The organism is Methanobacterium veterum (assembly GCF_000745485.1).
GTDB classification, from domain to species: domain Archaea; phylum Methanobacteriota; class Methanobacteria; order Methanobacteriales; family Methanobacteriaceae; genus Methanobacterium_D; species Methanobacterium_D veterum.
In genome coordinates this window covers 113,626-220,930 of sequence record NZ_JQJK01000015.1, presented here as the reverse complement: position 1 = coordinate 220,930, position 107,305 = coordinate 113,626, and the positions used below count along the sequence as shown (strand labels likewise).

The following is a 107,305-nucleotide window of genomic DNA, read 5'->3' as shown; positions in this document are numbered from 1 at the left end:
TTATAAGCGTCACGGCCGAAAATTTCTTTTCAAACCAACGCATACTATACGCGCAAACTGTAGATTAACAAACTTTCTAGAATTTATTGCACAAAGTTCGAATTTCAAACTATCAATATCAAATACATAATATTTTAACAAATTTTTTGGAATTTGATAGAAAAATTTGACGAAATATATTCTACTTCGCTATACTATTGTATGGCGAACTAAATTTAACGAAACAATCAAAAACATTGTGTTTGCATGCTTGGATTTTCGAGCGATTAAATGCCCCATTAACTATTCCGTCAATAATTCCACCATACACGATATAACCTACCAAAATTCCCACAATTAGAAAACATACAACAGAAATGAGTAATTCAAAAACTGATTTAACCCCAATAACAGCTAAAATATGGTTATTATAACTGCAATAATAAATCCTTCAATTACAGCCCCCAAACCCATTTAATATCCTCTCCAATGAATTGGATAGTAAAAAAATCACTCATCAGCATCTACTGTTTCTCTAAAGACATTTCCACAGTTACCACAGATAAATTGAACTTCAACACAAAACTCAGTTAAGTAACTTGCCATATAACGAATTTTTTCTGTATCTTCACATACCGGACATTGGACCATTTTAATTCACTTCAAATTTAGAAAATTTGTTTTCAAACCTTCAGCATACCCCTTGTAGTACTAATTATTATATTTATATTATTTATTATAACTACCCCTTTCAAATATTAAAATTTAAAAATTTTCTACTGCAATTTAATGAAAACTTAATATTTTAAGATAAAAAACAAAATTCATTCCAATTAAATTCCATTAAACTTAAAAATTTAGAATTAACCCGAATAAACCCACTATATGCCTAATTAATAAAAATTAAAATTCAAAATGTTCAAGATGTACCTATTTCAACCATTTGAGCCATATGTAACTATACAAAATCAGGATTTTTTCAAAAAAAAGTAAATTTAACTAAATCTGGAATGTATTACATATAGCTTAATTAACACTAAAATGTTTTTTTAAATAGAAATATACCAACCCAATATTGAGCTCATTTTCAAAACGTGTTTGAAAAAAATAAATACTACTCCATGAATAAGTATTACTATTTTATATAAAATTATTAAAACTTAAAAATGTGGAGGAGATATACTATGGTTGAGATCGGTTATAAACTGGGTAGTGAAAAATACCCCCCATTAGAATTAGTGCATAATGCTAAAAGAGCAGAAGATGCGGGATTTGATTTTGCGATGATTTCAGATCATTATCACCCCTGGATAAATAAAGAAGGGAACAGCCCTTTTGTCTGGGGTACACTTGGAGGTATATCCCAGGCAACAGAAAGCATACCTGTTGCAACAGGGGTTACCTGCCCCACATTTAGAATACATCCTGCAATTATTGCTCAAGCTGCAGCTACGGCCGCATCAATGCTTCCAGGAAGATTTATGCTGGGAGTAGGTTCTGGAGAAAATTTAAATGAACATATTTTAGGCGATGAATGGCCCCCAACCCCTACAAGAATAGACATGCTTGCAGAAGCTGTAGATATAATTAGAACCCTGTGGAATGGAGGCAATGGACTGCAGGATTATGATGGATGTTATTACACGGTTGAAAATGCAAAGGTCTATACCAAACCTGAAGAATTACCTCCAATTTATATAGCTGCAGAAGGAGAAATGGCATCTGAATTAGCTGGGACAAGTGGCGACGGATTAATAGCACAGTCTCCTGAAGAAAACATAACAAAAAAATTTAATGAATCTGGAGGAGAAGGCAAACCATGTTATGGTGAGGCTGCAGTCTGTTGGGCAGAAGATGACAATGAAGCAAAACGTACAGCTTACAAATACTGGCCAATAAAAGCAAATACAGTCCAGTTAAATGGAGATTTGTCAACACCATCCCATTTTGAACAGCTTGGAGGAATAATTAACGAAGATATTCTCGCTGAACAAATGGTCTGCAGCAGCGATCCTCAAGACCACATAGATGAGATTAAAAGCTATGTTGATGCAGGTTTTGATCATGTCTGTATTCAGCATGTAGGTAAAGACCAGCCAGGTTTCATAGAATTCTGCGAGAGGGAAATTTTACCAGAATTTAGAGACTAATCTATATTCATCATATATTCTGCAGTAACCTAATCCAATATACAACACGCTGATTCAACATTAAACAACTTTAATTATTAGCTATTAATTACATAGTATATTCAAAGTTACAGAGGAGATTTTCATGGGCGCGATAACGGTTTGTATTCCAGATGAGTTAGAAATAGCATTTAGGAGAATTACAAGAATTAAATACGGTGATAAGCAGGGGCGTCTTTCAAGGGGAGCTACAGAAGCTCTCTACGAATGGTGCAGAAAGGAAGGTTTTGAGTACATTGAATCTGAAGATAAGGCATGTGAGTAATTGAATCTAAAATAATTGTTTTTTGATCAACAACCCAAAAATTCACAAATTTCCGAGCGGTTGATTTGAAGATAAAACATATGAGTAATTGAATCTAAAATATGATCTAACTAATCTATTCCCTTACAAACACAATATTTACATAACGACAGCTTATCATTAATAAAAATACGCTTTCCAGTACAGTAATAAACACCTTCTTTTTCATATACCCCTTCCGTCATAACCTTTGGTTGTGTTTGAAGGCTCTCAAAATCTGAGATTTTGAAAGCACCATTTGAAAATACAATTCCTGGAGGATGTAACGGCTTTTTTGCAATAAAAATCAAATATATAGATATTGCCTTGATAAATTCTTTAAAATCTTTATCATCTGGTGTATATAAACTAAAATAATGATCAATCCTGTTTTGAAGGTCTTTTAATTCTTCTGCATCAACTTCTTCGTCCAATCCGTTGCATGATGAGTTTAATATCTCATTGAAATTTTCCAAATTGTATCTGGACATAATTTGATTTAGAGAATCTTCTTCTCCACTATCCTCCATTTTCGGTTTGTATTTTTCCATACATTCTTTAAGCTTCAAAAGTAACTGTGAAGTTTTCATCGATATCAACGTTATATTTTATTTTCATATCATTTCCAGTTATCTAATTTAAATATAGACACCTTTTTATTAATTAGATTATAATATTAATACGATCTACTCAAAAGGGTGTCATTATGCCTTATTTAATCTGCGATAAATGTAATCTCTACTATGAAATTAACGATAGAAGTGAAATGAATGATTTTCATACATGTGAGTGCGGTAATGAACTCCAGTATTTCAATACAATTGAAGAATACATGTACGGAGAGCCGCAAAATTCATATATTGCAGACGATAAGGTAGAAGAATCTGATGGAAAGGGAATATTCTACTCAGTTAATAAAAAAAATCTTGTAACTCTCCAGATGGAAATGTTAAAAGAAAATAAAGAGCGTAAAGAAAAGGAACATTTAAAAAGAGATCTTAATTACAAAATAAACCATGCTATGGAAGCTGCCAGAGAGAAAGGCTCAAATAATTCAAAAAATGAGTATGAACCCATGATTGTTAAGGAATACGGAGATAATCCCTTTAAAAAACAAAAAGAAAAACTAATGCGCACCATGGAATTATTAAAAAAATGGAAAGGGGAATAATCCCATTAATTATACGCTATTTTTAATTGATAATTACATCAGTCCCTGTTCTCTTTTGGTAAACATGTAAGCAGACACGAAAATCATCAACAGTGCAAATGCAGATATGACCAGTGTGCTGAGCTCCAGAGGAAGTGCAGACTGATTTAAAATAACACTTCTAAGTGCATCAACTCCATATGTAAGAGGATCTAAGTATACTGCAAATTGGAGCCATGTAGGAAGCCCTGTAACAGGGAAAAGAGCCCCGCTTAATAGAAATATTGGCAGCACAATGAAACTCATTATCAGGTTAAATCCTTCCATGCTGTCAGTTAAGGACGCAATTAACAATCCTAAACCTGCAAATCCCAGCGATATAATAATTATCAGCACAATACTGATTATGAATGCAACGACTGTCATTTGAACTCCGACTACAAATGAAAGCAGTAATAAAATAACTCCCTGAATCAATGCCGCTGTGCCGATACCCAGTGATTTACCCAGTACGATTGATGGACGAGATATTGGAGCTACCATTATCTCTTTTAAGAACCCATACTGCCGATCCATGATTACAGATAATCCCGAAAATATAGTGGTAAACAAAATTGTCTGCCCAATGATGCCTGGATAAATGAAAGCCTGATATCCACCAGGAATTCCTCCAAAGCGTATCGCAGAGCCTAAACCAGTTCCAAATATCAAAAGCCATAAGAGAGGAGTTACTACTGAAGTCAAAATTCTTGAGCGGTACCTGACGTATCTTTTAGTTTCCCTAAGCCAGATGGTATATATTCCTTCCAGTTCAGGCATTATCTTCCCTCCCCAACTATTTTAGAACCAGTATATTTAATAAAAACATCTTCCAGGTTAGGGTGTTCCACCTCTATCGAATTTATATGAATATCGTGGGAACTTGCAAATTCTACCACCTCAGGTACTAAATTTTCGCCTCGCTCTACCATCATTTTCACTTCGCCGTCTGTAAAGAAAACATCTCTGGTAAATTTCAGTTCGTTAGCCTTTTCCACAAATTTTTCAGGATCATTTACTTTAAGAGTTATAGTATCTGCTTTTAATTCTCTTTTAAGGTTACTTGGAGAATCTGCAGTGATTATCTCCCCTTTATTTATGATGGCCACTTCATCACACAGCTGATCTGCCTCTTCCATATAGTGAGTGGTTAAAAGCACAGTAATATCCTGAGTTTGAGTCATATTGTAAATATACTCCCAAATATTTTCCCGTGTTTGAGGGTCCAATCCAAGGGTAGGTTCATCTAAAAAAAGCACTTTAGGATGATGTATAAGTCCCCTACCAATTTCAAGTCTCCTTTTCATTCCTCCAGAGTATGTTTTTATGTATTCGTCCACTTTTTTTCCCAGAGCTATGAGTTCTAAAATTTCATCAATACGTTCTTCTCTAACATCTCTAGGCACTCCATAAAGAGAAGCGTGCATTTCAAGATGTTCTCTACCAGTCAAGATATCGTCGAGAGCTCGGGATTGAAATACTATCCCTATAGATTCCCTAACTTCTTTAGCCTGTTTTACTATGTCATAACCATTTACAGTTGCAGTTCCTGATGTGGGGCGCAGTATTGTACATAACATAGATATAAGTGTAGTTTTTCCAGCACCATTAGGTCCTAACACGCCATATACCGTATTTCTAGGAACTTCCAGATTAATGGAATTCACAGCAATGAAATCATCATATCGTTTAGTGATATCTGTAGTTTCTATAACATTTCCCATAATATCCCCCAGCAGTTTGTCCTGTTTGACTGTAAAAATGCGTCAAAAGTATGATTACATTAAACAGATTATAAACATTATTATAATTTGTTTTTGAAAAGATATATATTTTTAAGTCTTATTTCAGTGGACTACTTAAATAAAAGGAAATAACTGCATTATTGAAGTATAAAAATCAAAATATGTAAGTAGTATCATCAAATTAACTTATTCTTTTTTGAAAAACTGCCAACAGAAATTTAGAGACCGTATCTTAACTTAGTAAATATATTTAAAATAATAAAACTATGTAATAATATTTAATAATTTCATAATACATATATACTACAGATGAATAATGACTCTAAAATAATATTAACTATTTTCCTGGCTGCAGGACTGCTAATTTTTATTAAAGGTTTAAATGAAAATTTAGGAATTATAGACATAATTACAATCTTTGTGACGTTTATATTCTTTTTAACAGGTTTTGCATTTTTAACCGCTTCAGTACTAACTCTAATAAGCCGGATCTCAACTATTTTATTTAAAAAATAGGAAATGTTAAATCAATAAAATGTAAAAATGTGTTAATTTTCACATTAAACACCCGAATTATCATATAATTTAATTTTAGCCACACAAATGACTAATTAATTCACTCTTCTCATTTTCCGAGTTAATATCTTTAAAACAACTGCATAAATTATATATATTTTTTATTATAAAAATATAATACAATCATACATAAAATACGTGAATTCAATGAAAATGATGCAAATTAAACTGCATTATAGCTGAACTAGTTAAATTCGCTAAATTATTGGAAGCCATATATTGAAAAATATGTCAGGATGAGAATATGATATTTGAAATAATCAAAAGCGAAGGAATAGCACATAAATCCTATTTTATAGGATCAAAAGGAGAAGCTGCAGTTATAGATCCCAGGAGAGACTGTGACTCATATGTAGGCTATTCAAAAAAACATGATATGGAAATAACTCACATATTTGAAACTCACTGTAATGAAGATTATGTAATTGGTTCACTTGAACTTTCAAAAAGAGTAAATGCCAAAATATATCACGGTAAGAATTTAGATTTTGCCTATGGAAATCCTGTAAGTGAAGGGGAAAAGTTTAACATAGGCTCTGTTGAATTAGAAATTCTTGAAACACCAGGACATACCGATGAGAGCATATCAATCGTGCTCACAGATAAAGAAGTGTCTGATGATGCATATATGATCTTTACAGGTGATGCCCTTTTTGCAGGTGAAGTTGGAAGAACTGACCTTTACGGTGAGGAAAAAGTGTATGAAATGGCAGGGAAACTTTATGACAGCCTCCATCAAAAGATCCTTCTTTTAGGTGACCATATTCTTGTTTATCCAGCACATGGATCTGGTTCTGTATGCGGGGCAGATATCCGTGAAAGTGAATTTACAACAATAGGGTATGAAAAGAAAACCAATCATGCCCTCCAAATGAATAAAGAGGAGTTTATTAAGTTTAAATTAAATGAAAAAATGGTTAAGGCACCTTATTTTGATAAAATGGTCGAATATAATAAAAATGGAGCCCCTATCCTCTGCAGACTTCCATATCCTCATCCATTAAACCTAAGTGAATTTAAAAAACACATGAAAGACACCCAGGCTGTAGACGTTAGAATGGCTGCAAGTTATGCAGGCGGGCATATCCCCAACACATTAAACATCTGGAAATACGGCCTGACCTATTTTGCGGGATGGACGCTTAATTATGAAGACCCAATTACCATAATTGACGAGAATAATGAGTACATGGATCAAATTTTGAGATACCTCATAAGGCTTGGATACGATAACATATTTGGATACTTGGCGGGTGGATTTACCAGCTGGTACACAAAAGGAGAAGAAATAGAAACAGTTGATATCTGGTCTGTACATGAATTAAAAGAGCGCCAAGATGATGATTCAATATTCATTCTTGATGTGAGAGAGTCCAGAGAATGGGAAGACGGATATATTGATGGTGCCTACCATATCTACGTCGGAGACCTGCAGTACTGCCTTGATGAAGTTCCCAAAGATAAATATATTGTTGTATACTGCGATACTGGAAATAGAGCCAGCATAGCAGCCAGTATATTGAAAAATAACAGATATAAAAAAGTTGCTAATGTTTTAGGCAGTATAAGTGCATGGAAAGCAGCGGGATATCCCCTGGTTAAATGAGGTTACAATATGAATTCTATTTTAGATCTTGAAGAAAGAGTAAATAGATTAAAAAAAGAAGATGAAGACTCATTTAGACTGTTTAATAATATTTTTCACGTATCAAGCGCCACAGGAAACTTGAAGATACCACCATCATTTAAGGAAAAAGTTCATACATATTTTGGAAATAAAGACGACTCTGGAAAGATTATAGAGTCCAAAAATGAAGTCATTGAGGGAATACAAACACAGGAAGTGATTAAGACCTACAACAAATGGACAGGTGAAGGATCTCTGTTCAATTCTTTAAGGGCAAGTAGGCCAGGAATGAAGCCTCAAGAGAAAAGCCAAGAACAGAAAAAAGTTCAAGAATACATTGAAAAATCTAAAGAAAACTGCGACTTTTGCCAGGCTGAAAAATACACTCCAGAGGATATATTTGGAAGAATTCAAGGTGAACACTGTATTACTGGAGCAAATATTGCCAAATATGACGCATGGAGCAGTATGGTATTTTTTAAAAAGCATAACCCCCTTGATTTCACACAGGAAGAACTATCTGATTATATAGAAACTGGGTTTAAATGGTTTAAAAAAGTCAATAATCACGACAAACAGTTCACATCTCCACTTTTTATCTGGAACTGTCTTCCAAAAGCAGGTGCTTCACAGATCCATGGTCATGCGCAGGTTTTAATCACCAAAAGCGTTCATTATGCTAAAACACAATTTTTAAGGAAAAATTTTAGAAGCTACATGCAGTTAACCGGCCGGAACCTTTTTAGAGACACATATAACATTCATAAGGCACTTGGGCTTGCCTTAGATGGTGATGTAAACGGTTTTGCAAGTTTAACTCCCCTCAAAGAGAAAGAATTCATAATTATTTCAAGAGATAATCCCTCAACAAATGAAGACGTAAAAGAGGCCGTTTATAGAGTACTTCGATGTTATATTGATGAACTAGGTGTAAACAGTTTTAATTTAGCTATTTCTTGCCCTTCATTCGGTGAGACATTTCTTCCATATGTTATAAGAATTGTAGATAGAGGCAGTATTTTTAAACAGGTTGCAGACATTGGAGCTATGGAATTATATGGAAGCAGTGTAATTTCAGATGATCCATACAACGTTATTAAAGCTGTAAATGAGTTTAAACATGATTGAAGTCTGCCAAATTTGACATATTTGTGCTATTAATCAGAGTTATGTGTATTAAAAACATTTAAAATTCTTATTTTTATTAAAGTTTAATTTGTTAGCTTTAACTATCATACTTACATAAAATTTTTTAATAATAGAATTTATAATTATAATACGGTGTTTTCCATGAACATGATAAAAATTCCAGCTATGGACAAGGAAGAATATGATGAGTTAATTAAACAAAATTTTATTGGTCGAATTGCATTTAAAGGAGAAAATTATCCCTATATCACCCCATTCATGTACATCTTTGACGGAGGATTCCTTTATTTTCTGTCAACAAAGTACGGTAAAAAAATTAAAGAAATTAAGCTGAATTCAAATGTAGCTGTTGAAATAGAAAAATATTCCGAAGATATGTCCAATTATAAATTTGCAAATCTTCAAGGACGTATAGTTGAAGTAGAGGATGAAGAGGATAAAAAAAAGATTAAAGAAATGTTTATACAAATGATCAAAGATAAAAACCTCTCAAATAAAGCTTTAGCTGCTATAGGTCACTCTCCCGATGAATCTATCCAATTGATCCTGGAAGAAGACAGAACTATGGTGTGGAAACTAGTAGACTTAAAACAAATTGTTGCCCTTAAAAATCCATGATTAGTTCTATACTACCATTATTCTTTTTATCCAGACCCCTCTTTTTAACATACATATAATCATACTAAAATAATGTAATGTATTAACCATGTTGGACATATATAATTTTTAAATTTACAGAGTTGAATTTTTTAAGTAATCTCGGAGTGAGGATATGAAAGATTTGAATATAAATTCTATAAATGAATCTCTCATTGAAAATAAGTACATTCCAGATGACAAAATAGGCACCATAGTTTTCATCGCACTATCTTTAAAAAAACCTATTTTAATTGAAGGCCCTCCAGGCACCGGCAAAACAGAACTTGCAAAAGCACTGTCCAGATCGCTAAAGCGGGATTTTTTCAGAATACAGTGCTATGAAGGAATAACCTTTGAACAGGTTGTGGGAGAATGGAACTATCAAAAACAGCTTCTATTTTTAGAGATGGCCAGAATAGAAAAACAAAGCACAGAAATATTCCATGAAGAATTTTTTATAAAAAGATCACTACTTTCAGCTTTTAAAAATAAAAACCCCTCCATTATTTTAATAGATGAACTCGATAAGGCAGATGAAGAAGTTGAAAGTTTCTTACTTCAAGCCCTGGCAGAAAAAGAGATCACAGTAAATGATCTTGGGACTTTTAATCTTGAAAACGACCTTTTAATGGTTATAACTTCAAACTCTCAAAGAAAACTTCTAAATGAAACAAAGGATCGTTGTCTACACCTTTACATTGATTATCCTAGCTCTCAAAGAGAAAAGGAAATCGTAAACATGCATCTACCAGAGGCTCCTCAAGAAACTGTAAGTGAGATTGTTAACATTATGCAGAGAATAAGGAAGCTTAAACTCAGCAAAAAGCCTTCTATTCGTGCTACAGTTGATCTTGTTAAAACGTTAATCGCTATGGATAAAGAAGAGCTGGACAATGATTCATTTGAAAAAACTCTAGGAGTTATTTTAAAAGATGAAGAAGATAAAGAGAAAGTTCAAAGTTTCAGGTATTTTTCCAAATAAAATTATAAAAACCCATTAAAACATGATAGATATGCTGGATAAAATAATTGAATTTTCAAGTTCTTTACGTGCGTTAGGAATTCCTGTAAGCGTGCGCAGTACTGAAACAGCCTATAAATCTGCTCTTTTAATTAAAAATGACTTAAAAACTTTAAGAGAAGCTTTAGCTTGTGTTTATGTTAAAGAGCAGGACCAGCGGGAAAAATTTGATATGATTTTCAATATAATTTTTGAAAAAAAATTACAGGTAGAAGTTCAAGAATCAGTGGACTTAAATAATGAGGTATCAGATTTAAAGGATGTAACAGGGCAGCAATCAGAAGAAATTAAAGAATCACGAAAGGTGAATAAAGCAGTAGCCCGTCTCTCAAATGAAATACAGAATATGTATATAAATAAAAAATCTGGAAATTCTGAGGAAGAAAATGGAAAAAATTTACCAAATAGCCAGAGACTTAGCGGAAAGTTAAATCTTGAAATTACTAGATTAAATAATAAAACACGGCAAAAAGCAGTAGAAAAACTTTTAGACAGCGGCTATAAAACAGAAGATGTACTCAAAGCTTTAAATCAGCATGATATAAACTCAAACATTGAAAAAATGAGCTTTACAGACCTTCTTCTTCTAAACAACATGGTTCTAAACCGATTATATCCTAAGATAATGGATCTCTGCCAAAAACTTGGCAAAAAGATTGTTACTAAACGCTCAAGACGTTTTAAATTGTCATCTAAAGGAAAAACCAATATTAGAAAAACCATAAGAAAAAATATGAAATACGGCGGAGTTTTTCTAGAAAGGGTAAATGAAAAGCCAAAGCTGAGTAAAATGAATCATTTTTTCTTAAGTGATATAAGCGCTTCCTGTGATTGGGTAAGCAACTGGTTTTTCGGCATTATTTACGCGTCTCAAAAAGCTTTTAATAAGGCAAGGGTATTTGAATATGATAATGAAATAATTGAAGTTACATCGGCACTTGCTGAACCAAATATCGAAAGGGCATCTGATAAAGTATTTGAAGTTAGGGAAAAAAATGAAAAAGTAAATCGATGCTCAAATATGTTCTCATCATTTAAAAGCTTCTTAGAAGAATCTAATATAACCAATAAATCCTATGTAATTATTTTAACCGACTGCAGAGATTGGATGGGTCCCAAAATATCTGAAAAACCCAGAAGTGCAGAGTTAATTCAAGAAATGGTCAATAAGTCAAAGAGGGTGCTGATACTAAATCCAGAACCAAAAATTCAGTGGAATAAATTTGGCAGCTGCGTTTCCCATTATGAAGATGCAGGAGCAGAACTTTTTAGTGTCCGGAATCTGGAGCAGCTGGCAAATTTGATAGGTGAAATTTAAACTCATCACTTCTTTTTAAGCCTTTCCTGAACTTTTTCGCCTGTAAGTTCCCTGATGGCGTCAGCTGCTATCCATTTAGCACTTTTTGAATCAATAGTGCTGATTTCTTCTGCAATTTCAACAGCCCTCCTATTTAAATTAATATTACGTTTTCCAATCTGCCTTAATGCCCAGTTGACAGCTTTTTTAACGAAATTCCGGTTGTCTAACGATTCTCTTATAATTAAAGGGAAGAATTCCTCAAATTTTTCATCATCTGCCTTTTTATCATGCACCGCTAGAACAGCAATCATTGCAAATGCGGCCCTTTTTACAAATTCTCCCTCTCTGGTGCTCCATTCAAACACTTTTTGGCGTGCAAAAGGAGTTTTACGGAATAAATTTATACAGCACTGGTCGCAGACATCCCACGAATCAAATCCAGACACCCAGTTTTCCATCTGATCTTCTGTAACCATTTTTGGATCCTCAATTAAACCTGCAAGTATTTTTGTCTCGCCGTATCCTGCGTTCCATAACTTCTCTGCAAGCTCATGGTCTTTACCTGCGGTTTTAGCTATGCGCCTTAATTCAGGCATTCTCACACCATAGGTTTTGGTGTGGTTTATTCCAAATCTAGCCCTTCCTTCCACATCTTCAAGGTTAGATAATGATTCTAGTTCTGTAATAATTTCTTCAAACTGCATAAATTCCACCTGCTATCCATAATAACTCTTTAATACCCTCAGAGCATTTAAAGTGATCCATTTACTTTCTTTTCCTTTCATTTCTATGCTCGTATGGAAGCGCCCGTTGAAAGTATTTTCCAATGCCCATCTGCCTTCGCTATTCTGTTTGGAAACCATTATATCTAGGGCTTCCTGCATCCTTTCATCTTTATAGCCCCGTTTAGTAAGCAGTCCTAAAACTTCCAGGGCATCTATGTTCCACATCAATGGAAAACCAAATTCCAACCATTTAAACCTACCTTCAGCTGGGGGTCGGCTCCTTTTATGAATGCTGTGATTAAGCATATGCTCAGCACATTTAGATATGCAATTTTCCATTTCTGGTGTTCTCTTATTTTCAGGAATTTCACTGAATACTTTAAGAGACTTTACAATGATACTGTGGCAAGTACGCCTTCCCCAGCACTTTTTCCACACCGCATATGGCCCTCCTTCAGGAAGCTCTACAGGTCCATCATCAAACCTCTGATGAGCTATAAGCCATTTAACTGCTTTTTGAACTCTTTCATCATCCAGATACCCCAATCGAATAAGACTCCACACCATGTTAGCAGTAAGACATGGTAAAATTCTTTCAGCATCACCAACACCGTTATCATCACTTATATATGCAAAAGCGCCGCTTTCAGGATCCTGGGAATTTTTAAGCATGAATTCACAGGTATTTTTAATTCTTTCGTCTGCACTATCTGCACCAAGTTCAGCGAGGATTATCAACTGCCATGAAGTTCCCTTATATTTACCCCTTACATAGAAATTACCTGGAATGCCCCAGTAGCCTCCATCTTCCTGTTTAGCTAAAATTTTAGGCACAGTTCCAGTTTTCATGATGTCGGCTTTGGCTTTCTTAACTTCAGGATCATTTTCTGGCATTTCAAATATGTCCCTAAGAGTGAAATATCTAACTGAAGGATTATTTTCCTCTAAAAGCCATTCTGTTGGGTCTGCGTTTAAAAAAGGTTTCCAGTCGGTCATGTTTACACCACATTATTTCAAATTGAATAATCTTGCCGCGTTTTCACCCAGTATAAGTTTTTTATCATTGTCCGATATATTTAGGCCATTAATTCTTTCAATATCTTTTCTTGGATTTATCCAGGGATAATCTGAGCCGAATAATATTCTATCAGATCCAATAGTTCTTATTAAGTCCACAGCCGCTCATCGTCCAGCGTAGTTGGACTGTTTATATATGAAATCGCAATTGCAGTGTCAAACATAACCTGTGGAAATTTATCAGCAATTTCAATGCTCATATCCCATGATCCACCTCCCATATGTGCTAGAATCAATTTAAGATCACTAAATTCTTCTAAAACAGGGCTCCATCTTTCTGGTTCTCCAAACATAGATTTACCATCAACATTGAAGCCCGAATGAGCCATAATATGCAAATCATGTTTCATCATCCACTCGTAAACCGGCCACATTCTCTCATCGTCAGGGGCAAATTCCTGCGCCACTGGATGAAATTTTAGACCTTTCATTCCCCAGTTGTATTTATGCTCAAGTTCCTCAATCATTGTACGGCCTTTCATAGTGGGGCTTACTGATATAAAAGGAATTAGCATAGGATATTTAGCAGGTTTATTTCTTCCAGGACGGGTGATTGCAACTGTCCAGAAATTATTGTTTTTAATCTGGTTATCTAGTGCAAAGCTCACTACCACTCCCCGATCTATGCCTGCGCTTTTCATATCATTTACATAATCATCAGGAGTACCATAACTGTAATAAGGTAATCCTATCTTTTCTAATACCATTTTTCCAACTTCTTCTGTTGGGTGCAGATGTACATGTGAATCTATTATCATTCTCAATCCCCTGCATCATTCATTCTTTGGTTCATGTATAATCCCAATCCAATGGTTATGGCAGGAATAATAATGTACAGAGGTGCAACATACATCGTATAGTTAATCAAGGTTAATTGTGAAATCCCTAACAATATTAAGATTATATCCAGAGCAATACTAATTATCAACCAGCTTATTCCAATTAAAACACTTTCTTTAAGGAAATTTTCGGTTATAACTTTTAAATATAAATAAGAAAAAACCATTACAGTTACAGCTATGGCCACGGCAGATATAATCTCAAAAATATTTATGGCAGCTAAAAAAGAACCTAAAATAACTGTAATTAAAGAGGGTATTAACCACACTAAAAGCCCATAATTGATTATTTTTGCATTTTTATTCACAGTATCGCCCCATTATATTGCCCTGAGCTATGTATCCAGTTCCAATCGTTACAACAGGTATGATTAAGTATTTAACACCTATAGTCATCATGTAATCATTGAAATTCATATGCATGGGACTTGCAGGCAGGAACATCACTAAATCTATTACTATTGCAATTATGAACCACACAATACCTGTTATTATACCTTCCACCGCAAAATTTGTCTTGATATCTCTAAAGTAGAAATAAGAAAATATCATTGCAGCAACAGCTATTAATACACTCATAATAGATTCAAAGAGAGAATACATAGGTGTTTTGAGAGGATAAATAAAAAACGATACTGCAAATGGAATTAACCATACTAAAAACCCAAACAAAACTATTTTTAAATTTTTATTCATTTAATCCCCTTCTTTTATTTAACAGGTTGTCTTATGATAGTTTTAAGCCTTTCTGGTTTTGTTCTACGCATGTCACTTATGTATATCTCATGATGTTTCTCACCAGTGCTGGTACCATCAAATTCGTAGCCTTTCTCTTCAATGAATGCATGAAGCTTCTCCACTGTTGGACCTTCTTCAGAAAATGGGCCAATATGCATTATCTGAGCTGACAATCCCTCATGCAGACTTTCAAATCTTATTTTGGATAATGCAGTAGGATTCTTCTTTTTTTCAACTTCTTCAATAGCCTCATTTATCATTCTTTTACTTATAAAGTCAGGCTGCCTTATCATTGCTGTCCATTTCCAGCTACTTTTATCCTCAATACTGAAATTTTCCATGTTTTGGACCCACCATAGTCCTTCAAGGGGCATTACAACATAATCTTTTGATTTTTCTTTTTTAGAAATGAATTTTACCTTATAAGATACTGGAAACAGTGCTTCCATTGCATCTTTATATTCCTCCGAGGTATTTGGGTCTCCTTCACCATCTATCATCAAAAATTTCATTTCAGGGACATCTACAAGGGAAGGTTCCTTCACTGAGGGATTATACAGTTCTTTATTTTCCTTTTTTAAGTCTATCTTTGTCATTTTCTTTGTCCTCCAATATATTTTTCCGCAGCTGTAACAGTAACCCTTATGAACACAAATGATACCTCCACACTCAGAGCAGGTCCATCTAATATCTTCATTTTCTAAGAATTTTTCAATACCCCACTTTTTAATATACTCTAAATTTTCAACCATGCTCATATTGTATTTAGTTCTGTACCTTTTGTCCAGATGATTTAAATTTCTACAGGGGAAATCACCACAAGCGAAACAAAACTCCGCTCCATCTTTTTGAATAACTTCACAGTTTTTAATTTTACATCTAGCAATAGTAACTGGTTCACTTGCGTTAAATAGCCTGCAGCCAGGACATTTATTCTTTTCTCTTAAATAGGCTATGCAAACGCTGCAATTCATTCCACACGGGGCTACAAGAGAAGTTCTATTCATTTCTAATCTCCCTATTAAAAAAAATAAGTGAACAATTTACTTTTTCATTACCGGAAAGCACATCTCGGTTAAAAGTTCGCTTTCAGGAGTTTCATTAGGGTCAGAAATGTAGGTTTCCATAGGCGGGCCAATAATTTCATATCCATTTTTGTATGCATATTCAGCCAGCGCACCAATTGCCATTCCACACCCACTGTAAGGACCTTTATAAACAGTTGAAAGGACAAGCTGTTCAGGTATAATTTTGATTTTCACCCGGCCATCTTCATCTGTTTCCCCTTCAAACGGCATTCCAACCTCATACATTATTTCTTCAACTGGCACTTCCTGGGGGCTGTTGAAGTATACACCAAATGGCGGACCCATTATAGAAAGCCCTTTGGCCATTATGAACCCCACAATCTCCCCCATAAGAACAGGGACTTCTTCATAGGATCCTTTATATGTTACATATGCAACCTGTCTTTTTCCAAGTTTCTTTTCCACTATTTCCATTTTATGCCTCCAAATCATTCATTTTTAAATATTCTCTTCCTTTTTAATGGTTTCAATAAGCTGTTTTACCCATTCAATCTCAGTTTTAAGGATCTCTAAAGGTCTGCTGAAAAGGGCAGTTACATAGTAAGGTGCTTTTAATTCTTTCTGCATTTTAACTGAGCTTTCTAAGAATTTGATCCTGCCTTCTGCAGATTTTATGTAGTTTTCAAGGCATTCGATGACTTCCTGTGGTTCAAGATAGTTAAGGTATGCTATACCTAAATCAAACGGTGAAGTTAACTTTTTATTCCATGAAAGAAGTTCCTTAAGTTTTTCTTCCATGGTTTCCCGTCCCAGATCAGTTATAGTGAAAATCTTACGGGAAGGTTTACCTTCTACCTTTTCCAGTCTTGATGTTACTAGTTCCTTCTTTTCCAGCTTCTTTAAAACATAATAAATTGATGAAAAGCCTATTTGAGTCCAGTTACGCATTCCCCACGACTCTATAGATTTCTCCAGTTGGTAGCCGTACTGTGGTTTTTCATAAAGTAGTCCAAGTATTGCTGTTTCAATATCTGATATTCTAGACATATAATATTCTAAATATAGAATATAATATAAAAATGTTTGGTAAGGGTTTGATAAATAATCAAAAAACATTATTTAAGATCATAAATTGGGGATCCTTAACTCTAATAAATACAACTCCATTTGAAATCACGACAGAGCTATAAAAACAACACCTAAAACCATTATTACAGACCCCAACAGGCGCCCTTTTATCCCTTTTTCCTTAAATATTAAATATCCGAATAAAACACTCATTATGACACTTGTTCTTTTAATTGCAATAACATATGGAACAAGAAGGGTCGTAATAGCTATATACTGAGCTACTAAAGATAAAGCGCTGAAAGCTCCAACTGCAAATAAAAGCTTAATATCCATCCCCGTCAATTTCGTATGATTACGGAATTCATGTATTAATACAGGAGAAATGGTAACTGACGTAAATAAATGCACTGATGCCGCCCAAAATAAAGGTGAAGAATTTGAAACGCCTATTTTATCTATACTTGAAGTTATGCTTAATAAAAACGCAGCTATCAACATCAGCTTTGGACCTTTCTCTTTTACCATTGCTTTGAAAGGATCCAGATAATCTGAATTTCTTCTTTGTGTAGCTATCAGTTTCCTTTTAGTATTTAGTATATAAGAGCCTATAACAATAAAAATGACGCCTATTACGCCAAGAAAAGTTGGATATTGACCAAGAATTAGAGGAGCCATTATTAATAAAAATAAAGGAGTAAAAGACGTTAATGGAATTACTAAAGATAAATCAGAGTGTTTCATGGATTTTAATTGTAGGATAGTTGCTGTGACATTCAAAATACCATCTGAAATCAATGCAAGCCAGTACTGATTTCCAAGTGATGGAATACTTATAAAAAAATAAGGGAAAAGTAAAAAGGGCAGTGCAAAAAATCCAAATGCCCATGTAACAAGATATTCATCCATATCTTTTAGTCCCATTTTACCGGATACGTTCCTAAGGGCTTCAAAAAATGCAGATAATATCGTATATATGTAAGAAACTATCATAAAAAAATAAAAAATTAGTTGAATAATTTGCTTATCTTGCTTCTCCTTTTGCGCAGTAGTATCCTCCAGGCTCTCCCTCACCTAACTTGTATTCTTTCCATACTTCACATTTACCGCACTGACACATCTGACTTGGATCAAGTCCCTCACAGGTAGCTTTTCCTGTTGAACAGTAAACACCAGGTACATCATCTTTGCCCGGAGTTCCTCCACTTTGAGACTTTAATTTGCTTAGTTTATCCTGTACACATTCACTTTTGGCTTGAACTGGACATCCAGGGCATAGACACTTTTGAATGTTATCCATGTTAAAATCAATAGTTACCATATTTTCACCTCAGCGAACATTTTTTTTCATTTGTATTACTATTTTTAATATGGTTAATATATTTTAGAGACATTTTGAATTTAGAAAATGATGCCCTTGATGCATCAACAAAGCAGAATCCAATCAAAAAATCAAATAACTCCCATAAATACAAAATAATGAGGTATAAAGTTCACTATTCATTTTTTAAAACAAAATTAAATCATTTAAAAATTACAGTATGTACTATTAGCTACCTAAAGCGCCATCAGAAATTTTTATTTAATACAAATTATATAAAATATAGTATGACTAACCAAAAATATTTAAATTTTGGATTAAAGTCGTTAATTATACTAATTGTTTTTATTTTGTCTATTTGTGCAGTAAGTGCACATCAACCCCGTTTAGAAGCGGGAACAAACAGCTCTATGGATAACCCTATTGTAATTCAGAATCCAGAGATATCTCAGGCTTTTTATGGAAATTTGAATGGGCAGCCAGATTACTACAAAATAACTTCAGATAAGCCATTTAAACTGTATGTGAACATTCTTGTACCTCAAAGCCCAGGTATAAATGGTGATTTCGTCTCAGCACAGATAACTGATTCCTCTGGAAGAACCATAGCATTACTTGATGGGAAAAAATCAGGCTGGATGCCCATGTTTGAAGAATTTGGAGGAGACTACTATTTACAGGGACCTGAATTTTCCCAAAATGTCAGTGCAGGAACATATTACATCAAAGTATTCAATGCGGGCAATACAGGCAAATATTCAATGGCAGTAGGAGATATAGAATCTTTTCCAGCAGATGAATCTCTAAAGGCAATTATAACAATACCACTTCTTAAAGAGCAGATATTTGGTAAACCCGTTACTACCTTGTTCTTCGAGTTTTTAGGCATCATATTGGCTCTCGGATCTATAATGGTCCTGTTTGCAATGCTGATACTGTCCAAGAAATCAGAAGAAATTACACAGCTAACAATAAAAGTAAACAGTGCAGTTAAACCAGTTTTATGGTTGGGAATACTTATAACTGCTGTCGTATGGATTTATGTAATGTTCAAAGACCCATTAAATATAGTGGGCATCATTAACACCATTCTTCTGGTGATATTAATTGTTTTAAGCTGGTACATCGGTTCTAAAATAGCTAAAATGAAATTTGGTAAATTACCTTTAATCCGCACTGCAGTACTGGCCATACTATGGTTGATATTTGTTTACTGGGCTATAGCCGTGATTTAATCAAAGAGGTTGAATGAAATGGACGAGTTCGAAGAAAAGATGAACGAATTAGATCAAATGTCAGATGAAAATAAAACTACCACAATGAACCAGATGAAATCAGATTGCATATGCCCAATCTGTCCAACATACAATGAATGTGCCAAAAAGGATGATGAATTATTATTCTGTGTAACTGGAAAAAGCAAAAACTGTATAACTAAAGAAAGGGGATGTATGTGCCCAACATGCCCCTTTGCACAGGAATATGGAATTGGAGTCAAGTACAATTTCTACTGCATGAGAGATACAGAACTTGAACAGAGATAAATAATGGTTTATTACAAATTAATTATTTTTCAGAACTTTTCCAACAGCACCTCCAATTATTCCTCCTATTGGTCCTGGAATAGCAAATATAAGCATTAAAGGACTCAAAAGAGCCATGAATAATCCCAATATAATAGTGAAAATTACACCATTAACTAGACCGCTCTCTTTAGAATACGACATATAACCTGTTAATGCCCCTCCCAGGAAAACAGATCCCATTACTAAAAGAGTAAGTAGCATAGATGCCTCTTCAGATAGTTCAGTGGCACCGTCCGATGGTGGTGTAGTTAAAAGGGCCGCAACTAAAATTCCAGAAACAATTAGTCCAGCAAGTATAGCTTTCCAGTTAATCATCTTTGCACTATATCCACCGTGTTCAGATTTTGTTTTATTTTTAACAGTTGCCTGCAAGTGGGGATTTTCCTTCGTATCTTTATGTTTACTAATGACTACCTCTGTTATGATTGCAAACAAAACGCCTGAAACTAATGATTTTAAGATATCTACACTTACCAAAAAGGTTATTATAAATGCAATTAGAAATATTCCTGCTGCTATAATGTTTTTGTGATTATTCTCCAATTCAGCACTTCCTCTTTAGTATTCATTAAAATGAGTTTAATCCGGCATACTTATTAATCTACTGATCAATCACTCATACTAACCCCCCATGTAAAGGTTTTAATGTATTTGGAATTATAAAATTATATACAAAATTAATTAGAGTAATATCTTCAAATTATAAACTAAAAGGTTACAAAAATGGATGTAATAACAGGAACTTTACTTGTTTTCGGAGCAGGTATTTTGGAATTATGGGCAGCTATACCTCTTGGATTAGCTATCAACCTTAATCCAGTTATAATTGGAATTGCATCAGCTGTGGGCGCAATTGTAGCTGCATCTATGGTTACAGCTGTTGGAGACAGCATCAGGGAAAAGGTTATAAAATGGCGTTATGGAGAAAATAAAGATTTAAAAGACAGCAGATATTATAAAATATGGAATGAATATGGAGTAGTTGGACTGGGACTTATATCTCCATTACTTTTCGGTGCTCCAGTTGGAGCAGCACTTGGAATCGCTTTAGGATCTCGTAAGAGGCCATTATTAATCTGGATGAGCATAGGTATTGTTATATGGAGTGCATGTCTTACAGCAGCAGGTTATCTAGGACTTATGAGTTTTGGTGTCATTAAATAAGGTTCAGTTAAGCTGTACATCCTGTTTCATCACAAATCAAAATTTTCAAAATTAATTTAATTTAAGTACAAAAGTAATATTAAATGCTGAAAAATATTAAATTAATATTTTTTTAAATATTTAGACTTTTTAGTTGAATTTAAATAGTTATTAATTCTAATAACCAGTAACCCGCCGATCGAAACATTTAATAGTATAATAAAGCTAATCTTTTTTTAAAGAGTATCTATTTATTAGAATTAAAATGAGATTAGAATAATAAAATAGAGTTTAATATTAATTTTAAATGATATTAATAAGCATACTATCAGTTTAATATGTTTAGAGGGTGTTATAGTTGGAAAAGATAAAAATAGCAATAATGGGACTTGGTAATTGTGCAAGTTCTTTAATACAGGGAATTCATTATTATAAAAACAAGGATCCAGAAGAGGCCATTGGTTTAATGCATCCAGTAATTGGGGATTACACTGCATCAGATATAGAAGTGGTAGCTGCTTTTGATATAGACGAAAGAAAAGTAGGTAAAGATGTAAGTGAAGCTATTTTTGCAAAACCAAACTGTACCCATGTTTTCTGCCCAGAAATTCCTGAAATGGGAGTTAAAGTATCGATGGGTAAAGTTTTAGACGGTGTTGCTCCACACATGAGCAATTATGATGATGATTATACATTTGTGGTATCAGATGAAAAACAATCAGATATTGTAAAAGTTTTAAAAGAAAGCGGAGCTGAAATGCTCGTAAATTACCTCCCAGTAGGCTCTGAAGAAGCAGTAAGGTTTTATGCACAGTGCGCCCTTGATGCAGGAGTTGCATTTATAAACTGTATGCCTGTTTTCATCGTAAGTGACACAGAATGGGCTAAAAAATTCGAAGAAAAGGGAATCCCTGCAATAGGGGATGATATTAAGGCCCAAATAGGCGCTACAATTACACACAGAACCTTAGCTAACTTATTCCGCGAAAGGGGAGTAAAAGTAGAACGCACCTACCAGTTAAACACTGGAGGAAACACAGATTTCTTGAACATGTTAAACAGAGATCGTCTTGATTCAAAAAAGGAATCAAAGACAGAAGCTGTGCAGTCTGTACTTGCAGAAAGACTTCCAGATCCTGATATTCATATTGGTCCAAGTGATTATGTACCATTCCAAAAGGATAATAAGCTTTGTTTCCTCAGAATGGAAGGTAAAACATTCGGGGATGTACCTATGAACATAGAATTAAGGCTCAGCGTTGAAGACTCACCAAATTCTGCAGGATGTGTCATAGATGCAATCCGCTGCTGTAAATTAGCCCTTCAAAGAGGTATTGGTGGTCAGTTAACATCAATCTCAGCTTACACCATGAAACATCCGCCAGAACAGTTCATAGATGAACAAGCATATAACATGGTGAATGAGTTTATTGAAGGTAAAAGAGAAAGATAAACTATTCTCTAACTATTTCTTATTTTAAAAAATTAAATAAAAAATGTATAAATTACTATTTTAAAGTCCAAATTCTCCAGTATCAACCCATTCATTTTTAAGAAGAGTCCACCAGTCAGTGGCGATTCCCTTTAGCACATAATCATATGGCAGCCAACCGTAACCTTTTTCTCCCCAGCTGGTGCCCCATGAATTCCGGATAAGAAGAGCTCCAGTAGTAGAATTAGTGCAGTTGGTGTTTTTAATTTTCATGTTATCATCGTATCCCACTGCCACGATAGCATGTCCACCTTCAATTTGTTCTCCACCGCAGGGGAATGGTATTTTTCCATCGTTATCCATAGTCTGTTCTATTGAGCTGTATACTGTAAATCCAAACATAGAAGGTAATCCTGCTGCCAGATTTGTTTTGATTCTATCTAAAAGGTCATTTGTAAGGGTAGATGGAGGATCCAGTTTTACATATTGAATTGACTGGTAATTTTCAGCACATGCATAACAAAATGTATCTGGTTCCTTATCAAAATTAGGGCTTTTGTCTGTGTAAGGCCAGTATCTTTCGGGTGGAACTCCAAAAAGCACCAGTGCACCCATAGTTGATCTGAGGTCTGCCCCACTGTCCCCTTTCAGGCCCATCAGTCTTCGGGTTGTTTTGTAAAGAAAAAGTCTAGATGCATCCATATGTTTACCAAATGCTTTACGTTCAAAATATTCAACAAGTCCAATGCCTGCATTGGCAGTACACGACCCTAAATTTTTCTGGTCTTCTACCTGAGAACACCATGCCCTTAAATCTGCAGTAGCTGGAATCTTTTTTACAGATTCAACAATACCTATCTTTTCCAGCATAGGTTTTATATTGTCATGTTCAAAGGTATAATCCCTTAAATCAGGGAGATCAGGGCGCCAGCCCATTCGTTTTTCAAAAATTTTATCCATGTTTAGTCCTCTTTAATTAAGTCCATTTAATTAAAGTTTTGTAAGTACTTACAGATATATAAAGTTACATTTAATCAAAAATTAAGAATATCCAAATAATAATGATACCGAATATCTAAAAGTTATAAAAATAAAATAAAAAAAGAAGTTGTAAACTATTTTAAGGTTTAAAAATATTATAAGCAGATAATCCCAGTTACTAACTATTACCTATCCCTTTAATCCTTACCCGTGTATCATAATAAGGAGTTCCATCCCCAATTTCACTTATTAGGGGTTGGGTTAAAACATTCACGCATTTATTATATTTTAACCATCCTCCTTTATATGTAAGGATATAATCTTTTCTAACCTCATTATCTTCTTTCACTTTAACAACAAGGCTTCCAACAGGAGACTCAATCAATGCTTTATCCCCATCGGCAATATTTTTTTCACCCAAAATGTCTGGATGGACATGAACTTCCAGGAATCCATCTACCAGTTCACTTTCCGGGACTACAGATCCTATGAAGTCTTCTGCCATTGTTGAAAGAAGTTTTAATGGGAATTCTTCTATATTTGTATCTCGGATAGAAAGTTCTTCAATAAATTCAAATCTTCCCGATTCTGTTTTAAATTTTCTGTCGCCAAATGGTATTTCAGTTTTTTTGATCATCCTTTGAGGAGTATTTTGCAAATCTTCAAAATTTATACCCCTATTCAATACAGGTACTGCCAGTTTTTTGAGCCAGTCCCTAGCACTTCCTGACATTTCATCAAAAATCCCTAATCTCTGCGCGAGAAGTTGGAATATTTCAAATTCAGATTTTGCTTCTCCTTGTGGAGATACTACCCGATTTATTGGAGATATCCAGTTGTGACCATAGCTTCCGATTAGGTCCTCTTCTTCTAGATAAGTGGTAGCGGGTAAAAAGAGGTCAGCGCTCTCGGATGTATCATTTAAAAAGTGATCCATCATGATAACGAAGTTCGCACTGTCAAAACCTTCTTTAACCTTTAATGAATCTGGATTTAAATTAACCGGGTTTCCAGAGGCTAAAACTATAAGTTTTATAGGAGGATTGTCTGTATCAAGTATAGCTTCACCGATTTTAGGCATTGGAAGCTTTCTCTGATTTTTTCCGCGTTCATTTAGTTCTACAGAGGAAAAATCAAAGTACTCAAATTCCTCAAATCCCTGGCTTACACCCCCTCCAGAGACTCCTATGTTTCCAGTTACAGCAGCAAGAGCATCGATCATGCGGAAAGCAAGGTGCCCCTGCACATATCTGTGAAGCCCCCATCCTGTAATGATACTTGAAGGTTTACCCTGTGCATATTCAAGTGCTAATTCCCTTATTTTGTCTAGATCAACACCACATTCATTTGATAAATATTCAAGAGAAAATTTATCCAGTATTTGTTTGTATGAATCAAAATTTTTAGTGTAATTTGCTATAAACTCATTATCTACATGATCAGTTTCTAAAATAATTTTGGCAAGTGCCATTGCAAGATATAGGTCTGAACCTGGTGCTGGCTGTACAAATTCGTCTGCCTGTTTTGCAGTTTTTGTTTTTACAGGATCTATAACTACTATTTTTACCCCATTTCTTTTTGCTTTTCTTAAAATTCTCCACAGATGCACGTCTGTTGCCGCAGGGTTCCTTCCCCAGACGATTATTAAATCACTGTTGAGGTGATCAAGTGGATCATGGGATATCTTGGTACCAAAGTCAAGTTCCATTGCAGAATGTCCAATTCCACCACATACTGTGCCGTAGGTAGTTGTTACTCCACCAAGTAGATTAAAAAATCGCCAGTTCATAGCTTGTAGAGCTGTACGGGCACCGAACCCTTGATAGTACAGGATTGCCGAACTTCCATATTCTCCAATAACTTCAGATATCTTTGAAGCTGCAATATCAAGCGCTTCATTCCAGCTTATTTTTTTCCACTTTCCATTTTCTTTTAAAAGAGGATGGAGGACCCTGTTAGGGCTGTAAAAATAAGTTTTTAAATAGCGAGAAGTGTTTTTACATAAAAACCCTGCAGTTACATCATGTTCCTTATTTCCACACAATTTAGTAACTTTACCGTCTTCTGCACTTGCTATGATGCTGCATGCGCCAGTACAATCCCGAGTACACGCCGTAACAACTGTTTTCAAGAGGTATCACCTTATGAGTATTAAATTTTAATAAAATTAACTGGCATCATCGTTATATTATCCAAATATAATAAAAAAATTTCTATTAAAAAAAGTAATGAATTTATTTATCCTTTTTGTAGCCATATATTTTGATCAGTCTTCCAGTTCAATAGCTCCATTAGGACAAACGTCGGTACATGTTTCGCATAAACTGCATTCTCCAGGGTTCACAATTACTATTTTGTTCCCTTCAAGTTTGAGAATTTCCATTGAACAGACATCTGCACATTCTCCACAGTCTATACCATCACATTTTCCAAAGTCAATTTTTACATTAGCCATTTGTATCTCCTCATTTTAAAAAGTTCCATCTATTTCTTCTATTTCTATAGCCCCATAAGGACAAATTTCTAAACAATTACCACATAATTTACAATATTCTGGTGATTTTATTGACACACAACCCTCTTTAAGGGTAAAAACATTAGTAGGACATATACACACACATGCCCCACATCCTGATCCTTCACATCTCCCATAATCCAGTGATATGTTAACCGTTATCAACATTAATCCCACCTACTAGATTTAGATCAGGTAAATTACCATATCTCTGGCATAAAGAACCAATTAACTCAATAGATGTTTTGAACACTCACTAACAGCATCTTTAACTTCACAATCAAGCTGTATTGGTTTTATTCCTAATTTTCTAAGTTCAATCGTAGGTTCATTTCCAATTTTATTGCAGAGAACTGCTTTGCAATCATTTATAAGATCTATTGATGCTACCCAACGTTCTTGATGATTATTTAAAGGCATAGCTGTTTTTTCTCTTATTTCATGGAATTTACCTTCTCCATCCTCAATTTCATATATTAAAAATCTATCTGCATCCCCAAAATGCAGATCTACTAGCTTACCATCTGTTGATGCTACTGCTATCTTCACTTAAATCTCCTCCCTGGCAAATTCTTCCACTACTTCTTCTGGTTCTTCTATTTCGTATCCAGCTTCATCATAGTAGAAATCAAGTATTGTATTTGTTAATTTGTCAACGAAGTCAATACCTCCAGTATATCCCAGTACAGATATTCTCTGTGCTCCCAATCTATCAAATACTGGGAAACCTACTCTAAATAGAGGGATATTTTCTTCCTGAGCTATACTAGCCCCATAAGCATTTCCAATTAAAATATCTGCTCCTGCTTCTTTAATTTCTCTGTGCATGTCATAAAGGTCACCGCCTGCTAAAATAGTAGGTGAAACTCCTTTTTCTTCGGAGATATTATTGATGTCTTCAATAAACCGTTTACTTTCAGTACCAGTACATACAACAGTCGGGATCATACCCATTTCACATGTGAAACGTGTTAATCCAGATACAAAGTCAGGATCTCCAAATATAGCCACTTTTCGGTGATAATTGTATGAATGGGCATCTACCATTGTGTCTATAAGCCTACCTCTATCTTTTTCTATTGATTCTGGAATTTCTAAATCTCCAAGTTCAGATACAGATTTTACAAAACTGTCTGTATTTTCAAGGCCTATAGGAATAGGTCCAGATATAGATTTAACCCCAAATTTCTTCTCAAGGAATACTCCTGCAGAATCCACATGTTTGGATAAAGAGATTGTACCTAATGAATTGGCCGTATCTTCAATTTCCTCAATGGTTGTTCCTCCATTATATAAGGATAGAGCATCTTCAGTAAGTGGTGCGTCAAGGTTTTCTGAGGTGTCTGTTAAAATGATACTCTCACAATCCATCTCTTTTAAGATATTTTTAACCTCTTTTACATCTGCAGGTGATATATTACCGGTAATTATATTAATTTTTCCATTTTCGACTGTTGGAGTAGCTAAATGCTCAACAAGCGCTTTTATAGTCCTGTTGTACCCCTCAACATGGGATTCAACATAACTCGGAGTTGAAATAGGGATGATTACAGGCAGTTCTTTGTCCAGGTTTGCATCTTCAAATTTCTCTATAATTCCCACCATATCGTCCCCAATGGTTTCTGTTAAGCAGCTTGATGTAACTGCTATCATGCTTGGAGACTGTTTTTCGGTGATATTTTTTAAAGCTTTCATTAGATTGAATTCGCCACCATAGATTACAGTTTTTTCACTCATAGAAGTTGATGCAACTTCTATAGGTTCTCTAAAGTGCCTGGTGAGTTGAAACCTTATATATGTGCTGCAGCCCTGAGAGCCGTGAATAAGAGGCATGGAGTCTTTAACTCCCAAAAGGGCCTGTATGGCTCCCATTGGCTGGCACATTTTGGAGGGATTTACTACAGCAAATTTTTTATCGTGATGCATTTTAGTCACCTCTCAAACTTTTTGAGGTTAATTCAAACACTGGACTTGAAACTGAGGCATCCACTTCTTTTGCAAAGCTTACAAAACCTCTAAATCCTGCAAACGCAGTTATTCTGTCGTGGTTAAAGTCGCAAAATGGAATTCCGAGCTTTAATGAGATGTATTTCTCTTTAGCACCAGATATGAGCAGATTTGGTCGGTGTTCTTTAAGAAGTCTGGTGAGTTCGGCTGAATTTGCATCATCTACAATTATGGTACCATCTCTAACAGCTTCCTTGATCATTTCATAATCTTCCCTAATTCCATTCTTTGTTCCAGACATCATTACATCCATACCTAATTCTTCAAATGGCCTCACAAGAGACCATGCTTTGTTACCTCCAACATAGAGAGCAACAGTTTTTCCAGTTAATCTTTTCTTATATTCTTCAATTTTGTGTGCTACCTCTTTGAGTCCTGATTCTATTATTCTTTCGGTCCGCTCGATCATTTCTTCGTCTCCAAAGAAATCAGCTATATCCCTTAAAGATGCTACAGTTTGTTCAAGACCAAAGAAGTTGACTTTTATAAATGGTATTCCATATTTTTTTTCCATTTTTTGGGCAACGTAATTTGAAGATTTCTGGCACTGAACTATATTGAGCTTAGCCCGGTGTGCCTGAGCTATTTCATCCACATGGGAATCTCCGGTTAACGTACTTATTATATTGACACCCATTTCTTCAAGTAGGGGCTTAATTCCCCAGAGATCCCCTGCAACATTAAATTCACCCACTATATTGATATCAAAGGGAGTGGTTTCTTCAGGTTCTTTTGTTCCAATTACATAGTCCAGTAATGCATCACCGCCGATCCAGTGCCCTTTAGTTTTATTATGGTTCTGGAAACCTTCAGATTGAACTGGTATAACTCTGCATCCAGTTATTTCTTCTGATTTTTTGCATACTGCCCTAATATCATCCCCAATTATACCTGCAACACATGTAGCATACACAAATATTGCTCCAGGCTTGTATAATTTATTAAGTTCTATTATGGTCTCAAATAGTTTTTTTTCTCCACCAAAGATGATATCTTTTTCTTGTAAGTTTGTAGAACATCCTTTTTTGTATATATCTTCCCTTGAAGTTTTACTTCCTCTTATATCCCATGTACATGCCGCACATCCTATCGGACCGTGTACCAGGTGAATTGAATCTGTAATTGGCATTAAAACAATTCTTGCTCCACCGTAAACACATGTTCTCTGGGTAACTGTACCTGGAAGACTGGCCTTATCACATACAGGAATAGATAATCCTTCTCCTTTTACACACACGTGTTTTTTACGAGATTCAAATGTTTCAGTAACAGGTTCCATTATAAATACCCCTAAATTCTAAGTAATTCTCCTAATTAGTTAAATAATTTAAAAAAAAATTTAATAGGCTCAATCGAGCCCATCCACATATTAATCTACTGCTGGAGTTTCCAGTGCTCTGGTTCATAGTATTTTTCAAGTACGGTATTAGTTATCAGATCCATAAGATGAATACCACCATTGTATCCCACTATAGGACGTCTGTGGTAACCCACACGGTCATAAACAGGATAACCAACTCTTACCAATGGAATATCATATTCCTTAGCCATGAGCCTTGCATCTGATCCGCCTATCATCAGATCCACCGGATTATCCTTGAGATACACTTCCATGGACCTTAAATCCTGATCAATCATGGTATCTATTTCAGCTCCAGTTTCTTTGGCTACTTTTTCTATGTCTTTAACAAATTCCTGACTTTTAGATCCAGTAAGAACCAGTTTAGGTTCCATACCAAGTTCCCCAACGAACCTTGCTATTCCAGAGGTAATTTCAGGATCTCCATAGATGGCTACTGTTTTATCAAAGAGATATCTTGAAGCTACATCCGCCATGGAATCTATCAGTAAACCTCTTTCATCCAAGATCGAGTCAGGAATATCTTGACCAGTGAGTTTTTTCAAGTTCCTAAGGAATTGATCAGTATTTCGAACACCTATAGGGATTGGACCAAGTTCTGCAGGTACGTTGTATTTTTTCTCCAGAGATAAAGCACCGGAACCAGCATATTTAGTAAGAGATATGGTACCTACACTGTTTGCTGAATCAACGATTTCATCTACAGTTGTCCCCCCTTTTGGATAATATGGCTTGTATTCAGTTGTAGATGGCCTGAGTGGCGCATCAAATGGATCAGAAATATCCGCAAGGACTATGCTTTCAAGATCCATGAGTCTGAGCATATGTTTTATTTCACGTATATCTCCAGGGTTCACCATTCCCGGGATTATATTTATCTTTTCATTGGGTTCTGAAGGTTCAGCTACGTAATCTGCCAAAGCTTTAATTGCATTATCGTAACCTTTAAGGTGTGTTTCAACGAAACTCGGAGTACTTATTGGTACAATTTTTATTTTTTCAACTGCTTCTTCACCAATTTTTTCTTTAAGTTCTCCTTTTGCTGTTTTTATGAACCCAATTACATCATCACCGATGATCTCACTGGAACATGTGGTAATTACACCAATGAAATCAGGTTTAAGCCTTATTGCAACGTTCTGGATACCTTCAACAAGATTTTTTCTTCCGCCAAAAACTGCCGCATCCTCGTGGAGAGAAGTTACAGCAATTTCCGAAGGTTCCCTGAAATGACGAGAGAGGCAGTATCTAACGAATGCTGAGCATCCTTGAGAACCGTGAACTAATGGAACGGCCCTGCTAATCCCAGTAACCGCCCACATTGCTCCCAGCGGCTGACATGTTTTTAGAGGATTAATTGTAGCCATTCTTTCCTTTTCTATAAGATTTACGCTCATTATTTTGCCTCCTCTTCAACGTTTGGTATATCTGGTTCTTCAGTTTCTTCAAATTCAAGCATGTTCCATACAGGATTATAGATGGCTGTGTACATATCCCTTGCAAGGTTTACGAACCCTTCAAATCCAATGTATGGTCCATTTTCATATGAGTGAATCAAGAGACATGGTATTCCTAATTTATGGACAAAATACTTCTCTTTTACACCACCCATAATCAGATCTATATCATAGTCTTCAATTAGCTCTTCCAGTTCCAGTGCATTAGGATCGTCTATTACAAGTTTTCCTTCATCTAACCTGCTTTTCATCTTTTCAAACCCATCTTCGTGTTCAAACATAGATGAAACACCAGTGACATCCATATCTAACTCTTCCTGTAATGGGACAGAAAGGTGATAACTTTTAGGCCCCCCAGAAAAGATAAATGCTTTTTTTCCGGCTAATTTCTTTCTATAAAATTCTAATTCTGGACCTACTTCAGCCATTTTTTTAGCAATCAATTCATCTGCTTTATCTTCCAGACCAAAGAATTTTGCTACAGTTTTTAAGTTTTCTGCACAGTATTTGGTACTGAAAAAGTCAGTTTTCATGTAAGGGACGCCGTATTTGTCCTCTATCATTTTTGCTATGTAGGTAGATGATCTCTGACACCTTACTACGCTTAATTTTGCCCTGTGCATCCATCCTATTTCATTATGACAGCAGTCACCTGTGAAAGTACTCAAGACATTTATTCCTATTTCTTTAAAGTAGTCTTTAAGCAACCAGAGGTCCCCGTCGATGTTGTACTCACCAATAAGATTTATATCATAGGGAGTAGTTGCGGGAGGTTCTGTTGTACCTACCAATTTACTAAATAAAACATTGTTTCCAATAGTATGACCTTTAGATTGGGTTGGTCCAGCAAAACCTGGTGCATTAAATGCTATGATCGGTTTACCTAATTCTTCTTCCATTTCTTTGGCTACGGCGTCCAGATCATCTCCTATAAGTCCAGTAGTACATGTTGCATAAAGATAAATTGCACTTACAAATGGGAATTCTTTATTGGTGTCAAGAATTGCTTGACGCAACTTTTTCATCCCCCCAAATACTACATCTGACTCCTGTAAATCTGTTCCAATAATATATTTAATGTTAAAATCCTTTATAGGGAATTGACTGCCGTCGGGCATATCTGTGGTTGTTGGATACCTTTTTGTTCCATAACCGTAAGCTGTACATCCTACAGGAGAGTGTACAATATGAGCTACGTCTTTTATAGCTCCAGTTATAACACCTTTGGCTCCAGCAAATGCACATCCCCTCTCTGTCATAGAACCTGGTATTGTTTTAGAATTACATTTAGGAAGACAGTCCTCAGGATCCCCTCAGTGTTTTACATATGTGTGTTCTTTCCTCTCAGGGATAGGTTTAGACACATCAAAAAGTTTGAAAGGCATGTTTACTCTCCTTAAATTTAATTATAACTACAGGAGTGCAATTTTGTTAATTTACAAAATTGCGTCTTCTCCTGATTCTTTTGTTCTAACTCTAACTGCGTCTTCTATGGGACAAACAAATATTTTACCGTCTCCAATTTGACCCGTTTTATTTACTTTCATTATAGATTCAACCACCAAAGAGGCATCTTCATCAGGGACAACCAGCGATATCATCCTTTTAGGAATATAACGCATGCTTCCTTCTTCTTCACGAAGATCTTTATTCTGGATAGCAAAGGTCACTTCCCCCACGATTGCTTTCTGTCTTCCCCTTCCAAAAACTGCATTTGCAGTCATAGATGAAAATCCTAAAGCATCGAGAACCTCCTTTGTCCTGTTGATTTTATTAGGCCGAATAATTGCTATTATTTCTTTCATAAAGACCCTCATAGCCCTTTACTTCGAGTTCTTACAGTATAAGCTTCTTCCACAGGACTTATGAAGATTTTTCCATCCCCGAAGTTTCCAGTGAATGCAGTTTCATTGATAATCTCAATTATATCATCAATTTCTTCAGATGGTGTTACCAGTAAAAGCATCACCTTTGGAAGTTCGTCATAGTATATATTGTCCAGGCGAATTCCTTTCTGCTTACCTCTTCCAATAACATCCATTTTAGTTAAAGCCACGTGTCCTGCATTAGATAATGCATCTACGACTTCTTCTACCTTATCTGGTCTCAGTATAGCCCTTATCATTTTCATGTTATTCTCTCCATTAATTACACTGATTAATCCATTAAACCATAGCTTACAACCATTTCTTCTAATTCATCCATGGTCATCGGATCTGGAATTACGAAATTATCGTTTTCTATAATTTTACGGGCTAATTCCGAATATTCATGAGCTTGACTGCATTCTGCATCAAAATCCACTACTGTCCTTTTGTTAAATTCTGCTTTTTGTACGATGTTATCCCTTGGGACAAAATGGATCATCTGAGTACCGATACGTTTACAAAACTCTTCCAGGAGTTCTTTTTCTCCATCCACATTCCTACTGTTACAGATTATTCCACCAAGTCTCACACCGCTCTGTTCAGCGTATTTTACCATACCTTTACACAGGTTATTTGCTGCGTAAAGCGCCATCATTTCTCCAGATGCTACAATATAAATTTCTTCGGCTTTACCATCTCTGATAGGCATTGCAAACCCACCACAAACAACGTCACCAAGAACATCGAAGAAAACGAAGTCATTGTCATCATAGACTTTCATATGTTCCATGATGGTAATTGCAGTGATTACACCACGACCGGCACAACCAACACCCGGTTCAGGACCTCCAGATTCGACACATTTTATGTCTTTAAAACCGGTTGACATAACATTGTCGAGATCCATACACGCTTCTTCTCCTTCTTCCCTAAGGGTGTCCATCATGGTGGTCTGCATTTTTCCCCCAAGAATCATTCTTGTACTATCTGCTTTAGGGTCGCAACCATGAATCATAACCCTCTGGTTGTGGAAATGAGCCATAGCTGATGCTGTATTTTGAGTAGTTGTGGACTTTCCAATTCCACCTTTTCCATAAATTGCGATTTTTCTTACCATAATAGACCTCATTCTTTTGTTTTTAAATGAATTTGAATTTTTTTTGATTTTTTCCTCATGCCGGAATAAGGAAACATACTTCCGACAACAACACTTATGTTTTTATCCCATATAAATGTTTCGAAGGATCCATTTTTGTACCAATTAAAGGCCTATCGAAGCGTATTTTATTGCAATTCAATTAAAATCTTAAAAAATAAAATTCATCAAATTCATGTTACTTTTATGTCCTAAACTTATCTGCAACTGAATAATTTTTAAAACCTTGACTATTTAGCACATTTACTATAGATATAATATACAGTTTTTGCAAAACATAAATTAGTTAATTAACATTATCATAGTGCTTTTGCTTCAGGTCTATAATTCCTTTATTAAGTTATTTATTCAACGTGGTACAATGAACTTAAAGAAAATATACAGTATATCATTTATTATCCCTGCAATAGCAATATTTTTTATAGCTTTAATTCCAACGTTGAAATACGGGTGGCCTTTAAGCTGGGATATAATTTACCACGTGCAGTATGCAAAAATATACACCCAATACGGTTTTGTATTAACAGATCCACTCTTAAATGCACCATATGGACAAAACATAAACTATCCTCCTATTTTTCATTTTCTAATTGCAGGTCTAGGAACCCTTCTAAAAATAGATTATTTCCAGATTGCAAGGTTTATGCAGCCATTTTTAGCTATGTTTATCGTTTTATCTACGTCCTATGTTGCAAACAAATTTTATGGTAAAATTGCAGGCATTTCTACAGGGTTTTTAATAATATCAAGCTATTTAATTAGCAGAATTATTTTACCCCTGCCAGAAAATCTTGCTTTAATATTTTTACCACTTGCAGTTTACTTTTATTACAAGTCCCTTGAAGAAGGAGTTTTAAAATATGCACTCATAGCAGGGTTTATATTTATTTTAACCCTTTTGACACACTTAGTAGCTCCAGAAGTGTTATTATTAGTAGTTACCCTATTTACAATACTTACTTTAATTTTAAACAGGGATATTTCTGTTTTAAAAAATTATGGTGTATTTCTGTCATTTTCATTGATTTTACTAATTACAGGGTTAATTGCACTTCTTTTATTGAAACCAGATCTTTTTAGCAGCATAACACACCAAGGATTAGCCCTAGTTAGCTCCGGAATTAGATTAAATTATAACCAACCCATGGGTGCATTAGCCTACATCAAAAATATTGGAGTATTAGTTTTAATATTTGCAGTCATTGGAGGTATTTTTGCACTTAAAAAAATTGAAAGAAAACATATCTTTATATTTATATGGATTTTAGCTATGTTTTTATTAAGCAATGCTTACTGGTTCGGCATTAATACTGTAACTTACAGGGTTTTGATATATTTACTTATACCACTTTCAATACTTGGAGGATTTGGATTAAGCCAGGTTTATTACAAGTTAAAATATTACAATATATTTTCATCCAGGCCATTTAGATCATTGTTTTTAATAAGTATTTTTGCGTTATCTACTTTTTTAGGTGTTTTAACTGTTGAAGATCCTGAAATAGCAATCTTTGGATCCACAACCAAATTTGGATATATTCAGATTTCTCCTCCGGGTGATTCAGAGATAGATATGGCAAAATGGTTTGATGAAAACGGGAATAAAAGCAGATCCGTTCTTGTATCTAATATTTATGCAGGATATTTCTTAGCTACTGAATCTGAAATGCCAATTCATTTTAAGTTTGAAAACTTCAATAACAGCACACCAAAATCTGTTTTTGAAAAAGAAAAGATAGGTTATATTGTTTATGATAAAAGGTTAACTTTTACATCTGAAAATAAAACTATAGATATGAAACTGGCCTATTCCTTATTTGGGCCTCTTTACTATTTCAACAAAGATATTCATACACATATTAACGAAATAATTCCAGATTACGCCAAAGTAGTATATGAGAATGATGATTTCATAATTTGCCAGGTTGAATATTGAATTTGTTATAAACTTGAATAATAAAGAGAATAATTACAGATTATAATTATATGATTTCATAATTTGTTGTGTAATATTTTAAATTTCAGGAAATAAGTTTAAATATAAGATAACCGAACTATGTTAAGGTGAAATACACTATGTTATAATTAGAGGCAGTATTATCTACTACCTTAATTAGCTTAATTAATGATCTACTTTTAAAAAAATTTTACATACCCATCATAACTTAAAGAAATAGGGTATATATGACAGTTTAGACTAACTATATAAAGACTGATTATAATGATATATTCAAACTTACCGTGAGGGTCACTATGAAAAAGATAGAAATCATAGAAACAGCATTCAGAGATGCACATCAATCTCTCTTGGCGACAAGGATGCGAACTAGAGATATGTTGCCAATTGCTGAAGAAATGGACAAAGTAGGATTTTTTTCAATGGAAGCATGGGGTGGGGCAACATTTGATACATGCATACGCTATTTAAATGAAGACCCATGGGAAAGGCTTATAGAACTTAAAGAACACCTTAAAAAAACTCCTATTCAAATGTTACTTCGTGGTCAAAATTTGGTAGGGTATAAACATTACCCTGACGATGTAGTACGAAAATTTGTTGAGAAATCCTATGAAAATGGAGTAGATATTTTCAGAATATTCGATGCATTAAACGATATAAGAAACATGGAATACTCCATTAAAGTTGCAAAAGAACAGGATGCACACGTACAGGGAGTAATCTCATATACAGTAAGTCCTTTTCATACCGTGGAAAAATATGTAGAATTTGCAAAAGAATTAGAAGCATTAGAATGTGATTCAGTAGCCATAAAAGATATGGCGGGTTTAATAACACCACATGATACTTATGAATTAATAACTGCCCTTAAAGAAGAAACAAATCTAAAAATAAACTTACACTGTCACTGCACAAGCGGTATGACACCTATGAGTTACTATGCTGCCTGTCAAGCAGGAGTAGATATTTTGGATACTGCTATTTCACCTCTTTCATGGGGTACATCCCAGCCGCCAACTGAAAGTATGGTAGCAGCCCTTCAGGGTACTCCTTACGATACAGGACTTGACCTAAAACTTCTTACAAATATCAAAAAGTATTTTGAAGAAATACGCAAAAAGTACAGCAGTATTTTAGATCCTATTGCTGAAAAAGTAGATACAGAAGTTTTAATTTATCAGATACCCGGCGGAATGCTGTCAAATTTTGTATCACAGTTAAAGGTTCAAAATGCACTTGATAGATACGAGGACGTGCTTGAAGAGGTACCGCGAGTTAGAAAAGACCTTGGATATCCTCCTCTTGTAACCCCAACAAGCCAGATAGTTGGAATTCAAGCAGTTATGAATGTATTAGGTGGGGAAAGATATAAATCCGTCACTAAAGAGGTTAAAGATTACCTGAAAGGATTATACGGAAAACCTCCTGCACCTGTTGACGAAGATATCCGGAAGAAAATCATTGGGGATAAAAAACCAATAACTGTAAGACCTGCTGACTTACTTAAACCTCAACTTGAAAAATGCAAAGAAAAAGGAGAAGAGTTAGGAATTATCAAAAAAGAAGAAGATATTTTAACCTATGCTCTCTATCCTGCAGTTGCTCCAAAATTCTTACGTGGTGATTGCGAAGAAGAACCACTTGCACCACCTGTAGAAGCTGAGGCAAGTGAAGCACCTAAAGGAATTCCTACAGAATACGCTGTAGATGTAGATGGTGAAATCTTCAATGTAAAAGTGAAACCAGTAGGTTACATGGAAATAGAAGCAGAAGGTACTCAAGGACCTACAGGCCCTGTTGAAGGAGGAGTAACTTCTACAATGCAGGGAATGATCCTTAAACTCAAAGTTGATAAAGGAGATAAGGTGAATGAAGGGGATGTAGTTGCTGTCTTAGAAGCTATGAAAATGGAAAATGATATCCATGCTACAAGCTCTGGAACTGTAGAGGAAATCTTCATTAAAGAAGGGGACACCGTAAATGCCGGAGATACTTTAATGGTAATTAAATAAAACCACATTCCCTTTTTTATAATTCTTTTTTAAATTCAATAGCTCATTTTAAATCCACTAAAATTCTAATATTATACTAAAAAAAGTATAATACTTAACAATTAACTGTATCATTTAATCTTAAAGGTGAATTATTTTGAAAAAAAGCGATAAAGTAAAAGCTCATTTTGAAGAAGAATCCTCCGAATTTGATGAAGTTATCCTTAAATTAATTCCACATTATAAAGACATGATAAATACATTAATCAGTTCTATTCCCTATGAACAGGATGCTCCTGTAAAAGTTCTTGACCTTGGCTGCGGTACTGGAACTGTAACCCAAACATTGAAGAAACAATTTAAAAATGCCAAAGTAACATGTCTTGATTTAGCTGAAAATATGATAGAAATGGCTAAATTAAAATTACATGATTACACTGATATAGAATATACGGTAGGTGATTTTTATGAGTATAATTTCACCGAAAAATATGATGTAATTGTTTCTTCACTGGCACTGCACCACCTTGCAACAGATGAAGACAAGAAAGGATTTTACAAAAAAATATATGAAGCTCTGACCCACGGAGGAATATTTTTAAACGCAGACGCTGTTTTAGCATCAAATAAACAGTTGCAGAAAATATATACTGCCAAATGGAAAGAATTCATGAACTTAAGCATCAGCATGGAAGAAATAGAAGAAAAATGGGTACCTGCTGCCGAAACAGAAGATCATCCCGCAAAAATAACTGATCATATTGACTGGCTTCGTGAAATTGGTTTTAAAGATGTGGATATACTCTGGAAATATTACCATCTTGCAGTTTATTGCGGATTCAAACAGTAATCACTAAATTCGTCAAATATGTTTGAGTTTAAAGAAATATCAATCTTAATCTATTAAAATTATTGAATATAATTAAGATACAATTGCAGTCTTTAAAAAATAGCAGCTTCAAAGGAAATTGATATAATGGTAGTTATTTTAGATCCTCAAAATTCAGGAATATCTGGAAACATGGTGCTAGGCGCACTTATAGATCTAGGGGTAGATGCAGAAGAAGTAGCAGAAGTTATGGAAAACTATGCTTCTCATTTTGGGGATATCCGAATTAAAATAGATAAGACCAAAAAATCCGGCATTTCTGCCACATATGCAGATATTGAATGTGAAGACAAAAATTCTATTGGTTATGCAGAGCTCATTGAGACTCTAAATAAAGTGAAATATAAAATTAGTCCTGAAGTTTTGGAATTTGCAAAAAAAGTATTCAAAACAGTTGCAGAAGCGGAATCTACAGTTCATGGTACAAGTTTAGATAAAATACACTTCCATGAAGTTGGAGCTGCAGATGCTGTGGCGGACATCATCGGTTCTGCTTATTGTTTCTATAAACTAGGGCTTGATTCAAAAAAAGTTTATGGAATGCCTGTTGCACTTGGTGGGGGCAGAATTAACAGCATGCATGGAAAATTAAGTGTTCCTGCACCTGCAACTCTTGAAATACTCAAAAATATTCCATCATTTGGAGGGCCTGTTAATTACGAGCTAACAACTCCCACAGGAGCAGCTCTTTATGTAAACATGGTGGATGAGATCTGTGATTTTTACCCTCTGGTTACAAACAGCAGGATCGGGTACGGGGCAGGAAAAAGAGACCTTGAAATACCAAATGTTTTAAGGGTTGTAAAGGGAGAATCTATTGTTCCGACAGATAAAGTGTCTATTCTTGAGACTAACCTCGATACCGTAACAGGAGAAGTTATTGGCCACACATTTGATAAGCTTATGGATGCTGGGGCTTTAGATATCAGCGTGATTCCAGTATTAATGAAAAAAAATAGACCAGGACATCTTTTAAGAGTAATAACAAAGCCAAAAGACAGCAGCACAGTATCTGAAGCGATTATAAGGGAAACTGGAACACTTGGAGTTAGAGTATTACCCTATGTCCATAGAAATATTGTGAAAAGAGAAATTGTACCTCTAAAATTAGATATTGGTGGGCTAGAACACGATATACAGATTAAAATTGGAATGATTGGGGAAGAGGTAATAAATTACAGCCCAGAATATGAAGATGCCAAAAAAATAGCCGGTGAAACTGGCGTGCCTCTAAAAGATGTTATGAAAAGGGCCAATAATGCTTTTAAGAAATTATTGGACAATTATTAATTATAAAATTCGGTGTGATATAATGGAAAACAAATCAAAAGCTATATCTGTCCTTTCGGGAGGGCTCGATTCAACCGTTGCAACAGCATATTACAATGACAAATATGAAATCCATGCGATAACGTTTAACTACGGTCAAAGAAGTGCAGAAATGGAAATTAAGTCTGCAAGAGCAGTGTGTGAAAAATTAGGGATTGAACACAGCGTTCTAGATCTTCCCTGGCTTAAAAAACTTGGAAAGTCAGCTTTAACTTCTGACGCAGAGGTCCCAGAACTTAAAATGGATGAACTCGACAGCAAGGAAATTTGTGATGAAACAGCTCGAAAAGTATGGGTTCCTGGGCGAAATGTAGTTTTTACAGCCATAGCAACATCTTTTGCAGAAGCTCTAAATGCAGAAAAGATCATCGTAGGATGGGACTTAGAAGAAGCGGCTACATTCCCAGATAACTCAAAAGAGTTCTTAGATGCATTTAATAATGTCCTTGAAATTGGTACACTTGAAGGTGTAAAAATTGAAGCTCCAGTTATAAACATGAGCAAAACTGAAATAGTTAAGCTCGGTATGGAAATAGATGCACCTATGGATTTAAGTTATTCATGTTATATGGGTGAAGAGAAACCTTGCGGTACTTGTGAATCATGTATGAGACGGATAAGAGCTTTTAAAGATGTTAAAATGATTTAGGCTCATATATCTATAAAGTTATGTTTAAACCATCTAATTAATAATCAGGGCATGACATTACTGAAAAGGGCATTTACAATGCCATTCGACATATAAACTACTGAAAATATTACAATCATGCCTGCTTTTATGTTACAAAACCTGTGAATTTTAACAGGTTTTTAAAATATAGTCAAAATAATCAAAGATTTTTGGATTAAAATTGTTATATTATCCCCATTTTAACCATAGTTTTCAATAAATGAAATAAATCTAAATTTTGATATATTCTACCTTTTTAGATATTATAAAGATTTAATTTTAATTTTTAAATTAAGTTTCATGTTTATTATATCCCTATTTATTTTTCATTTCCACAATATGCATCTTATATTCCATTAAACCTTTTTTATCCCCCCAATTATGAAAGTTTTAGAAAAGTATTAATATTTCAATCATACATATTAATCTATAGTGGTACATTATTAATACATCCCATTATAGAGAGAAACTAAATAAAATGTTTAAAAAAAGATGCATTAAATCTTAAAAAAATAAATATAGTCCCCTATTCAAACATACCTGTTAAATATTCATTAAAGAAAAGTATTCTTTCTAATAGACAAATATAAACATAAAAACGTTAATAAATCATTAATTAAAGAATTGCAAACTACATGGAGTTTAATTAAAAAAAATAAATAAATGCTTTTCACCCTATTTAAACAGAGTATAAAGCTGATATCTGGAAACCAGCAGCTAATATATAGAATAGTACACTATTTAACACGTGAATTTAATTTATGGTGGTAAATTGATAGGTAAAACAGTTGAAATTTTACTTGTAGAAGATAATCCTGCAGATGCCCGTCTTGTAATGGAAGTTTTTAAGGATTTTAAAATAAATAACAAATTATATCATGTAAAAGACGGTGTAGAAGCTATGGACTATCTGCAGCATAGTGGTGAATATGCAGATACTTCAAAACCAGACTTAATATTGCTTGATTTGAATTTACCTCGAAAAGATGGGCGTGAAGTTTTAAAAGAAATAAAAGAAGATGAAGAACTTAAATGTATTCCAGTAGTCATTTTAACCACTTCAAGTGCTGAAGACGATATTTTAAAAACTTATTGCAACCATGCCAACTGTTACATCATAAAACCAGTGGACTTTGACCAGTTTATAAAAGTTATACAATCAATAGAAAGTTTCTGGCTTACCATGGTAAAGTTACCAAGCTAAGTCCAAAGTTATAAATTAGCTAATTTTAAAAACGTTCATGTTTGCAGGTTCACAAAACTGTTGATTTTGTACGGAAAAATAGAAAATTGGAGCTGGAATTAAGATTTACATCCCAGCTATCCATAGGCCCTCAATTTTAAATGAATCAAATTTATCTTTATCGATTCTATATAACTTATTTCCAATGAGCAGTTCAACCGTCTCATCTTCATAATCCTGCGCTTTTACTTTAGGAACATTTGAATCCGTTTTTTGAGTTACTTTTGTTGTATTCTGTGGAACAATAGTTTTTCCTGTGAAATATCCATTTTTAACTTCTTTTCCGTTGATTACTCCATTATACGGGATTAAATAAAATCCTCTATTATCATGAGATTTTCCATGAATTAAACAGAAATCCATATCTGTTACTGTGCTGTACCACATACCCTCAGGTGAAGTCCATGAAGAAGGGCCTTCTTCAAATGCAAGAGTTCCATAGGTATGCGATGATGGGTCATAATTGTAGAAAACCCTAGTATGGTAATTGTAATTTGCTCCCAAACTACAACTACATTTACCTGTTGCCATAACATACTTCGATGTTATTTTAACATTATAAGCACCAATTCCATGAGCCGAAACAGCTGCAGGACTCATAATAAGAAGCGCTGCAATCGAAAACAGCGCCAATAGCGTACTTGCTTTAATTTGTCGCTTAATATAATCACACTCCATATGTTTTTTTGGTTCAGTTGATTGGTTGGTGCCACTAGGGTTAGGTACCCCTGAACCAGTTGGAGCATAATTAACACCTCCGTATAAACTTAGTAATAATTTGTATTACTCAATATAAATATTTTATGAAATTCATCCCAAAATAGATATGATTATTTACTTAATATGATTTTTTGAAATAGAAATAGGGGAATTGAATTTTTAATATGTTTTAATATATAAATTTTACCCTTTTTTTGAAATTTATAAAATAAAAATAGTTTTTAATCCAATAAAATATCTAATATTTTAACTAAAAATTAAAAAGATATTATATTGTTCAAAATTTTAAAATTAATATATTTTAACATTAATTAATGATTTAAAATGCTTTAAAACGCTGCTATTTTAAAATAGAGTCAATTAATGCCAATTTAAATATATAAATCGATCAGACATATAAATTATTATTATAAATTTATTTTAGGAAAAATAAGGTAAAATTAAGCATGATGACATTATTAAGACTTATTTTAGAAAAGAGAAAAACATAAAATAAATTAATAACTGATATTTACATCAAGTTATTAATTTTTACCGTCGCTTATAATTATCCTGCGTATTGGAACTTCTAAAATAGTGTATTTTTCGCCCATAAGAGCCTCACGGACCATTTTTACTATTTCATCCACTTTTTCTTCATCCACAACACTGCAGATAAGCATCGCATTCTTTGCATGATCTTTGATCATCTTTATTGCAGACTCCGGATCCTCCTTTATAGAAAATCCCTTCCAATCCTGGGGAGACATACCCTTATATTCCAAAATATAAAATCCAGTTATTCCCGCATCAGTTAGAGCATTCATAGCTTTACCTAAATTTCTTATCTCAACAAAGACCCTCAGATGAACTTTCATGCCATCACCTTCTCTATATATTCATATGTTCTGCCCACCTATTATAATATTGGTGACTGTGAATATAATATCAACTTCAAGATTCAAGCTGGAAACCACAAAATTCTTGAAATCAGAATTTAAATTGACCAGCTTCAGTAAATAACCTTATGGTGATTTAATGGATAAAATATGTATCAAAGATGCTCAAATTAATATAAAAAGCGACGCTTTTATAATCCAAAGAGAAAAGGGGTTTTTATCTTTAAGTAATGTTAACAATAATTTTTCAACTATCAAAACTATAATAAACCATTCGTCTTGTAATGATATTCAAAATAAAGAAGAATATATCCACAAATTCCTTGAAAATAAAAATGTGCTGAATCCCGCATCAGTAATCTTAACAGGCGCCAGCATTAGCAAGTCAGCCGTTGAAACATCCGATTATGTAACAGCCATAGTTTCATCCCATGCATTTAACCTATTGGACACAAAAGAAGTAGTTAATACTAATTATGATGACAAAATATCCATAAGCACAATATTAATTATAAATAATGATCTAAGTTATAAATCACTTTTAAACGTATATTCATGTGCAGAAAGAGCTAAAGTAGCAGCATTATGGGATTTAGATGTTCGAAATTCTTCAGGAGACATATCTACCGGAAATCTTAATGATTCACTAATTGTAGCCTGTACTGGAAAAAATGAAGAAGAAATTGACAACGCAGAACTTCAAACTTTAGTTATGAAATGCGTCAGAAAAGCCACAAAAAAAGCTATTTTAAATTCAGGATATAAAAAAGAAGTTTTAGATTATATAGAAGGAATAGGCATCAAAATAGAAGACCTTGTTGATGCTGGAATGGAACTATGTGTAGGCGTAGAAAAAAGCGAAGAGCTATACGAAAAGTTACATAAGCAGATATTAAAGTCTCTAAAAGATCTGAATGTTGTATCATTCATAATTGCAGGAATAAGGCTTGAAGAAGATTACGCAAAACATAGAGTAACAGGAATAAATGTAGATGATGATCCCGCATACCTATATTCCGATGAAGTCTTTGGAATGTCTGTAGCAAATCAAATTGCCGGGACCAAAGCAATATTTAATTTTAAACGATATGATGAGGAAAAACCAGGCATAATCGGCAAACTTGGCCCCGTACTTGATGATGTATTTGCAGGGCTTATTGCAGGGTGCATGTCCAAGATATTTGAAGAATGATCGGGGAATGATCATGAGCGACAAAAGAGTACTGAATGTAGAATACGAAAAATCACACCCTGCATTAAATTCATCTAAACTTAGAGGGATAGCAGGACTTATTTCATTTTCAACAGTTATCCCCCTAAATATTCATACTACCATTGAGGAAATGGCAGCTTTCACATGGTTCTGGCCTGTAATTGGCGGCTTGATTGGAATATTTGTAGGAGCAGTTGGATTTATATCTTTGAACCTGCTTCACCTATCCCCACTTATCACAGCAGCCCTAGTTTACAGTTTTGCAATATGGTTTACTGGATTCCACCACCTGGACGGGCTCATGGATATGGGTGATGGGCTCATGGTACACGGAGACCACCAAAAAAAGATTCAAGTTATGAGGGACATGATGGTCGGGACTGGAGGTATCTCCCTATTTTTTATAGTTGCCATAATTACATTTTCAGCAATTAATGCTATTCCTGCAGGTTTAATATTTTTGGTACTTTTAATTTCGGAGGTAGCTGCAAAAACAAGCCTTATAACCTGTGCAACATTTTCAAAACCGTTTCCAGATGGAACTGGAAGATTATTTATAGAATCAATGAACATAAAATTATTAGTACTGTCATTTATTTTAACGTCAATAATTGGATTTTTAGCCATAAGTATCACAGGAATCCTTGGAATAATTGGAGGGATAATTGCTGGCGCCGCAGTTGCTGCTGTAGCTTCAAAACAGTTTAAATATGCAACAGGAGATATTTTAGGGGCTTCCAATGAAATAGGGCGTTTAGTATCCCTTATAGTAATGACTACTGTTTTAATATACATATAAGAGCTGATAGAGTGAAAATCAATGTTTTAAGACTTGACCACAGACAAAAAAGAGATGCACGAATAACAACCCACGTTTGCCTGACAGCAAGAGCTTTTGGAGCGGACGGAGTAATCTTAAATGGAGACGAAGATACAAAACTCATGGAAAACGTCAAAGATGTTGCTAAACGTTGGGGTGGTCAATTTAAAGTAGATTATAAAAAGAATTATGAAAACCTCATAGATGAATGGAAAAACAATGGTGGAGAAGTAGTTCACCTCACAATGTACGGGTCTCAGGTCCATGAAGTTGTAAGTGATATTAGAAAATCACCAAAGGACAAGCTTGTAGTGGTTGGAGGTTCAAGAGTCCCTACCAAAGTATATAAAGAAGCCGACTGGAATGTTTCTGTAACTTCGCAGCCCCATTCAGAAGTATCATCCCTTGCAGTCTTTTTGCACATGTTATTTGAAGGAAAAGAGCTGGATAAAGAATTTGAAGGCGGCAAGATGAAGGTCATACCCACCGCTGAGGGTAAAAGGGTCATAATAAATGATAATGAAGAAGAAAAAATAGAATGATATCAATGCAGGCGTATCCCATGTTAAAAGTAGTTGAGCATGCAGTTGTACAGAAAAATCTCACCAGAATAAGGGACAAAAATATAGACCGCGTCCATTTCAGGCAGGGAATTATTGAAATTGGACGGTTAATGGGATACGAATATGCAAATACTTTAGAAAAAGAGCCTGTAACTGTAAATACCTCTCTGGGAGTTGCAGAAGGCATCAAAATTAAAGACATTGACAACATAGTAGTTGTAAGTGTTTTAAGGGCTGCAATTCCCTTGGTTGAAGGAATATCCCAAGTATTTAAAGAGGCAGAATATGGGGTTATCGGCGCCTGGAGGAGTGAAGAACCGCCATTTAATGCAAAGATAGACTATATTAAACTGCCAGATTTAGAAAATAAAATTGTGATAGTTGCAGACCCCATGCTTGCAACAGGCCACACATTGAATGCTATTTTAAATGAAATTAAAAAGAGGGGCACGCCTAAAAAAATTGTAATTTTCAGTGTTATCTCAGCAGAGCCGGGAATAGCAAAAATATTCAAAAATCATCCTGAAATTGAAATATACACCTGTTCAGTTGATGAAAAGCTCAACCAGGATGGCTATATTGTTCCAGGTCTTGGAGATGTTGGAGATCTGTGTTTTGGGAAGCCGTGTTTATAATGTATTTTAGTTTGGAATCACTACTTCATAACCCTCATAGTTTATATAAACAATAGAAGTAGGATTGACAGGATCGTCTACATGGAAGTATCCGCCATTTGCATAAATCATCGTACTAACTCTAGAAATAGGATTGTCAGGGAAGTCTATTAACTCATTACTATCTGGATCTTCAACTGTGATCTTTTTAGCCGCATCACCAGGATACTTAATATAAGTTGCTATATCATCGGTGAAGTACCTGCAGTTTGCAATCATATTCATCTGCTTTAAGTTTAGATTTAGGAAGTTAAAGCGTCACAATCCCAATTAAAAACTGTGAAACACCAAACAAAACAAAAGCCAACACAAACATGAATAAAAACCCTTTTTTAGTTCTCAACTCAATAGGAACAATCCTATTAAGCTTATCCGGAAACAAATACACTGTCTGCAGTAATAAACCCAGAATAATAGTGAAAATAGCAGCCTCTAAAGGTGGCGTTCCACTGGTGAAGTGTAATTGTATTCCTGAAAACCCACGGCCAACAGTATATAAACCTACAGCCGATGCAAGAATCCAGTAAGAGAGAGGCATAAAACCAAAACCCTTAACAGTCTCAGTAACTACCCTTCCCTCTCCAGAAGAAAGTTCCTTACCATCAGGTAAAACCACTTTATCAGGTAAAACTGCCTTACCTTTAGGAATTAATATACTATCATCACTAAATGTTTTAATTCTAAAAAACATTCCCAAAATAGGATAAACCAGTGCAACAGCACCGCCTAACCCAAACCAGAAATTGCCAGATGTTAAACCTAATGCCAACATTAAAAAGAAAAATGCAGGCGCCGAAAGAGTAAAAAGAATTATATAACCCTGATAAGAATACGGAAATGGTGATTGGAAAGGTTTCAATCCATATTTACTGTCCAGTTGATCCCAATAATATACATAAAAAATCCATGCAATTAAAAAAAAACAGAGGGCAAAAAAGAAGGGCAAATAATGTAATTTCATAAGATTAGCGAAAATATAAGAAAGTAAATATAAAATAGGTATACCTAAAACCACATTAAGTAGAATATGAATTTTCCTTTCTTCCCCATCTAACTTCCAAGGTTCATTTGTAAAAAATATCGAAAAATAATTTTTAACTGCCATCTAATCTCTCCAATAAAATAAAATAATTTATGTTGTTGCAAAGTAATCTGCAATGTTATTATATGCTACGGAACCATAATCATCAATTTCAGGACTATAACTGTTCACAATCACTGAAGCACGACTAGGCAGTACAGTGTATCTTAGAGCATTTTTAGCAGCTTCTTCTCTTGTGTCTCCAAATGCTGTTCTTATTACTCTTTTGTTAGTTCCATATTTAATATATTCTACAGTACTCATATAACCCCCGGTGAAAGTACCGCCACCCCATTTAGGCATATTTGTAATCACATAACTCTCAGAATTTCCTGCAACTGTTGTAACACTCTTTTTAGCCCCAGCTTTTGTGACATAACTGATACCAAGCCTACCAGCAACACCACCTTCAGCTCCAATAAATGGTACCAAAGAAGGCCCAACATTCAAACCAAAGTTAATCCATCTAGATGTAGTCCATCCTTCATCCAGATCAGAGGCATAATAAGAACCTGCTACTCCCGCCAATATTAACGCACCACCAATAAACCAACCTGGCGGGCCTCCTAGAATCATCGCTGCCACTCCAACAGATATTGCTGCACTGCTTGCAAGTCCAAGCACTGTATCTTCCATGTCATTTTGACCCCAGTCCGCGGCTACTGCTTCCCCTGTTTCTATGGCCCTATTTATAGCTGGTCCATTATTAATTATTATATTACCTAAATCATTACCCCATTCTGCCTGCTGGTTTTTGTAACAGTAACTTCCGCAGCTGGTTTCATTTCCCGTTAAAAGGTCCATAACAAGACCAGTTTCCGGGTCAATTAACAATATCTTTCCATTGCTACCAACCGCTTTAATAACAATATAACCATTACTTTCAAATATTTCTAACGGCTCACCACTAAGCATCAGGTCACCCAACCCAATTGTTACACTACTCCACACATTTGGACCAATTATTGTCCCATTCTGGTCAGGATTAGGGAATAATGACGCCATAACCCAGTACTCAATCGGTGAAAAGGAGGATGAACATGCAAAACGGAACGCCCTCACATTATCAGGATCCCCAACTACATCCATACCCATCCTGTGACTCATTTCCCCAGTAAGAAGCGTGTTATAAGCATCATCCAATGTAGAAACTACAATTGGAGTGGTACGAATCCAGGTAACATTAAATTTGGAAGCTGCATCTGCCACCATATCATGACACTTAATCACCAGAAGCGCCTCCAAAAAGGTTCCATACGCTGCTTTCATGGGTCCTTCTGGATAAAGAAGAGTTCTATTTACATCTGAAATATGAATTAAGATTTGGAAGATGAAATCTCTTTTACCCACTCTTTAGCATTTTCATGCCTATGATTCAGCTTCAAAACCATTTCAAAACATTTAAGAGCATCATCGCATTTTTTAAGTTCAACCAAACTCAAACCTTTATTATAATAAGCACTAGAATAATCCAATTTTATTTTTAAAGCTTGATCAAAAGAATTTATAGCATATTCATGGTCTCCTAATTCAGCAAATATATTACCTTTACTATTCCATGACTCTTCATTATTAGGTTCTAACTCTAAACTTCTGTCAAAACATTCTAGCGCTTCATTAAATCGTTTAAGTTTCTTTAAACTATGGCCTTTGTTAAAATAATACACTGAATTTTCAGGATCAATGTTTAATGCTTTTTCTATGCATTTTAAAGCTTCATCTTCTTGATCAATGTCAGCGAAAATAATACTTTTGTTATTCCAGGCCTTTGAATCATTAGGATTTGATTCTAAAACTTTTTCAAAACACCTTAAAGCTTCATCATATCTATCAAAATGTTGAAAAATAACACCTTGGTTATACAATGCTTTCTCATTCGTTGGATCCAAGACTAAAATGTTATTATAAACTTTAAGAGCTTCATCACATCTTCTAAGTTCAACCAGAACATTACCCTTATTATACATCGCATTAATTTTATCTGGATCATATTCTAAGGCGTTATTAAAACAAAAAAGAGCATCATCCAATTTACCTAACTCCACATTAAAACAGCCCTTATTGTACCACGCATCACTATCCTGTTTAATTTTCAAATATTCATCTAAACAATTTATTGCATCATCATAATTGCCCAATGATTCAAGAACAATACTTTTATTATACAACACTTCAGTGCTTTCAGGGTTCTTTTTAAGTAAACTATTATAGATCTTCAAAGCCTCGCCATATTTATCCTGATCTGCTAGTTTTCCTGCTCTTTCAAAATCTGATTTAAAAGTGTCTTTATTTTTAAAAAAATTAAGAAATCCCATTTCATTCACCCGTAAGCTACAAATTAAGATTTATAAGACACAATAACTTTTTTGCATTTATGGTTAAGGAATATGTTTTAAAGATAAAATTTCTTTTACCCATTTTGCAGCGTTTTCATCAGTAGGATCCAATTTCAATACCTTTCGAAAACATTCAATGGCTTCATCGCATCTTTTAAGTTCTACCAAACTTAAACCTTTATTATAATAAGCATTAGAATAATTAGGGTTTATTTTAATAGAATGATTAAAATAATTCACAGCATCATTATGCTTACCCAGTTCAGCAAATATGTTACCCTTACTATTCCATGACCCTTCATTATTAGGATCCAACTCTAAAACTTTATTAAAACATTCTAAAGCTTCATCATATCTTTTTAAATCCATTAATGTTTGGCCTTTATTATGATAAATTTCTAGGTCACATCCAATACTCAATGCTTTTTCAAAGCAAACCATTGCTTTTTCAAGTTTACCATTACGAGCAAAAATAACACCAATATTGCTTAAAGCATCTGAATCTTTTGGATTTAATTCCACAACCCTTTCAAAACAGTTCAAGGCTTCATCAGTTTCACCAAAATGATGAATAATAAGTCCCTTATTATACCACCCTTTATCATCCATAGGATCCAGTTCTAAAACTTTATTAAAAGCATTTAAAGCTTCTTCACATTTCCTAAGAGTAAATAAAATATTTCCTTTATTATACCATACATTAGCCTTTTTTGGATCATATTCTATGGATTTATTATAACAAAAAAGAGCGTCATTTAAATTATCCAATTCTTTCAGAAGCCAACCTTTGTTGTACCATGCACTTGCATCTTCAGGTTTAAGTTTCAAATATTTATCTAAACAATTTATTGAATCATCATAATTACCTATTGATTCAAGAACAATACTCATATTATACAAAACTTCAGTGCTTTCAGGGTTCTTTTTAAGTAAACTATTATAGATCTTCAAAGCCTCGCCATATTTATCTTGATCTGCTAGTTTTCCTGCTCTTTCAAAATCTGATTTAAAAGTGTCTTTATTTTTAAAAAAATTAAGGAGTCCCATTTTATCCCCCAATAAACTACAAATTAAGATTTATAAGACAAAATAGCTTTTTTTGCCTTCTTAGCAGGCTCAAAATCAGGATCAAGTTCTAAAGTTTTAGTTAAACATTTTAAAGCCTCTTGATTCTTTTCAAGTTCTCCTAAAACAATGCCTTTATAATAATATGCCATTATATATTGTGGATCAATTTTTAAGGCTTTATCTAAACAATCAAGAGCATATACATACTTATCACCTTGCAAAAAAACAAGTCCTTTAACAAGCCATATTTTTGCATTCATGGGTTCTAATTCTAAAGCTTTATCAAAACATTCTAATTCTTCATTATACTTTCCAAGGTTTCCAAGAACAATTCCTTTATTAAACCATGCATCAACGTACTTTGAATCTAAATTTACTGCTTTATTATAACATTCAATAGCTTCTTCAAATCGCTCAAGATCTTTTAAAACATTGCCCTTATTATACCACGCTCGAAATTTATTTGGATCTAATTCTATAGATTTATTATAACACAAAATAGCTTCTTCATTTTTTCCAAGATTTCCAAGAGCATTACCCTTATTATTCCATAATTGATACATGCTTGGATCAAGATTTAAGGCATTATCATAACACTCAATTGCGTTTTTATATTTTCCAAACTTTTCAAGAGTAATAGCCTTATTATACCACGATTTAACATCTTTTGGATCTAACTCTAAAGCATTATCATAAGCACTCAAAGCATCCTCAGACTTCCCCATCTTTCCAAAAGTAACCCCTTTATTGTACCATGCTTTAGCATACTTTGGATCTATTTTGAGAATTTCATCATAACACTCTAAAGCCTCTTGATACTTCCCTTGCTCTTCAAATTCAATCCCCTTTTTAATAAGTGAATTCTTCTTAAAACCACTAAATAAACCTATAATAAACACCTCCCACAAAATAAAGATGAGTTTTTTTAATGCCCTATTCAATTTAGAAATCAAGGTAATCCATGTTTCAAACCAAAAGGTATAAAAAGAAGAATCTGAGTTTTGCGTTCAGATTCATTTAACTCATAAGACATTTTGAAAAAAAATTTTAGAAATACTCCTTTGTCTCATTTAAACACCTGCATCCCAAACTCCCCTTTAAAATCTATATTAAAAGCAATAAATATAATATTTTCCATTTAATTTTTATTATTACTTTAGATGCTATTTTAAAGAGATTAATAACACTAAATTTATGTTTATACACTTTTAAAAGGTTTAAAATAAAATTCACGGCATTCTGTAAGAAGCTTTAAGAAGCTTTTTAGACTCTTTAGCAGGCTTAAAATCAGGATCCAAATCCAAAGCCCTATCAAAACAATTTAATGCTTCATGTAAATGTTGACATGGCCCCGATAATATCAAACCTTTAACATACCAAGCTACAACATTTTTCGAATCCAATTCCAAAGCCTTATCCAAACAACTAATAGATTCAGAAAATTTTCTTTTAAATAATCCTAAAACTCCTCCTTTCTCAACCCATGCATCAACATATTCTGGATCTAACTCTAAAACTTTATTGAAACATTCGAGAGCCTCATCAGATTTACTATTTTTTCTAAAAACAATTCCCTTATAAAAAATGGCATCAATAAATAATTGATCTAACTCTAAAACTTCATCATAGCACATTAATGCTTTATCAAATTCACCATTTTCCAAGTAGGTATTAGCCTTTTTAAATAAAGATTTTTTATTATATTTATTCTTAAAACCACCAAATAAACCCATATCTATATCCTCCAATACCTAAAATTATGATATATTATTATTAGAATTTTGTTAGGGGAATGCACTACCCCCACCTCCACCAAAACCTCCAGAAGTAGAATTATTTAAATCATAATTCTTATATTTTTGGTAGGATTCCTCAATAGTATCATAAATAACTCCCCTTGTCAATACAGATAGCAACCCAAGACCAACACCAGTACCAGCAGCACCTTTAGCAAATGCCACAGGATCTCCAGCCAGTATACCTTTGTACATATCAATAGATTGCTTTTTAATGAAACGGAACGTATTTAAAAACGTATTTGCCCATTCTGTTGAATTTCCATCAGAACCACCAGTTCCAAGATTTTTAAATGCTTGTGGTCCCCAAAAATCCCATAATGTTGTTTGTGCGTCATCAAGTTCATCATCACAATCAATTTTGTTTAAAAAATCAATTGTTTTCGAAATATCAACATTAATCTTATTTGAACCATATGATACTGACGAAATTAAAAACCCAATCGTTTTTGACGCGGAATTATATACTAAATCTTTTACTGTTTGAACATCTTGATTGAAATCTCGGTGCGGCGGCCAGTTATACTTATCACATAAATAATTACCAACCACAAACGTTGTAATACCTACTCCAATAACCGCTGCAGTAAGCGGATTTTTTGCAAACCTTGTTAAACTAGCCAAAACCTCTGCAGCAGGACCATCTACACCAACATATTCAAAAATTGACATTAAACTACCACTTCCCTGAAGAATACTACCCGAACTACCAAACATATTCAGATTTATACCCAATATCGGAATAAAACTCATCCAAGGAATATTTTCAATACCATTAATCAGCTTCTCACCCAGATCATGAGCCCATTCAGCCTGCTGGTCAGAATAACACCAGCTACCAGACAAACTAGAATTCAAAACCATAACATCCCTCAAAATACCAGTCTCAGGATCCAAAACCAAAAACAAACTATTATCTGCGGACTTCATCACAAAATAACCATTACTCATAAACAAGTCAACCATTTCACCATTAAAAATCATCTGCCCCAAACCCATAACAATAGAAGTACTATTACCACCAGGGAATAATGATTCACCAACCATATGCTCAATCGGGTTAACAGCAGACGAACAAGCATAACGGAAAGCCGTAATGTTACTTACATCCCCAATCACATCCATACCAAAACGATGACTACACTCCAAGGTTAAAACCGTACAGTAAGCATCATCAAAAACAGAAACTATTATAGGCGTAGTCCGTGTCCATGAAACATTGTATTGAGCTGCTGCCTGGTCAGCAACCATATCATGACACTTAATCATCAAAAGAGCCTCTAAGAAGGTTCCATAAGCCGCCTTCATAGGACCATCCGGATAAAGAAGAGTACCATTTACATCAGTCCTGTCCTTTTGATCCAACCAGTACTGCAAGATATCATCTGTAACTTTAGTTGTAACAATTGCAAAGCTTCTAACGCCTTCATAACCCGCATATTTATAAACAAGAGAAGTAGGATTGACCGGATCATCTACATGGAAGTATCCCCCATTCGCATAAATCATAGTACTAACTCTAGAAATAGGATTGCCAGTGAAATCAAGGTCTATTAACTCATTACTATCTGGGTCTTCAACTGTGATCTTTTTAGCAGCGTCCCCTGGATACTTAATATAAGTTGCTATATCATCAGTGAAGTACCTGTGGTTTGCAATCATGTTCATTTCACTATTTGTAAACCCATTATTCTCTTTAATTATATTTAATATTCCAATTTCCAGGTCATCACCTGTTAAATTCTGTAACTCTGGGTTTTGTTGAATGATACTTTGCAGTGCCATTTTAGAAGCTGCTGACTCTGAAAAAAGCCAGTTTAAAAAGTTTACATTGTACCAAACTTTCGGAGAATAAGAATTTTTGTAATAAAGGTAATTTATATTTGAAACTGTTCTGTTTAAAACCACAGCCCCATTTACAATTAAGTCCACTTCATTCTGGAACACTCCAAAATCAGAGCTGGTGGACTTCCACAGCACACTCACCCAGCTAACAGACTCATTTAAAGGCAGTACATAAGACAAAGAAAGCGGCTGACCAGTAGATAAATCAATAGCAGTACTTGCAATGAGTATAGTTGCATTGGCACTGCGATCAACTGCGGCAGACACATTTTGCCCATCTACATTTGCAGTTACGTTTGTTAAACCTGATTGTAAGTTTGGATTCAGCACCAAAGTAGCTGAAGCTTCGCCTTTTACTGTAGAACTGCTATTGGTGATAGTGCCATTATCTGTTGTGAAATTAACTGGTATACCTTCTGGAATGTAAGTTATAGTTGAAAGATACTCGCCGTTGCTGTTGTGATTTAAGTCTGCTGTGATGGTAGATTCATAAATCTTACCATCAGAAACCTTATAGGAAGTTGGGGTGATTGTAAGAACCAACCATGGATTGTAAAGTACAGATCCACTTATCACGTAAATAGCACTGGGTTTTGCTGAAGACACTGCAGGATTATTGGTTCCCCACCAGTTATTGGTAGCATTCACAGTACCACCCCTGCTTAAAAGTCCATATTCTCCATTTCCAACTATCCTATTGAAATGAAGGTCTCCTGAAGAGTTGTATAAATAAATACCTTGATATGTGTTATTTTTAATATCATTTGATGTTACTGTGAGATTATTTGAATACTCAGAGAGAATACCACAGTCATTGTTTGCAAGATTATTTCCAGATATAGTGGTATTGTTAGCCTGGTAAAGATAAATACCCCTCAACATACTGTTTGTTATGTTATTTCCTGATAGGAGAGTGTTGTTCGAGTATTCAAGGTCAATTCCCCCCAAATTATTCTGTAAAATGTTCCCTGAGACCGTACAGTTTGTGGTGGAGTTCAGGAAGATCCCATACCCAAAGTCACCGGTGCTGTTTAATCCATTTCCTGCAATAGTATTATCTAATACATAGCAGCTGCTAACTCTATTTAGGTAAATAGCTGATGAATGTGTCGCACCTGTGATTGTAAATCCATAAATCATAGAATCACTGCAGTCATTAACAGTGAAAACAGGGTTTGAAGAATTCAATGCCTGTACAGTTACATTACCCTCAGAGATTATGGTGAGGTTTTTATTTACAACAATATTTTCAATGTATGTCCCGTTTGTAACAAAGATAACGTCACCATCAATGGTTAAAGGATCATTGACAGCTGATTGAATACTGCTGAAAGACTTATGAAACGCTTTAGAGACCTGCCAGTTATTCACTGTAGCTGCAACTGTTGTTGCACCATCTGAGGAACTAGATGTGAGAATTACTATAGCCCTACCACTTCGAATGGTCCCAGTACTGTTTATAGTTCCCAGCGTAGTGGTGAAATTCACAGGCAGACCATCAGGTATTGTTCCCGAGGAAGAAGTATCATTCCCATGGTTATCCTGGGTTAGATCAGCAGTTATCTCGCAGTCAGATGTACTGTTATGTGTCACAGTAATCATAGAACCAGTTAAGCTAAGCACTAGCCATGGATCATATGTTACAGTTCCTCCAGCTATGTTAATGTCACTGGGACTGGTTAATGAAACTACAGGATTGTTAGTTCCCCACCAGTTGTTAGTGGCATTTAATGCTCCATTACCCATATTATAAAGCCCGTAAAAAGTATTTCCAGTAATTATATTGAAATTAATGTCGGCAGAGGATGATGTAGCTTTAATTCCATTTTGATGGTTATCTGTTATAGTATTTTCATAAATTGTACAGTTACTGGAATTGTTGAGTTCAATTCCATTCATTAAATTGTTCTGGACGGTGTTTGCCATTATCAAAGTGTTTCCTGAGTTATAGAGATAAATTCCATGGCCAGAATTATTGGTGATAATATTGGAATATATGGTGTTGTTGTCTGAACTGTTAAACCAGATTCCTCCCATTAAATTACCAGTTAAGTTGTTGTCCCATATCGTATTATTCGTTGAACTGGCAAGAAGCAGCCCATAATAATTACTGGTCAAAATATTCCCCATAATAGTGCAGTTGCTGGCATTGTTGAGATAAATGCCTGACGAGGATGTTCCATTAGCACCAGTTAAAGTAAATCCTAAAATTAAAGATCCGTTTCCGCCCGAATTAATAGTGATAATAGGGCTGTTTGGACTTGCAGCCTGAATTGTCACGTTTCCATCATAAGGAGTTATTGTGAGGTTCTTATTTAACACAATATTTTCAAGGTAAGTCCCATTTGCAACTACAATAATATTGCCATTAACAGTTAAAATATCATCAATGGCATTTTGTATACTGGAATAACCCAAACCCGTGTTGAGATTACCTACAGGTGAAAAGATATAATATTTAATACCTACAGGAGATTTATTACCTGTAAAATCAACTGCCATGAATTTCAAAGTAGTAGTTGTGGTTAGGAGAATAGGGCCAACATATACTGTACTTGAAGTTGTTGGAGTGCTGCCATCAGTAGTGTAATAAATAACAGGATTTGAATCAACGGCATCCGATGCTGTTAAATTCACATATTGAGTAATATTGTAAAGTCCAGTGGCGAGAGTTGCATTTACAGTTGGTGCAATTGCATCAATAGTGATATTCATCTGTAAAATTTGCCCATCCAACGTAGCAGTGACACTTGCCACTCCAGAAGTGACTGTTCCTGAATTAAATGTTAATATGGCCTTTCCATTCCTAGTATAAACTGGACTAGCCATGTTACCTAATGTGGTTGTGAAATTTACAGGTATATTATCCGGGACATGACCTCCCGACGAAGTATCAGCACCATTACTGTTATGAGTTAAATCAGCGGTTACTGTTGAATTACCATTAGTTCTTGTAGGATTAGCAGTTAAGTTTAATACTAACCATGGATTGTAGGTTACTGTTCCTCCATTGTTGCGAATATTGCTTGAATTAGTTGTGGGGTCTGTATTTGAACCCCACCAATTATTTGTAGCATTTACAACCCCACCATTCGCATTGTAAAGCCCATAATTTCCACTTACTACAATCCGGTTGAAGTTAATATTGGCACTGCCATAATAATTACCAATAGTACTACCTTCCATTGCCGCAGTGTTACCAGTAAAACCACTTCCAGTAACATTCATAGTTCCCTGCCAGTTGATAATTGCACCACAAACATGCTGCGCAACATTATTTGTGAAAACACAATTATTAACGTTTAAAACGTTGTTACTGTTTATAGCACCACCATCATGAATTGCAGTGTTACCCATGAAAGTACTGCCAGTTACAGTTAAATTGCCATCATTACAGATAGCACCACCCCAATAAGCAGTGTTATTTCTAAAAGTACAGTTAATTACAGTTAGATTACCCCTATTATAAATAGCACCACCAGGACCAGATGCATAATTACCGTTAGCAAATATCAAGTTAAAAATTGTAACAGTCACACCCGGATTCACCGTAACAATAGAACTTAAAGAATTCACAGCTTGTATTGTCACATTTTCTCCAGGAAAGGCCATTATTACTATCCTTTTATTTACAACAATATTTTCCCTATAAGTTCCACTCATAATCTCAATAACATCACCGTCAGAGGTTGAAAGATCATCAATTGCCGCTTGTATGCTAGAAAACCCTTTCTGAGTTACAGTATTGTATATATTAAATATATTAACCGTTTTAGAAACTATCTGGTTATCTAAAGTGACAGTAATATTAGCTATACTATTTACAGTAGAATTAAGTTGGGATACGGCTTTTCCATTAATTGTATTTACATTTCTTACAATTATTCCATAATCTGTAGTGAAATTAATAATTATTCCATCGGGGACGTGCCCTAACTGTGATAAATCAGTTCCATGATTATTATGTGTTAAATCCGCAGTTATATTAAAAGTACCGTTTATACAGTGCACAGAATTCACAGCCAATACAATCCATGGGTTATAAATGACATTTCCACCTAAAATGCATATATCGCTGACATTACTGGAAGATACAGTTGGATTATTAGTACCCCACCAGTTGTTAGTTGCATTTACAAAGCTGCTATACGCATTAATAAGTCCACCTACACTGTTTCGAGCAATTCTGTTGAAATTAACAGTTGCTGGGGAAAAGTAGAGATAAATACCATTTTGATTATTAATTATGGTATTTTCAGTTATTCTAGTACTGTCTGAATTATCTACGTAAATTCCTGCATAATGGTTATTTGTTACGTTGTTTCTGGAGATTGTATTATTACTTGAATAAAGAAGAGTAATTCCATTCAGAATGCTATTTATCGCATCATTCATAGATATAGTGATATTACTTGCATTTTGAAGGGCAATTCCTTCAGTATTATTTGTCACATTATTTCCAAATATAATATCATTACGTGAATTATAAAGGAGAATTCCGTTTTCAGTATTGTTTGTTATGTTATTTTCAGATATAGTGCTGTTATTTGAATAACCAATAATTATTCCACCGTAAATCGTCCCATTTATACCATTTTTCGTTACATTATTTCCAGATATTAAAATACCATTTGAATAAGTAATGAAAATGCCCATTTGATCATTATCTGTTACTTTACTCCCAACTAAGGTTGTATTATTGGAACTATCAGCACAAATCCCACTAAGAACATTATTCGATGCAATATTTCCAGATACACAATTACCATTAGCAAGGTCTAAATAAATTCCATGGTGAACATTATTAGTTGCATTATTTCCAGATATGGTGTTATTATTTGCATATCCAACAATGATTCCATTTAAGCCATTGAATGATGCATCATTTACAGATATAGTGTTATTATTCGAGCTATCGAGACAAATTCCATCCAGAATATTATCTTTTACATTATTTCCAGATACAACAGTACTGTTTGAATTGTAAAGGTAAATTCCTCTATCATTGCCTGTTACATTGTTTCCAGAGATAGTGTTATTGCGTGCATCATTGAAGAAAATTCCACTAATACTATTGCAGGTTATGTTATTTCCGGATACTCGATTAGTACTGGAATATTCGATATGAACTCCCACTACAGTTACATTATTTCCAGATATGCTATTTCCCGATATAGTGTTATTATTGGCATAACTAATGTCAATTCCGTTATGGACATTGGCAGTCAAATTATTTCCAGATAATGTGTTGTTATTTGCATATCCAATGGCAATTCCATCCGCATTATTTCCAGTTACATTATTTCCCGACACAATAGTACTGTTTGAATTGTAGAGAAAAATTCCTTCTTGAATGTTGCCCATTACATTGTTTCCAGACACAGTGTTATTATTGGCATAATAAAGAACAATTCCATTACCTGTGTTGTTTGCTACCTTATTACCAGATATCGCATTGTTTCGTGAATAGTAATTAATAATTCCGTTCCCGCCATTGGCTGTCACATTATTTCCAGTTATATAATTATTGTTTACATTTTCAAAATAAATTCCATCATGAGCGTTGCCCGTTATATTATTTCCAGATATACGGGTACTGTTTGCATCGATAAGGATCCCATATAAATTATTTGTTATAATATTTCCAGTGACATTGCAACTATTAACATAAGAGCTTATATAAACACCATAAGAATTAGTAGCCCCCCGTATAGTGAAACCCTTAATTAAGGAACCGCTTCCACCATAAAAAGCAGTAACTGTAGGGAGTGATGAATTTGATGCTTGAAGTATTACATTTCCACCATAAGCGGGCATTAAACTAAGCCTTTTACTTATAACTATATTTGCAGCGTAAGTGCCTCCCCCTAACAGTATAGTATCGCCATTTGAAGTAGTAGCATCATTTATAGCGGCTTGTATAGTAGAGAACGTTTTCTTGGTTCTGGTATTGTATACACCAGATATAATAGTAATTGTTTTATTAACTGTTTGTCTGTCTAATACAGCCGAAACAGTAGCTGTACCTGTTGTTGTACCTGAATTAAATGTAGCAGTTGCCTTACCATTTCTTGTAGATACAGGACTGCTAATGGTTCCCAATGTTTTGGAAAAGTTTACTGGTATACCATCTGGAACGGTGCCAGAGGAAGATGTGTTAGTTCCCTGATTATTACGAGTTAGATCTGCAGTTACACTGGAAGAACTACTTTTAGACACAATATCCGAAGAACTGCCAATAGTAAGTACAAGCCATGGATTGTAGGTTACTGTTCCCCCATTGCCATAAATATCACTTCCACTACTTGATGATACTGTAAGATTGTTAGAACCCCACCAATTATTTATTGCATTTGCTGTTCCATTTACAGAATACAATCCATGTACAGTATTTCCAGTTATTTCATTGAAAGTGATAGTAATAGCTGAATTAAGAATGTAAATTCCATAATTATTATTTTTTATAACGTTACTCCTAATTATATTGCCATTTGAACCATTTTGGATATTTAACCCAAAAGAAGTGCTACCGGCTATAGTATTTTTCTGGAATATGTTATTATATGCATTATTTAATCCAATTCCATAAGAACCCGTGTTTGTTATAGTGTTATTTTGAATAGTATTGTAATTACCTCCACTAAGGAGTATTCCTCGCAAATTACCAGTTAAAATATCATTCTGTACAGTATTATTGTTAGAATTTAAAATAATTCCAGAATAAGTGCTATTTGCTATTGTATTCCCCAATACAATATTATTACTCGAACTACCATAAACATAAACTCCATAATAATTACCATTTAAATTATTTCCAGTAATATTACAACTTAAAACCCCATTTAAATAAATTCCCGAAGAGTTAGTGGCACCAATAATTGTGAACCCCTGAATAAAAGCACCCGTTCCCAGTGAATTCACTGTAATAGATGGTTTTGAAGAATTAGAAGCCCTAATAGTTACTTTACTGCCAGATTTAGCTTTTAATTGCAGTGTTTTATTTATAATCAAATTTCCAGTATAAGTATAAGCAGAACCGTTGTTATCATTAACAATAATAGTGTCATTAGACGAAGCATTGTTTATAACAGACTGAATACTGTCTCCAGGATTAACAGTATGATTAGCCGCTGAAACAGTTCCAGTTATCGAAATTAACATTAAAAACATGCTTATGAGTATAATAAATACATATTTTTTCTTCATAATGACACCAAAAGTGTGTTAGTATGAAGCATTATATAATACTATTTATTACATATTTATTATTACATTTAGAGTCAAATTTATCCTTTTTGTAATAAAAAAACACATAAATTAATAATTTTTAGTTAAAAAATACTTATTTTTTAATAATTTTTATCCAATACTGTTAAAATATTAGTAATGTAATTCCAAAACATATTAAGAAGTATTATTTTATATAAAGACTAATTTTACATGATTAATTAATTATATAACTTATTATATGTTTATTTAAAATAAATAATAGTTAAAACTCATATAATACAAAAATAATTTTATTAAGGTAAAATTAAATGAAATTAAGTCATAATACTACTCCTTAATTCTTATAATATTAATCAAAAAGTAATACTTTTATTATTACTAAAATTACCAAATTATAACATAAATATTAAAAAAATATTAATTGTACTGTTTAATTTTTATTATTACCCTCGTCTTAATTTAAAAAAGAGATTTGTAATTTATAACAGGAAAAATATTCAATAAATAGACTCCCCATGCGCAATCGCAACAATACCCGGAAGCCCATTAACTTCCAGTTCGTGAATTGCCTCCATTCCTTCTTCTTCAAATGCAACCACTTGTTTTGAAACCACTTTACTTGTAAGAAGGGCGGCAGCAGGAGGGGTTACAACAAAAATAGACCCCCATTTATCAAGTGCTTTAATTGTTTCCTCGCTTAATCCCCCTTTTCCAATATGGATCTTTACTCCTGCCTCTGAAAGAAAGGGAATACTTTCCTCGATTTCTTCTTTGTTACTTGTAGTAGGTGATATCCCAGCATCACTTACTGCAGTGTGCATTATAGCAGAACCCTCGATATCAATTAGCTTTTCGCCGTTTTTAATCGATCTAATCAATTTTGGGAGTGCGGCATCCCTACCGGTGTAGATTTTGCCGCGTATTTCTATCCTGTCTCCCACTTTAAGATCCTTGATTACATCATGAGTTGCTGGAGTTTTAATTATTTTTGTGATCATTTATTTACCCTGTAGTGTTTTATCAACTAAGTTTAAATGCGTCTCTCTTTCATCATCTTGAGGCACGCCATTTAAAACATGCTTTGCATGAATCTTAGATAGGTCATCTGTAAATTCTTTGACATGTTCCATCTTAACATGAGGCATTACAACAATTCTTATGGCCCTAGGGTAAGATGATACTGAAACTGCCCATCCCTCTTCTTTAAGTTCATCTACAATAGTATCAATCTCTATTTCATTTGAATCAAATGCAACAAGGTTCAATTTAGGCTCAACCATTAAGTTAAAGCCTGATTTTTTGATTCCTTCCGCCAGGTATTCTGTGACTTCCATACATCCTTTTGCAATCTTACAGTACCCATCTTTTCCAAAGTATTTGAGCAGTGCCCATGTTGCGGCGGTAGATGCACCTGTTCTTGTACCCACAATTGTAAACTGTTCCTTATCTGTAAGGTAAGGTGTTTCAGTGCTTATGCTTTCAAGGTAGCTCCTATCTCTAAAGATAATTCCACCAGTTGGAATTGGGGCAAGGCCCATTTTATGAGGGTCTATAGTAATAGAAGAAACTCCTTCAAGCGAAAAATCAAATTTAGGAAGATTACGACCACTAAGACCTAAAAATGGAATTGTAAATCCTCCAAATGCCGCATCAACGTGCAGGTAAATATTTTCTTCCAGGCACAGTTTGGAAAGCTCTTCTATAGGATCAATTACTCCAAGTTCAGTTGTTCCTGCAATACCAACCACTGCCACAGTCTTGTCAGATATAAGCTCTTTTACAGAATTTACATCTACCCTATAATTTTCATCAAGTTCCGCTTCCCTGAGTTTTAAGCACAGCATATCTGCCGCCTTTTTAAAGGAAAAATGAGCAGACTTAGGAACTATTATCTCCGGATCTTTAATGTTGCTTGAATTTCTTGCCGCCCTCATTGCCATTATGTTTGCTTCAGTGCCGCCAGTTATAATATGCCCACAGACATCTTCTTTACCAAGAAGGTTTCCGAGCATCTGGATTACTTCTTTCTCCATCTTCCGGGTACCTTTAAATAAACCGGAATCACCTAGATTAGACTCTAAAAACATTTTATATGCTTCAAGGCCAACTTCATGAGGACATGTGCACATTGAACCTAAAATTCTTCCTGATCTGTAGGTCATGTCCTCCTCTTTGAATTCTTTGAGTTTTTCAGATATTTCCTGTTTTGTGATTCCTTTTTTATCCATTTTAACTCCCTGAAAAATAATTGTTATATAAACTTTAAAATATGATTTTGAAGTGAAAAAACATATGGTTTTTCAAATATTAAATTTTACCTTGAATAATTTAAAGTTGAGAAAATATTACAAAATACAAATAGTATTTTCTAAAATTCTATTGGATTTTGAGTTAAAAAAAATCTCTCAAAAACCTTCGGTTTTTGGAGCGCAAAAAACTATGTTTTTTGCAAGCTATCGAAATCTGTGATTTCGATGCATCGAAAAATTTATAATTTTTCGAATGCTTCGATTTTTCATGCTTAAAGTCTTTCAGATAACTAAATTTTGAAAAATTCAAACCAATTATAAAAAAAATAAATAAGTAAATGAGTGTTTATTCACTCATCATTTTTCTTGCAGCTTTTAAGACAAGTTTCTTTTCTACTCTCGCTACTGTTTCCCTTACAGTTGCAACTGCGTCTGTATTTGCAGATACGCTTTCAATTCCAGCTTCTACAAGTTTTTCAACTATTTTAGGCATGCTTCCTGCCTGTCCGCAGATACTGGTTTTAACTCCTGCTTCGTTACAGATTTTTATAACGCGAACTAAGAGTTTTAAAACTGCGGGATGTCCTTCAGAGTAAAGTTTTGCAACGTTTTCGTTGTTCCTGTCAATAGCAAGTGTGTACTGAGTAAGGTCGTTTGTTCCAAAGCTTACAAAGTCAAGCCCTTCAGCAATGAAATCTTCAATTATAAGAGCTGCCCCAGGTGTTTCAACCATGATACCGAACTCAATATTTTTTTGAGGTTTAAGTCCAACTTCTTCAGCTATTTGTTTAGCTCTTCTGAGTTCATCAGGATGTTGAACTAGAGGTATCATTATTCCAATGTTGGTGTAGCCCTGTTCATGAAGTTTCTTAATTGCTTTGAATTCAGCCCTTAATATTTCAGGCTCGTCCAGTTCTCTTCTTATACCTCTCCATCCGAGCATAGGGTTATGTTCGTATGGTTCGCCTTCTCCACCTTCCAGAGAAATGAATTCATCTGTAGGTGCGTCGAGAGTCCTGTACCAAACTGGTTTTGGATAGAATTCGTCTGCAACTTTTAAAACATTTTCCACAAGGATTTTTATGAGTTCATCCTCTTTTCCATCATTTATGAACTTTTTAGGGTGTACTCCAGAGGTTAACATCATGTGTTCAGTTCTGAGAAGCCCTACTCCATCTGCACCGGTTGCAGCTGCTTTTTTAGCTGCTTCAGGCATACTGACATTGACTTTAACTTCCGTAACAGTTAAAATAGGTGCCTGTGCAACGGCTGCAGGTTGTTCTTCAGCAGCTTCTTTTTTCCCTGCTTCCTCAAATTTGCCCTTGTAAACTATTCCTTTATTTCCATCGAGAGTTACCATCTCGTTTTCTTTAAGGATTTTTGTTGCGTCTCCGGTTCCAACAACACAGGATATTCCAAGTTCCCTTGAAACAATTGCTGCGTGGCAGGTCACTCCACCTTCATCAGTTATGATTCCGTTTGCCCTTTTCATGGCAGGGACCATATCAGGTGTTGTCATGATTGTAACCAGTATGTCACCGTTTCCTACTTTATCCAGTTCATCTGTGTCTTTTACTATTTTAACAGTACCTGAAGCCATTCCAGGACTTGCACCTAATCCTTTGGTGATTATTGTCCTTTCTTCTCCAGCACCTTCTTTTGCTTCGGTTCCATTGTTCATTCCGAGTGTAGTTATAGGTCTGGACTGGAGCATGAAAACTCTTCCGTTTTCCATTGCCCATTCAGTGTCCTGTGGGAAATCATAGTGTTCCTGAATCCTTGCACCAAGCTTGGTAAGTGCTGCAATTTCTTCATCGCTTAGAACCCTTTTGTTTTTAAGATCTTCTGGAACGTCCAGTTGTACTGTCTTTCCAGCCTCAGGATCCTTTGTAAACATGGTGTTCTTTTCACTTATATTACAGTTAAAGACCTTTCCTGTTTTCTTATCCACCCAATATGTATCAGGTGTAACAGTACCAGATACTACTGCTTCTCCGAGTCCCCATGCAGCTTCAAGTAGTATTTGTTCTTCACCAGTTGATGGGTGAACTGTAAACATCACGCCTGCTTTTTCGGCATTAACCATTTCCTGAACAACTACTGCAATATAAACTTTGGAATGATCAAAATTATTTTCTTCCCTGTAAAAAATAGCTCGGGATTCGAATAAAGATGCCCAGCATTTCTGCACATAAATCAAGACATCTTCTGGGCCCCTAATATTTAAGAATGTATCTTGTTGTCCAGCAAATGAAGCTTCAGGAAGATCTTCTGCTGTTGCAGAAGACCTTATTGCAACAAATGCATTTTCTTTACCAATTCTCTGGCATAATGCATTATAAGCTTCAATTATAGTTGTTCGTATGTCATCAGGTACATACGCTTTCATTATTATTTCTTTTATCCTTGCTGAAGCTCCTTGAAGTTCTTTTGTATCATTTACATCTATAGCATCAAGAATGCTCATTATTTCATCAAAGATACCTGTTTCTTTTATAAATTTATCGTAGGTTTCAGAGGTTATAACAAATCCCGGAGGTACATTAATTCCGGCATTTGTTAATTCTCCCAGGTTTGCACCTTTTCCACCTGCAACATCCACATCCTCTTTACCTAGTTCTTCAAAAAATTCGACAAGCTTCATGCTAAACACTCTTCTATTTAATTAGTTCTTCGCCCTTATCAACAACAATTCTACATGGAACAGGGAATTTCATTGCAGCTCTTTTTAATGCCATTTTTGCATCTTTGAAGTATCTTTTGTTTGTGTGTATTGTTATAATCTTTTGGCCGGCATCCACAATTGCAACGGAGCTTACTGGTTTTCCGAATGCTTTTCTCATACCGTCCTGAACCCTGTCAGCACCTGCACCGGTTGCCATTGGGTTTTCACGCACTATGTGGTGTGGGTACACCCTTATTTTAAGATGGTAACCCATTCTACCTGCCCTTCGCTGCATATACTTGTTTGAAGCGATCCTTGCTGCTTCTAATGCATTGTGAGATAATTGTGTCGGTTTTTTAACCGCCAGACTTACAGTCAAAGGGAATTCTGCTGAAAGGTTCCCCATATCATATTGAACTATCCTGGAGCCAGGAATTTTTCTTATATAGTCTTTTCTTGTGTATGCTCTAGTCATTAATAATCCTCCTCTATAACTTTCTTAGGTCTATAACTTAATAAATCTTCCATCCTATATATACAATGATCACATAAAGAAATAGTAGTTACCTTTGATATACGGTCATGTATATAGGTGAAATTATATGAAAATTGCAATAACTGGAAAAGGAGGGGTCGGTAAAACAACCCTTTCTGGTACATTAGCATGTATATTGTCACAACGTTATAAAGTATTCGCTATAGATGCAGATCCAGACATGAACCTTGCATCAAGTCTTGGGATCACGGAACCAATCACCCCAATATCCAAGATGAAGGATCTTATAAAAGAAAGAACAGGTGCAGAATCTGGATCATCGTTTGGAGAAGTTTTTAAGATGAACCCAAAGATAAGCGACCTTCCAGAATCTTTATCTATAAATTATGACAATGAAGGCAATTTAAAACTCCTTGTAATGGGTACCATTGACAAGGGAGGCGAAGGCTGTATCTGCCCTGCATCTGTGCTTCTTAAAGCACTTATGCGAAATTTGATTCTTAAAAAAGATGAATTTATTATACTTGACATGGAAGCAGGGATAGAACATCTTGGTAGAAAAACTGCTGAAGCAGTTGATTTAATGATCATCGTTGTTGAACCAGGACTTAAATCCATTGAAACTGCAGCAAGGATTAAAAAACTTGCAAGTGATATTGGTATCCCCAAACTTGCATGTGTTATAAATAAAGTGTCCAATGAAACAGAAGAAAACTTTGCAACTCAAAAAATTAAAGAACTCGGGCTTGAAGTTATTGGCACTATTCCAAGGGACGAAGAAGTTATAAGGGCAGATATGGAAGGACATCCCCTTGCTAAGTATCCTGACTCGGCAGCTTTTAAATCAATAGCAAAAATTGCAGAAATTATTTTAAGTTAAGTTAGAAGGTAAAATATGCAAATTGAATCTACGGTTATTTTCACGTATGAAACAGGAGAAGAAGCCAAAATAGCTTTAGGATCACTTAAACCAGACAATATGGGTTTTATTGAATCACATGTTGAAAATAACAGTCTTATATGTAAATTAGATTCAGAATCACTTCGAACTACTCTTGCAACGGTAGATGATATTCTTTTTTGCGAGATGATGGCCGAAAAAGTGATTGATTTTACAAAAGAAGAAACTAAATAATCTAAAAATAAAACATAATTTATATTTTATTTATAATTACAGTTTTTAAAAAGGTGAAATTACATGAAATTCACTCTTAAAGGAGAAATAGTATTCAGTAAAGAAGCAGAAGATGCACGTAACGATATAGGAGAATTTATAAACCACGCTAATAATGAAATATTCTTAAAAGGAGTACCAGAAGAGCAGAAACAGGACGCATCCCAGATAGTAAACTGGGATTTAATTGGAAACACTTTGAAGGTTGAAATGGCATCTGGGAGACGTGGAAGAGCACATGATGCATTATTACGTGTTAAAAAACCACTCACTCAACTTTTAGGTAAGCAGTACCGTTTAGGTGTGCGAAAAATAATTGTAAATTATTATAAAATTGAGATACCCACTGAAGAAAAAGTAGATCTGAAAGATGTTCCTTATGTGGACAACTACGAAGTTAAAGAGGATGAAGTAGTTCTCGAATTTAAAGATCTGGAAGAAGGGGACTTAAGAAACCACACCATTGATAGGGTTATTAAACACGTGACAGGTGCCATTGCAAGTTCCATTCCTGAAGCAGAATGCGGCCCTTCAGACATACTCACCAAGCAGGTGACTAAAGTTGAGCCAGGCACAATTTTAGGAAAAAGTTGCATGCAGAAATATTTCTTTGAAGGAGACCCGACTGAAGAAGCTGCTAGACTTGGATGGGTTAAAAAATTCCCGGGCAAAGGTCAGTGGTTCTACGCACCACCGCTTGTGGCGCTTCAGCATGCATTAGAAGAGATATTTGTAGAAAAACTCATTGAAAAGCTTGATTTTGAGGAATGTCTGTTTCCAAAACTCATTCCAATTCCAGTGATGGAAAAGATGAAATACTTAGAAGGTCTTCCTGAAGGGATGTACTACTGTTCCGCGCCAAAAAGAGACCCAGAAGTATTTGATAAATTCCGCAGTGAGCTTGAAATCAAACGTGAAGTCCCAATTGACCTCTTGAAGGAAGGTTTAAAGGATCCTTCTTATGTACTGGCCCCAGCACAGTGTGAGCCGTTCTATGAATTTTTAAGCCACCAGGTTGTGGATGAAAAGGACCTCCCAATTAAATTCTTTGACAGGAGCGGTTGGACATACCGTTGGGAAGGTGGGGGAGCTAAAGGTCTGGATAGAGTCCACGAATTCCAGCGTATAGAACTTGTATGGCTTGGAACACCTGAGCAGTGTAATGAAATAAGGGATCAAACCGTTGAAATTTCCCATCAGATCGCTGATGATCTGGAACTTGATTGGTACACAGAAGTAGGGGACGATCCGTTCTACCTTGAAGGCAGAAAAGTTGAAAACCGCGGAATTGAATTCCCAGATATTCCTAAAAAAGAAATGAGACTCAATGTGCCGGGTCAAGAGAAAGGAGTTGCAATCGTATCTGCAAACATCCACGGAACCCACTTTGTGGAAGGATTTTCAATAAAAGAAACCCACAACCACGGAGTATGGACCGGATGTACAGGTATTGGTTTAACCCGTATTGTGTTTGGTTTCCTTGCACAGAAAGGTTTCGACCCTGAAAACTGGCCTGAAGATGTTAGAAAAAGGTTTAAAAAAGTTAAAGTGCCAAAAATACTTACCTGGCCTTAAACATTCTATTTTTTTCTTCTTTTTTACCTAAAAATCTACATCCCTTATTTAAGTTTAAAATAGCAATGATCAATCTAAAAACATTAATAGTAGGATTTTTTACAGCAGTGGTTGTAGTCATATTGCTATCTATCACAATTAGAGATAGATTAAACAGGAAAAATGCGGTTAAAAAGAGAAAAGAAATGAGTGCTCGAAAATTTAAAAAGAAAAATCGCTGATTATCTCTAATTAAAGTCTAAGAACAAGTACCTAACACCAATTACTACTATTTTTTGCGAATAACCAGTTTCTAAGCTTTCTTATCTCCATTTTGCGGATCGTAGTAACCGTCGCCGCCGCAGAATTTACATCGGGTTCCACCAGTTCCATGGCATGCAGGGCAGATAATCTCACCAGTTCCATGGCAGTAGGGACAGATAGTTCCATTTTTACATTCGCCAGTCCCATTACATGCTTTACAAACTAGAACACCCGTTCCATTACATTTCAAGCACATATCCTGCCGACACCATCCGGTACCTGCACATGCACCACATATTTCTCTTTTGGGAGAAGATATATAATTGTTATTTTCCATAGCTGCTGCTGGAATCAAATTACTGTTGTTAGTCTTTAATGAAGGAGTAGTTCCACCAGTTTGTGACATAGCGTATCCTGAAACACTTAATATTGAAATTATGATGACGATTAAACCTATAAAAAGTTTTTTGGCCATAAAAAAATCTCCTATTATTAAAAATTTTATAATTAGTATTATATAAAAATTAATATTTACCTTTATCGATTTTTACATCAAAAGTGAGGAATATAAAGATCAAACTATAAATAAAAACTATAATTACACTTTTAAAAAAAAATTAAAAGAATCCATCAAGTAATGGACTTAAAAAATTATATATAAAATTTATAATAAAAAATAAAAGAAATTATTGAACTTTAAAGCAGAGAAATTATTCTTCTGCTTCAGTTTCTTCTTCTTTTTCTTCTGCAGTGTTTACTTTTTTCTCAAATACATCCACAAATTCGACCCTGTCTATGCCCATATTGTCCCATATATCCCTTGCAATCCTGAATTTTGCGTAGGTGATCTGGTTGTCGAATTTAGCCATTTCATTGAGGTAGATCATTACTTTTCCGTCTTCCATTTTTACTTCATGGTCTTCAGGTTTTATATTTGGGTTAGGGTACTGGAGCTCTATGATTCCGTATACTTTTTCAGTGTCGTCTTCGATTATTTTTTCAACTTCCACGTCATATACTAATGTTTTTCCAGCAAATTCATGGTTGAAGTCTACGGTTACTCTTCCACCACTTATGCTCCTTATTTTACCGTTGTGTCCTTCTAATGTGATATTCATACCTTTTTGAGGTCTAATGTTCTGTTTTTTGAACTCACTCATTGGTATAAGCTGTGTTAATTTTGGGTCCCTTACTCCAAATCCTTCTTCTGGAGGTACTTCGATTGATTTAGCTTCACCTACTTCCATGCCAACTAAACCTTTGTCAAGACCTTTTAATACGTGTCCTACTCCTACAGCGATTGGGATTGGACCGAATGTTTTGTTTTCAGTGACAAGTCCTGCTTCTTCAGCTACTTCTTCACTTGTTGTATCAAATATATCACCGGTTTCCTGAACTTTTCCAGTGTATTTAAGCCTTATAAAATCTCCTTCTTTGATTGCCATATTTCTATCCTCCTTGTGGGTATATTATTTTTAAAATTTTTAAGTGTGTCCTTATCCTTAAAGTTTAACACGCGGATAACGGATGGATACTTATCAATATATGAGGATACTGTTTTTTTATCTATTCTTGCTTCCAGAGATGATAAAATTCTATTTTTATAGTGCCTGCTGAAACCCCATGAAATACATTCTTCTATATCAGCCATATTTTTAAACGGCCTGTTTTTTATGAGGTTTTCTACAGTTTTATCATCTAAAAGTGCAAGCGATTTTAAATATTCTCCTGATCCTTCATTTACAAGTTCAATTATGCCTTCTTCATCTCGACAGTTATGAAGGGGAGCCCTTTCACGTGCCATTTCCCTGTTTAAAACTTCAATAGTTTCAGGGGGCAGCATATCTTCAACAGAACTTAAATTTCTTTTTAAAACAGCTTCTCTAATTTTAGTGCCACTCACTCCTTCAATACGTGGTACGAAGATGAATTTATCTTTGAAATCAAAATTTATCTTTTTAAGGGACCTTGAAAGAGATACAATGACATAATTATCTTCATGAAGTTTACCCTTAATTAAAACCTCTTTTGTATCCATATCAATTATTTTGTAGGGTTTTGGAGCTACTCCTTTTCCATCTGAGATTCTATGGAGTATCTCTTGAAAACCTTGAACCGGTTTATAACCCCTAGGAATATAATCTGCATTCAATGCTTTAAAAGTCTTTGCAAGACATAACGAATATTGACCAGAACCCATTATACCCATTGGAGGGCCTTCTATGACTACATCTGCCCCAACGGCCACCGCAGAATCCGCCCTTGCATGGCGTGACATGATATATGGCAGCCCCCTGCCGCTTCGCTCAAATAGCCCTGGAACTACTGCAACAAAGATTCCATTCTCAACTTTTTCCTTTGCCTTCAGCATGCAGTGCCTGTGACCCATATGCAGTGGAGAATATTCTGTAAAGTCTGCAATTATTTTAAATTCGTTTTCATGCTCCACGTATTCCTGATTCTTTTTTACATCCTCAAATAAGAGTTTTCGATCCCGCTCTATAAAATCTCTGACAAATTCCTGTTTTGAAGGCATGCCATTATCTATCTAACTTCAAGATAAATTAATTATTCCCAATGATCAATTTAATATATATGCCAATTAACGATTTATCAAGCAAATTGTACGCATTGATAAAATGAACTAGAGGATCCATACACATCAAAAACATAATAAGTGATTTTATGGAAAACACACGAGAAAATAAGATTTATGGACATCTAATTGATGAAAATAAGAAGCCTTTAGCTAATTTAAAAGCTAAAGCGTCTGAATATTCATTTTTAAAAAATAAAGAACTTGGATCATCTATTTCTGATACTAACGGTAATTTTCAAATTAAATACTATACTGAACCAGAATCATATGATAAAATAAATATAAAACTAGACATTCTTATAGATAATGAAATTATAATGTCTAAATCAAGAGAAAATGCTCCATATATTCTCGATTTCGAAGATTTAGAAATAAACAAGGGCAATATTGGCATTAAAGGCAGAGTTATAGACGAAAAAGGAAATCCAGTAGCAGGATTAGCAGTTGTAGCAGAGGATGTTGATTTTGGAAAAATAAAATTAAATGCTATGCGTTTAGTAGAATCTAAAGTTAAATCATTTGTACCTTCAGACATAGGTTTAACTGGTTCTTTACAATTCATAAAGGACAAATATAAAGGGCTCTTCTTTTTAGAAGATGATCTTTTAGGGCACACAATTACTGATGATGATGGATATTACACGATACTTTATCCACAAAACAAATACAGGGAAATTGCAGATAAAGAACCGGATATAAGAGTTATTATTAAAGATAAACTGGGAGCATTTGAAATTTTAAAGACAAAAATTCATGAAAATGTGAAAAGTACCATAAAATACATGGATGACACTGTAATAAATCGGGGTAGAATAGATGGATGGTTCGTTACATTGGAAAATACGTCACCATCCAGACTTACCACTAATAATAGTTTTGAAACTTTAATAGATAACGAAAAGACACTGAAAAAAATAGTAAATTCAATAGATAACGCTAAATCATATATTTATTTAACTCAATTTGCTTTTTATCCAGATTTTACCCCCAAATTTTTTAAATTGGAGGATGATGAAACATATGAAAAGGATAAATCCCTTGTCGATAAACTTTTAGATGCTGAAAGTAGAGGTGTTGAGGTTAAAATTATAATAAATGAAAATATGGTTATTCCAGATAACTATGATGAACTCCATAACTATTTTAAAGACAGTAATGTGAGTGTCAGGAGATTTCCTGCAAGAGGGCCTTATGCAATGCATGCTAAAGTGATGGTTGTCGATGGAAAAGAAGCATTTATCTTGGGCTCTCCTTTTAGTCAGGCTTACTGGGATACTAACCAACATTTAGTTAATGAACCCCGCCGTGGAGAAAAAAATGAAGGCCCTGTTCATGATGTTTCAATATATTTAAATGGTGAAGCGATAGGATATATTGAGGAATTTTTCATTGAGCTCTGGAATTATCTTTCAGATCTCCATTTCAATGGTAAAGATAAAATTTTAAAAAATAAATCTTTAAATTTAGAAAACACGTCCAAAAATGATTTAAATGACATAATAAATCAAAATAAAGCGTTTAAATATAACAATGAAGCCCTTCAGATTGTGAGATCAATTACTCCACGTACAGTAAATGATAAAGGAGAAAGAGGAGTTCTTGAAGCATATAGAAGAGCGATTACTAATGCAGAAGACTTTATTTACCTTGAAAATCAATATTTTACCAATAAATATATTGTCAGCGCTTTAAAAAATGCCCTTGATCATAATCCGGAATTACAGTTAATTATGGTGATTAATGAGGTTCCGGATGTTCCAAGCTACAGAACATGGCAACATTATGGCTTCCAATTAATGGGAATGGATCTAGAAAAATCCGTATTGGATCATCCTAGAATTGGCATATATTCCTTATGGTCCGGCGGATTTCAAAATGGAAAGAACAAATTGAGACATTGTTATGTGCACAGTAAGGTCGCAATCGTGGATGACATATGGGCAACTATAGGCTCTTCTAATTTAGATGGTTCTTCCCTCAGCTGTGCTGAAGAATTTGGCAGCCATGATAGTTCAACAAATTACCTTAATATGGAAATGAATGCATCATTTTTTGATTTTAATAAGCCAAAAAGAGGCACTATAAAAAAATTCCGGCAAGAACTATGGAACGAACATTTAGGAACAGATATCAGCACATATTCAAGACCCGGAAATGGATGGCTTGATCTATGGAAAAAAACGGTTTATGAAAACATTGAAAAATTGGAAAGTGAAAAAATTAATTTTTATGGGGATGCTTTACCGTACAGCCCTAAAAGAAATGTTGAAGAACAGATCAAAGATTTAATAGAAAAATATAGAAGGATAAAAGGAAGATTCAACTTATAATTATTAAAAAGGAGAATTAACTTAAATTAAATTTAGTATTCATATTTATGAGGTGCCAGAATGGTTGATTTATGCCTTAAAAACTGTAAACTTGTCCCTGAAAATATAGAGTGCTCTGTAGGAATTGAAAATGGTAAAATTGTATCTATTACAAAGATAGCTCCAAAAAGCGAAGAAGAAATAGATATTAAAAGAAATATAGTTTTACCCGGGCTTATAGATTCCCATGTACATTTTAGAGACCCGGGATTTCCCGAAAAGGAAACATTTAAAACTGGATCAATTGCTGCAGCATGCGGAGGTTTTACGACGGTGCTGGACATGCCAAATACTAATCCTCCAACCAACACTAAAAAAGAATTTCTTGAAAAGCTTAAAATAGCAGAGAAAAAGAGTGTTGTTGATTTTGGGCTGCATGCTGGTGTAGATGATGCCCTCGAAATTAAAAAGATTGCGGAGCTTAAACCTGCCTCATTTAAGATATACATGGACCTGATTGACGATGAACATCTGCTGGATATTTTTACAGAAATTAAAAGGTTACCTGAAGATCATCTGATATCTGTACACGCTGAAGATAAAGATACAGTGAAAGAATGCACAGATAAAATGAAATCAAACGGCAGTATAGATCCTGAAATTTATGCAGATGCGCGGCCGCCTCTTGCAGAAGATATCGCAGTTTTAAAAGCCACATCCCTGGCAAAACAGCTCAACTCAAGCATCCACATTTGCCATGTGAGCACTAAAAAATCTCTTGATATAATTCAAGAAGCTAAAGGCGAAAACTGCAGAGTTACATCAGAGATAACTCCTCATCATCTGCTTTTAGATGCATCTTATTTTAAAAAATGTGGAAACATTGCAAAAACCAATCCCCCACTTCGAGATAAAAAATATGCCTTAGGGGTTAATGAACTGGAGAAAATAGACGTAATAGGAACCGATCACGCCCCCCACACCATACCTGAAAAAGAAAAAATAGTATGGGAAGCTCCATCAGGTATCCCCAATCTTGAAACAACTTTACCGCTGCTTTTAACTGAAGTAAATCAAAATAAAATGACTTTTGGAGATATTAAAAGGCTCTTATGCGAAAAGCCAGCTGAAATATTCAACTTCAAAAATAAGGGCAAAATTGCAGAAGGAATGGATGCAGACTTTGTTGTGGTGGATATGAAAAAAGAAGGTATAATAAACCCTGATGAATTCAAGACAAAGGCAAAATATTCTCCATTTAAAGGATTTAAAGTTAAGGGCATGCCTGTTATGACAGTAGTCCGTGGGAATGTTGTTATGGATAATGGAGAAGTTTTTGAAAATAGTGGAAAAATTGTATAATAGTAAATAAAAAATTACATTAAAAATATAACTACGAGTGGTGATAAAATGTGCGAATCAACAGTTTACTCAACCGACGGCAATAAGATAATGGAAGATGCGTTGTTTATAAAAATTGATGGTGAAAACATAGGGCTTACAGATATATTAGGCACTAGAAAAGACATTAATGGAACAATAGTTGAAATTGACCTTGACAAACATGCCATTTATGTTAAATTAAGTGAATAATCCTTTATTTTTTAAGTATAATCCATATATTCTTTTTTTTAGATAAACCTTTTTAATTTTTGTTAATTAATGAGATTTATGTATCTTAATGTAAGTTAAAGATAAAAAGAATTATTATCGGACTTATTTTTCAAGTGTATTATTTTCATAAATCTAAATCCAAAAAAGCTCAGTTAAATTATTTTAGAATTGAATTAAAAATTAGAAAAAACACGAATTTAATATTTAAAAATAAATGAGTGGGGTGGAATAAATCCACCTTTAAAAAACATTCTTATTTTATAGATAATGCTGTGTTTGGACAGTGTTCAACACATTTTTCGCAGAGTACACAGTACCCTTTGATTGGCATTTTCTTGTCGCCTGTGAGTTCCAGCATGTTGTATGGGCATACTTCGATACATTCGCCGCATTCATCACAAATGGATGGGCTGAATTCGATTCTATCCCTTTTAACAATTTCGCCGTTAACTTCTTTGTCGATCTGTGTTACTCTAAGAGCTCCAGTAGGACATGTTGATGCACATGCTCCACATCTTGTACACATTTCGTAAGATTCGCCTGGTTCTACTCTTATAGCTCCAGTAGGACATACTGGGGCACAGCTGCCGTCCAGTATACAGAGTTCTTCGTTTCTAACGAGTCCTTCTTCTGATGCTGGTTTTGCAGGTCCGAGTTCGACTTCGAGATTAATTGCTTCAACTGGGCACATTTTTGCACAGAGTCCACATGCTGCACAGATTTCAGGAAGTTCCACTGAAAGGTCTGCTGCCTTGGCTTCTATAAAGTCACCAGGACATGCTTCGACACATACATTACATCCGATACATGCATCTTTGTTGAGATCAAATGCTACTATATCTTTGGTCCTTTTGACTGGTTCTTTACCTGAAATGTAAACTGCATTCCATGGGCATGTTTGAGAACATACTCCACATTTTATACATGCATCTTCATCAATGTTGATTACTTCCCCAGTTTCAGAAAGGGTAATAGCGTCTACTGGACATTCTTCTACACACATTCCACAGCCAACACAGCCTGAAACATATATAGGTCCGGTGATGTCTTTTTCAATTACTTTAGGTTCTTTGACCCCTTCTATACCAATGACTTCTACTGGACAAACATCCACACATTTCTGGCACATTACACAGAATCCGTGTAAAGGCATTGTTGTCTGGACTTTTCCTTCATCCATTTTAAGTACATTTGGAGGGCAGACATCTACGCAGTCACCACACTGGTTACATGCTGAAGGACTAAATACTATGCGAGTCTGAGTTTTGCCAGTGTCCCCAATTGGCATTTCTTCTGCTTTGAGGGCACCTGTTGAACAGGCTGCTACACATTTTGGTTCGCCAGAACAGAGATCACAGAAAATAACATCTTCAGGTGTTACTGAGATTGCTTCTGTTGGGCATACACCTTGACAAGCTCCGCACTTGATACATCCTTCTTTGTTTACTACTATCATTTTTTTTCACCCTTAAATGGTTTTAAAGTTTGTTTATTAAGTGTCCTTCACTGTCGTATACTTCAAGGGTTGAAAGTTTCATTTGACTGTCGATTTCGTGGGTTGCACAGGATAGACATGGGTCGTATGCTCTTATTACCATCTCCATTAGGTTGAAAATACTGTCATCTACTTCTACACCAGGTTTAATGTAGTCTTTAGCAACTTTCTGGATACCCATTTCCATGGATGGGTTGTTCTGGATGGTTGCAACTACTATGTTTGCTTTAGTGACAAGTCCATTTTCATCTGCAGCATAGTGGTGAGTTAAAGTTCCCCTTGGTGCTTCAACAATTCCTATACCTTCACCAGCTGTTTTCTCAAGAGAGTCTTGCCATTTTTGTCCGGATAAATCCTGATCTAAAGTATCAGCAGCGAGTTCAGCACATGCGAGTAACTCTATGAGTCTTGCCCAGTGGAATAAAAGTGGTTCCTGAGCGTAGCCGAATGTTTTTCTGAATTCGTTGAGGTAATCTTGAGCTTTAGGTGCAGCATCAGGCATTTTGTCTACAACGTTTAACCTTGAGAGAGGTGCAACTCTGTAGATACCTTCTGGGTAACCTAAATCTTTCAGGTATGGGAATTTCAGGTAGGAGTATGGTTTTGTTTTTTCTGCGATGTAGTCCAGGTAATTTTCAGGAGCAAATTCTGCGTAAGGGTTACCTTCTGCATCTTTAACTCTTACATCACCGTGGTAAACATCCCATACACCGTCGTTTACAAGACCTGTGTGGTAAGTTTTAACGTAACCAAGTTCTTTAACAAGGTCTAAGTTTTCTTCAAAGATTGGAATTGCAGTCTGGATTGTAGCGTCTGCTAATTCAACGTTTCTTTGAGCTTTTGCCAGTAAGTCTTTTTGAGTTTCATCATCAAGCTCTGTGGATATTCCACCAGGTAAGTTTGATGTTGGGTGAATTGGTCTTCCACCAGTAGCTTTGACTATTGAAAGAGCGTTTTTCCTGAGTTCTATTGCCTGTAAAGCTAATTCAGGTGCATCTTTAATGATCTGGAAAACGTTTCTTGTTTTCCTGTCTTTTCCTGCTATAAAGTCAGGAGCTGCGAGGAAGTAGAAGTGAAGTGCGTGGGAGTGCATGTATGAACCCCAGTTCATGAGTTCCCTCATTTTGTATGCTGCTGGGAGAACATCATCCTGAGTGAAACCAAAGATACCGTCAACAGCTTTGGTAGCTGCAAGGTGGTGCTGTACATCACATATACCACAGATCCTTGGTACTATCCTTGGTACGTCTTCAATTTGTCTTCCTTGTAAGAATTTTTCAAATCCACGGAATTCCATAACGTGGAGTTTGGTATCTTGAACGTTTCCTGCATCGTCGAGTTGTACGGTAATTTTAGCGTGACCTTCAATTCTTGTTACAGGTTCAAGTGTTAATTTAACCATCTATTTACCCTCCTGTTTCCTCATTCTCATAGGTACTAATGAAGCTGGAAGTGTGAATGTGTAGAAAGTTCCAACTACATCGTCAAGCTGATCTGCAACTGTTTCTGGATCAATAGTTTTATCAGATTCAACACCGAAGTCAGACCCAATCGCACTGATCATTTTTGCACCCTGGTCAACTACATTTCCAGTTGGTCCGTAGCAACCTCTACAAGGTACAGCTATACTTGGGCATTCTGCTCCACAGAGTGAAACTGTTGCAGGTCCCATACAGACTAATCCCTGAGTTACTAAACATACGTCTTCTTCTGGTTTTCCAAGTTCGAACTGCCTTTTAATTTCTTCCATTGCCAGTCCTTCAGGTGGTTTTTCTCTTGGACAAACTTCACAGAGGTTTGTTGCTGGTAATTCAAGAGGTTCACCTTTGAGTAAAGACATAACTGCTTGTGCAACAATGTCAGATCTTGGTGGGCATCCTGGTAAGTTTAAATCTACTTTTATAACATCGCCAAGTGGCCTTACCCTGCTTTCAAAGGTAGGTACATCTTCAGATGGTAAGACCCCTTCTGGGTTTACGTTACTTGGACAGGTTATGTAAGCTTCGTTTAAGAGCTCTTCGTTGGTACATAAGTTTCCGAGCCCTGGAATTCCTCCATATACTGCGCATGTACCATATGCTATGACGAAATCAGCTTTTTCTCTGATTTTTTCAGCCATTTCATGGTTTTCGTCGTTTCGGATTCCTCCTTCGACGAGAGCAACGTTTACTTCTGGAATTTCATCATATTTTACATCCATTAAAACAGGGCTGTGTTCAAAATCAGCAAGTTCCATAACGTCTATAAGTGCTTCGTTTATATCTGCAAGCGCTAAGTGACAGCCGGAACATCCTGAGAGCCATGTTGTTAATATTTTGACTTTTTGACCTTCTTCTGCCATGATTATGCCTCCGCTTCTTCAACTTCTTCTAACTGTGCTTTAAGCGGTGATGGTCCTAGATTCTTGATACGAGCTACCATCATTTTAACTGTTTCTGCGAATTTTTCTCCTTCTGATGCGGAAATCCAGTCGTGGTATACTCTGTCTCTTCCAATTCCTAGATCATCTACTAATTTGTAAATTAATCTCATTCTTCTATCTAATTTGTAGTTTCCTGCGTCATAGTGGCAGTCACCATGGTGACATCCTGCGATTATGACACCGTCTGCACCTTCTTTGAATGCTTTAAGAACAAATTGTGGTTCTATACGTCCTGAACACATCACTCTAATTACACGTATGTTCGGAGGATATTGCATCCTTGCGGTACCTGCTGTGTCTGCTCCACCGTAGGAACACCAGTTACAACAAAACATAACGATTTTTATATCATCCTCAGCCATAGAGTTTCCTCCTTGCGTTTCTCAATGTACTAATTAGTGTACTATTACTGTACGTTATATGGATATAAAGACACTAATTATAAAGGTTACTTCTAAGACAATTTCGAAAAGTTTATATATAATAACATGAATCTTTGTTTTCTTAGAAATGCCAGTGCGAACCATGATTACTCTAATTATCCATTATAATCTTCTAAATTCCATATAAAGTAACATTAAATCCATATTTCTTAAAAAAACTAAAATTTATTAAGCTGGCCTTCTACTGTAGAAAATTATTTGTATGTACTCTATTACTTTTACAACTACATATGCTCATTATTAGAATTTTTTACATTTATTTTTCAAGTTTCACCCATATGTAATAATATCACGAGATCAGTTGGTATCATATCAAGTTTTCAGGGAATACTATTAACGATAGTTAATTTATATATAACATCAGATATATCCAAAATGAGTTACAAAAAGATTAATTTAATTTAAAAAAATAAAATAGCCTTAAACACTATGTGTTTAGGGGGCCGAAAATTCAAAGCATGTAAAAACCTGTGGTTTTTGATGCTGCAAAATTCTCTGAATTTTTGACAGCTTTCGAAAATCTTCGATTTTCGATGTTTGTGAACATAGTTCCACAACCGTAAAAAATCAAAGCTGACAAAAACTTCGTTTTTGTGGCCTGCAAAATTTTTAATTTTGCGGTTCAGGAAATCAATGATTTCCTTCAACGTCAAAATCAGAGATTTTGACAGATTTTTCACATGCCCCAAAAAATCGAAAATTTTTTGAGGGAATTTTCGAGCATAATCAAATTAAAAACGGTGGTGGTGAAACTGCTACTTGAAATAACTGATCTAGCTGTTGAAGTAAATGGAAAAGAAATACTAAGCGATATCGATCTTTATATTAAAGAAGGAGAAACCCATGTGCTCTTAGGACCAAATGGGTCTGGTAAAAGTACGTTGTTTATGAGCTTACTTGGATTTCCTAAGTACGACATAACACGAGGAGAAATTATCTTTAAAGGTGAAGATATAACCAATTTAACCACTACAGAACGTGTAAGGAGAGGCATAGGTGTAAGTTTTCAAAATCCACCAGCCATAAGAGGAGTTAAACTTAACGATCTCCTTAAAATTGAACACGGGGAAAGTGGTGAAGAATTAAGTCCTGAAATGAAGGATCTTGCCACTAAACTTAAACTTGACCAGAGATTCTTAGAAAGAGATGTTAATTTAGGATTTTCAGGAGGAGAAGTAAAACGGTCCGAAATCTTACAGCTCCTTGCTCAACAACCAGACTTTATCATGTTCGATGAACCTGACTCTGGTGTGGACATTGAAAATGTAGAGCTTCTGGCTGAAGAAATAAATACTCTCCTGGATAAAGACAAAAAACCAGGCATGAGGAAAAAATCAGGACTTTTAATAACTCATTTAGGTTACATTCTCAATTTTGTAGGTGCAGATACTGCCCACGTACTTATGGATGGTAAAATAGCCTGTTCAGGGAATCCCACTGAAGTTTTAGAAGACATTAGAAAAGAAGGATTTAAAGGATGTGTTGAATGTTGCAAACTCCACTAGAACGTGCCCAAAAAGCCCATGAAAAGAAAGCTCTTTATGGGGAAGATATAGATCTTGAAAAATTTATAAAAGAAGAAGCAGGGGAACACGAACGCGTAGAAAGAGCTGTTGAAATTCCCAAAAAGGTCCAGGATACATTACTTAAAGTAGGAGTAGACACCACTGAAAAAGAGCGTTCAGGTACATTTATACAGATGGACCAGAGTGGAATCTATAACGCATCTCCTTCTGAAAGTGTTGAAATAATGGGAATGAATGTGGCGCTAGACAAATATGGATGGCTTAAAGATTACATGTGGAAAGCTGTAGCTCCTGATGCAGATAAATATACTGCACAAACCGCAATAAGAGAATCAGAAGAAGGAAGCAGCGGTTATTTCATAAGATCTTTACCGGGTTCTAAAGAAGTATTCCCATTACAGGCATGTATGTTCATCGGTGATGAAAAGGTAATGCAGACCGCCCACAACATAATCATTGCAGAAGAAAATTCTGAACTGCATATTATAACTGGCTGTGCCACTGGAGAAGACGTAAGCTCTGCACTTCACGTAGGAGTTTCAGAATTTTATCTTAAACCAGGATCTAAAATTACATTTACAATGGTACACAACTGGGCAGAACAAGTAGATGTACGCCCAAGAACAGGAGTCATGTGTGGAGATGATTCGACTTATATAAGCAATTATATCCTTACAAGCCCCGTTAGAAGTATTCAATCTTATCCAACAGCTTACTGCAGCGGTAAAAATTCTAAAGTTTTATTCCAGTCAATTCTCGGAGGCCAAAAAGACTCCATATTAGACATGGGATCACGTGTTTATCTAGAAGGGGAAGGATCAAGCACAGAAATGATTTCACGGGCAGTTTCCAAGGATAATTCTCAAGTTTATGCCAGAGGACATCTAGCAGGTAGAATGCATGATACAAAAGGACACTTAGAATGTCATGGCCTTGTTTTATCTGATGATTCTATGATATATGCAGTTCCAGAACTGGAAGGTAGTGCCCGAGATTTAGAACTATCTCACGAAGCTGCAGTAGGTAAAATAGCAGAAGAAGAAGTATTATACCTAATGTCCAGAGGACTTACAGAAGAAGAAGCTGCTTCTATGATTGTAAGAGGGTTCTTAAGCATGGACATTACAGGGCTGCCTCAAGAACTTGCAGATGAAACCAAAAGAATGCTCGATATGAGTTTACAGGGCATGTAACTTTTTATTTTTAAACTACTTTTTTTTAACCTTCTTTCTTTTTTAATTTAATTAACAGAATCAGAACTGATTTTAGAGTTTATTAAGAAAATAATCTTAAAAAATATTAAATTCCATTAAATACATAAAATAAATGAGAGGTAGTACCATGTATTTAATTGGAGAAGCACGGTTTGGAGAAAAAGTAGAAGTTGCACATATAGATCTCTTAATAGGTGATAAAGAAGGTCCTGTTGGGCAAGCATTTGCTAATGCTCTTGCAAATCAAATGGACAAGCATACTCCTCTTTTTGCAATTATAGCCCCTAATCTTACAACAAAACCCGTGACACTGATATCTCCTAAGGTTTCACTTAGAAGAAAGGGTGATGTTTTGAGGATATTCGGACCTGCACAAAAAGGTGTGGCAATGGCTGTTGCAGAATGTGTGGAAGAAGAAACCATTCCTGAAGATGCAGTGGAAGATATTTGCATAGTCTGCAGTGTCTTTATACATCCTGGTGCTGAAGACAATGATAAAATATACAGAAATAACTATGAAGCTGCAAAATTAGCCATAAGAAGAGCATTTACCAAGGAACCTTCAATTGATGAAATTTTAAGCGAAAGAAACTCTGTTGTTCATCCGCTCTATAAAGGATAAATCTTACATATACTCTAAAAATAAATAGGAGATAAATTTAAGCTTTAAGCTCCTCAATTTTTTGTTTTACGCCTTTAATTTCCTTTTCTAATTCTTCTATGTATTTTTCCAGCATTTCAGCTTTTTCTTCCCTAGTTAAGAAATGTCTATGCATTCCCCCAGAGTGACATCCCCCATGATGCATGCCCCTACCTTTTTTATCTTTATCGTGTCCACAACATCTATCTTCACACATATTAAATCATCTCCTGGTATACATTTAATAGTAAGTATGTGTCTAATATCTAGTATACAAAAGAAAGTATTTAAAATAAAAAGTTTATATCAATAAACAAAGTATACAGAAGGGTACCTGGTATGTGCAAGGAAAGTAATTGTGAAAAAGAAGCTTTTTGCCTTTGTCCCATTCGAGGCATAGTGGATGTGGTAAGTAAAAAATGGGTGATGTGCGTGCTGACATCACTTAGAGAGGATCCACTACGATACAATCAGATTAAAAAAAATATAGGGGAAATATCTCCAAAAACTCTTTCAAATACATTAAAAACATTGGAACATGAAGGATTAATAGAAAGAAATGTTTACGGCGAAACACCTCCCAGGGTAGAATATTCTCTCACAGAATCAGGAAAAGAATTACAAATAGCATTGATACCTCTAGTTGAATGGGTTAGACGCAGGGAAAATCATGATGAACTACATACAGGTCAAAAATCCCATAAAAAAAATCAAATTAAAAACAGCACATAATCTTAAAAAAATTATAAATTAAAAAAATTTAAGCTTCTGAAATTATTATGAATTCGCCTACTTTTTCAACTTTTCCAAATGGAACTAAAAGGTGATCTCCTTTTTTCTTTGCGCCTTTAACGTTTATATTTCTGCCTTTTTCAACTTTTATGACGACATCAGTTATTTTTCCGGTTTTACCGTTTATTATAAGTTCGTCAAGTTCTCCCAATATACGTGCATTATTGGTTGCAACCTGATACCCTTTAATTTCACTCCAGATCTTTTCTTCTCCCTTAATAAGTTTCCTCTCTTCATTCATCCTGATCACCCAATAGCTTCTTAAGAAGTTTTATGTCTTCACATGTATTAATGTTTAAGGCTAGTTCTATTCTTTCTATAATTAAAACTTTCTCATCTTGTGTCTTGTTAATACTTCTTAATATATTTAATCCAGATGGTATTAGATTTTCAAACACCATAGTTGGTTTGATACCATATTTTTCAAATACATGTATCGGGACTAAAACACTCATAGCAGGTTTATTAGACTTTTCATATTCTTCAATGACATAATCAATTATATCACTATTTATAAGGGGCAAATCTGCAGTTACAGTAAGTAAAACATCATCTAATTCAAAATTAGAAATGATAAAACCAAGATCATTTACATAACCGTCTCCAGGGGTTTCAATTATATTAATACCCTGTTCATTTAAAAATGTTTTAGTTTCTGGAGTGTTTTTACTTGTTGCAACAATTATTTTATTGATTTTATCCGTATTTTTAAGCGCGCAAATTACATACTGAATCATTGGCTTTCCATTTATTTCAACAAGTGGTTTTTCTACCTCAAGTCCCATCCTTGTTCCTTTTCCCCCAGCCATTATTAGCGCAGTTACCATCTTAAAACACCAAAATTTAATTATTTATAATTTGAATTTAGTCACACAAAGTTTATATACATAGACTTACATTTTATAGTATTGTGATCTTTTAGTAACCTGAGTTAAATAAAAAAACAAAAAAAATTAAACTAAAGTTTAAAAAATCTGGTGATAATCAAATGTTTGAAAACATTAAAACTGTGCTATTATTAAGTATATTAACTGGCTTATTGATAGTTATAGGATATTTCATAGGATCATTATTCGGAGCAGGACTTCTTGGAGGATCAATCTTCTTTGTAATAGCCATTGTCATGAATTTTAGTTCATATTTCTTTTCGGACAAAATTGTACTTAGGATGTATGGTGCAAAGGAAGTATCAGAGCAGGAAGCTCCAGAACTCCATTCAATTGTATCTGAACTTGCGCAGAACGCAGGAATTCCAAAACCTAAAGTTGCAATAGTTGAAAGTGCTACTCCAAATGCTTTTGCAACTGGTAGAAACCCAAAAAATGCAGTTGTAGCTGTAACTACAGGGATACTTAATTTACTAAGTAGAGATGAGCTTGAAGGAGTTATAGCTCACGAACTTGGACACGTTAAAAATAGAGATATACTAATAAGTTCAGTAGTTGCCACAATAAGTGGAGCTATAGTTATGATTGCAAATTATGCAGGGTTTTTTGCGTTTCTTGGTGGTGGAGAAGATGGAGAAGATATAATAGGACTTATTGCAATGTCTTTACTTGCTCCAATAGCTGCTACAATAATTCAACTTGCAGTAAGCAGAACCAGAGAATACAAAGCTGATGCAAGTGGCGCAAATATTTCTGGAAAACCATGGGCCCTTGCTGATGCCTTAAGAAAACTTCAAATGGGAGCTAGTGCAAGACCAATGAAGGATGCAAATCCTGCAACAGCCCACATGTTTATAGTAAATCCATTTGGAGGAAAAACACAAACTTTAATGAATTTATTTTCAACTCACCCTCCAATAAATGAGAGAATAAAAAGGTTAGAAGAGCTAAAATCCTTTTGAAAAAATTAGAAATTTTTTCAATGTTTGCAAATCCCTCGAAATTCCAAAAGAATTTCGGGGCATGCAAAAACAAGATTCGCACGCTCGGATTTGCAACCGTAAAAATTCTTTGAATTTTTACATGCTTTCGAAAATCTACGATTTTCGGTGCCCCGAATGATTCGCATTCGAGGGCCCCTAACATAAAATGTTCAAGGGCATTCTAACTTTAACTTATTTTATTTTAAAATTCGAATTTGAGTAAATTCAATGTCTCCTTGATTTGTCCTCAAAAAGGGTAGCAATATCAACGGTTGTTCTAAATTTTTCCCTCGGAAGATTTTCTATTACATGAACAATATCATCAGAAGCATTATTCTTCTTAGCTTGTTCAACCATTTCTTTTTTAGTTGCAGGATAAGATACTCCTTTTAAGGAAGTTATTACATCTTCTGAAGTTACTTCACGCATAATATCCTCTCCTTTTAATTTTAAAGTAGTATTAAATCAAATAAATCCACAAGCTCATTTAATACAAATTAATTAAATAAATTCCTCATACTGAAGTTAATTATTGAAAGTTGTAGCTAAAAAATATTACGATAAATTTGTAAAAAATTATTAAATATAAATGAACTAAACCTAATATCTAGATTCAGTGAGTTCTGAACATTTATAGAAAGTATCAAAAAATAAATCACAAAAATAGAAACTAAACAAATGAAATAAAACAACATTATTGTATACATTAATCCATCTGCTATCTTTAGTTAATTAAAATGCATAGTTCATATTGAACATGATATATGCTGTATCAAAGCAGCTAATCTATCATGCCCTTTTGTTTCTGCATCTTTCTTCGCTGGCCCAGTATACATGCACCGCCCTGTTTTCCGCCGATAGGAATATGTGGTGTCCCCATGGAATTCATACACCTTGCCATTACAGCAGCACCCATTGCTAGTGCATCGGATACAAAGATGGTGCCGCTGAATTTATCTTTAGAATAATCAAGGACAAATTCAGGTTTTCTTCCAGTTATTCCAGCTCTTCCTGTTACCCCAAGCATGGAACCTGGTTCAATAACTCCTTCTTCAAATGCTTCATCACCCAGTCTTTTTACAATATTTGCACTTACATAGTCAAGTGTTGCAAAAAGTGTGTGTATTCCGCTTTCAGCGTAAATTTCATGACCTAGATCAGTTAATTTAGGGATTTTATCCCCATTTTTACCTACATCACATCCTATAAGAGTTGTTCCAGCATCATACGCTGCCTTCGGATCTACAGGCACTGTTCCAAATCTGTCCCTGTTTTCAGGAACTTTTCTTATATCTATATAATCATGGGCACGTTCAGCATATTCTTCGGCTGCTTTCCAGTCTGCTTTTTTTAATATATCCCTTGAATACAGATCTAAAGCTGCTCCACCCCGTTTATCCACTTTTTCAGTTCCGCGTATTATTGAATCAGATACTGCCCCTGCAAGCCCGCAGAAATTTCCAATTGTCCGTGCATAAGGTTCCTGCCCGTTTGTTATCCTGCCTGCAAGAGTTGTTCCAAAATCCATTGAAACACATGGGTTACGGAAATCAATATTAGTCCATTTAGCACCGACTTTAATACCTGCAGTAACGAGTTCCCCTTCCATTTCATTTGCAACAACTGCTTTTCCAGTAGGTGGGAGTACACTTACAACAGCACCGTCAAACATGACCTTTTCAATCAATGTATAATCCCTTAACCTTTCAGGGAAGCTTTCTTTAGACATCGCAGGAGCCATCTTACTTGGAGGAATTCCTGCATCAAGACATCCGTCTGCAAGGGCAATTATAAGATCTCCAACTTCTTTAGGAGAAGCAAATCCTGCAGTAACTCCTGTTGAACGCACAACAAAATCCAGATCTTTATCTATATCAATCTTAGAACGTTTTACTGATTCAAGGATAGTATCTCTCACCATTTCAGAAACTGACTCTTTTGTAAGTTCTACTTCCCATACAGTTTCACCAAAGACATTTTCTCCAGGCTTTGGAGGTCTGATATCCCTTGTCATCTTAACTGTTTTGTCAAGAAGATAAGTTTTACTTGTTTCAAGATTTGTGGCTGTAAGAATACATTTTGTAGTTGTGTTTCCGAGCTCTACAGAAGCAACAATATAATAAGTCTCAGGCTTCGTTGAAAGCCCTGCACCCGCTCTTTTTTTGGTAAACGCTGTTGCTTTCACATCTTCAATAGATACGTACCTGCTTTTTGCTATAACTGGTTTTGGACCTCTGCTGAATATTTTCCCCAATAATGACAATGAAATACCCCTCCAAATCTTTGATTTGGGGTTTCGGAAATTATATGAATTTCCTTCAACCTCCAAAAAATTTCCTATTTTTTTGGGTTCAGGAAAATCGTAGGTTTTCCTTCAACTCCCAAAAATTAAAACTGTAAATAGATTTTACAGAAGAGGATATAAATCTTGTGAAATTTTTTTAAATTTTAAAAATAATTCGTTTTTAAATAGCAGAAAAATACGTATTTTTAAAAATACATGCAATTTAACTCGAAAACTTCAAAAATAGATTATTTGAGGTGTTGCAAATCTTTAAAAAATCGAGATTTTTGAGAGAACAGTAAAAAAATAGGGAAAGAGAGCGATTCAAACCGCCTCTTAAATTTAAACACTTATAATAATTTGAACATTGGGTGTCCTTCGACTGCTTCTGTTCCTATATCTTTAGCTGCTTCTGCTATGAATATATCAGCCATAGCACATGCAGGGAACGCCATTCTAGCGTTTTCAATAGGACCGAATAATACGAAGTCACCACCGGCCATTTGCTGGACGATGTTAGAACCTACGTCACAAACAGGCCATGCTTCTTTGTGTTCTTTTTTGTATCCTCTTAACCAATCCCATGCTGATGGAACGTTGTGGATACCACTACCTACAGGGTATCCCCATTTACTTTTAACAGCAAATGAAGTTCTGCATGCAGGACCTGCACCTTGACCTAAAGGAGTAATAGCTACGTCCATGAATGGTTTATCGATTCCACATTCAGCAGCAGTTTCTAATAAACCTTTGTCTAGTGCGGATCCACCGTTTTCCCAGATGTTGATTTTACCTTCAACACCAGCTTCCATTGGGTTGAAACCGAGAACAATGGATGATGTGATGTCTGTTTCTTTAAGTGCTTCTACTTCAAATGCTTCTGTAGCCATGTTCAGTGAGTTGTATATAGCCCTGTCAGCTAATCCAGCTTCTTGAGCATATTTTGCACCTGCAGCTCTAGCTTCACCTGAAGTTGAGTCTATCATGAATGGTTTGTCACAAACGTCACCTACAAATTCCAGGTATTTGACTATAGCTTCTGGTGTTGCACCAAAAGTCTGTACAATACATGGGTTTCCAGTAACATCAGACATTTCTTCCATAGTTTTTATACGTTCTTCAGCTGCGTCTTTATCAAAGACACCTGCTTTTTCATCGCTTATAATCTTGTGTCCACCATAAAATATGGTACCTGCCAAAACAGTCGGATATTCACCAGGCTGGCCTCCAACTTTAACTCCGGCAACATCTATTACAATTTGTTCTTTATCAAATCTAAACATATGTAAACCTCCTAATTTACACGCCTAAAGATTGTAGTATTGCGCCTATTGCTACTACTTTGAATGTTATAAACAGGATTATGAGTCCTATTATTATTCCGTATAGGATACCTATATCCCTACCGATCTGTTGACCCATTCTTTGAGAGACTTCACCCCATGTGAATTCTACTTTTTCTTCCATGTCGTCTAATCTCTCATTAGCTTTATTGAAATCGTCGGACGGGACAATTACGGTTGGTATATTATCTTCTGCCATATTTATCATGCCCCTTTATTTTATTACCCATAAAATTGGGAGTCCTACTAAGAGTATTGCCAGTATAAAACCCATAACCATACCCTCAATTCTGGTGGCTATAAGTCCGGCAAATAACCTCTGATCTCTACCGATTAATCCTGTTCGGTATTTTACATCTTCTGCTACTTTTCTTATGCCTCTAACATTAGGTTTATTTGATATTAACATCTAAAACCCCCATTATTTTAAGAGTAGTATGGTTCCAATGACCAGTGTAAAGGCTAAACCAAGCATGATTCCCTGAACTTTTCCAGAGTACATACCTGCAAACATTCTCTGTAATCCACCCACGCTTTTAACCTGAGTTTGAATGTTACGCATTCTAGCTTCGATTAACGCTGTTTCAGGAGCTACAGGCCTTATTTCTTCGCCTTCTTCTTCCTCTGCGCCACCTTCTTCCACTTTAATGACCATTGCTTCTTCTTCGAATGCACCTGGGTCTTTTTCAATACACTCTTTAACTTTAGCTTGAATCTGTCCAGCATCTTCTATATCAATCATACTTACGATTTCTAACTGTTGCTGGAACCTTTCTATACCTTCATCTGGAATATTTTCGATGAATGGTATAGCACCGGTTGCACCGGCAATTTTTCTTTTTTCATCTACACCGTTAGCGTGTAGAGCTTCTATACTTTGACCTGTAATATGTCCCTGCACTTCAGATCCACATAATATAAGGAACCTTATGTTAGGGTTTGATATCAGGTTTGCAACCATCTTTTCGACTCCCAGGTTTTCGGTTTTACATGGTCCTGCAAGAGCAGTTCCAGCCGCTGCAACTACGTCTTCGTTGTGTGATCCGAGTGTTGTTGCTGCTACAGGGCTTTCAGGGTCACCGACTATGTAATCCCCGTTAACCACAGGCCATCCTTCTGCGGGTGATTTCTTATCAGCCAACTAAAACACCTCCTAAATTCCAAATAGAGCGACAAGCAGTATTAGCCCTACTATAAATCCGTAGACCACGTTGGTTAGTTTACCTGCAATCATATAAGTTCCTTCCCTTCCAGGATAGGATCCAGGGGAAACAGTTGTTGGATCTAAGGATGTATATAAATCTTCTACTGCAATTTCTAATTCATCTAATTGTTCGTTTACTGTGTCTAAGGAAACTATTACTGCACCGCCTACTGCGGCCCCTAATTTACCTGTAGAAGGGTCAAGGGTCAGGTTCATTTCAGGAACAACTTTTACTAAAGGTAAAATTTCTGCCATCTTTATTCCTCCTTAGAGCTCCTCTTCTTTAGGCATACCGGACCATGCAACTGATGCTGCGTCTTCGGTTGATGCACCTATAAATGCTTTGACTGATACTAACCATGCTAAAGCACCGATTATAGGAACTATAGCAACCCATGAGTTGCCTGATGCTAGTAATGCTATTAAGCCTACTACTGCCATGGAAATAAAACCAGTTGCTGCAGCGAGTTTAAGGGTCCTTGTCTGTTTTTCGTTTGGTCCCAAACATGCGTTGAATGGGTGCTGGATAGCCATTGTGTTCAATATGAAGAGCAGTGCTATAAATCCAGTTGAAATAACTGAAGTCTGTATTGCTGCCATGGATAAACTTCCGGCTATAGCTACTGAAAATCCAATTACAGACAAAGCAGATGCGCCTGCAATTTCAGTTGTACATGGTACTAAAACTGGTATTTTCATTTTAACTATTTTTCTAGCTACTAAAGCAACTATTGCACCTACTATCATAGCTATAACAAATCCTAAAACAGGGCCTGCAAGAGCTAAGCTTGATCCAAATAGGGCTACGCCTGCTATTCCAGCTAATGATCCTATGATACCTATAGCGAGTGACATATATCCGATTGAAGGTACACCAGTACCTAAACCGTAACTTGCAACTCTTCTTATAGCGTCAGCACCCCATATTATGGCTGCGACTGCACCAAGTGATGCTGTAAGTGCTCCAACTACTGGACCAAGGAATGGTGCTACGTATATACCTACAAGGCCACCTATAACTCCAAGAGCTATAGTTTTTGAAGCTGATACATCTGCACCTGCGGGTCCTCCGCCTGCTGCTGACATTATAATACACCTCCGCCTTGAACTAATAATGCTCCTACAATTCCTACCACGAGTGATACAATTATACAAGCTAATGCTCCTCTAGGGAGTCTTTTGAACTTAGGATCGTGGAATCCTTCTATAGTACCTCCTATGTTATAGGAAGCTACAACCGCATTTATGAAGAATGTTCCTAAAGCGAATATTCCTGCAAGTGTTGCGGCAGCTAAAGAAAATGTTGATCCTGCAGGTACTGCATAAGCTGTAGTTGCAGTAAGTGCATTGTAAAGAGCGTAATAAATTAATCCTCCACCAATTCCACCTAAAAGTCCGCCTATAATTCCGCTTACAAAACAAACGGTAGGTATTCCGTGACCTTCGGTACCTGGTGTTACATATTTACTTTGTTCCATTTTGGTTATTGGGTCTACATCTACTTTTGCTGATGATGGTACACATCCTACACCCCATACGTATATGAAGTTACCTGCAAGCATGGTTATACCGAGCATTAAACCTGAACCGATAGCACCTGCTGCCAGGATAAGTGGGAGTGATTGACCGGTCATAGCAGCTGCGGTTATGAGTCCTGTCATACCACCACCGGCTGCAAGCATAGCAGTACCGGTTCCTACACCTGTTGCTGTTGCCATAGCTGCTGGAGCACCACCTACAGGTATGAAGTGTACACCTCCACCAATCAGGAGCCCACCAGCGGTTACAGCGCCGATTAATAATAATGGATCCATATAATTCCTCCTTAATCTCTCTCGTATGGTCCGTACTTGCTTCTGGCAAATACTTCTACCCTGTTGTTGATGATTATCAAGAGTAAGATTATCACAATACCTGCAATTACCCCACCTAGTACTCCAAAGACTATTGTAATCCAGAAGCTTAAGAATACTATGAGACCGAATGCAAATCCGGTTACAGGTCCACCATATTTGGAACAGAAGTAAACTACATCCATACTATTTCTAGGACCTAATTCTGATTTTCTGGTTACGTCACCGTGAATAGCAACTGGAATACCTCCACCAAATGGGTACTGTTGATACTCCCTTTCAGCACCGTAGTGAACATCCCCAGTGGATGAACCTATAGCACCTATTGTTATTCCCCAGAGCACTGCAAGTAGTGGTAATGGGAATGGGTGTCCTAATCCTTGAATTGGTAAGGTCATTAAGTATGATAATCCTACTATTAAAAATGTTACAATAAATCCGTGTCCTGCTATTGGTCCTAAGTGAGATGTTATTACATCAAGGTACACAGGCTGATTGAATTGGGATTGACCAACAATCCTTCCTAAGTACGATGTTGTAGAATATACTGCGTGAACCAAAGCAGTTGTTGCTGCACCTGCAGCTATCGCCATTATGACTGGTAGGTGTATTGTTGCCATGAGAACATATGCTAATGAACCTGCGATACCGACCATTGTACCCCAAAGTACTGGTTCGCCTGATACAGCCTTGTTAAACAATCTGTGAACATTACCCATCTGTGGGGCCAGTTGAACCTGAGAGTTTGGGTTACTCATGGAACCAATATCTGATTCAAGGTCCTCAGCAGCTCCTGCAATAGTAGCAGCAGCTCCCATAAGGGCAACAACACCTAATCCTGTTATCATAGGGTCTACCATGTTTTTTTCCTCCTCGTTTTCAATGAAATAAAAAAAATAGGTGTTTGCGTTACACCTATTTATTTAGCTGGAGATATAAGAGCTCTTTCTCCTGCTGGTTCGAATTCCCGTAATGCACCTTTTGCAAACTCAGCACGTACGTTAGAGAAGTCAAATGCTAAGTTATCATCAGCAAATGCAATTTTTACCAGTGGGTTAAATACAAACGCATCTTTCCTTGCAGCGTGTGCTGCCTGGGAAATACCTGCGTATTCTCCCTGGTGACCTACGTTCATAGCGTAGTTAGGATAGTTTGCTCCTCTTGCTTCAAGAGGTAATCCTTCGTCTCCACGGATAGCAAATGTGTTTGCAGCACCACACTGATCCTGAAGGTCGTATCCGTAGAATCCGAGTCTGGAATGCTGTTCTTTGTGTAAGTACATGGATAAGTACCATCCACTTAAACCAGTTTGTGCATTTCCAGTTGCAAATGCAGTTGAACAACCTGCAGCTGCAGCAGTAACTGCTGCTCTCTGTGATCCACCGAACTGATCTTCAAGAAGTGCTGGATATTCTTCATACTGTTCTAATCCATAGAATGTAACTTCTGAAGCTACATCAAGGACTGTTTCCATAGTATTTGGCGCTTCGGTAAGTCCATATTTGTCTTCTACATATTCTCTACCGAAATATGTGAAGTCGTCAAGAATATTATCAGTGTATGCTGCTGTAGCGTACTGAGTGAATCCTACACCACCTGACATGTATGAACCAAGCCAGATTTGGTCGTAAAGCATTGCACCAGATGCAACAACATCAAGGGTTACCCGTACTGGGTCATCCATGTTTACTCTTGAAGACTGACATATGTCAGCTAAGAAACCGAATGCAATTCCACCAGGTTCATTTTCCCCTCTTGCTCTTCTTACAGGGAGGTATGAACCCATGTGTACAACTTCTGCGTGTTTTGCAGCGTATGCGAAGTCACCAGTTGCGGCTTCCCCTGCTGCTTGTTTGTATGCAGAAATCATAGACATACCAATTTGCATAGCAGACCATCTTGAAGTTGTACCACCATCACAAGTCCTTGAGACTATAGTTGGTATTCTTACAACCTGCCACATTGCGTCCCCTACTTCAGCTTTTAAAACTTCAGCTTGTTCTTCAGGGAACATTTTGTTGATGTTTATAACAAATGCAGGGTCAATTTCGTCTGCTATTTCGTCGTTACCAGTGAAGATTTTCACGTAACTGTCGTACACTAATGATGGGTTTGTTTCCACCATGTGTTCTTGAACAACTGCTGCACCAGGCATAGCGTGGTTTACAGTTTCTAGGTAAGTAGTAATTGTCTCAGGAGTAACTTCTTTACCTAATCTTTTTTCAATAACGTTGTGTGCTGTGTTCAAACCCACAATAACAGTTCTTCTTATGTCATCCCAGAACTGTTGCATTGCAGCGTTGTTTACAAAGTGTAAGTCATCACCTTCCACATATGTGTCGGTAGTTGAAACCTGGTAAGGCATAAGTACCCTTTGACCGAGTGGTGTACCAACGTCTGGGTTGTACATCGGAATTCCACGTTTTTCGGCTATTTCTTTACCAGCTTTTACAAACTCGGTTTTCCTTTCAGATTGTTTCCAACCACCAAGGTCGTAGAAATGAGTTTTAGATTCTTCTGGGGCTTCTTCAAATTTCTTTTTTAAAGCTTCCATAAATTTTTTATCAGCCATATTAATCACCCTCCTGATTATTCAGGATAGAACCCACCTTGGGATCTTAGTACGTGTATTCTTTGACATACTTCAACTGCGTCTTTGTCGTCTCTGTATGCTTCACCATCTTTTCGGTAAATGGTGGTTTTATATTTAAGGGTTTCTTCGTCTAATGGAGCTCCTAAAGCTACTGGTTCGTCGAGTTCGTCACCAATTTGGTTTTTGACGGCTTCTACTTGTCCAGTTTCTTTGTTCAGGATCTGTCTTCTGAGCATGTCAAACATCATACCGTCTTCATCAAGCCTTAAGGAGTGACCGTGAACAGATTTTCCTCTTATACCTGATCTTGCAGGGTCAAAGAATTCAGTTTCAAGGAGTTCTTTTGAGATTTTTTCAAGGTCTCTTTCTCTGGCTTCGATAATTTGTCTTCCAGAGAGAGTACCTGCATCTGCTCCTCTATATCTGCATAAGTATGCTCTTGATCGGAGATATGGTTGAGCTGGAGCAAAATACATTGAGTCAGTAAACTGTATGTATCTTACTCTGTCACCGGCTTTAGCACCGTCGACAGGTTCAACGAGTTCCCTGATCGGGTCTTCTGGTTCATCCATTTCTTCAAGTGGTGGGTGAGCGCTTGGATATTCCTCACCAGGAGCTCTGTGTCCGAGTATGCTTACAACATCTTCGTCAGAGACTTCCCTCAGTTTTTCAAGTTCATATTCTGGATCTTGGAAATTACTTCTGTTTTGGGCAACCTTACTTGTTCCAGGATAATATTTTGCCATTATCATGCACCTCCTAGTGCTAACCTAACTTTTCTAATAATTTCATCCAACTTTTCTTGGGGACTGGTTTCTCCTCTAATTACACCGCTTATTATATCCACAATTTCACCTTTTGTTTTAGGCTCATCGGGCATTACAGCTTTAGTTTTGACACCAATCTTTGCAAAATCTTCAAAGTCAACTGGATATTCACAAATGATTACGCAAGGTTTCTCTACATGTCGAAGTATTAACCGGGCTTTGTACACAATGTGGTGTTTAACACCTCCAAGGTGTACCAGTATAAGTTTATGCATGTTTATTTGCTCTATTTCTGTTGGAGTAAGTCCAAAAAGACTGCCCCCTCCAGCTGCTGGAGCATCATGCGGAACACCGGCACCGGCATTCAACACGAGAGTACTTGTCATTATATTAGCTTCCCGCAACGCGAATGTTATCTCACAGACTGGTTTTGTTATATGTCTCCTTCCCGGAGACATTGCTATTGTTAAAACATCACTGCCACTCTGGGCAAATGTGCCCCTCTGGGCAATTCCTCCTCCTTCACCCATACCCATCGCTACTCTGCAATCTACGATGTGCGTGCCTTTACCAATCATTTTTCGTCTTTCCTCTTTAGTATTTGTGCTCTTTCACTGAGTTGTGCGTTCTGGTCAGTTAATCCAACCATTTCATCAGGAATATTATCTAATTCCTCGCCATATTTGAGCTGATCTGAAACTGTTTTCTGTTTTCTTATGAAGTGTCCAATATGGATGTTATATCCAAATGGTAAATGATCTTCACAAACTTCTTTTACATCTTCAATGACGTCTTCTGATTCGATTTCCAGTAGTATTCTACCGGGTTTCACTTGTACTTCTACTTCTTCTCCGCTTACAACTATAATTCTGCGGTCTGGGTGTCCTTCTCTCACTGGAGGAAGTCTCGGTCCGTGTATAATCATTCTTTTGATACCTTCGATGCTATCAAGATCATTTAATAATCTTTCAGCGGTATCTACGTTCAACAATCTGTGTGGAAATATCTCGATATCCATTGACTTAATGCCCCCAAGTGCGGATTACTTAAATATCGCCTTTTATGTCGGCAGCTGCCTCCACTACATATTTGAGTGGTTCTCGGAATTCATCAACTTGACTGTATACGTCTTTGATTAGTCCTGAGGTTGCTTCTGGGGAGAACATCTGTGTACCTGCATCAAGAGCCATTGCAGCTGCTACGCAAGGTATAGCGAATCCTTTACTGTGTCTTGTAACGATGTGGTTACCGTTAAAGATACCAGGCCCACCTCCACCATAGATGGAGTGACTGAAGAATGAAAATCCTACTGCTACACCTTCAGCTCTACCGAAGTCCACACCAGGTAATCCTGTTGCGAATTCAATAATATCGTTGTAGTATAACAATGTTGAGGATACACCCTGAGCTGCTCTCGCAGCACCCTGGTTGACCATAGTAGCTGCCATTTGTCCTGCTGCATTGTATGCATTCCATTTGGCCAGGTCATCTGTTCCGTATAATTTAAAGTCGCCGCCCATTTCTTTTTCGACGCCTATTACACCATCTTCAGATGCTCTGTTAACTAGGTCCAGTATAACAGATCCTACTGTTCCTTCTTTACCGTTGTCTTTTACAAGATCATATACGATGTTATCAGCATTCATTCCCTGGTAAGCTAAACCAAGAAGGTGCATTCTTTCGAATCTTCCTGTTGCATCTCCCATTTCAAACATAGCTGTTTGTTCGAGGATTGTCGACAAAGCTGCTGCTTGCATTGTGTTTTTGAGAGTTGTTGCAACTACGTGGTTAACCGGAATGTTTCTTAATGCGTAACCTGGACCTTCTAATTTCTGAGGTACATCCAGCATGGTAGCCATGTTTCCACCTGCGTATTCTACGGTTTGTGGATATCTACCTAATACTGCTGCTTTTACCACGTTTGCATCGTACATTCCAACATCGAACTGGTTAACTATAGCCTGGATGAACGCTGACGCAGTTACTAATGATGTTGCTGAGTATTCAGCTGCTGCTTCAAGCCTTAGTGATGGTATTTGTACTAATGCTCTCTTTCCGCCTGCTAAAAGTTCGACTTTTGTGTCGTCGCCTTCTTCCACAAGAATCATTTCTTTTGCTTCTTGTGCTATGGCTTCAGCATTTCCGACTATGTCGAGATCTAATTCTCTTCCTAAAATTTTTCCTCCGGCAACCTTTCCGGATCTTAGAGCGTTCTCTATACCTTCAAGGTTAACTGCTATGGTCCTCTTAATACCCTGCACGATACTTCTGATCGCTGGGTTTCTCAAAGGACTTAGGGCTTCTAGTGGAACTTGTTCTTCAACAAGATTGCCTCTGTCGTCGTACAAGTCGATCTTATCTTCAAATCTTGCCATTTTTTCCCTCCTGAGAAAATTTTCGCATATCAATTCCTATTTAAAGCACCAATCCTCTGACATAAATGAGCCTTGCCAGCACTCATTTATAATAGAATCATTTTTAGTACATATTGATATACGAGACTGAATTTGTAGTCTTATATATTATTAAACTTTCTTTCTGATTAAAGTAGAAAGACTTATAAAGTATAATCGTCTTATGTTTATTTAGTATATTTTACCACTTTTTGATGCAATTAGTTCAATTTTTTTCAGAAATTATTTATTTTATGTGTTAAAACAAAGTAGATACTATGCAAATCGTAGCTGACGTAGGTGGAATACCTGGAAAAGACTGTAACGGTTTTTGTAAATACTGTTACTTTAGAAAAGTAAAAGGCACAGAAGCTCTAGGATGCAAAAATTGTTCTCTAGGTAAAGTTGGATGTGACAGCTGTACAACTGGTATCAGAGAAATAGGGAACGAATTTCAATCACCTTTTTTTGTTATAAGCTCTGTACAAAACTCCCTTATGTTAGGAGACTATCGTGATGCTAATTTAAAAGTAAATATAAGCGGAGGAGGAGATGTAAGCTGTTATCCTTATCTCTTTGACATCGTTTCTGCATTCTCGGATTTTGGACTCCCAATACATCTTGGATATACCAGCGGTAAAGGTATTACTGATGCTAAAATGGCAGAAGATCTTGTTTCAAAGGAAGTTAGTGAAGTAACATTTACTGTTTTTTCCACAGATCCAAGTATAAGAAGAGAATGGGTAAACGATAAAACTGCCGAAGAATCCATTAAGGCTCTTCAAATATTCTGTGAAAGCTCAGAGGTACATGCTGCTTCTGTTATAGTGCCTGGAGTAAATGACGGCGAAGATTTATTTAAAACATGTTCCACTTTAGAAGACTGGGGTGCTAAAGCATTCATACTCATGCGATTCGCTAATTTCAGGAATCAAGGTTTAATATTAGGTAATGAACCAATATTAGACGGAGTAGTTCCCCATGAACTTGACGAATTTGAAGCGTTAGTTAGAAAAATTAATGATGAATTCAATTTCAAAGTTACAGGAACTCCACTTTGCGATCCTGATAACGATACTCCTTTTGCAATTTCAAAGGATAAAAATAAAGAGTATTTAGATATATTATCCAAAGTCACTTCCAAAGCCACTATCTTAACAAGTAAAGTTGCAGCTCCATTTATAGAAAAAATAATTGGAAACATTGAAGCGTCTGATCTTGTTAATGTTGTTGCAGTAGATCAAGATATAGGCTGCCTTATTACTCAAAAAGACCTTGAAGAGGTAGATTTCAGCCAGTTAAAAGAGACTGTAATAATACCCGGCCGTGCATATGTACACGATAAAATTGCTGAAGAAGTTTTAAGCAGTGATGGTGTAGATCGGCTGGTTGCAAGAGGCCCTGATAAATTAACTGCTGATGGGGAAATGAGCGGAACTTTAAGTCCTCAAGATGCGCTAAAGCAGGAATTAATCGCTTTTGAAGATTTGATAGGTGCAATAAACTTCTTTGGAGTTCGAAGATAAATTAAAATCTTCCCACTTGTTTTTTTAATGAATATTTAAATTACTTAAACTTCATTACTACTATGTAAAATTAGTAAAAATTGAATCCAGGGATATCATGGCAAAAAGCATTAAGATTACTGTTTTAACTCCTGAATTTTATAATTATGGTGCAATGCTCATTGCAGGTGTTTTAAAAGATGCAGGATACAATGTAAATATTCAAAAAGGTTTTGAAGGAATAATAGATGCTGACGTTGTTTTAATAAGTCTTCATTCTACCATACATCTACTCAAATACAGAGAAGAAATTGAAAAAATTAAGAGTTTTAAAATAGTTGGCGGACCAGTAAGTAACAGTCCAGAACTTGTTTTCAAATATTTATCTGTTGATGCAGTTATTATTGGAGAAGGTGAAGGCAGTACCCTCAAAATTCTTGAAAATCTTGAGGCAGATAATCATGAAGCGGATCAACTTAATAAAATTGAAGGTATTGCTTTTAAAAAGGGAAATAAAATAATTAAAACTAAAAAAACAACCTCATCACCTATGATACGTCCATTACCACTAATACCTGAAGACATTTCATCTGAAAACATACGAGGAGCAAATGTATACATCGAAACCCATAGAGGATGTCCAGGTAACTGTGGATTCTGCCAGGTGCCATGCTTCTTTGGAAGAGATGTCAGGAGCAGGACACTTGACGACATTATAATTGAAGTCAAAGAATTTCTTAAAAAAGGAGCTAAACGAATTGCTATAAGTGGTGGGACCGGATCTCTATACGGCAGCAAAAAATTTAAAATTACAGATGAATATGCATTTACTGAGCTTTTAAAGGAAATAAGCAGTTTAACAGGCCCTCAAAATCTTACAATTCCAGATATTCGTATTGATATGATGAACGATGAAATACTGGAAGCTGTTAAAAATTATACCAATGGATGGATCTTTTTTGGCATAGAGTCTGGAAGTGACAGAATGCTGAGGAAGATGAAAAAGGGAATAAAAGTTGATGATATTAAAGATGCCATTGAAGCTGCACGAAAACATAATATCAAGATAGCCGGATCTTTTATAGTCGGATATCCTGGTGAAAGTGAAGATGACTTTGAAGCTACAGTTGAACTTGCCGATGAATTAATGCTTGATGATTATTTTGTAAGTATTGCAGAACCAATTCCAGGAACACCCCTTGCAGAGGATATAATTAAAACACCTTTAAATGAAAATCTGCTGTTTATAAAAAGTGATAAATACAAGAATTACGAATTGAGCATTGCAGAAGAACGCTGCCTTAATTTAATGTTAGATTCATACGTATTTAGAAGCATTCCAGTAGCTATGACTGATAATTTATTTAAAACATTGCTGGAAGAAACTAAATCACAGGGAAACCATATAAGGACTGTAACAGAAATGATATTGAATGGGGAATAATGATAATTTTAACAAATTAAAATTATCTAATATTTCTTTTCAGTCAAAAATTTATATTGCTTTTTTAATCCATTTAAAACTGATTAACTAATCTCTACACATTTCATAGAATGATTTTAAGAAACTTTATTTTGACCGCTCTCAATAAATTCTGTAAATTTTTCAATTTTGTTAATTGTTGAATTGCTTAATATATGTTCCATTGCACATGCTTCTTCCTCAGCGGTCTTATCATCAACACCCAGAACATCTAAAAATTTTTTAAGGGTGTTATGTTTATGTATAATGCCCTCTGCAATTTGTATTCCCATTTCAGTTAATTTTATTTCACCATATTTTTCCTTGGATACAAGTTTCAGCTTGGAAATTTTATTAACCGCTTCCACCACACTGGAAGGCTTAAAATCAAGTTTTTCAGCGATGTCAGTTACCCTGATAGTTCCTTTAACCTTTTTCAAGTTGTACATCACTTCAATATAATCTTCAGTGCTTTTCGTTAACTTAGGTAAATCTTCGTTTATTTCAATCATTTATATACATCCATTATCATTTCTTCAAGATTCTTACCTCTTGGGACCATGACATCTATCGATTTATCTGATAAAGCGTATTTTGGGCCTTCACCCACTCCAGTACTTACCAAAACATCTACCTTTTCTTTTTCTAAAAATTCAGCAGTTTCAATTCCTTTCTTTTTCTCCAGCGTAGTTCCGGGATTATCTTTAACTACAGTACTAATTATTCGGCCGTTGGCCACATCTGCAATTAAAATATAAGGCGCTCTGGCAAAATGTTCAGAAATATCAGACTGCAAACCATTTTTATTCTCCACAAGAACTGCAACCCTTAACCTTTCCTTTTTAAAAGGTTCTATCTGAACCATTAAACTGTCTAAATTTTTAATTCTACCTTTTACGGCCTTTTTTATATTTCCTGTAATCTCAGATGCATTTTCCACTGATAATCCTTTTTTGGTTTGAAGATGCAGTTCTGCAAATACGAAGGGACCTGATCTTCTAACTTTAATAGCATGTACCCCTTCAACACCATCAACACTTTCTGCAATAGTTTTAATTTCTTCAATCTTTTCAGGATCCATGTTGGCATCCAGAAGAACTAATATATCATCTTTTGCCAATTTTAGGCCCATGTAAACGATTAAAAGTGCAACCAGGATTCCTGAAATCCCCTGTATTCTTAAATAACCCATGTAAGAGGAAAGTATACCTACAAAAACGATTATTGACGAAAATATATCGATGAAACTGTGTTTTCCATCATTAATAAGTGCCTGAGAGCCTATTGTCCTACCTATTTCCTGTTTGTATCTTGCAAGTAAAAATGAAACTAATGCCGAAAGAGCAGCAACAAAAAGGGCAACAAGAGGTATTTCAATTGTACTTGGATTTAAAAACGCGTTATAAGAATCTAAAGCTATTTCTATACCAGTTATAACTATTATTACAGATACTATCAAAGATGTAAATGATTCAATCTTATAATAGCCATAAGGAAATTTTTCATCTGGTCTTCGCATGGATAGTTTTAATCCAACGTATACAGCCAGAGATGCAACTATATCAGAAAAAGAGTGAATAGAATCTGCTATTAAAGCTATACTTCCAGATAAAAACCCAATTACGCCTTTAACTAATGCAAGTAAAAGATTTATTAAGCTGGAATATATGGCCGCTTTTCCTCCTTTCTTTAAGTTATTTTTAGCTTCGTTATTCATCCAAACACATCATATCCAACTGTTATCCTTCTATCGATCTTCTTTTTAGCATTTCTTTGTATGATCTGTATTTTTTAGAGTTATAAACAGAAGATACGTTCAATCCTTCAAAATATCCCTCAATTTCAGACATCTGACTCTCTGACAAAGGACCTTCAAGGGAATGCCTTAACGGAGTATTTATATAAACGCTATCCGGCTGAATTTCAGCTGCAATCTTTGCTAATTCGCCAGCATAATCCTTATTTTTTTCAATAAACATAGTTTGAAGTTCTAATCTTCCATTAAAAGAACTTTTAAATTTTTTAATCCATTTTAATATATTTCCAAAATGTAGGCCTTTTACTGGACGATTTATTTCTTCAAAAAGAGACTCATCAGGGGCATCCAGTTTTGCTACAACTACATCAATTTCATTCAAAATCCTTCTCATTTTCCCCAAAGAAAGTGTTGAAGAATTTGTTAAGATGGCAACTGGTAAATCTGTAACTTCTTTTACAGCTTCAATTATCTCATCAAGGTTTTCTGCAAGGGTCGGCTCACCATAACCTGAAATTGTCACTATATCCGCACTTACCCCTGGCAGAATTCTTTTTAAATCTTCTTTAATCCTATCTGTACTTATAAATACGTCATTTTGGATTGTCTTGTCTAGCGTTGGGCCAACCTGACAGTATATACAGTCAAAAGAACAAGCATTTCGACATAAAGGGTCTACACCTACAGACCTACCAAATCGCCAGGATGACACAGGACCAAATACAGTTTTCATACAATACACCCCACAGTAAACATTTCTAAATTAAATTAAATCCGCTGCATGAATCTTTAATTAATCATCTTCAATTTTTAATGCTTCATTTGGACATACATCCATACAGGATTCGCACAAGCTGCATTCATCTATATTTTGAATCACAATTTTGTCTCCATCAAGTATAAGGACTTCCATAGGACATACATCTGCGCATTCTTCACATTTTTCCCCATCACATTTATCGTAATCAATTATTATTCTGACCATATACATCACCGATTTACCATTTTAATATTATTCACAAATTATGCAGATTTCCACTCCATCATTCATACCTTAAAATACAAATGCATATTACTACACTACTTATTTTAGGACCTAAACTACCGCAATGATCAGGTATTTTCATGTAGATCCATTATTTAGTACCATATTCTCAATTTTAGCTACAATTTTCAGTATTTTTTCCGAGGTTTTAGACTCCTTATTTTCAATTAACAACCCATTATGTTCTTTAGGACTAACTTCAATAGGAACAGCACCTAATAGCTGTGTCTCTGTCTTTGATGCTATTTCACTGCCCCCTCCATTTCCAAATATGGGTATCTCAGTCTCACATTCAGGACAGATAAGTCCAGACATGTTTTCTATGATTCCCAGTAACCTGATTTTTAAGCTTTTAGCCATGTTTATGGATTTTTCCACATCATCTAAAGATACTGTGTGGGGCGTGGTGACCATTATTATCCCATCAATGGATGGAATTGACTGTAAAATTGCTAAATGCTCGTCACCAGTGCCTGGAGGGCAGTCAATTATCAGGATATCAAGATTACCCCAGGATACATCTGAAAGAAATTGTCTTATTGCCGCCGTCTTTTTAGGACCTCTCCATATTATTGGTGAATTTTCATCAGATAAAAGGAACTGTGAAGACATTACTTTCAGGTTTTCTCCTGCCTCTACCGGCAATATTCCCTCTTCATTAACTTTAAGGCCTATTTTTCCAATTTTGAGCATTTTTGGAACGTTAGGACCATGTATATCCACGTCCAGAATACCTGTTTTGTAACCTTTGTTTGCAAAAGATGCTGCAATGTTCACTGCCATTGTAGATTTGCCTACCCCTCCTTTTCCACTCATAACTGCAATTTTATGTTTTATCTGGTCCATTCTCTTTGTAATGATAATATCCTGCTGCATGTAAGCTAATTTCTGTTCCTGATTTTCCTGTTCTGTAATCATGTTTTCTGTCCTCTTTATATCCTAAAAAATAAAAAATATAAATTCAAACTCCAGAAGAAGTTTGAATTTATTTAAATGGCTGATTTGAAGATTTAATTAAATATAAATTTAGAAAATTTAACAGCCCTTTTCGTTACATGAATTTTCATCTGCGACTGCTAGATTTCCCATTTTCCACTCTTTTAAAATGTCTTTAACTTTTCCAGATGCTCCTGAAAATATTTCCATTCCACCGCCACGCAGCATAGAAACTGCTTTTGACCCTAAATTTCCGCAGATCAGTACATCCGCTCCAGAGTCAATTATTATCTCTGAAGGGGTTTTAGAACCTCCTTTATGTTTACCTAAAATTTCAGTTACGTTAATATTTTTAATTTCACCATTTTCAAGTCTGATGAAAGTAAAGTAGGTAGTTTTTCCGAAGTGCGTGGAAATATCTGATAGTAAACCGCTTTCATCAATGGTAGGCATGCAAATAACAGTTATTTTCACCATCCCCTTTCTAGTCTGCCCCACATAGGGGAGTACTACATTCTGGACATTTGGTGTTTC

108 protein-coding genes and 1 pseudogene (1 of these 109 cut by a window edge) are annotated in these 107,305 nt (G+C 35.4%); 35 read left to right on the top strand and 74 right to left on the bottom strand.

The window, feature by feature from the left end:
• Positions 1 to 489 precede the first annotated feature (489 nt).
• The gene (locus tag EJ01_RS17275) at positions 490 to 630 is read right to left on the bottom strand and encodes a hypothetical protein (protein WP_157197622.1); all 141 of its coding nucleotides are present in this window, start codon (positions 628 to 630) and stop codon (positions 490 to 492) included.
• A 533-nt stretch (positions 631 to 1,163) separates the two neighbouring features.
• On the opposite strand from EJ01_RS17275, the gene EJ01_RS08435 reads away from it, so the two are divergent.
• Together EJ01_RS08435 and EJ01_RS08430 are read left to right on the top strand one after the other, a co-directional pair.
• Entirely contained in the window at positions 1,164 to 2,129 is a 966-nt protein-coding gene (locus EJ01_RS08435) for a TIGR03557 family F420-dependent LLM class oxidoreductase (protein WP_048082122.1), read from the top strand.
• Positions 2,130 to 2,253: 124 nt separating this feature from the next.
• Entirely contained in the window at positions 2,254 to 2,433 is a 180-nt protein-coding gene (locus EJ01_RS08430; protein WP_048082123.1) for a hypothetical protein, read from the top strand.
• Between the two features lie 110 nt (positions 2,434 to 2,543).
• On the opposite strand, the gene EJ01_RS08425 is transcribed toward EJ01_RS08430, so the two are convergent.
• Complete coding sequence (locus tag EJ01_RS08425) at positions 2,544 to 3,041, bottom strand: DUF2115 family protein (RefSeq protein ID WP_048082124.1); 498 nt, start codon at positions 3,039 to 3,041, stop codon at positions 2,544 to 2,546.
• Between the two features lie 116 nt (positions 3,042 to 3,157).
• Between EJ01_RS08425 and EJ01_RS08420 the strand changes: the two genes are divergently transcribed.
• Entirely contained in the window at positions 3,158 to 3,622 is a 465-nt protein-coding gene (locus EJ01_RS08420; protein ID WP_048082125.1) for a hypothetical protein, read from the top strand.
• 33 nt (positions 3,623 to 3,655) lie between these two features.
• Here the strand turns inward: EJ01_RS08420 and EJ01_RS08415 are convergent, their stop codons facing one another.
• Together EJ01_RS08415 and EJ01_RS08410 are read right to left on the bottom strand one after the other, a co-directional pair.
• Entirely contained in the window at positions 3,656 to 4,420 is a 765-nt protein-coding gene (locus EJ01_RS08415) for an ABC transporter permease (RefSeq protein WP_048082126.1), read from the bottom strand.
• A complete protein-coding gene (locus EJ01_RS08410) occupies positions 4,420 to 5,364 on the bottom strand; it encodes an ATP-binding cassette domain-containing protein (protein WP_048082127.1) in 945 nt (314 codons plus the stop codon). The genes EJ01_RS08415 and EJ01_RS08410 overlap by 1 nt, the downstream gene beginning before the upstream one ends.
• An 841-nt stretch (positions 5,365 to 6,205) precedes the next feature.
• On the opposite strand from EJ01_RS08410, the gene EJ01_RS08405 reads away from it, so the two are divergent.
• From EJ01_RS08405 to EJ01_RS08385, 5 genes are all read left to right on the top strand, one after another.
• The gene (locus EJ01_RS08405) at positions 6,206 to 7,567 is read left to right on the top strand and encodes a rhodanese-like domain-containing protein (RefSeq protein WP_048082128.1); all 1,362 of its coding nucleotides are present in this window, start codon (positions 6,206 to 6,208) and stop codon (positions 7,565 to 7,567) included.
• A 9-nt stretch (positions 7,568 to 7,576) separates the two neighbouring features.
• Entirely contained in the window at positions 7,577 to 8,716 is a 1,140-nt protein-coding gene (locus EJ01_RS08400) for a hypothetical protein (protein WP_048082129.1), read from the top strand.
• Between the two features lie 162 nt (positions 8,717 to 8,878).
• Positions 8,879 to 9,355: a pyridoxamine 5'-phosphate oxidase family protein gene (locus EJ01_RS08395; RefSeq protein ID WP_048082130.1), complete on the top strand. Its 477-nt coding sequence runs from the start codon at positions 8,879 to 8,881 to the stop codon at positions 9,353 to 9,355.
• Positions 9,356 to 9,509: 154 nt separating this feature from the next.
• Positions 9,510 to 10,358, top strand: a complete 849-nt coding sequence (locus EJ01_RS08390; protein ID WP_048082131.1) for an AAA family ATPase — start codon at positions 9,510 to 9,512, stop codon at positions 10,356 to 10,358.
• A gap of 31 nt (positions 10,359 to 10,389) precedes the next feature.
• Positions 10,390 to 11,715, top strand: a complete 1,326-nt coding sequence (locus EJ01_RS08385) for a VWA domain-containing protein (protein WP_048082166.1) — start codon at positions 10,390 to 10,392, stop codon at positions 11,713 to 11,715.
• Positions 11,716 to 11,720: 5 nt separating this feature from the next.
• Here EJ01_RS08385 and EJ01_RS08380 read toward each other — a convergent pair whose 3' ends face one another.
• From EJ01_RS08380 to EJ01_RS08335, 11 genes are all read right to left on the bottom strand, one after another.
• On the bottom strand, positions 11,721 to 12,401 hold the full coding sequence (locus tag EJ01_RS08380; protein WP_048082132.1) for a DNA alkylation repair protein: 681 nt from the start codon (positions 12,399 to 12,401) through the stop codon (positions 11,721 to 11,723).
• 12 nt (positions 12,402 to 12,413) lie between these two features.
• The gene (locus EJ01_RS08375; protein ID WP_048082133.1) at positions 12,414 to 13,418 is read right to left on the bottom strand and encodes a prenyltransferase/squalene oxidase repeat-containing protein; all 1,005 of its coding nucleotides are present in this window, start codon (positions 13,416 to 13,418) and stop codon (positions 12,414 to 12,416) included.
• A gap of 12 nt (positions 13,419 to 13,430) precedes the next feature.
• A complete protein-coding gene (locus tag EJ01_RS17980; protein WP_084689184.1) occupies positions 13,431 to 13,598 on the bottom strand; it encodes an amidohydrolase family protein in 168 nt (55 codons plus the stop codon).
• Entirely contained in the window at positions 13,589 to 14,257 is a 669-nt protein-coding gene (locus EJ01_RS08370) for an amidohydrolase family protein (protein ID WP_048082134.1), read from the bottom strand. The genes EJ01_RS17980 and EJ01_RS08370 overlap by 10 nt, the downstream gene beginning before the upstream one ends.
• A 2-nt stretch (positions 14,258 to 14,259) precedes the next feature.
• A complete protein-coding gene (locus EJ01_RS08365) occupies positions 14,260 to 14,646 on the bottom strand; it encodes a hypothetical protein (RefSeq protein ID WP_048082135.1) in 387 nt (128 codons plus the stop codon).
• On the bottom strand, positions 14,639 to 15,034 hold the full coding sequence (locus EJ01_RS08360) for a hypothetical protein (protein ID WP_048082136.1): 396 nt from the start codon (positions 15,032 to 15,034) through the stop codon (positions 14,639 to 14,641). The genes EJ01_RS08365 and EJ01_RS08360 overlap by 8 nt, the downstream gene beginning before the upstream one ends.
• 14 nt (positions 15,035 to 15,048) lie before the next feature.
• Complete coding sequence (locus EJ01_RS17810) at positions 15,049 to 16,083, bottom strand: GyrI-like domain-containing protein (protein WP_169740451.1); 1,035 nt, start codon at positions 16,081 to 16,083, stop codon at positions 15,049 to 15,051.
• Positions 16,084 to 16,119: 36 nt separating this feature from the next.
• Positions 16,120 to 16,578, bottom strand: a complete 459-nt coding sequence (locus tag EJ01_RS08350; RefSeq protein WP_048082137.1) for a GyrI-like domain-containing protein — start codon at positions 16,576 to 16,578, stop codon at positions 16,120 to 16,122.
• Positions 16,579 to 16,602: 24 nt separating this feature from the next.
• Positions 16,603 to 17,151 carry a PadR family transcriptional regulator gene (locus EJ01_RS08345; RefSeq protein ID WP_048082138.1) on the bottom strand — a complete coding sequence of 183 codons (549 nt, stop codon included), beginning with the start codon at positions 17,149 to 17,151 and terminating at the stop codon, positions 16,603 to 16,605.
• 126 nt (positions 17,152 to 17,277) lie between these two features.
• Complete coding sequence (locus EJ01_RS08340; RefSeq protein ID WP_048082139.1) at positions 17,278 to 18,165, bottom strand: EamA family transporter; 888 nt, start codon at positions 18,163 to 18,165, stop codon at positions 17,278 to 17,280.
• 31 nt (positions 18,166 to 18,196) lie between these two features.
• The gene (locus EJ01_RS08335; protein ID WP_048082140.1) at positions 18,197 to 18,493 is read right to left on the bottom strand and encodes a DUF2769 domain-containing protein; all 297 of its coding nucleotides are present in this window, start codon (positions 18,491 to 18,493) and stop codon (positions 18,197 to 18,199) included.
• Between the two features lie 350 nt (positions 18,494 to 18,843).
• On the opposite strand from EJ01_RS08335, the gene EJ01_RS08330 reads away from it, so the two are divergent.
• Together EJ01_RS08330 and EJ01_RS08325 are read left to right on the top strand one after the other, a co-directional pair.
• Positions 18,844 to 19,728 (top strand): hypothetical protein, encoded by an 885-nt coding sequence (locus tag EJ01_RS08330; protein WP_245611176.1) that lies wholly within the window; start codon positions 18,844 to 18,846, stop codon positions 19,726 to 19,728.
• Between the two features lie 18 nt (positions 19,729 to 19,746).
• A complete protein-coding gene (locus tag EJ01_RS08325) occupies positions 19,747 to 20,037 on the top strand; it encodes a DUF2769 domain-containing protein (protein ID WP_048082141.1) in 291 nt (96 codons plus the stop codon).
• A gap of 18 nt (positions 20,038 to 20,055) precedes the next feature.
• On the opposite strand, the gene EJ01_RS08320 is transcribed toward EJ01_RS08325, so the two are convergent.
• The gene (locus EJ01_RS08320; RefSeq protein ID WP_048082142.1) at positions 20,056 to 20,622 is read right to left on the bottom strand and encodes a hypothetical protein; all 567 of its coding nucleotides are present in this window, start codon (positions 20,620 to 20,622) and stop codon (positions 20,056 to 20,058) included.
• Between the two features lie 180 nt (positions 20,623 to 20,802).
• Between EJ01_RS08320 and EJ01_RS08315 the strand changes: the two genes are divergently transcribed.
• Entirely contained in the window at positions 20,803 to 21,243 is a 441-nt protein-coding gene (locus tag EJ01_RS08315; RefSeq protein ID WP_048082143.1) for a small multi-drug export protein, read from the top strand.
• 337 nt (positions 21,244 to 21,580) lie between these two features.
• Positions 21,581 to 22,675 carry an inositol-3-phosphate synthase gene (locus tag EJ01_RS08310; RefSeq protein WP_048082144.1) on the top strand — a complete coding sequence of 365 codons (1,095 nt, stop codon included), beginning with the start codon at positions 21,581 to 21,583 and terminating at the stop codon, positions 22,673 to 22,675.
• Between the two features lie 60 nt (positions 22,676 to 22,735).
• Here EJ01_RS08310 and EJ01_RS08305 read toward each other — a convergent pair whose 3' ends face one another.
• The 12 genes and pseudogenes from EJ01_RS08305 to nifH all read right to left on the bottom strand — a co-directional run bounded on the left by EJ01_RS08305 (position 22,736) and on the right by nifH (position 33,959).
• Complete coding sequence (locus EJ01_RS08305) at positions 22,736 to 23,614, bottom strand: C1 family peptidase (protein WP_048082145.1); 879 nt, start codon at positions 23,612 to 23,614, stop codon at positions 22,736 to 22,738.
• 199 nt (positions 23,615 to 23,813) lie between these two features.
• Positions 23,814 to 25,766 carry a molybdopterin-dependent oxidoreductase gene (locus EJ01_RS08300; RefSeq protein WP_048082146.1) on the bottom strand — a complete coding sequence of 651 codons (1,953 nt, stop codon included), beginning with the start codon at positions 25,764 to 25,766 and terminating at the stop codon, positions 23,814 to 23,816.
• Between the two features lie 135 nt (positions 25,767 to 25,901).
• Positions 25,902 to 26,090, bottom strand: coding sequence for a 4Fe-4S binding protein (locus tag EJ01_RS08295; protein ID WP_048082147.1), 189 nt, complete (start codon positions 26,088 to 26,090; stop codon positions 25,902 to 25,904).
• A 15-nt stretch (positions 26,091 to 26,105) separates the two neighbouring features.
• Positions 26,106 to 26,318, bottom strand: coding sequence for a 4Fe-4S binding protein (locus EJ01_RS08290; RefSeq protein WP_048082148.1), 213 nt, complete (start codon positions 26,316 to 26,318; stop codon positions 26,106 to 26,108).
• A gap of 60 nt (positions 26,319 to 26,378) precedes the next feature.
• Positions 26,379 to 26,699, bottom strand: a complete 321-nt coding sequence (locus tag EJ01_RS08285) for a NifB/NifX family molybdenum-iron cluster-binding protein (protein WP_048082149.1) — start codon at positions 26,697 to 26,699, stop codon at positions 26,379 to 26,381.
• Positions 26,700 to 28,076, bottom strand: a complete 1,377-nt coding sequence (nifN, locus tag EJ01_RS08280) for a nitrogenase iron-molybdenum cofactor biosynthesis protein NifN (RefSeq protein ID WP_048082150.1) — start codon at positions 28,074 to 28,076, stop codon at positions 26,700 to 26,702. It abuts the gene before it with no gap.
• Position 28,077: 1 nt separating this feature from the next.
• Positions 28,078 to 29,436 (bottom strand): nitrogenase iron-molybdenum cofactor biosynthesis protein NifE, encoded by a 1,359-nt coding sequence (gene nifE / locus EJ01_RS08275; protein WP_048082151.1) that lies wholly within the window; start codon positions 29,434 to 29,436, stop codon positions 28,078 to 28,080.
• 95 nt (positions 29,437 to 29,531) lie between these two features.
• Positions 29,532 to 30,914, bottom strand: coding sequence for a nitrogenase component 1 (locus tag EJ01_RS08270; RefSeq protein ID WP_048082152.1), 1,383 nt, complete (start codon positions 30,912 to 30,914; stop codon positions 29,532 to 29,534).
• Positions 30,914 to 32,266, bottom strand: a pseudogene (locus EJ01_RS08265) (nitrogenase subunit alpha); the annotation flags it as partial. The pseudogene EJ01_RS08265 and the gene EJ01_RS08270, both read right to left, overlap by 1 nt.
• A 144-nt stretch (positions 32,267 to 32,410) precedes the next feature.
• The gene (locus EJ01_RS08260; protein ID WP_048082153.1) at positions 32,411 to 32,779 is read right to left on the bottom strand and encodes a P-II family nitrogen regulator; all 369 of its coding nucleotides are present in this window, start codon (positions 32,777 to 32,779) and stop codon (positions 32,411 to 32,413) included.
• An 8-nt stretch (positions 32,780 to 32,787) separates the two neighbouring features.
• Positions 32,788 to 33,105, bottom strand: coding sequence for a P-II family nitrogen regulator (locus EJ01_RS08255; RefSeq protein WP_048082154.1), 318 nt, complete (start codon positions 33,103 to 33,105; stop codon positions 32,788 to 32,790).
• 26 nt (positions 33,106 to 33,131) lie between these two features.
• Entirely contained in the window at positions 33,132 to 33,959 is an 828-nt protein-coding gene (nifH, locus tag EJ01_RS08250) for a nitrogenase iron protein (RefSeq protein WP_048082155.1), read from the bottom strand.
• A gap of 400 nt (positions 33,960 to 34,359) precedes the next feature.
• Between nifH and EJ01_RS08245 the strand changes: the two genes are divergently transcribed.
• The 6 genes from EJ01_RS08245 (at position 34,360) to EJ01_RS08220 (ending at position 42,041) form a co-directional block, all read left to right on the top strand.
• Positions 34,360 to 35,934 carry a hypothetical protein gene (locus EJ01_RS08245; RefSeq protein ID WP_048082156.1) on the top strand — a complete coding sequence of 525 codons (1,575 nt, stop codon included), beginning with the start codon at positions 34,360 to 34,362 and terminating at the stop codon, positions 35,932 to 35,934.
• 317 nt (positions 35,935 to 36,251) lie between these two features.
• Positions 36,252 to 37,970: a sodium-extruding oxaloacetate decarboxylase subunit alpha gene (gene oadA / locus EJ01_RS08240; protein WP_048082157.1), complete on the top strand. Its 1,719-nt coding sequence runs from the start codon at positions 36,252 to 36,254 to the stop codon at positions 37,968 to 37,970.
• 136 nt (positions 37,971 to 38,106) lie between these two features.
• On the top strand, positions 38,107 to 38,799 hold the full coding sequence (locus EJ01_RS08235; protein ID WP_048082158.1) for a class I SAM-dependent methyltransferase: 693 nt from the start codon (positions 38,107 to 38,109) through the stop codon (positions 38,797 to 38,799).
• A gap of 126 nt (positions 38,800 to 38,925) precedes the next feature.
• The gene (larC, locus tag EJ01_RS08230) at positions 38,926 to 40,128 is read left to right on the top strand and encodes a nickel pincer cofactor biosynthesis protein LarC (RefSeq protein ID WP_048082159.1); all 1,203 of its coding nucleotides are present in this window, start codon (positions 38,926 to 38,928) and stop codon (positions 40,126 to 40,128) included.
• 22 nt (positions 40,129 to 40,150) lie between these two features.
• Positions 40,151 to 40,816 carry a 7-cyano-7-deazaguanine synthase QueC gene (queC, locus tag EJ01_RS08225; protein ID WP_048082169.1) on the top strand — a complete coding sequence of 222 codons (666 nt, stop codon included), beginning with the start codon at positions 40,151 to 40,153 and terminating at the stop codon, positions 40,814 to 40,816.
• Between the two features lie 793 nt (positions 40,817 to 41,609).
• The gene (locus EJ01_RS08220) at positions 41,610 to 42,041 is read left to right on the top strand and encodes a response regulator (protein WP_084689183.1); all 432 of its coding nucleotides are present in this window, start codon (positions 41,610 to 41,612) and stop codon (positions 42,039 to 42,041) included.
• A 105-nt stretch (positions 42,042 to 42,146) separates the two neighbouring features.
• Here the strand turns inward: EJ01_RS08220 and EJ01_RS16485 are convergent, their stop codons facing one another.
• The gene (locus EJ01_RS16485) at positions 42,147 to 42,713 is read right to left on the bottom strand and encodes a hypothetical protein (protein ID WP_169740450.1); all 567 of its coding nucleotides are present in this window, start codon (positions 42,711 to 42,713) and stop codon (positions 42,147 to 42,149) included.
• A gap of 611 nt (positions 42,714 to 43,324) precedes the next feature.
• Positions 43,325 to 43,657 carry an MJ1244 family protein gene (locus EJ01_RS08210; RefSeq protein WP_048082160.1) on the bottom strand — a complete coding sequence of 111 codons (333 nt, stop codon included), beginning with the start codon at positions 43,655 to 43,657 and terminating at the stop codon, positions 43,325 to 43,327.
• A 160-nt stretch (positions 43,658 to 43,817) separates the two neighbouring features.
• On the opposite strand from EJ01_RS08210, the gene EJ01_RS17515 reads away from it, so the two are divergent.
• The 4 genes from EJ01_RS17515 to upp are packed head-to-tail and all read left to right on the top strand — an operon-like array spanning position 43,818 to position 46,909.
• Entirely contained in the window at positions 43,818 to 44,870 is a 1,053-nt protein-coding gene (locus EJ01_RS17515; RefSeq protein WP_084691324.1) for a phosphatidylglycerophosphatase A, read from the top strand.
• Positions 44,871 to 44,883: 13 nt separating this feature from the next.
• Positions 44,884 to 45,690 (top strand): adenosylcobinamide-GDP ribazoletransferase, encoded by an 807-nt coding sequence (cobS, locus tag EJ01_RS08200; RefSeq protein ID WP_048082161.1) that lies wholly within the window; start codon positions 44,884 to 44,886, stop codon positions 45,688 to 45,690.
• Between the two features lie 11 nt (positions 45,691 to 45,701).
• Positions 45,702 to 46,253 (top strand): tRNA (cytidine(56)-2'-O)-methyltransferase, encoded by a 552-nt coding sequence (locus tag EJ01_RS08195; protein WP_048082162.1) that lies wholly within the window; start codon positions 45,702 to 45,704, stop codon positions 46,251 to 46,253.
• 20 nt (positions 46,254 to 46,273) lie between these two features.
• On the top strand, positions 46,274 to 46,909 hold the full coding sequence (upp, locus tag EJ01_RS08190; RefSeq protein ID WP_048082173.1) for a uracil phosphoribosyltransferase: 636 nt from the start codon (positions 46,274 to 46,276) through the stop codon (positions 46,907 to 46,909).
• A 6-nt stretch (positions 46,910 to 46,915) separates the two neighbouring features.
• On the opposite strand, the gene EJ01_RS08185 is transcribed toward upp, so the two are convergent.
• The 12 genes from EJ01_RS08185 to rplJ form a co-directional block, all read right to left on the bottom strand.
• Positions 46,916 to 47,167 carry a hypothetical protein gene (locus EJ01_RS08185; RefSeq protein ID WP_048082163.1) on the bottom strand — a complete coding sequence of 84 codons (252 nt, stop codon included), beginning with the start codon at positions 47,165 to 47,167 and terminating at the stop codon, positions 46,916 to 46,918.
• Positions 47,168 to 47,198: 31 nt separating this feature from the next.
• Entirely contained in the window at positions 47,199 to 48,053 is an 855-nt protein-coding gene (locus tag EJ01_RS08180) for a hypothetical protein (protein ID WP_048082164.1), read from the bottom strand.
• A gap of 27 nt (positions 48,054 to 48,080) precedes the next feature.
• The gene (locus EJ01_RS08175; RefSeq protein WP_157203588.1) at positions 48,081 to 49,298 is read right to left on the bottom strand and encodes a hypothetical protein; all 1,218 of its coding nucleotides are present in this window, start codon (positions 49,296 to 49,298) and stop codon (positions 48,081 to 48,083) included.
• 47 nt (positions 49,299 to 49,345) lie between these two features.
• On the bottom strand, positions 49,346 to 50,344 hold the full coding sequence (locus EJ01_RS08170; protein ID WP_052375985.1) for a tetratricopeptide repeat protein: 999 nt from the start codon (positions 50,342 to 50,344) through the stop codon (positions 49,346 to 49,348).
• A 63-nt stretch (positions 50,345 to 50,407) separates the two neighbouring features.
• Entirely contained in the window at positions 50,408 to 51,412 is a 1,005-nt protein-coding gene (locus EJ01_RS08165) for a tetratricopeptide repeat protein (RefSeq protein ID WP_052375984.1), read from the bottom strand.
• Positions 51,413 to 51,435: 23 nt separating this feature from the next.
• Positions 51,436 to 52,386 (bottom strand): tetratricopeptide repeat protein, encoded by a 951-nt coding sequence (locus EJ01_RS08160; protein WP_052375982.1) that lies wholly within the window; start codon positions 52,384 to 52,386, stop codon positions 51,436 to 51,438.
• 276 nt (positions 52,387 to 52,662) lie between these two features.
• Positions 52,663 to 53,166, bottom strand: a complete 504-nt coding sequence (locus EJ01_RS08155; RefSeq protein WP_048081881.1) for a tetratricopeptide repeat protein — start codon at positions 53,164 to 53,166, stop codon at positions 52,663 to 52,665.
• Positions 53,167 to 53,217: 51 nt separating this feature from the next.
• The gene (locus tag EJ01_RS08150; RefSeq protein ID WP_048081880.1) at positions 53,218 to 62,280 is read right to left on the bottom strand and encodes a right-handed parallel beta-helix repeat-containing protein; all 9,063 of its coding nucleotides are present in this window, start codon (positions 62,278 to 62,280) and stop codon (positions 53,218 to 53,220) included.
• Positions 62,281 to 62,801: 521 nt separating this feature from the next.
• A complete protein-coding gene (locus EJ01_RS08145) occupies positions 62,802 to 63,302 on the bottom strand; it encodes a fumarate hydratase C-terminal domain-containing protein (RefSeq protein WP_048081879.1) in 501 nt (166 codons plus the stop codon).
• Positions 63,303 to 64,532: a tyrosine decarboxylase MfnA gene (mfnA, locus tag EJ01_RS08140; protein ID WP_084689182.1), complete on the bottom strand. Its 1,230-nt coding sequence runs from the start codon at positions 64,530 to 64,532 to the stop codon at positions 63,303 to 63,305. It lies immediately after the preceding gene.
• 367 nt (positions 64,533 to 64,899) lie between these two features.
• Positions 64,900 to 67,197, bottom strand: a complete 2,298-nt coding sequence (gene ppsA, locus EJ01_RS08135) for a phosphoenolpyruvate synthase (RefSeq protein ID WP_048081878.1) — start codon at positions 67,195 to 67,197, stop codon at positions 64,900 to 64,902.
• A gap of 13 nt (positions 67,198 to 67,210) precedes the next feature.
• A complete protein-coding gene (gene rplJ, locus EJ01_RS08130; RefSeq protein WP_048081877.1) occupies positions 67,211 to 67,693 on the bottom strand; it encodes a 50S ribosomal protein L16 in 483 nt (160 codons plus the stop codon).
• A 127-nt stretch (positions 67,694 to 67,820) separates the two neighbouring features.
• Between rplJ and EJ01_RS08125 the strand changes: the two genes are divergently transcribed.
• From EJ01_RS08125 to serS, 3 genes are all read left to right on the top strand, one after another.
• Entirely contained in the window at positions 67,821 to 68,594 is a 774-nt protein-coding gene (locus EJ01_RS08125; RefSeq protein ID WP_048081876.1) for an ATP-binding protein, read from the top strand.
• Positions 68,595 to 68,609: 15 nt separating this feature from the next.
• Complete coding sequence (locus EJ01_RS08120; protein ID WP_048081875.1) at positions 68,610 to 68,849, top strand: KEOPS complex subunit Pcc1; 240 nt, start codon at positions 68,610 to 68,612, stop codon at positions 68,847 to 68,849.
• 63 nt (positions 68,850 to 68,912) lie between these two features.
• Positions 68,913 to 70,463 carry a serine--tRNA ligase gene (serS, locus tag EJ01_RS08115; protein ID WP_048081874.1) on the top strand — a complete coding sequence of 517 codons (1,551 nt, stop codon included), beginning with the start codon at positions 68,913 to 68,915 and terminating at the stop codon, positions 70,461 to 70,463.
• Between the two features lie 292 nt (positions 70,464 to 70,755).
• Here serS and EJ01_RS08110 read toward each other — a convergent pair whose 3' ends face one another.
• The 3 genes from EJ01_RS08110 to EJ01_RS08100 all read right to left on the bottom strand — a co-directional run bounded on the left by EJ01_RS08110 (position 70,756) and on the right by EJ01_RS08100 (position 73,242).
• On the bottom strand, positions 70,756 to 71,181 hold the full coding sequence (locus EJ01_RS08110; RefSeq protein WP_048081873.1) for a hypothetical protein: 426 nt from the start codon (positions 71,179 to 71,181) through the stop codon (positions 70,756 to 70,758).
• Between the two features lie 235 nt (positions 71,182 to 71,416).
• A complete protein-coding gene (locus tag EJ01_RS08105; RefSeq protein WP_048081872.1) occupies positions 71,417 to 72,151 on the bottom strand; it encodes a peptidylprolyl isomerase in 735 nt (244 codons plus the stop codon).
• On the bottom strand, positions 72,124 to 73,242 hold the full coding sequence (locus EJ01_RS08100; protein WP_048081871.1) for a nucleotidyltransferase family protein: 1,119 nt from the start codon (positions 73,240 to 73,242) through the stop codon (positions 72,124 to 72,126). Before EJ01_RS08100 ends, EJ01_RS08105 begins: the two co-directional genes overlap by 28 nt.
• Before the next feature lie 149 nt (positions 73,243 to 73,391).
• Between EJ01_RS08100 and EJ01_RS08095 the strand changes: the two genes are divergently transcribed.
• Genes EJ01_RS08095 through EJ01_RS08085 form a run of 3 tightly spaced genes read left to right on the top strand, consistent with a single transcriptional unit; the run spans position 73,392 to position 77,207 of the window.
• Complete coding sequence (locus EJ01_RS08095) at positions 73,392 to 75,635, top strand: phospholipase D-like domain-containing protein (protein ID WP_048081870.1); 2,244 nt, start codon at positions 73,392 to 73,394, stop codon at positions 75,633 to 75,635.
• Positions 75,636 to 75,695: 60 nt separating this feature from the next.
• Positions 75,696 to 76,976, top strand: a complete 1,281-nt coding sequence (locus EJ01_RS08090) for a dihydroorotase (RefSeq protein ID WP_048081869.1) — start codon at positions 75,696 to 75,698, stop codon at positions 76,974 to 76,976.
• 48 nt (positions 76,977 to 77,024) lie between these two features.
• Entirely contained in the window at positions 77,025 to 77,207 is a 183-nt protein-coding gene (locus EJ01_RS08085) for a CooT family nickel-binding protein (RefSeq protein ID WP_048081868.1), read from the top strand.
• 274 nt (positions 77,208 to 77,481) lie between these two features.
• Here the strand turns inward: EJ01_RS08085 and EJ01_RS08080 are convergent, their stop codons facing one another.
• The 4 genes from EJ01_RS08080 to EJ01_RS08065 are packed head-to-tail and all read right to left on the bottom strand — an operon-like array spanning position 77,482 to position 81,507.
• Positions 77,482 to 78,684, bottom strand: a complete 1,203-nt coding sequence (locus EJ01_RS08080) for a 4Fe-4S binding protein (protein WP_048081867.1) — start codon at positions 78,682 to 78,684, stop codon at positions 77,482 to 77,484.
• 22 nt (positions 78,685 to 78,706) lie between these two features.
• Positions 78,707 to 80,125 carry a F420-non-reducing hydrogenase subunit MvhA gene (gene mvhA / locus EJ01_RS08075; protein ID WP_048081866.1) on the bottom strand — a complete coding sequence of 473 codons (1,419 nt, stop codon included), beginning with the start codon at positions 80,123 to 80,125 and terminating at the stop codon, positions 78,707 to 78,709.
• A complete protein-coding gene (locus EJ01_RS08070; RefSeq protein ID WP_048081865.1) occupies positions 80,126 to 81,064 on the bottom strand; it encodes an NADH-quinone oxidoreductase subunit B family protein in 939 nt (312 codons plus the stop codon).
• A 2-nt stretch (positions 81,065 to 81,066) separates the two neighbouring features.
• Positions 81,067 to 81,507: a hydrogenase iron-sulfur subunit gene (locus EJ01_RS08065; RefSeq protein ID WP_048081864.1), complete on the bottom strand. Its 441-nt coding sequence runs from the start codon at positions 81,505 to 81,507 to the stop codon at positions 81,067 to 81,069.
• Positions 81,508 to 82,340: 833 nt separating this feature from the next.
• Here EJ01_RS08065 and sufC point away from each other — a divergent pair.
• From sufC to fae, 3 genes are all read left to right on the top strand, one after another.
• Positions 82,341 to 83,093: a Fe-S cluster assembly ATPase SufC gene (gene sufC / locus EJ01_RS08060; protein ID WP_048081897.1), complete on the top strand. Its 753-nt coding sequence runs from the start codon at positions 82,341 to 82,343 to the stop codon at positions 83,091 to 83,093.
• Complete coding sequence (locus EJ01_RS08055; protein ID WP_048081863.1) at positions 83,075 to 84,307, top strand: SufB/SufD family protein; 1,233 nt, start codon at positions 83,075 to 83,077, stop codon at positions 84,305 to 84,307. The genes sufC and EJ01_RS08055 overlap by 19 nt, the downstream gene beginning before the upstream one ends.
• Before the next feature lie 148 nt (positions 84,308 to 84,455).
• The gene (gene fae, locus EJ01_RS08050) at positions 84,456 to 84,950 is read left to right on the top strand and encodes a formaldehyde-activating enzyme (protein ID WP_048081862.1); all 495 of its coding nucleotides are present in this window, start codon (positions 84,456 to 84,458) and stop codon (positions 84,948 to 84,950) included.
• A 37-nt stretch (positions 84,951 to 84,987) separates the two neighbouring features.
• Here fae and EJ01_RS08045 read toward each other — a convergent pair whose 3' ends face one another.
• The gene (locus tag EJ01_RS08045; protein ID WP_048081861.1) at positions 84,988 to 85,185 is read right to left on the bottom strand and encodes a DUF5320 domain-containing protein; all 198 of its coding nucleotides are present in this window, start codon (positions 85,183 to 85,185) and stop codon (positions 84,988 to 84,990) included.
• 122 nt (positions 85,186 to 85,307) lie between these two features.
• On the opposite strand from EJ01_RS08045, the gene EJ01_RS08040 reads away from it, so the two are divergent.
• Entirely contained in the window at positions 85,308 to 85,700 is a 393-nt protein-coding gene (locus EJ01_RS08040; RefSeq protein WP_048081860.1) for a winged helix-turn-helix transcriptional regulator, read from the top strand.
• A 28-nt stretch (positions 85,701 to 85,728) separates the two neighbouring features.
• Here EJ01_RS08040 and EJ01_RS08035 read toward each other — a convergent pair whose 3' ends face one another.
• Together EJ01_RS08035 and EJ01_RS08030 are read right to left on the bottom strand one after the other, a co-directional pair.
• Positions 85,729 to 86,001 carry a PRC-barrel domain-containing protein gene (locus EJ01_RS08035; protein WP_048081859.1) on the bottom strand — a complete coding sequence of 91 codons (273 nt, stop codon included), beginning with the start codon at positions 85,999 to 86,001 and terminating at the stop codon, positions 85,729 to 85,731.
• Entirely contained in the window at positions 85,994 to 86,587 is a 594-nt protein-coding gene (locus EJ01_RS08030) for a TIGR00454 family protein (protein WP_048081858.1), read from the bottom strand. The genes EJ01_RS08035 and EJ01_RS08030 overlap by 8 nt, the downstream gene beginning before the upstream one ends.
• A gap of 161 nt (positions 86,588 to 86,748) precedes the next feature.
• Here EJ01_RS08030 and EJ01_RS08025 point away from each other — a divergent pair, with 161 nt between their 5' ends.
• Positions 86,749 to 87,609: a zinc metalloprotease HtpX gene (locus EJ01_RS08025; RefSeq protein WP_048081857.1), complete on the top strand. Its 861-nt coding sequence runs from the start codon at positions 86,749 to 86,751 to the stop codon at positions 87,607 to 87,609.
• 246 nt (positions 87,610 to 87,855) lie between these two features.
• Here EJ01_RS08025 and EJ01_RS08020 read toward each other — a convergent pair whose 3' ends face one another.
• The 15 genes from EJ01_RS08020 to mcrB form a co-directional block, all read right to left on the bottom strand.
• Complete coding sequence (locus EJ01_RS08020; RefSeq protein ID WP_048081856.1) at positions 87,856 to 88,059, bottom strand: DUF2795 domain-containing protein; 204 nt, start codon at positions 88,057 to 88,059, stop codon at positions 87,856 to 87,858.
• A 352-nt stretch (positions 88,060 to 88,411) separates the two neighbouring features.
• Entirely contained in the window at positions 88,412 to 89,893 is a 1,482-nt protein-coding gene (locus tag EJ01_RS08015) for a methanogenesis marker 14 protein (RefSeq protein ID WP_048081855.1), read from the bottom strand.
• Positions 89,894 to 90,264: 371 nt separating this feature from the next.
• On the bottom strand, positions 90,265 to 91,197 hold the full coding sequence (gene mtrH, locus EJ01_RS08010) for a tetrahydromethanopterin S-methyltransferase subunit H (RefSeq protein ID WP_048081854.1): 933 nt from the start codon (positions 91,195 to 91,197) through the stop codon (positions 90,265 to 90,267).
• 16 nt (positions 91,198 to 91,213) lie between these two features.
• Positions 91,214 to 91,465, bottom strand: a complete 252-nt coding sequence (gene mtrG / locus EJ01_RS08005) for a tetrahydromethanopterin S-methyltransferase subunit MtrG (RefSeq protein WP_048081853.1) — start codon at positions 91,463 to 91,465, stop codon at positions 91,214 to 91,216.
• A 6-nt stretch (positions 91,466 to 91,471) separates the two neighbouring features.
• On the bottom strand, positions 91,472 to 91,666 hold the full coding sequence (gene mtrF, locus EJ01_RS08000) for a tetrahydromethanopterin S-methyltransferase subunit F (protein ID WP_048081852.1): 195 nt from the start codon (positions 91,664 to 91,666) through the stop codon (positions 91,472 to 91,474).
• A 12-nt stretch (positions 91,667 to 91,678) separates the two neighbouring features.
• Positions 91,679 to 92,398 (bottom strand): tetrahydromethanopterin S-methyltransferase subunit A, encoded by a 720-nt coding sequence (gene mtrA / locus EJ01_RS07995; protein ID WP_048081851.1) that lies wholly within the window; start codon positions 92,396 to 92,398, stop codon positions 91,679 to 91,681.
• A 12-nt stretch (positions 92,399 to 92,410) separates the two neighbouring features.
• Entirely contained in the window at positions 92,411 to 92,716 is a 306-nt protein-coding gene (gene mtrB / locus EJ01_RS07990; protein WP_048081850.1) for a tetrahydromethanopterin S-methyltransferase subunit MtrB, read from the bottom strand.
• 12 nt (positions 92,717 to 92,728) lie between these two features.
• Complete coding sequence (gene mtrC, locus EJ01_RS07985) at positions 92,729 to 93,547, bottom strand: tetrahydromethanopterin S-methyltransferase subunit MtrC (protein WP_048081849.1); 819 nt, start codon at positions 93,545 to 93,547, stop codon at positions 92,729 to 92,731.
• The gene (gene mtrD, locus EJ01_RS07980; protein WP_048081848.1) at positions 93,547 to 94,275 is read right to left on the bottom strand and encodes a tetrahydromethanopterin S-methyltransferase subunit D; all 729 of its coding nucleotides are present in this window, start codon (positions 94,273 to 94,275) and stop codon (positions 93,547 to 93,549) included. The genes mtrC and mtrD overlap by 1 nt, the downstream gene beginning before the upstream one ends.
• 11 nt (positions 94,276 to 94,286) lie before the next feature.
• Positions 94,287 to 95,174, bottom strand: a complete 888-nt coding sequence (mtrE, locus tag EJ01_RS07975) for a tetrahydromethanopterin S-methyltransferase subunit E (RefSeq protein ID WP_048081847.1) — start codon at positions 95,172 to 95,174, stop codon at positions 94,287 to 94,289.
• Between the two features lie 59 nt (positions 95,175 to 95,233).
• On the bottom strand, positions 95,234 to 96,886 hold the full coding sequence (gene mcrA, locus EJ01_RS07970) for a coenzyme-B sulfoethylthiotransferase subunit alpha (RefSeq protein WP_048081846.1): 1,653 nt from the start codon (positions 96,884 to 96,886) through the stop codon (positions 95,234 to 95,236).
• A gap of 17 nt (positions 96,887 to 96,903) precedes the next feature.
• Complete coding sequence (gene mcrG, locus EJ01_RS07965) at positions 96,904 to 97,653, bottom strand: coenzyme-B sulfoethylthiotransferase subunit gamma (RefSeq protein WP_048081896.1); 750 nt, start codon at positions 97,651 to 97,653, stop codon at positions 96,904 to 96,906.
• 2 nt (positions 97,654 to 97,655) lie between these two features.
• Positions 97,656 to 98,252: a methyl-coenzyme M reductase I operon protein C gene (gene mcrC / locus EJ01_RS07960; RefSeq protein WP_048081845.1), complete on the bottom strand. Its 597-nt coding sequence runs from the start codon at positions 98,250 to 98,252 to the stop codon at positions 97,656 to 97,658.
• On the bottom strand, positions 98,249 to 98,692 hold the full coding sequence (gene mcrD, locus EJ01_RS07955; protein ID WP_048081844.1) for a methyl-coenzyme M reductase operon protein D: 444 nt from the start codon (positions 98,690 to 98,692) through the stop codon (positions 98,249 to 98,251). The genes mcrC and mcrD overlap by 4 nt, the downstream gene beginning before the upstream one ends.
• 28 nt (positions 98,693 to 98,720) lie before the next feature.
• A complete protein-coding gene (mcrB, locus tag EJ01_RS07950) occupies positions 98,721 to 100,049 on the bottom strand; it encodes a coenzyme-B sulfoethylthiotransferase subunit beta (RefSeq protein ID WP_048081843.1) in 1,329 nt (442 codons plus the stop codon).
• 296 nt (positions 100,050 to 100,345) lie between these two features.
• On the opposite strand from mcrB, the gene mmp10 reads away from it, so the two are divergent.
• Together mmp10 and EJ01_RS07940 are read left to right on the top strand one after the other, a co-directional pair.
• The gene (gene mmp10, locus EJ01_RS07945; protein WP_048081842.1) at positions 100,346 to 101,593 is read left to right on the top strand and encodes a methyl coenzyme M reductase-arginine methyltransferase Mmp10; all 1,248 of its coding nucleotides are present in this window, start codon (positions 100,346 to 100,348) and stop codon (positions 101,591 to 101,593) included.
• 97 nt (positions 101,594 to 101,690) lie between these two features.
• Positions 101,691 to 103,016: a methyl-coenzyme M reductase glutamine C-methyltransferase gene (locus EJ01_RS07940; RefSeq protein WP_048081841.1), complete on the top strand. Its 1,326-nt coding sequence runs from the start codon at positions 101,691 to 101,693 to the stop codon at positions 103,014 to 103,016.
• A 116-nt stretch (positions 103,017 to 103,132) separates the two neighbouring features.
• On the opposite strand, the gene EJ01_RS07935 is transcribed toward EJ01_RS07940, so the two are convergent.
• The 7 genes from EJ01_RS07935 to EJ01_RS07905 all read right to left on the bottom strand — a co-directional run.
• A complete protein-coding gene (locus tag EJ01_RS07935; protein ID WP_048081840.1) occupies positions 103,133 to 103,546 on the bottom strand; it encodes a metal-dependent transcriptional regulator in 414 nt (137 codons plus the stop codon).
• The gene (locus tag EJ01_RS07930) at positions 103,543 to 104,751 is read right to left on the bottom strand and encodes a cation diffusion facilitator family transporter (RefSeq protein ID WP_048081839.1); all 1,209 of its coding nucleotides are present in this window, start codon (positions 104,749 to 104,751) and stop codon (positions 103,543 to 103,545) included. Before EJ01_RS07930 ends, EJ01_RS07935 begins: the two co-directional genes overlap by 4 nt.
• A 22-nt stretch (positions 104,752 to 104,773) precedes the next feature.
• Positions 104,774 to 105,523, bottom strand: coding sequence for a radical SAM protein (locus EJ01_RS07925; protein WP_052375980.1), 750 nt, complete (start codon positions 105,521 to 105,523; stop codon positions 104,774 to 104,776).
• Between the two features lie 60 nt (positions 105,524 to 105,583).
• Positions 105,584 to 105,775: a 4Fe-4S dicluster domain-containing protein gene (locus tag EJ01_RS07920; RefSeq protein ID WP_048081838.1), complete on the bottom strand. Its 192-nt coding sequence runs from the start codon at positions 105,773 to 105,775 to the stop codon at positions 105,584 to 105,586.
• Positions 105,776 to 105,913: 138 nt separating this feature from the next.
• Positions 105,914 to 106,753 carry an Mrp/NBP35 family ATP-binding protein gene (locus EJ01_RS07915; protein ID WP_048081837.1) on the bottom strand — a complete coding sequence of 280 codons (840 nt, stop codon included), beginning with the start codon at positions 106,751 to 106,753 and terminating at the stop codon, positions 105,914 to 105,916.
• A gap of 117 nt (positions 106,754 to 106,870) precedes the next feature.
• Positions 106,871 to 107,248 (bottom strand): NifB/NifX family molybdenum-iron cluster-binding protein, encoded by a 378-nt coding sequence (locus EJ01_RS07910; protein ID WP_169740449.1) that lies wholly within the window; start codon positions 107,246 to 107,248, stop codon positions 106,871 to 106,873.
• A 7-nt stretch (positions 107,249 to 107,255) separates the two neighbouring features.
• On the bottom strand, positions 107,256 to 107,305 hold the final stretch of the coding sequence (locus EJ01_RS07905) for a DUF134 domain-containing protein (RefSeq protein WP_048081836.1). It continues 547 nt past the right edge of the window; 50 of the gene's 597 nt are visible here — the last part of the coding sequence; its start codon lies beyond the right edge, outside the window; the stop codon is at positions 107,256 to 107,258.

Excerpts from the sequence above, each read along its gene's own strand:
- EJ01_RS17275 (WP_157197622.1), bottom strand. The coding sequence starts at position 630 with ATGGTCCAATGTCCGGTATGTGAAGATACAGAAAAAATTCGTTATATG.
- EJ01_RS08435 (WP_048082122.1), top strand. The coding sequence starts at position 1,164 with ATGGTTGAGATCGGTTATAAACTGGGTAGTGAAAAATACCCCCCATTA.
- EJ01_RS08430 (WP_048082123.1), top strand. The coding sequence starts at position 2,254 with ATGGGCGCGATAACGGTTTGTATTCCAGATGAGTTAGAAATAGCATTT.
- EJ01_RS08425 (WP_048082124.1), bottom strand. The coding sequence starts at position 3,041 with ATGAAAACTTCACAGTTACTTTTGAAGCTTAAAGAATGTATGGAAAAA.
- EJ01_RS08420 (WP_048082125.1), top strand. The coding sequence starts at position 3,158 with ATGCCTTATTTAATCTGCGATAAATGTAATCTCTACTATGAAATTAAC.
- EJ01_RS08415 (WP_048082126.1), bottom strand. The coding sequence starts at position 4,420 with ATGCCTGAACTGGAAGGAATATATACCATCTGGCTTAGGGAAACTAAA.
- EJ01_RS08410 (WP_048082127.1), bottom strand. The coding sequence starts at position 5,364 with ATGGGAAATGTTATAGAAACTACAGATATCACTAAACGATATGATGAT.
- EJ01_RS08405 (WP_048082128.1), top strand. The coding sequence starts at position 6,206 with ATGATATTTGAAATAATCAAAAGCGAAGGAATAGCACATAAATCCTAT.
- EJ01_RS08400 (WP_048082129.1), top strand. The coding sequence starts at position 7,577 with ATGAATTCTATTTTAGATCTTGAAGAAAGAGTAAATAGATTAAAAAAA.
- EJ01_RS08395 (WP_048082130.1), top strand. The coding sequence starts at position 8,879 with ATGAACATGATAAAAATTCCAGCTATGGACAAGGAAGAATATGATGAG.
- EJ01_RS08390 (WP_048082131.1), top strand. The coding sequence starts at position 9,510 with ATGAAAGATTTGAATATAAATTCTATAAATGAATCTCTCATTGAAAAT.
- EJ01_RS08385 (WP_048082166.1), top strand. The coding sequence starts at position 10,390 with ATGCTGGATAAAATAATTGAATTTTCAAGTTCTTTACGTGCGTTAGGA.
- EJ01_RS08380 (WP_048082132.1), bottom strand. The coding sequence starts at position 12,401 with ATGCAGTTTGAAGAAATTATTACAGAACTAGAATCATTATCTAACCTT.
- EJ01_RS08375 (WP_048082133.1), bottom strand. The coding sequence starts at position 13,418 with ATGACCGACTGGAAACCTTTTTTAAACGCAGACCCAACAGAATGGCTT.
- EJ01_RS08370 (WP_048082134.1), bottom strand. The coding sequence starts at position 14,257 with ATGATAATAGATTCACATGTACATCTGCACCCAACAGAAGAAGTTGGA.
- EJ01_RS08360 (WP_048082136.1), bottom strand. The coding sequence starts at position 15,034 with ATGAATAAAAATTTAAAAATAGTTTTGTTTGGGTTTTTAGTATGGTTA.
- EJ01_RS17810 (WP_169740451.1), bottom strand. The coding sequence starts at position 16,083 with ATGAATAGAACTTCTCTTGTAGCCCCGTGTGGAATGAATTGCAGCGTT.
- EJ01_RS08350 (WP_048082137.1), bottom strand. The coding sequence starts at position 16,578 with ATGGAAATAGTGGAAAAGAAACTTGGAAAAAGACAGGTTGCATATGTA.
- EJ01_RS08345 (WP_048082138.1), bottom strand. The coding sequence starts at position 17,151 with ATGTCTAGAATATCAGATATTGAAACAGCAATACTTGGACTACTTTAT.
- EJ01_RS08340 (WP_048082139.1), bottom strand. The coding sequence starts at position 18,165 with ATGATAGTTTCTTACATATATACGATATTATCTGCATTTTTTGAAGCC.
- EJ01_RS08335 (WP_048082140.1), bottom strand. The coding sequence starts at position 18,493 with ATGGTAACTATTGATTTTAACATGGATAACATTCAAAAGTGTCTATGC.
- EJ01_RS08325 (WP_048082141.1), top strand. The coding sequence starts at position 19,747 with ATGGACGAGTTCGAAGAAAAGATGAACGAATTAGATCAAATGTCAGAT.
- EJ01_RS08315 (WP_048082143.1), top strand. The coding sequence starts at position 20,803 with ATGGATGTAATAACAGGAACTTTACTTGTTTTCGGAGCAGGTATTTTG.
- EJ01_RS08305 (WP_048082145.1), bottom strand. The coding sequence starts at position 23,614 with ATGGATAAAATTTTTGAAAAACGAATGGGCTGGCGCCCTGATCTCCCT.
- EJ01_RS08295 (WP_048082147.1), bottom strand. The coding sequence starts at position 26,090 with ATGGCTAATGTAAAAATTGACTTTGGAAAATGTGATGGTATAGACTGT.
- EJ01_RS08290 (WP_048082148.1), bottom strand. The coding sequence starts at position 26,318 with ATGTTGATAACGGTTAACATATCACTGGATTATGGGAGATGTGAAGGA.
- nifN (WP_048082150.1), bottom strand. The coding sequence starts at position 28,076 with ATGCATCACGATAAAAAATTTGCTGTAGTAAATCCCTCCAAAATGTGC.
- nifE (WP_048082151.1), bottom strand. The coding sequence starts at position 29,436 with ATGGAACCTGTTACTGAAACATTTGAATCTCGTAAAAAACACGTGTGT.
- EJ01_RS08270 (WP_048082152.1), bottom strand. The coding sequence starts at position 30,914 with ATGAGCGTAAATCTTATAGAAAAGGAAAGAATGGCTACAATTAATCCT.
- EJ01_RS08260 (WP_048082153.1), bottom strand. The coding sequence starts at position 32,779 with ATGAAAGAAATAATAGCAATTATTCGGCCTAATAAAATCAACAGGACA.
- EJ01_RS08255 (WP_048082154.1), bottom strand. The coding sequence starts at position 33,105 with ATGAAAATGATAAGGGCTATACTGAGACCAGATAAGGTAGAAGAAGTC.
- nifH (WP_048082155.1), bottom strand. The coding sequence starts at position 33,959 with ATGGTAAGAAAAATCGCAATTTATGGAAAAGGTGGAATTGGAAAGTCC.
- EJ01_RS08245 (WP_048082156.1), top strand. The coding sequence starts at position 34,360 with ATGAACTTAAAGAAAATATACAGTATATCATTTATTATCCCTGCAATA.
- oadA (WP_048082157.1), top strand. The coding sequence starts at position 36,252 with ATGAAAAAGATAGAAATCATAGAAACAGCATTCAGAGATGCACATCAA.
- larC (WP_048082159.1), top strand. The coding sequence starts at position 38,926 with ATGGTAGTTATTTTAGATCCTCAAAATTCAGGAATATCTGGAAACATG.
- queC (WP_048082169.1), top strand. The coding sequence starts at position 40,151 with ATGGAAAACAAATCAAAAGCTATATCTGTCCTTTCGGGAGGGCTCGAT.
- EJ01_RS08210 (WP_048082160.1), bottom strand. The coding sequence starts at position 43,657 with ATGAAAGTTCATCTGAGGGTCTTTGTTGAGATAAGAAATTTAGGTAAA.
- EJ01_RS17515 (WP_084691324.1), top strand. The coding sequence starts at position 43,818 with ATGGATAAAATATGTATCAAAGATGCTCAAATTAATATAAAAAGCGAC.
- cobS (WP_048082161.1), top strand. The coding sequence starts at position 44,884 with ATGAGCGACAAAAGAGTACTGAATGTAGAATACGAAAAATCACACCCT.
- upp (WP_048082173.1), top strand. The coding sequence starts at position 46,274 with ATGTTAAAAGTAGTTGAGCATGCAGTTGTACAGAAAAATCTCACCAGA.
- EJ01_RS08185 (WP_048082163.1), bottom strand. The coding sequence starts at position 47,167 with ATGATTGCAAACTGCAGGTACTTCACCGATGATATAGCAACTTATATT.
- EJ01_RS08180 (WP_048082164.1), bottom strand. The coding sequence starts at position 48,053 with ATGGCAGTTAAAAATTATTTTTCGATATTTTTTACAAATGAACCTTGG.
- EJ01_RS08175 (WP_157203588.1), bottom strand. The coding sequence starts at position 49,298 with ATGAAAGCAGCGTATGGAACCTTTTTGGAGGCGCTTCTGGTGATTAAG.
- EJ01_RS08170 (WP_052375985.1), bottom strand. The coding sequence starts at position 50,344 with ATGGGATTTCTTAATTTTTTTAAAAATAAAGACACTTTTAAATCAGAT.
- EJ01_RS08165 (WP_052375984.1), bottom strand. The coding sequence starts at position 51,412 with ATGGGACTCCTTAATTTTTTTAAAAATAAAGACACTTTTAAATCAGAT.
- EJ01_RS08155 (WP_048081881.1), bottom strand. The coding sequence starts at position 53,166 with ATGGGTTTATTTGGTGGTTTTAAGAATAAATATAATAAAAAATCTTTA.
- EJ01_RS08150 (WP_048081880.1), bottom strand. The coding sequence starts at position 62,280 with ATGAAGAAAAAATATGTATTTATTATACTCATAAGCATGTTTTTAATG.
- EJ01_RS08145 (WP_048081879.1), bottom strand. The coding sequence starts at position 63,302 with ATGATCACAAAAATAATTAAAACTCCAGCAACTCATGATGTAATCAAG.
- mfnA (WP_084689182.1), bottom strand. The coding sequence starts at position 64,532 with ATGGATAAAAAAGGAATCACAAAACAGGAAATATCTGAAAAACTCAAA.
- ppsA (WP_048081878.1), bottom strand. The coding sequence starts at position 67,197 with ATGAAGCTTGTCGAATTTTTTGAAGAACTAGGTAAAGAGGATGTGGAT.
- rplJ (WP_048081877.1), bottom strand. The coding sequence starts at position 67,693 with ATGACTAGAGCATACACAAGAAAAGACTATATAAGAAAAATTCCTGGC.
- EJ01_RS08125 (WP_048081876.1), top strand. The coding sequence starts at position 67,821 with ATGAAAATTGCAATAACTGGAAAAGGAGGGGTCGGTAAAACAACCCTT.
- EJ01_RS08120 (WP_048081875.1), top strand. The coding sequence starts at position 68,610 with ATGCAAATTGAATCTACGGTTATTTTCACGTATGAAACAGGAGAAGAA.
- serS (WP_048081874.1), top strand. The coding sequence starts at position 68,913 with ATGAAATTCACTCTTAAAGGAGAAATAGTATTCAGTAAAGAAGCAGAA.
- EJ01_RS08110 (WP_048081873.1), bottom strand. The coding sequence starts at position 71,181 with ATGGCCAAAAAACTTTTTATAGGTTTAATCGTCATCATAATTTCAATA.
- EJ01_RS08105 (WP_048081872.1), bottom strand. The coding sequence starts at position 72,151 with ATGGCAATCAAAGAAGGAGATTTTATAAGGCTTAAATACACTGGAAAA.
- EJ01_RS08100 (WP_048081871.1), bottom strand. The coding sequence starts at position 73,242 with ATGCCTTCAAAACAGGAATTTGTCAGAGATTTTATAGAGCGGGATCGA.
- EJ01_RS08095 (WP_048081870.1), top strand. The coding sequence starts at position 73,392 with ATGGAAAACACACGAGAAAATAAGATTTATGGACATCTAATTGATGAA.
- EJ01_RS08090 (WP_048081869.1), top strand. The coding sequence starts at position 75,696 with ATGGTTGATTTATGCCTTAAAAACTGTAAACTTGTCCCTGAAAATATA.
- EJ01_RS08085 (WP_048081868.1), top strand. The coding sequence starts at position 77,025 with ATGTGCGAATCAACAGTTTACTCAACCGACGGCAATAAGATAATGGAA.
- EJ01_RS08080 (WP_048081867.1), bottom strand. The coding sequence starts at position 78,684 with ATGATAGTAGTAAACAAAGAAGGATGTATCAAGTGCGGAGCTTGTCAA.
- mvhA (WP_048081866.1), bottom strand. The coding sequence starts at position 80,125 with ATGGTTAAATTAACACTTGAACCTGTAACAAGAATTGAAGGTCACGCT.
- EJ01_RS08070 (WP_048081865.1), bottom strand. The coding sequence starts at position 81,064 with ATGGCAGAAGAAGGTCAAAAAGTCAAAATATTAACAACATGGCTCTCA.
- EJ01_RS08065 (WP_048081864.1), bottom strand. The coding sequence starts at position 81,507 with ATGGCTGAGGATGATATAAAAATCGTTATGTTTTGTTGTAACTGGTGT.
- EJ01_RS08055 (WP_048081863.1), top strand. The coding sequence starts at position 83,075 with ATGTTGCAAACTCCACTAGAACGTGCCCAAAAAGCCCATGAAAAGAAA.
- fae (WP_048081862.1), top strand. The coding sequence starts at position 84,456 with ATGTATTTAATTGGAGAAGCACGGTTTGGAGAAAAAGTAGAAGTTGCA.
- EJ01_RS08045 (WP_048081861.1), bottom strand. The coding sequence starts at position 85,185 with ATGTGTGAAGATAGATGTTGTGGACACGATAAAGATAAAAAAGGTAGG.
- EJ01_RS08040 (WP_048081860.1), top strand. The coding sequence starts at position 85,308 with ATGTGCAAGGAAAGTAATTGTGAAAAAGAAGCTTTTTGCCTTTGTCCC.
- EJ01_RS08035 (WP_048081859.1), bottom strand. The coding sequence starts at position 86,001 with ATGAATGAAGAGAGGAAACTTATTAAGGGAGAAGAAAAGATCTGGAGT.
- EJ01_RS08030 (WP_048081858.1), bottom strand. The coding sequence starts at position 86,587 with ATGGTAACTGCGCTAATAATGGCTGGGGGAAAAGGAACAAGGATGGGA.
- EJ01_RS08025 (WP_048081857.1), top strand. The coding sequence starts at position 86,749 with ATGTTTGAAAACATTAAAACTGTGCTATTATTAAGTATATTAACTGGC.
- EJ01_RS08020 (WP_048081856.1), bottom strand. The coding sequence starts at position 88,059 with ATGCGTGAAGTAACTTCAGAAGATGTAATAACTTCCTTAAAAGGAGTA.
- mtrH (WP_048081854.1), bottom strand. The coding sequence starts at position 91,197 with ATGTTTAGATTTGATAAAGAACAAATTGTAATAGATGTTGCCGGAGTT.
- mtrG (WP_048081853.1), bottom strand. The coding sequence starts at position 91,465 with ATGATAAATATGGCAGAAGATAATATACCAACCGTAATTGTCCCGTCC.
- mtrF (WP_048081852.1), bottom strand. The coding sequence starts at position 91,666 with ATGTTAATATCAAATAAACCTAATGTTAGAGGCATAAGAAAAGTAGCA.
- mtrB (WP_048081850.1), bottom strand. The coding sequence starts at position 92,716 with ATGGCAGAAATTTTACCTTTAGTAAAAGTTGTTCCTGAAATGAACCTG.
- mtrC (WP_048081849.1), bottom strand. The coding sequence starts at position 93,547 with ATGTCAGCAGCAGGCGGAGGACCCGCAGGTGCAGATGTATCAGCTTCA.
- mtrD (WP_048081848.1), bottom strand. The coding sequence starts at position 94,275 with ATGGATCCATTATTATTAATCGGCGCTGTAACCGCTGGTGGGCTCCTG.
- mtrE (WP_048081847.1), bottom strand. The coding sequence starts at position 95,174 with ATGGTAGACCCTATGATAACAGGATTAGGTGTTGTTGCCCTTATGGGA.
- mcrA (WP_048081846.1), bottom strand. The coding sequence starts at position 96,886 with ATGGCTGATAAAAAATTTATGGAAGCTTTAAAAAAGAAATTTGAAGAA.
- mcrG (WP_048081896.1), bottom strand. The coding sequence starts at position 97,653 with ATGGCAAAATATTATCCTGGAACAAGTAAGGTTGCCCAAAACAGAAGT.
- mcrC (WP_048081845.1), bottom strand. The coding sequence starts at position 98,252 with ATGATTGGTAAAGGCACGCACATCGTAGATTGCAGAGTAGCGATGGGT.
- mcrD (WP_048081844.1), bottom strand. The coding sequence starts at position 98,692 with ATGGATATCGAGATATTTCCACACAGATTGTTGAACGTAGATACCGCT.
- mcrB (WP_048081843.1), bottom strand. The coding sequence starts at position 100,049 with ATGGCAAGATTTGAAGATAAGATCGACTTGTACGACGACAGAGGCAAT.
- mmp10 (WP_048081842.1), top strand. The coding sequence starts at position 100,346 with ATGCAAATCGTAGCTGACGTAGGTGGAATACCTGGAAAAGACTGTAAC.
- EJ01_RS07940 (WP_048081841.1), top strand. The coding sequence starts at position 101,691 with ATGGCAAAAAGCATTAAGATTACTGTTTTAACTCCTGAATTTTATAAT.
- EJ01_RS07935 (WP_048081840.1), bottom strand. The coding sequence starts at position 103,546 with ATGATTGAAATAAACGAAGATTTACCTAAGTTAACGAAAAGCACTGAA.
- EJ01_RS07930 (WP_048081839.1), bottom strand. The coding sequence starts at position 104,751 with ATGAATAACGAAGCTAAAAATAACTTAAAGAAAGGAGGAAAAGCGGCC.
- EJ01_RS07925 (WP_052375980.1), bottom strand. The coding sequence starts at position 105,523 with ATGAAAACTGTATTTGGTCCTGTGTCATCCTGGCGATTTGGTAGGTCT.
- EJ01_RS07920 (WP_048081838.1), bottom strand. The coding sequence starts at position 105,775 with ATGGTCAGAATAATAATTGATTACGATAAATGTGATGGGGAAAAATGT.
- EJ01_RS07915 (WP_048081837.1), bottom strand. The coding sequence starts at position 106,753 with ATGATTACAGAACAGGAAAATCAGGAACAGAAATTAGCTTACATGCAG.
- EJ01_RS07910 (WP_169740449.1), bottom strand. The coding sequence starts at position 107,248 with ATGGTGAAAATAACTGTTATTTGCATGCCTACCATTGATGAAAGCGGT.